At 65.7% G+C, this 115,343-nt stretch carries 99 protein-coding genes and 5 tRNA genes (2 of these 104 cut by a window edge); 74 read left to right on the top strand and 30 right to left on the bottom strand.

Annotated elements, in window-relative coordinates; translation table 11 throughout:
* Positions 1-60 carry the 3' portion of a DNA polymerase III subunit epsilon gene (gene dnaQ, locus HY57_RS14220; RefSeq protein WP_019465596.1) on the top strand. 663 nt of this gene lie to the left of the window's left edge, so 60 of the gene's 723 nt are visible here — the last part of the coding sequence; the start codon falls outside the window, past its left edge; the stop codon is at positions 58-60.
* Positions 61-75: 15 nt separating this feature from the next.
* On the opposite strand, the gene HY57_RS14215 is transcribed toward dnaQ, so the two are convergent.
* The 3 genes from HY57_RS14215 to lepB (HY57_RS14205) form a co-directional block, all read right to left on the bottom strand.
* Complete coding sequence (locus tag HY57_RS14215) at positions 76-777, bottom strand: PP2C family protein-serine/threonine phosphatase (protein WP_019465597.1); 702 nt, start codon at positions 775-777, stop codon at positions 76-78.
* Between the two features lie 327 nt (positions 778-1,104).
* Positions 1,105-1,194 (bottom strand) — tRNA-Ser (locus HY57_RS14210).
* A 97-nt stretch (positions 1,195-1,291) separates the two neighbouring features.
* The gene (lepB, locus tag HY57_RS14205) at positions 1,292-1,966 is read right to left on the bottom strand and encodes a signal peptidase I (protein ID WP_026034040.1); all 675 of its coding nucleotides are present in this window, start codon (positions 1,964-1,966) and stop codon (positions 1,292-1,294) included.
* Positions 1,967-2,119: 153 nt separating this feature from the next.
* Here lepB (HY57_RS14205) and HY57_RS14200 point away from each other — a divergent pair, with 153 nt between their 5' ends.
* A complete protein-coding gene (locus HY57_RS14200; RefSeq protein WP_039732415.1) occupies positions 2,120-2,536 on the top strand; it encodes a nuclear transport factor 2 family protein in 417 nt (138 codons plus the stop codon).
* Between the two features lie 63 nt (positions 2,537-2,599).
* Here the strand turns inward: HY57_RS14200 and ppsA are convergent, their stop codons facing one another.
* On the bottom strand, positions 2,600-4,978 hold the full coding sequence (ppsA, locus tag HY57_RS14195; protein ID WP_019465917.1) for a phosphoenolpyruvate synthase: 2,379 nt from the start codon (positions 4,976-4,978) through the stop codon (positions 2,600-2,602).
* A gap of 235 nt (positions 4,979-5,213) precedes the next feature.
* Between ppsA and ppsR the strand changes: the two genes are divergently transcribed.
* Both ppsR and HY57_RS14185 read left to right on the top strand, forming a co-directional pair.
* Positions 5,214-6,029, top strand: coding sequence for a posphoenolpyruvate synthetase regulatory kinase/phosphorylase PpsR (gene ppsR / locus HY57_RS14190; RefSeq protein ID WP_019465918.1), 816 nt, complete (start codon positions 5,214-5,216; stop codon positions 6,027-6,029).
* A gap of 16 nt (positions 6,030-6,045) precedes the next feature.
* Positions 6,046-6,558 (top strand): DUF1249 domain-containing protein, encoded by a 513-nt coding sequence (locus tag HY57_RS14185; RefSeq protein WP_019465919.1) that lies wholly within the window; start codon positions 6,046-6,048, stop codon positions 6,556-6,558.
* A gap of 156 nt (positions 6,559-6,714) precedes the next feature.
* On the opposite strand, the gene HY57_RS14180 is transcribed toward HY57_RS14185, so the two are convergent.
* The 3 genes from HY57_RS14180 to HY57_RS14170 all read right to left on the bottom strand — a co-directional run bounded on the left by HY57_RS14180 (position 6,715) and on the right by HY57_RS14170 (position 7,043).
* Positions 6,715-6,791, bottom strand: a tRNA-Asp gene (locus tag HY57_RS14180).
* Positions 6,792-6,880: 89 nt separating this feature from the next.
* Positions 6,881-6,956, bottom strand: a tRNA-Glu gene (locus HY57_RS14175).
* Between the two features lie 11 nt (positions 6,957-6,967).
* A tRNA-Ala gene (locus tag HY57_RS14170) sits at positions 6,968-7,043 on the bottom strand.
* A gap of 241 nt (positions 7,044-7,284) precedes the next feature.
* Here HY57_RS14170 and HY57_RS14165 point away from each other — a divergent pair.
* From HY57_RS14165 to HY57_RS14145, 5 genes are all read left to right on the top strand, one after another.
* Entirely contained in the window at positions 7,285-9,054 is a 1,770-nt protein-coding gene (locus tag HY57_RS14165; RefSeq protein WP_019465920.1) for a cation:proton antiporter, read from the top strand.
* A 209-nt stretch (positions 9,055-9,263) separates the two neighbouring features.
* Positions 9,264-10,037, top strand: a complete 774-nt coding sequence (locus tag HY57_RS14160; protein ID WP_019465921.1) for an FKBP-type peptidyl-prolyl cis-trans isomerase — start codon at positions 9,264-9,266, stop codon at positions 10,035-10,037.
* A gap of 159 nt (positions 10,038-10,196) precedes the next feature.
* Complete coding sequence (locus tag HY57_RS14155; protein ID WP_019465922.1) at positions 10,197-11,534, top strand: UDP-glucose dehydrogenase family protein; 1,338 nt, start codon at positions 10,197-10,199, stop codon at positions 11,532-11,534.
* Between the two features lie 2 nt (positions 11,535-11,536).
* Positions 11,537-11,755 carry a SlyX family protein gene (locus HY57_RS14150; RefSeq protein ID WP_019465923.1) on the top strand — a complete coding sequence of 73 codons (219 nt, stop codon included), beginning with the start codon at positions 11,537-11,539 and terminating at the stop codon, positions 11,753-11,755.
* 42 nt (positions 11,756-11,797) lie between these two features.
* Positions 11,798-12,406 carry a DUF2058 domain-containing protein gene (locus tag HY57_RS14145; RefSeq protein ID WP_019465924.1) on the top strand — a complete coding sequence of 203 codons (609 nt, stop codon included), beginning with the start codon at positions 11,798-11,800 and terminating at the stop codon, positions 12,404-12,406.
* A gap of 74 nt (positions 12,407-12,480) precedes the next feature.
* Here HY57_RS14145 and HY57_RS14140 read toward each other — a convergent pair whose 3' ends face one another.
* Entirely contained in the window at positions 12,481-14,580 is a 2,100-nt protein-coding gene (locus HY57_RS14140; protein ID WP_038581116.1) for a 3-hydroxyacyl-CoA dehydrogenase NAD-binding domain-containing protein, read from the bottom strand.
* 204 nt (positions 14,581-14,784) lie between these two features.
* Between HY57_RS14140 and HY57_RS14135 the strand changes: the two genes are divergently transcribed.
* The 11 genes from HY57_RS14135 (at position 14,785) to recO (ending at position 27,019) form a co-directional block, all read left to right on the top strand.
* Complete coding sequence (locus tag HY57_RS14135) at positions 14,785-15,285, top strand: hypothetical protein (RefSeq protein ID WP_019465926.1); 501 nt, start codon at positions 14,785-14,787, stop codon at positions 15,283-15,285.
* A 1-nt stretch (position 15,286) separates the two neighbouring features.
* The gene (locus tag HY57_RS14130) at positions 15,287-17,845 is read left to right on the top strand and encodes a putative bifunctional diguanylate cyclase/phosphodiesterase (RefSeq protein ID WP_019465927.1); all 2,559 of its coding nucleotides are present in this window, start codon (positions 15,287-15,289) and stop codon (positions 17,843-17,845) included.
* Positions 17,846-18,117: 272 nt separating this feature from the next.
* A complete protein-coding gene (gene rpoE / locus HY57_RS14125) occupies positions 18,118-18,714 on the top strand; it encodes an RNA polymerase sigma factor RpoE (protein ID WP_019465928.1) in 597 nt (198 codons plus the stop codon).
* A complete protein-coding gene (locus HY57_RS14120; protein ID WP_026034042.1) occupies positions 18,711-19,361 on the top strand; it encodes a sigma-E factor negative regulatory protein in 651 nt (216 codons plus the stop codon). Before rpoE ends, HY57_RS14120 begins: the two co-directional genes overlap by 4 nt.
* Before the next feature lie 109 nt (positions 19,362-19,470).
* On the top strand, positions 19,471-20,961 hold the full coding sequence (locus tag HY57_RS14115) for a DegQ family serine endoprotease (protein ID WP_019465929.1): 1,491 nt from the start codon (positions 19,471-19,473) through the stop codon (positions 20,959-20,961).
* A 300-nt stretch (positions 20,962-21,261) separates the two neighbouring features.
* Positions 21,262-23,052, top strand: coding sequence for a translation elongation factor 4 (gene lepA / locus HY57_RS14110; RefSeq protein WP_019465930.1), 1,791 nt, complete (start codon positions 21,262-21,264; stop codon positions 23,050-23,052).
* Between the two features lie 103 nt (positions 23,053-23,155).
* Positions 23,156-24,058: a signal peptidase I gene (gene lepB / locus HY57_RS14105; protein WP_019465931.1), complete on the top strand. Its 903-nt coding sequence runs from the start codon at positions 23,156-23,158 to the stop codon at positions 24,056-24,058.
* Positions 24,059-24,201: 143 nt separating this feature from the next.
* Positions 24,202-24,579 (top strand): DUF4845 domain-containing protein, encoded by a 378-nt coding sequence (locus HY57_RS14100; protein WP_019465932.1) that lies wholly within the window; start codon positions 24,202-24,204, stop codon positions 24,577-24,579.
* 24 nt (positions 24,580-24,603) lie between these two features.
* Complete coding sequence (gene rnc / locus HY57_RS14095) at positions 24,604-25,260, top strand: ribonuclease III (RefSeq protein WP_019465933.1); 657 nt, start codon at positions 24,604-24,606, stop codon at positions 25,258-25,260.
* Positions 25,257-26,192: a GTPase Era gene (gene era / locus HY57_RS14090; RefSeq protein WP_019465934.1), complete on the top strand. Its 936-nt coding sequence runs from the start codon at positions 25,257-25,259 to the stop codon at positions 26,190-26,192. The genes rnc and era overlap by 4 nt, the downstream gene beginning before the upstream one ends.
* A gap of 116 nt (positions 26,193-26,308) precedes the next feature.
* Complete coding sequence (gene recO / locus HY57_RS14085) at positions 26,309-27,019, top strand: DNA repair protein RecO (protein ID WP_019465935.1); 711 nt, start codon at positions 26,309-26,311, stop codon at positions 27,017-27,019.
* Positions 27,020-27,033: 14 nt separating this feature from the next.
* Here recO and HY57_RS14080 read toward each other — a convergent pair whose 3' ends face one another.
* Complete coding sequence (locus HY57_RS14080) at positions 27,034-27,789, bottom strand: response regulator (RefSeq protein WP_100218236.1); 756 nt, start codon at positions 27,787-27,789, stop codon at positions 27,034-27,036.
* A gap of 44 nt (positions 27,790-27,833) precedes the next feature.
* Between HY57_RS14080 and HY57_RS14075 the strand changes: the two genes are divergently transcribed.
* The 11 genes from HY57_RS14075 to HY57_RS14025 all read left to right on the top strand — a co-directional run bounded on the left by HY57_RS14075 (position 27,834) and on the right by HY57_RS14025 (position 37,703).
* A complete protein-coding gene (locus tag HY57_RS14075; protein WP_019465937.1) occupies positions 27,834-29,855 on the top strand; it encodes a hypothetical protein in 2,022 nt (673 codons plus the stop codon).
* Positions 29,856-29,913: 58 nt separating this feature from the next.
* Positions 29,914-30,513, top strand: a complete 600-nt coding sequence (locus tag HY57_RS14070) for a YdbL family protein (protein ID WP_019465938.1) — start codon at positions 29,914-29,916, stop codon at positions 30,511-30,513.
* Positions 30,514-30,645: 132 nt separating this feature from the next.
* Complete coding sequence (gene rlmD / locus HY57_RS14065; RefSeq protein WP_019465939.1) at positions 30,646-31,959, top strand: 23S rRNA (uracil(1939)-C(5))-methyltransferase RlmD; 1,314 nt, start codon at positions 30,646-30,648, stop codon at positions 31,957-31,959.
* A 67-nt stretch (positions 31,960-32,026) separates the two neighbouring features.
* Entirely contained in the window at positions 32,027-32,554 is a 528-nt protein-coding gene (locus HY57_RS14060) for a CYTH domain-containing protein (RefSeq protein ID WP_019465940.1), read from the top strand.
* The gene (nagZ, locus tag HY57_RS14055) at positions 32,548-33,570 is read left to right on the top strand and encodes a beta-N-acetylhexosaminidase (protein WP_019465941.1); all 1,023 of its coding nucleotides are present in this window, start codon (positions 32,548-32,550) and stop codon (positions 33,568-33,570) included. Before HY57_RS14060 ends, nagZ begins: the two co-directional genes overlap by 7 nt.
* The gene (locus HY57_RS14050; RefSeq protein WP_019465942.1) at positions 33,567-34,115 is read left to right on the top strand and encodes a hypoxanthine-guanine phosphoribosyltransferase; all 549 of its coding nucleotides are present in this window, start codon (positions 33,567-33,569) and stop codon (positions 34,113-34,115) included. The genes nagZ and HY57_RS14050 overlap by 4 nt, the downstream gene beginning before the upstream one ends.
* 43 nt (positions 34,116-34,158) lie before the next feature.
* Positions 34,159-34,719, top strand: coding sequence for an NADPH-dependent FMN reductase (locus HY57_RS14045; protein ID WP_019465943.1), 561 nt, complete (start codon positions 34,159-34,161; stop codon positions 34,717-34,719).
* A gap of 19 nt (positions 34,720-34,738) precedes the next feature.
* The gene (locus HY57_RS14040; protein ID WP_019465944.1) at positions 34,739-35,482 is read left to right on the top strand and encodes an S-methyl-5'-thioinosine phosphorylase; all 744 of its coding nucleotides are present in this window, start codon (positions 34,739-34,741) and stop codon (positions 35,480-35,482) included.
* A gap of 161 nt (positions 35,483-35,643) precedes the next feature.
* Positions 35,644-35,850: a cold-shock protein gene (locus HY57_RS14035; RefSeq protein ID WP_019465945.1), complete on the top strand. Its 207-nt coding sequence runs from the start codon at positions 35,644-35,646 to the stop codon at positions 35,848-35,850.
* A 93-nt stretch (positions 35,851-35,943) separates the two neighbouring features.
* Complete coding sequence (locus HY57_RS14030) at positions 35,944-36,969, top strand: N(4)-(beta-N-acetylglucosaminyl)-L-asparaginase (protein WP_026034043.1); 1,026 nt, start codon at positions 35,944-35,946, stop codon at positions 36,967-36,969.
* Positions 36,969-37,703 (top strand): copper homeostasis protein CutC, encoded by a 735-nt coding sequence (locus HY57_RS14025; RefSeq protein WP_019465947.1) that lies wholly within the window; start codon positions 36,969-36,971, stop codon positions 37,701-37,703. Before HY57_RS14030 ends, HY57_RS14025 begins: the two co-directional genes overlap by 1 nt.
* Before the next feature lie 37 nt (positions 37,704-37,740).
* Here HY57_RS14025 and HY57_RS14020 read toward each other — a convergent pair whose 3' ends face one another.
* The 6 genes from HY57_RS14020 to HY57_RS13995 all read right to left on the bottom strand — a co-directional run bounded on the left by HY57_RS14020 (position 37,741) and on the right by HY57_RS13995 (position 43,941).
* On the bottom strand, positions 37,741-39,510 hold the full coding sequence (locus tag HY57_RS14020) for an ABC transporter transmembrane domain-containing protein (RefSeq protein ID WP_019465948.1): 1,770 nt from the start codon (positions 39,508-39,510) through the stop codon (positions 37,741-37,743).
* Between the two features lie 103 nt (positions 39,511-39,613).
* Positions 39,614-40,210: an IMPACT family protein gene (locus HY57_RS14015; RefSeq protein ID WP_019465949.1), complete on the bottom strand. Its 597-nt coding sequence runs from the start codon at positions 40,208-40,210 to the stop codon at positions 39,614-39,616.
* Positions 40,203-41,159 (bottom strand): hypothetical protein, encoded by a 957-nt coding sequence (locus HY57_RS14010; RefSeq protein ID WP_019465950.1) that lies wholly within the window; start codon positions 41,157-41,159, stop codon positions 40,203-40,205. The genes HY57_RS14015 and HY57_RS14010 overlap by 8 nt, the downstream gene beginning before the upstream one ends.
* Positions 41,156-41,710: an RNA polymerase sigma factor gene (locus HY57_RS14005; protein WP_019465951.1), complete on the bottom strand. Its 555-nt coding sequence runs from the start codon at positions 41,708-41,710 to the stop codon at positions 41,156-41,158. Before HY57_RS14005 ends, HY57_RS14010 begins: the two co-directional genes overlap by 4 nt.
* Before the next feature lie 157 nt (positions 41,711-41,867).
* A complete protein-coding gene (locus HY57_RS14000) occupies positions 41,868-42,368 on the bottom strand; it encodes a hypothetical protein (RefSeq protein WP_019465952.1) in 501 nt (166 codons plus the stop codon).
* Between the two features lie 139 nt (positions 42,369-42,507).
* The gene (locus tag HY57_RS13995; RefSeq protein WP_019465953.1) at positions 42,508-43,941 is read right to left on the bottom strand and encodes a hypothetical protein; all 1,434 of its coding nucleotides are present in this window, start codon (positions 43,939-43,941) and stop codon (positions 42,508-42,510) included.
* A 146-nt stretch (positions 43,942-44,087) separates the two neighbouring features.
* Here HY57_RS13995 and HY57_RS13990 point away from each other — a divergent pair, with 146 nt between their 5' ends.
* Positions 44,088-44,843 (top strand): YdcF family protein, encoded by a 756-nt coding sequence (locus tag HY57_RS13990; RefSeq protein WP_019465954.1) that lies wholly within the window; start codon positions 44,088-44,090, stop codon positions 44,841-44,843.
* Between the two features lie 173 nt (positions 44,844-45,016).
* Positions 45,017-46,783, top strand: a complete 1,767-nt coding sequence (locus HY57_RS13985; protein WP_019465955.1) for a chloride channel protein — start codon at positions 45,017-45,019, stop codon at positions 46,781-46,783.
* A gap of 225 nt (positions 46,784-47,008) precedes the next feature.
* Here HY57_RS13985 and HY57_RS13980 read toward each other — a convergent pair whose 3' ends face one another.
* Complete coding sequence (locus tag HY57_RS13980; protein WP_019465956.1) at positions 47,009-48,067, bottom strand: NAD(P)-dependent alcohol dehydrogenase; 1,059 nt, start codon at positions 48,065-48,067, stop codon at positions 47,009-47,011.
* A gap of 175 nt (positions 48,068-48,242) precedes the next feature.
* On the opposite strand from HY57_RS13980, the gene HY57_RS13975 reads away from it, so the two are divergent.
* The 5 genes from HY57_RS13975 to HY57_RS13955 all read left to right on the top strand — a co-directional run bounded on the left by HY57_RS13975 (position 48,243) and on the right by HY57_RS13955 (position 53,235).
* Entirely contained in the window at positions 48,243-49,181 is a 939-nt protein-coding gene (locus HY57_RS13975; protein WP_081500678.1) for an AraC family transcriptional regulator, read from the top strand.
* Between the two features lie 70 nt (positions 49,182-49,251).
* A complete protein-coding gene (locus tag HY57_RS13970) occupies positions 49,252-49,845 on the top strand; it encodes an HAD family hydrolase (RefSeq protein ID WP_019465958.1) in 594 nt (197 codons plus the stop codon).
* Positions 49,846-49,935: 90 nt separating this feature from the next.
* The gene (locus tag HY57_RS20940; RefSeq protein ID WP_019465959.1) at positions 49,936-50,706 is read left to right on the top strand and encodes a tetratricopeptide repeat protein; all 771 of its coding nucleotides are present in this window, start codon (positions 49,936-49,938) and stop codon (positions 50,704-50,706) included.
* A 130-nt stretch (positions 50,707-50,836) separates the two neighbouring features.
* Positions 50,837-51,544, top strand: a complete 708-nt coding sequence (locus HY57_RS13960; protein ID WP_019465960.1) for a DUF4386 domain-containing protein — start codon at positions 50,837-50,839, stop codon at positions 51,542-51,544.
* Positions 51,545-51,765: 221 nt separating this feature from the next.
* Positions 51,766-53,235, top strand: a complete 1,470-nt coding sequence (locus HY57_RS13955) for a S10 family peptidase (protein WP_050997939.1) — start codon at positions 51,766-51,768, stop codon at positions 53,233-53,235.
* 77 nt (positions 53,236-53,312) lie between these two features.
* On the opposite strand, the gene HY57_RS13950 is transcribed toward HY57_RS13955, so the two are convergent.
* The 6 genes from HY57_RS13950 to HY57_RS13925 form a co-directional block, all read right to left on the bottom strand.
* Positions 53,313-54,341, bottom strand: a complete 1,029-nt coding sequence (locus tag HY57_RS13950) for a TraB/GumN family protein (protein ID WP_019465962.1) — start codon at positions 54,339-54,341, stop codon at positions 53,313-53,315.
* 154 nt (positions 54,342-54,495) lie between these two features.
* A complete protein-coding gene (locus HY57_RS13945; RefSeq protein ID WP_019465963.1) occupies positions 54,496-56,082 on the bottom strand; it encodes an inorganic phosphate transporter in 1,587 nt (528 codons plus the stop codon).
* A 131-nt stretch (positions 56,083-56,213) separates the two neighbouring features.
* A complete protein-coding gene (locus tag HY57_RS13940) occupies positions 56,214-57,644 on the bottom strand; it encodes an aldehyde dehydrogenase family protein (RefSeq protein ID WP_019465964.1) in 1,431 nt (476 codons plus the stop codon).
* Positions 57,645-57,667: 23 nt separating this feature from the next.
* Positions 57,668-59,311 (bottom strand): acetolactate synthase large subunit, encoded by a 1,644-nt coding sequence (locus HY57_RS13935; protein WP_019465965.1) that lies wholly within the window; start codon positions 59,309-59,311, stop codon positions 57,668-57,670.
* A gap of 150 nt (positions 59,312-59,461) precedes the next feature.
* Entirely contained in the window at positions 59,462-60,835 is a 1,374-nt protein-coding gene (gene xseA, locus HY57_RS13930) for an exodeoxyribonuclease VII large subunit (RefSeq protein WP_019465966.1), read from the bottom strand.
* Positions 60,836-60,960: 125 nt separating this feature from the next.
* A complete protein-coding gene (locus HY57_RS13925) occupies positions 60,961-62,415 on the bottom strand; it encodes a phospholipase D-like domain-containing protein (protein ID WP_019465967.1) in 1,455 nt (484 codons plus the stop codon).
* Between the two features lie 96 nt (positions 62,416-62,511).
* On the opposite strand from HY57_RS13925, the gene HY57_RS13920 reads away from it, so the two are divergent.
* Complete coding sequence (locus HY57_RS13920) at positions 62,512-64,524, top strand: acetyl-CoA hydrolase/transferase C-terminal domain-containing protein (protein ID WP_019465968.1); 2,013 nt, start codon at positions 62,512-62,514, stop codon at positions 64,522-64,524.
* On the opposite strand, the gene HY57_RS13915 is transcribed toward HY57_RS13920, so the two are convergent.
* Positions 64,472-65,209, bottom strand: a complete 738-nt coding sequence (locus tag HY57_RS13915; RefSeq protein WP_051821644.1) for a Crp/Fnr family transcriptional regulator — start codon at positions 65,207-65,209, stop codon at positions 64,472-64,474. The genes HY57_RS13920 and HY57_RS13915 overlap by 53 nt on opposite strands.
* 177 nt (positions 65,210-65,386) lie before the next feature.
* On the opposite strand from HY57_RS13915, the gene ispG reads away from it, so the two are divergent.
* The 8 genes from ispG to HY57_RS13875 all read left to right on the top strand — a co-directional run bounded on the left by ispG (position 65,387) and on the right by HY57_RS13875 (position 71,362).
* Entirely contained in the window at positions 65,387-66,643 is a 1,257-nt protein-coding gene (ispG, locus tag HY57_RS13910; RefSeq protein ID WP_019464648.1) for a flavodoxin-dependent (E)-4-hydroxy-3-methylbut-2-enyl-diphosphate synthase, read from the top strand.
* Positions 66,644-66,650: 7 nt separating this feature from the next.
* A complete protein-coding gene (locus tag HY57_RS13905; RefSeq protein WP_019464647.1) occupies positions 66,651-67,379 on the top strand; it encodes a class I SAM-dependent methyltransferase in 729 nt (242 codons plus the stop codon).
* Positions 67,336-67,629, top strand: coding sequence for a DUF1905 domain-containing protein (locus HY57_RS13900; protein ID WP_081500607.1), 294 nt, complete (start codon positions 67,336-67,338; stop codon positions 67,627-67,629). The genes HY57_RS13905 and HY57_RS13900 overlap by 44 nt, the downstream gene beginning before the upstream one ends.
* A 112-nt stretch (positions 67,630-67,741) precedes the next feature.
* Positions 67,742-68,554, top strand: coding sequence for an HD-GYP domain-containing protein (locus HY57_RS13895; protein ID WP_038581106.1), 813 nt, complete (start codon positions 67,742-67,744; stop codon positions 68,552-68,554).
* A 75-nt stretch (positions 68,555-68,629) separates the two neighbouring features.
* Positions 68,630-69,031 (top strand): DUF350 domain-containing protein, encoded by a 402-nt coding sequence (locus HY57_RS13890; RefSeq protein ID WP_019464644.1) that lies wholly within the window; start codon positions 68,630-68,632, stop codon positions 69,029-69,031.
* A 6-nt stretch (positions 69,032-69,037) separates the two neighbouring features.
* Complete coding sequence (locus HY57_RS13885; protein WP_019464643.1) at positions 69,038-69,508, top strand: hypothetical protein; 471 nt, start codon at positions 69,038-69,040, stop codon at positions 69,506-69,508.
* Positions 69,509-69,511: 3 nt separating this feature from the next.
* Positions 69,512-70,615, top strand: coding sequence for a glutathionylspermidine synthase family protein (locus HY57_RS13880; RefSeq protein ID WP_019464642.1), 1,104 nt, complete (start codon positions 69,512-69,514; stop codon positions 70,613-70,615).
* 75 nt (positions 70,616-70,690) lie between these two features.
* Positions 70,691-71,362 carry a MarC family NAAT transporter gene (locus tag HY57_RS13875; RefSeq protein WP_019464641.1) on the top strand — a complete coding sequence of 224 codons (672 nt, stop codon included), beginning with the start codon at positions 70,691-70,693 and terminating at the stop codon, positions 71,360-71,362.
* Between the two features lie 6 nt (positions 71,363-71,368).
* Here HY57_RS13875 and HY57_RS13870 read toward each other — a convergent pair whose 3' ends face one another.
* Positions 71,369-72,328, bottom strand: a complete 960-nt coding sequence (locus HY57_RS13870; protein ID WP_019464640.1) for a GlxA family transcriptional regulator — start codon at positions 72,326-72,328, stop codon at positions 71,369-71,371.
* Between the two features lie 113 nt (positions 72,329-72,441).
* Here HY57_RS13870 and HY57_RS13865 point away from each other — a divergent pair, with 113 nt between their 5' ends.
* Positions 72,442-73,080, top strand: a complete 639-nt coding sequence (locus HY57_RS13865) for a cysteine hydrolase family protein (protein ID WP_019464639.1) — start codon at positions 72,442-72,444, stop codon at positions 73,078-73,080.
* Here the strand turns inward: HY57_RS13865 and aat are convergent.
* From aat to trxB, 3 genes are all read right to left on the bottom strand, one after another.
* On the bottom strand, positions 73,062-73,796 hold the full coding sequence (gene aat, locus HY57_RS13860; RefSeq protein WP_019464638.1) for a leucyl/phenylalanyl-tRNA--protein transferase: 735 nt from the start codon (positions 73,794-73,796) through the stop codon (positions 73,062-73,064). The genes HY57_RS13865 and aat overlap by 19 nt on opposite strands.
* A 236-nt stretch (positions 73,797-74,032) precedes the next feature.
* Complete coding sequence (locus HY57_RS13855) at positions 74,033-75,175, bottom strand: GNAT family N-acetyltransferase (RefSeq protein ID WP_019464637.1); 1,143 nt, start codon at positions 75,173-75,175, stop codon at positions 74,033-74,035.
* Positions 75,176-75,294: 119 nt separating this feature from the next.
* The gene (gene trxB / locus HY57_RS13850; protein WP_019464636.1) at positions 75,295-76,260 is read right to left on the bottom strand and encodes a thioredoxin-disulfide reductase; all 966 of its coding nucleotides are present in this window, start codon (positions 76,258-76,260) and stop codon (positions 75,295-75,297) included.
* Positions 76,261-77,044: 784 nt separating this feature from the next.
* On the opposite strand from trxB, the gene HY57_RS13845 reads away from it, so the two are divergent.
* The 3 genes from HY57_RS13845 to HY57_RS13835 all read left to right on the top strand — a co-directional run bounded on the left by HY57_RS13845 (position 77,045) and on the right by HY57_RS13835 (position 80,881).
* Complete coding sequence (locus HY57_RS13845; RefSeq protein WP_019464634.1) at positions 77,045-79,369, top strand: DNA translocase FtsK; 2,325 nt, start codon at positions 77,045-77,047, stop codon at positions 79,367-79,369.
* 182 nt (positions 79,370-79,551) lie between these two features.
* The gene (gene lolA / locus HY57_RS13840; protein ID WP_019464633.1) at positions 79,552-80,211 is read left to right on the top strand and encodes an outer membrane lipoprotein chaperone LolA; all 660 of its coding nucleotides are present in this window, start codon (positions 79,552-79,554) and stop codon (positions 80,209-80,211) included.
* A gap of 7 nt (positions 80,212-80,218) precedes the next feature.
* The gene (locus HY57_RS13835; RefSeq protein ID WP_019464632.1) at positions 80,219-80,881 is read left to right on the top strand and encodes a YoaK family protein; all 663 of its coding nucleotides are present in this window, start codon (positions 80,219-80,221) and stop codon (positions 80,879-80,881) included.
* Between the two features lie 24 nt (positions 80,882-80,905).
* On the opposite strand, the gene HY57_RS13830 is transcribed toward HY57_RS13835, so the two are convergent.
* Positions 80,906-83,959, bottom strand: a complete 3,054-nt coding sequence (locus HY57_RS13830) for a ligand-binding sensor domain-containing diguanylate cyclase (protein ID WP_019464631.1) — start codon at positions 83,957-83,959, stop codon at positions 80,906-80,908.
* 256 nt (positions 83,960-84,215) lie between these two features.
* Between HY57_RS13830 and HY57_RS13825 the strand changes: the two genes are divergently transcribed.
* From HY57_RS13825 to HY57_RS13775, 11 genes are all read left to right on the top strand, one after another.
* A complete protein-coding gene (locus HY57_RS13825; RefSeq protein WP_026033818.1) occupies positions 84,216-84,596 on the top strand; it encodes a hypothetical protein in 381 nt (126 codons plus the stop codon).
* A 65-nt stretch (positions 84,597-84,661) separates the two neighbouring features.
* On the top strand, positions 84,662-85,933 hold the full coding sequence (locus tag HY57_RS13820) for a TolC family protein (RefSeq protein ID WP_081500606.1): 1,272 nt from the start codon (positions 84,662-84,664) through the stop codon (positions 85,931-85,933).
* The gene (locus HY57_RS13815) at positions 85,930-87,012 is read left to right on the top strand and encodes an efflux RND transporter periplasmic adaptor subunit (RefSeq protein ID WP_019464628.1); all 1,083 of its coding nucleotides are present in this window, start codon (positions 85,930-85,932) and stop codon (positions 87,010-87,012) included. The genes HY57_RS13820 and HY57_RS13815 overlap by 4 nt, the downstream gene beginning before the upstream one ends.
* Positions 87,012-90,137 (top strand): efflux RND transporter permease subunit, encoded by a 3,126-nt coding sequence (locus HY57_RS13810; RefSeq protein ID WP_019464627.1) that lies wholly within the window; start codon positions 87,012-87,014, stop codon positions 90,135-90,137. The genes HY57_RS13815 and HY57_RS13810 overlap by 1 nt, the downstream gene beginning before the upstream one ends.
* Positions 90,138-90,243: 106 nt before the next feature.
* The gene (locus HY57_RS13805) at positions 90,244-92,973 is read left to right on the top strand and encodes a DUF2339 domain-containing protein (RefSeq protein ID WP_235186569.1); all 2,730 of its coding nucleotides are present in this window, start codon (positions 90,244-90,246) and stop codon (positions 92,971-92,973) included.
* A complete protein-coding gene (locus HY57_RS13800; protein ID WP_019464625.1) occupies positions 92,963-94,321 on the top strand; it encodes a DUF3999 family protein in 1,359 nt (452 codons plus the stop codon). Before HY57_RS13805 ends, HY57_RS13800 begins: the two co-directional genes overlap by 11 nt.
* 267 nt (positions 94,322-94,588) lie before the next feature.
* Positions 94,589-95,947, top strand: a complete 1,359-nt coding sequence (locus HY57_RS13795) for a replication-associated recombination protein A (RefSeq protein WP_019464624.1) — start codon at positions 94,589-94,591, stop codon at positions 95,945-95,947.
* Positions 95,948-96,008: 61 nt separating this feature from the next.
* On the top strand, positions 96,009-96,584 hold the full coding sequence (locus HY57_RS13790) for a hypothetical protein (protein WP_038579865.1): 576 nt from the start codon (positions 96,009-96,011) through the stop codon (positions 96,582-96,584).
* Positions 96,585-96,877: 293 nt separating this feature from the next.
* Positions 96,878-98,158 carry a serine--tRNA ligase gene (gene serS / locus HY57_RS13785; protein ID WP_019467434.1) on the top strand — a complete coding sequence of 427 codons (1,281 nt, stop codon included), beginning with the start codon at positions 96,878-96,880 and terminating at the stop codon, positions 98,156-98,158.
* A 10-nt stretch (positions 98,159-98,168) separates the two neighbouring features.
* Positions 98,169-98,531, top strand: coding sequence for a hypothetical protein (locus HY57_RS13780; protein ID WP_019467435.1), 363 nt, complete (start codon positions 98,169-98,171; stop codon positions 98,529-98,531).
* A 110-nt stretch (positions 98,532-98,641) separates the two neighbouring features.
* Positions 98,642-98,731 (top strand) — tRNA-Ser (locus tag HY57_RS13775).
* Between the two features lie 291 nt (positions 98,732-99,022).
* Here the strand turns inward: HY57_RS13775 and HY57_RS13770 are convergent.
* Positions 99,023-99,430 carry a DoxX family protein gene (locus tag HY57_RS13770; protein ID WP_318024222.1) on the bottom strand — a complete coding sequence of 136 codons (408 nt, stop codon included), beginning with the start codon at positions 99,428-99,430 and terminating at the stop codon, positions 99,023-99,025.
* Positions 99,431-99,433: 3 nt separating this feature from the next.
* Entirely contained in the window at positions 99,434-100,345 is a 912-nt protein-coding gene (locus HY57_RS13765) for a LysR family transcriptional regulator (RefSeq protein ID WP_019467437.1), read from the bottom strand.
* A 129-nt stretch (positions 100,346-100,474) separates the two neighbouring features.
* Here HY57_RS13765 and HY57_RS13760 point away from each other — a divergent pair, with 129 nt between their 5' ends.
* The 12 genes from HY57_RS13760 to HY57_RS13705 form a co-directional block, all read left to right on the top strand.
* Positions 100,475-101,365: a pirin family protein gene (locus tag HY57_RS13760; RefSeq protein WP_019467438.1), complete on the top strand. Its 891-nt coding sequence runs from the start codon at positions 100,475-100,477 to the stop codon at positions 101,363-101,365.
* Between the two features lie 266 nt (positions 101,366-101,631).
* Positions 101,632-102,270, top strand: coding sequence for a hydrolase (locus tag HY57_RS13755; protein ID WP_019467439.1), 639 nt, complete (start codon positions 101,632-101,634; stop codon positions 102,268-102,270).
* Positions 102,271-102,360: 90 nt separating this feature from the next.
* Positions 102,361-104,532 (top strand): FUSC family protein, encoded by a 2,172-nt coding sequence (locus HY57_RS13750; protein ID WP_038579862.1) that lies wholly within the window; start codon positions 102,361-102,363, stop codon positions 104,530-104,532.
* On the top strand, positions 104,529-106,022 hold the full coding sequence (locus HY57_RS13745) for an efflux transporter outer membrane subunit (protein ID WP_038579861.1): 1,494 nt from the start codon (positions 104,529-104,531) through the stop codon (positions 106,020-106,022). Before HY57_RS13750 ends, HY57_RS13745 begins: the two co-directional genes overlap by 4 nt.
* On the top strand, positions 106,012-106,212 hold the full coding sequence (locus HY57_RS13740; RefSeq protein WP_026034308.1) for a DUF1656 domain-containing protein: 201 nt from the start codon (positions 106,012-106,014) through the stop codon (positions 106,210-106,212). The genes HY57_RS13745 and HY57_RS13740 overlap by 11 nt, the downstream gene beginning before the upstream one ends.
* Positions 106,213-106,243: 31 nt before the next feature.
* The gene (locus tag HY57_RS13735; RefSeq protein ID WP_019467443.1) at positions 106,244-107,221 is read left to right on the top strand and encodes a biotin/lipoyl-binding protein; all 978 of its coding nucleotides are present in this window, start codon (positions 106,244-106,246) and stop codon (positions 107,219-107,221) included.
* A gap of 87 nt (positions 107,222-107,308) precedes the next feature.
* Positions 107,309-107,845 carry a sugar dehydrogenase complex small subunit gene (locus HY57_RS13730; protein WP_081500764.1) on the top strand — a complete coding sequence of 179 codons (537 nt, stop codon included), beginning with the start codon at positions 107,309-107,311 and terminating at the stop codon, positions 107,843-107,845.
* A gap of 62 nt (positions 107,846-107,907) precedes the next feature.
* Positions 107,908-109,548 carry a GMC family oxidoreductase gene (locus tag HY57_RS13725; RefSeq protein ID WP_019467445.1) on the top strand — a complete coding sequence of 547 codons (1,641 nt, stop codon included), beginning with the start codon at positions 107,908-107,910 and terminating at the stop codon, positions 109,546-109,548.
* Positions 109,545-110,924, top strand: a complete 1,380-nt coding sequence (locus tag HY57_RS13720; protein WP_026034310.1) for a c-type cytochrome — start codon at positions 109,545-109,547, stop codon at positions 110,922-110,924. Before HY57_RS13725 ends, HY57_RS13720 begins: the two co-directional genes overlap by 4 nt.
* A 14-nt stretch (positions 110,925-110,938) precedes the next feature.
* Entirely contained in the window at positions 110,939-112,186 is a 1,248-nt protein-coding gene (locus HY57_RS13715; RefSeq protein ID WP_235186568.1) for a carbohydrate porin, read from the top strand.
* 45 nt (positions 112,187-112,231) lie between these two features.
* A complete protein-coding gene (locus tag HY57_RS13710) occupies positions 112,232-112,873 on the top strand; it encodes a flavin reductase family protein (protein ID WP_038581100.1) in 642 nt (213 codons plus the stop codon).
* A gap of 367 nt (positions 112,874-113,240) precedes the next feature.
* Positions 113,241-115,343 carry the 5' portion of an autotransporter outer membrane beta-barrel domain-containing protein gene (locus HY57_RS13705; protein WP_026034311.1) on the top strand. It continues 1,179 nt past the right edge of the window, so 2,103 of the gene's 3,282 nt are visible here — the first part of the coding sequence; it begins with the start codon at positions 113,241-113,243; its stop codon lies off the right edge, out of view.

Here is a 115,343-nt window from a genome sequence, read left to right as displayed (position 1 = left end):
GACAAGAGTGCCGGAGGGACGTCTGTGTGGCGGCGCGAGGCGGCGCCTGCGGTGAACTGAGGTTGCTTGCCCGCGTCAGTTGATGCGGGCAAGGATGGCCGTGACGTTGTCGCTGCCGCCGCCATCGAGCGCGGCCAGCAGCAAGTGCTCCACGCTTTCCTGGGCGGAAAGATCCTGCCGCGACACGATCTCCCCGATAACCGCGTCGCCGACTTCCTCGGTGAGCCCGTCAGTGCACAGCAGGAAGCACGTGCCGTGCTCCAGCTTCCCGCGCGCCATGCCGATGTGCAGCTGCTCTGCGGCCGTGATGCCCAGGGCCTGCGTGATGACATTCCGGTGCGGGTGGCGTGCCGCCTGGGCGGCGTCCAGGGTGCCGGCCTCCACCAGTTCCTGCACGAGCGAATGATCGTGGCTGACCTGGCGCAGCGTCTTCTGCCACAGGTAGACGCGACTGTCGCCCACCCATACCACTTCGTAACTGTCCGCGTGCAGGCGAAGGGCGGCGATGGTCGTGCCCATGGGGCGGGCGTCCCGGAAGCCGCGGCTGTGCTGGATCAGGCGTTCGTCTGCCGCGCGCACGGCTTCCACGAGGCTGTGGCCACGCGTGACCAGGTCGGCGACGGCGTCGCGGACCAGGGCGGACGCCACTTCGCCATGCTGGTGGCCGCCCATGCCGTCGGCCACGAGAAACAGGCCAAGCGACGCATCGGCGTAGTAGGTGTCTTCATTGCGCGTGCGGCGCAAGCCGACGTGGGTTCCGTGTCCAAACTCGATCATGGGGTGCCTGGTGTGGCGATGCGATGCGAGCATGACGGATGAGGGATGAATGCGTAAAGAAGGATCTGGTACATGCCGGTGACTTTTCCAGGTCGGCGCGGCTTTGTTCCGGTAGGTGCCGTGAGTAAAGCAAGAGCCGCCCTTGCGTTGCCGGGTGGGATTGTCGGGTCCATCCATGGACCCGACCCCTTCGCGCTTGCGCGCTGCGGGGCCAGCCTGCGGCTGTCCAAAATTGCTCCAGGCAATTTTGTCGAACCCGCGTGGGTTCTCACCCACCCTCTCCGCCAGAAAAAACAAACGACCCACCGACGGGACGGTTTGTTTTTCTGGCGGAGAGGGTGGGATTCGAACCCACGGTACGCTTACACGTACGCCTGATTTCGAGTCAGGTACATTCGACCACTCTGCCACCTCTCCAAGATGGTGCGTGTGGTCCACGCGAGCCGGTAATTCTATGTGCTGAAGGGGAGGCTGGCAATGGGTCAGGGTGATTTTTCTTGCCCGGCCTTCCCGGCTAGCGCAAGGCAGCTCCCCAGCGGTCTTTGCGGGGCAGGTAGTGGTTGTCGGGGTCCAGTGACATGGCGACGCGGGTGGCGCGGCCGGTGATCTCGTTTCTGGGGAAAAAGCCGAAGTAGCGGGAGTCCGCGCTGTTGTCGCGATTGTCGCCCAGCAGCAGGTAGTGGCCGGCGGGTACGCTGACGGGGCCGAAGTCGCGGGTGTGGCCCTGGGCGGCGAGGGACCAGCGCACGGCGTGGTGCATGCCGCCGGTGTCTTCGACGGCGTACAGGGCGGGATCTTCGCGGTCGTCGCGGATGCGGCTGACCTGGATGGGGCGGTAGTCGGCGGCCTTGCCATTCACGTACAGGCGGTTCTGGATCAGTGCGACCTGGTCGCCCGGAACGCCGATGACCCGCTTGACCAGGCGCTCGCCAGCGGCGCTCGAGTCGAGCACCACGATGTCGCCACGCTGGGGGTCGGCGCGGTGCATCAGGGAGACGTGGGTGAAGGGCAGGCGGATGTCGTAGGCGGCCTTGTCGACCAGGATGCGGTCGCCGATCTCGATGGTGGGCTGCATGGAGCCGGTGGGTACGACGTTCCAGTCCGCGACGGCGCTGCGGAACATGAACATGCAGAGCATGAAGGTCAGGAAGCCCTTGTTGTCTGCCAACAGCCTTGTCAGTCGTCGCATGCCGTTCTCCCGTGGTCCGTTTTTCGATGGACCGTGCTGGTGACGCGAAAGTTTCCGTACTGCCAAAAAGAGCAAGCGGAGACACGCGAGCGAGGGCGGGGAGCAGGAGACTGGGCGCCTTGGTCATAGGCCCCCGAGGTCATCATGAGTCCTGTGAGTGCCCTGCTGCTGGCTGCCGTCATGGTGACTTCGATGGATGCGGAGCCCACGCCGCCGTCGGTGGTGCAGGCGATGTTCGATGCTTTCAACCGCCACGATGCGACGGCCATGGCGCGGCTCTATGCGAGCGATGCACGGCTCGCCTCGTCGGATTTCTGCAAAACGCGGACAGGAAGGGCGGAAGTGGTCCGGACGTATCGCGAGCTGTTTGCAGCGTTCCCGGACATCCGCGACGAGGTGGAGCAAATGGTCGTGCAGGATGACCGTGTGGCCGTGCGTTTCATGGCGCGAAGCGATGCGGGCGTCTTGCCACTGCGCCTGCCCATCTCGACGTTTCTGACGGTGCGGCACGGTCAGATTCTTTCCGACGACAGCATCTTCGATACCGGTGGTCGACCTTGCTCTCCCTGACGACCGGCAAAGAGAAGGGGCGGTGTCGCCACCGCCCCTCGCATTTACTGCTTCTCGATCGACTTAGGCAGCCTTAGCCTTGCGCTTGGCCAGGCGCAGCCAGGTGTCGACGACGGTGTCCGGGTTGAGCGATACCGACTCGATACCCTGATCCATCAGCCACTCGGCGAGGTCCGGGTGGTCGGACGGGCCCTGGCCGCAGATGCCGACGTACTTGCCCTTCTCGCGCGCCGTCTTGATGGCGAGTGCGAGCAGCTTCTTCACGGCCGGGTCGCGCTCGTCGAACAGGTTGGCCACGATGCTCGAGTCACGGTCCAGGCCCAGGGTGAGCTGGGTCAGGTCGTTGGAGCCGATGGAGAACCCATCGAAGATCTCCAGGAACTCGTCCGCAAGAAGGGCGTTGGACGGTACTTCGCACATCATGATCACCTTCAGGCCGTGCTCGCCCTGCTTGAGGCCGTTCTTGCCCAGCACTTCGATGACCTTGCGGCCTTCGCCCAGCGTGCGCACGAACGGAATCATCACCCACACGTTGTCCAGGCCCATCACTTCGCGCACGCGCTTGACGGCCTTGCACTCCAGCGAGAACGACTCAGCGAAGCCCGGGTCGACGTAACGGCTGGCGCCGCGGTAGCCGATCATCGGGTTCTCTTCATGCGGCTCGTAGCGCGAACCGCCGATGAGGCCGGCGTACTCGTTCGACTTGAAGTCGGACAGGCGCACGATCACCGGCTTCGGGTACACCGAGGCGGCGATGGTGGCGATGCCTTCGGCGAGGCGATCGACGTAGAACGACACCGGGTCGGCATAGCCGGCCATGCGCTCGTCGATCTTCTTCTTGGTTTCGGCGTCCTGCTTGGCGTATTCCAGCAGCGCCTTCGGATGCACGCCGATGTGGCTGGCGATGATCATTTCCAGGCGGGCCAGGCCGATGCCGGCATTCGGCAGCATGCCGAAGTCGAAGGCGCGCTCCGGGTTGGCCACGTTCATCATGATCTTGAGCGGGGCTTCGGGCATGTCGCCGAGGTCGGCGGTGACGCGGTCGAACTTCAGCAGACCCTCGTAGATCATGCCGGTATCGCCCTCGGCGCAGGACACGGTGACCTCCGCGCCGTCCGGGATCTTGTCCAGCGCGTTGCCCGTGCCGACCACGGCCGGCACGCCCAGCTCACGGGCGATGATGGCGGCGTGGCAAGTGCGGCCGCCGCGATTGGTCACGATGGCGGCGGCACGCTTCATCACCGGTTCCCAATCGGGATCGGTCATGTCGGCGATCAGCACGTCGCCGGCCTGCACCTTGTTCATGTCGGCCAGCGAGCGGATGACGCGCGCCTTGCCCGAGCCGATCTTCTGGCCGATGGCGCGGCCTTCGGCTAGCACCTTGCCCTTCTCATTGAGATGGAAGCGCTCGAGCTGCGTGGCGTGCGCGCGCGACTTCACCGTCTCCGGGCGAGCCTGCACGATGTAGAGCTTGCCGGTGTTGCCGTCCTTCGCCCATTCGACGTCCATCGGGCGGCCGTAATGCTGCTCGATGATCAGCGCCTGCTTGGAGAGCTCCTGCACGTCCTCGTCGGTGATGCAGAACTTGTTGCGCAGCTCGGCCGGTGTTTCTTCGATCTTGACGCGCTCGCCGGGCGCGCTGGAGTACACCATGCGCTGCTGCTTGGCGCCGAGGCTGCGGCGCAGCACGGCGGGCTTGCCGGCCTTCAGCGTGGGCTTGAATACATAGAACTCGTCCGGGTTCACCGCACCCTGCACGACCATTTCGCCCAGGCCGTAGGAGCCGGTGACGAACACCACGTCGCGGAAGCCCGACTCGGTGTCCAGCGTGAACAGCACGCCCGAGGCACCCACGTCCGAGCGCACCATGAGCTGCACGCCAGCGGACAGGAACACGTCTTCGTGCTTGAAGCCCTGGTGCACGCGGTAGGCGATGGCGCGGTCGTTGTACAGCGAGGCGAAGACTTCCTTCACCTTGTGCAGCACGTCCTCGATGCCCACCACGTTGAGGAAGGTTTCCTGCTGGCCGGCGAAGGAGGCGTCGGGCAGGTCTTCGGCGGTGGCGGACGAGCGCACGGCCACGGCGATGTTCTCGGCGCCGGCGTCCTTGCAGAGCTTGGCATAAGCGTCGCGGATGGAGTTGTCCAGGTCGGCCGGCAGCGGGGTCTCGGTGACCCACTCGCGGATCTCCTTGCCGGCAGCGGTGAGGGCGGTCACGTCGTCCACGTCCAGCGAGGCCAGGCGTTCCTGGATACGCTTGGCCACGCCGCTCTTGTCGAGGTACTGCTGGAACGCGTCAGCGGTCGTGGCAAAGCCGCCGGGCACGGACACGCCGAGTTTGGCGAGATTGCCGATCATCTCGCCGAGCGACGCATTCTTGCCGCCCACCTTGCCCAGGTCGGTCATGCGCAGCGTGTCGAGCCAAAGCACCAGATCGTTCAAGGGAGTCTCCTCAAGAGCTCTTAGGTTTTAAGAAACGTGTCTGTCCCGGTTTCTTCAAGAAATCGGGCTACAAAGAACTGGTATTGTCCGCTGTCGATGGTGCGCAGCACAAGAAGACCATTCGGGCCAAAACCCGCGCCAACTGCATACCAGTCAGCCGTGAGTCAAGCAAAGACAGGTTTTTCACGTTGCGCTAAGGTGTAAGGCAAGAACCATCAGGGACTGTGGATTACCCATGCAGAGAACCGTTTTCTATATCTCCGATTCCACTGGTATTACGGCCGAGACGATCGGAAACAGCATTCTGGCCCAGTTCGAGGGGGTGCAGTTCGACAAGCACCGGCTTCCCTTCATCGACGATGCCCAGAAAGCCGAGGCCGCGGCGCTGCGCATCAAGACCCGCTACGCGCAAACCGGTGAGCGGCCCATCGTGGTCAATACCATGGCGTCGCGCGACCTCTGCGAGATCGTGGCGGAGAGCGGTGCGCTGATGCTGGACGTGTTCGCGCCCTTCATCGGGCCGCTGGAAGAGGAGCTGGGCGCCAAGCGTTCAGGGGCGGTGAACCGTTCCCATGGTCTGGTGGACTTCGACAAGTACGAGGCCCGCATCAATGCCACCAACTACGCGCTCTCCCACGATGACGGCATCGACGTGGACTACGCGCAGGCCGACCTGATCCTGGTAGGGGTGTCCCGTTCCGGCAAGACGCCCACTTGCCTGTACATGGCCTTGCATTACGGGGTAAGCGCCGCCAATTACCCCCTGACCGACGACGACCTGGACAAACTCGAATTGCCGGCGCGACTGCGCCCCTACAAGGATCGGCTGTTCGGTCTCACCATCGACCCGCAACGGCTGGCGCAGATTCGGGAACAGCGTCGCGCCGGCAGTCGTTATGCCACGCTGGAGCAGTGTCGGTGGGAGTTGTCGCAGGCCGAGAAACTGATGCGTCGGGAGGGCATCCACAGCCTCAACACCACGCACGTCTCCATCGAGGAGATCGCGAGCAAGATCTTCGACCGCTTCGGTATCGAGCGAACCATGTTCTAAGGAGTCTTCACCGCCCATGAGTGCCGTACTGGACAGTCGCCAAGCCTTGCTGCCGGGACGCTTTGGTTTCCTGATGGGGCTTTACGCCGAGAACTACCATCGGCTGGTCCGGCTGTTCGCGCCGCAAGAGCTGCCACCGGGGTTCTACCTGTCCAGCGTGGACGATGGCCTGGACGTGCGGCTCCAGGTGCAGGAGCGGCACCCGTATACGCTGGAGCTCGAACTCACCTACAACTTCGTCGACGCGCACACGGGGCAGCCCTCGCCATCGGCGCAGTTGCGCATGTACACCGATGCCCACGTGGCCGAGGCGCTGCACTGCCATCCAGGGCGTCATCTGTGGCAGGTGCTCGGGCCGTTTCCACCCGCCCATACCGTGCTGCAACACCGCCTGCGCATGAACGGGTTTCTTTCCCGCTGGCTGGAATACCTGGCGGAGCAGGGGCATTCAAAAGGGACGCTGGAGCGACTGGAGGATCACCAGTCGCCGGATGAGGCCTTGCAGGAGCCTCCTAACGAACCCCTGTAGGAGCCTCCTGGGCCCGGCCGCGGCGATCCGCGGTGGTCATTCCGCAATGCCCGTGAGGACCTGACGCGCGCAGGGTGCGTTTCTACAGGAATGAAGGACCGGCTGATTTTCCTTCAGGCAACAAAAAACCCGCCAATTGGCGGGCTCTTCGTAAAGTGGCGGAGCGGACGGGACTCGAACCCGCGACCTCCGGCGTGACAGGCCAGCATTCTAACCGACTGAACTACCGCTCCACATCTTTACAGCTTCCAGCACTACACCTGTTTAGATTTCATCCTTGACCATCCTGACCGCTTCGCCGGAAACCGGCTTGGCTTTAGAATGGCGTCCCCACGGGGATTCGAACCCCGGTCGCCACCGTGAAAGGGTGATGTCCTAGGCCTCTAGACGATGGGGACGTATCTAAATTTGGTGGAGCCAGGCGGGATCGAACCGCCGACCTCCTGCATGCCATGCAGGCGCTCTCCCAGCTGAGCTATGGCCCCGTGTGCCTCTGGAAGCCCGAAAGAATAGATAGGGATCGCGATTTCGTCAAGCGTTCAGTGTGAATATTTTTCAACTTTCTTTCACGAATGAATCACAACAAGTAGTTACGTGAGCATCGACGTGACGTCGGCAATCGTCCAAACCGCCGTTGTGGCGAGCGAATGATCAACTTCACTGTGTAGGGCTGTGTATCGCGCGTGCGATTGCTAGTCTTGCGGGACGTCCCTACGGATTTCATTGATGCACGATCTGCACTTCATCCAGGATCTCGCGACCGTCATGTTGATCGCGGGCCTGACGACGGTGATTTTCCAGCGGCTACGTCAGCCAGTGGTTCTCGGATACATCATCGCCGGCGTGCTGGTTGGGCCTTATACGTTTCCGGTGGTTTTCATCCGCGACGAGCAGACGATCCGCACGCTGTCCGAGCTCGGCATGATCCTCTTGCTGTTTGCCCTCGGCCTGGAATTCAGCCTGAAAAAGCTGCGCGAGGTGGGTGGCGCGGCACTGGTCGCGGCGGTCTGCGAAATCGTTTTGATGTTGTGGCTGGGCTACGAGATCGGTCGTTTCTTCGGCTGGAGCCCGATGGACGCCTTGTTCCTCGGCGCCATGCTGTCGATGTCCTCGACCACCATCATCATGAAGGCCCTGGATGATCTGGACCTCAAGCGTGAGCGTTTTGCGCAATTGATGTTCGGCATCCTGATTATCGAGGACGTGATCGCCATTGTCCTGATGGCGCTGCTCACAGGCATCGCGAGCACCGGTGGCCTGGAGGCTGGCGAGGCGATGGCTGCGGTGGGGCGCCTGACGCTTTTCATGGCGGTGTCGCTGGTGGTCGGGTTGCTGCTGGTGCCCCGCGTGGTCGACTACATCGCGCGGGTGAGTCGCGATGACGTGCTGCTCGTGGCGGTGCTGGGCCTGTGTTTCGGCTTCTGCCTGCTGGTGACCGAGATGGGCTACAGCGTGGCACTGGGCGCCTTCATGATCGGCGCGATCGTGGGGGAGTCGCAGAGCGTGATGCGGATCGAGCGCATCATCGGGCCGGTGCGCGACATGTTCAGCGCCATCTTCTTCGTCGCCATCGGCATGCTGATCGACCCGGCCATGCTCAAGCAGTACTGGTTGCCCATTCTGGTGGTCACCATTGTCGTGGTGGCGGGCAAGGTGATCACCTGCAGCTTCGGAACCTTCGTGGCGGGCAACGACGGCCGCACCTCGCTGCGCGTCGGCATGGGGCTGGCGCAGATCGGTGAGTTTTCGTTCGTCATCGCGTCGCTGGGCCTCACGCTGAAGGTGACCAGTGGCTTCCTGTATCCGGTGGCGGTCGCCGTGTCCGCCATCACGACCTTTTTGACGCCTTATCTCATCCGCGCATCGGACCCGCTGGCCGGCACGCTGGCACGGCGCCTGCCGGGCGGGCTGACCAGCATGCTAGGGGCCTATACCGACTGGATGGGCAACCTGAGCCTGGGCGGGCAGGGTGCCATCGTGGCCAAGATGATCCGGCGCCTGGTCTGGCACGTGATCATCAACATGATGCTGGTCGTGGCGGCTTTCCTGATCATGTCCTACCTGTATCGGCGTGGCTTCTTCCACTGGGATGTCCTGGCGGACCGCCCGCAGGTCAAGCGCAGCCTGGCGTGGTCCATCGCGGCGCTCATCTCTTTGCCGATGATCGTCGCGGCCTATCGCAAGGCCTCGGCGCTGGGCATGCTGCTGGCCGAGCTAAGCATCCCCGAGCGCATCGGCGGCGCCTACAACATGCGCATCCGCAGCGTGCTGGCGCGCTTCATTCCGCTGGCGGCGATGTGGGTGCTGGGGTTGCTGGTGGCCGCATTGGCATCGACCATCCTGCCGCCGCGGGAAGTCGCCATCGTGCTGGTGCTTGTACTGCTTTTGTTGGCCTGGCTGCTGTGGCGTGGCCTGGTGCAGGTGCATGCCCGCCTGCAGGCGGCGCTGCGTGACACGCTGGATAAACCGGGGCGTTCGGATGACGGTCATGCCTGACGGCGGTGATCGGCGGTAGCTCACGCAGCGTGCAGGATTCGTAAAAAACCGCGTTTTTGGCCTGAATCGTGAACTTTTAATCAGGACTGACGGTCACAGGCCCACCATCGTTGCCAAGACTCAGTAAGCACCGCACAATGCGGGGCCTGCCTCCATCGGGGGGGCGTAGTCCGGTAGCGCCGGCATATCCAAATACGAGGGAGTTCCACATGAAGCATTTTCTGCGTCCCACGCTGACGGCGGCCGCGCTCGCTGTTGCTCTGGGCATGACCGCTGGCGTGCACGCACAGGCTGCGAAGTCCGCCGCCCCCGCTACGGCCGCCCCGGCTGCGGTCGACAAGACCAAGGCCAGCTACGTGGTCGGCTGGGACCTGGCCAGCTCGCTGCCGCCGCTGGTTCGCGAGGAAGTGGATCCGGCCACCGTGGCCCGCGCCCTGCAGTCCGCCCTGTCCGGCCAGAAGCCGACCATGAGCGAAGCCGAAGCCAAGCAGGTGCGTGACGCATTCGTCGCCAACCTCCAGGCGAAGGCCAAGGCCGAATACACCCAGGTCGCTGCCAAGAACCAGTCCGAAGGCGCTGCTTTCCTGGCCAAGAACAAGACCGCTCCGGGCGTGAAGTCCACCGCTTCGGGCCTGCAGTACCAGGTGATCAGCCAGGGTACCGGCGCCCGTCCGGGTCCGAACGACACCGTGCAGGTGAATTACGTCGGTACGTTCGTCAACGGCGAGACGTTCGACGATTCGTCCAAGCATGAAGGCGGCGGCGCTGCCTCCATCCCGCTCGCTGGCGTGATCCCGGGCTTCCGCGAAGGCATGCAGCTGATGCAGGTCGGCGGCCACTACAAGTTCTTCATCCCGGCGAACATCGCCTACGGTGCGCAGCCGCAGAACGGCTTCCCGCCGAACTCGACGATCATCTTCGACGTCACCCTGGTCAAGACCGGCCCGACGCCGGCTGGCGAGCAGGCTGGCGGCGCGAAGTAATCGCTGGAAAGCTGCTGAAGCACATACGGGGCGCGAAGCAATTCGCGCCCCGTATCTTTTGTGGCGCCGGCTGGCGTGGGGCCGGGAACGCCCGCGGCGTTCCGCGTCATATCCGGCCTGTTAGAATCTGTCGCCTTGCCTCTGGGAGTTTCCGCGACAATGAAGGTCACGATCTTCGGTACCGGGTATGTGGGTCTGGTCACCGGTGCCTGCCTGGCTGAAATGGGCAACCACGTTGTCTGCGTTGATATCGACGCGGGCAAGGTCGAGCGCCTCAGAAACGGCGAGATCCCGATCTATGAGCCGGGGCTGGAGCCCATCGTCAAGCGGAACCATGCCAGCGGGCAGCTGGATTTCACCATCGAGCCGGCGCCTGCCATTGCACACGGGCAGGTGGTGTTCATCGCGGTGGGCACGCCGCCGGACGAAGACGGCAGCGCGGACCTGAAGTACGTGCTTGGCGTGGCGCGCACCATTGGCGCGCACATGGACCGTTACACCGTGGTGGTGAACAAGTCGACCGTACCGGTCGGCACGGCTGATCGCGTGCGCGAGGCGATCGCTAGTGAGCTTGCCAAGCGGGGCGTATCGGTCGAGTTCGACGTGGTGTCCAATCCGGAATTCCTGAAAGAAGGTGACGCGGTGGAAGACTGCCTGCGTCCCGACCGCATCATCATCGGCAGCTCCAGCGATCGCGCCATCGGTGTGCTGCGCAAGCTGTACGCGCCGTTCAATCGCAATCACGACCGCACCGTGGTCATGGACGAGCGCTCTGCCGAGCTGACCAAGTACGCGGCCAACGCCATGCTGGCCACCAAGATCAGCTTCATGAATGAGATCGCCAATATCGCCGAGCGCGTGGGCGCGGACGTGGAGCTGGTGCGTCAGGGCATCGGTTCGGACCCGCGCATTGGCTATCACTTCATCTATCCGGGCGCCGGCTACGGTGGCTCCTGCTTCCCGAAGGACGTGCAGGCGCTTGAGCGCACGGCGCGTGGCGTCGGTTATGACGCACGCCTGCTGGGCGCGGTCGAGTCCGTGAACCACGACCAGAAGACCAAGCTGTTCGAACTGATCTCGCGTCACTTCGATGGCCAGCTCGCGGGCAAGACGATTGCCCTGTGGGGGCTTGCGTTCAAGCCGAACACCGACGACATGCGCGAAGCCTCGAGCCGCAACCTGATGGAGGCTTTGTGGGCAGCAGGCGCCAAGGTTCGCGCGTTCGATCCGGAGGCACGCCACGAAACGCATCGCATCTATGGCGATCGTGGCGACCTGGTGCTATGCGAGGGTGCCTACCAGGCGCTGGACGGGGCCGATGTGCTGGCCATCGTGACGGAGTGGAAGGCCTTCCGCAGCCCGGACTTCGTGCGCATCCGCAGCCTGCTCGCCGAGCCGGCCGTGTTCGATGGTCGTAATCTTTACGACCCCGCCGCCGTGGAAGAAGCCGGCCTGGCGTATTACGGCATCGGCCGCGGCCGTAGTCTGAGGCAGTGAGCATGGCTGACGATTCCCTCCAGCAACGCCTGACGGAACTGGAAGTGCGGCTTACCTTCATCGACGATACGGTGAACGCGCTGGCCTCCGCCGATGCCGAACTGTCCATGCGGCTCGCGGCGCTGGAAGATGTCATTCGCGGGTTGCGCAGCGAGCTGTCCGCGCTGCGCACGTCGCAAGGGCACGATCCGCACAGCGAACCGCCGCCGCCGCATTATTGATTGCCACCTTCCGTATCAGCACGACGCAAGCGAGTTTCAACCATGGCCGAATCCCTGCGCGATCAACTGCTCAAGAGCGGTATCGTCAAACAGGTCCGCGAAGAAAAGCGTCCGTCGGCGCCGCAGGGGGGTAAGCCCTTCCCGCAGCGCCATGGCGGCTCACCGTCCAAGGGCGGCAAGCCTGGGCAACACAAGCCCCAGGGCCAGTCATTTGCCGGCAAGGGCAGTGGCAAGAGCCAGGACGAGATCGATCTGGCCAAGGCTTACGCGATCCGCGCACAGACCGAGGCCAACGAGCGCAAGCGCGCCGAGCAGGCCGCCGCCGAAGAGGCGCGTGTGCGCCGAGAGCGCAAGTTGAAGATCCAGCAGTTGCTGGAGGGCAAGACGTTGAACAAGCCGGACGTCGACCATGTCCGCCACTTCGAATACGGCGGCAAGATTCGCCGCGTACACGTGGATGCTGATCAGCTCAAGGCGATCAATGCCGGCGAGCTGGGCGTGGTGCAGCAACAGGGGCGTTATCTGGTGGTGACTCGCGAGCTGGCCGAGCAGGTCAGTGCCATCGACCCGAACCAGATCGCCTTGCTGGTCACCCCCGGCAGCGAGGGTAGTGTCGGCGAAGATGGCGTGCCCGATGACCTGATGTGGTAAGCGCGATCCATTGAGCGCTCCAACGAAAACGCCCGGCATGTGCCGGGCGTTTTTCATGGAGCAACGGGAAACGATCAGGCTTCCACGCCGGCGTCCTGGGGCTCGGTGGTTGGCAGGTCGAAACCACTCTTGGTCAGCGTTGGCAGATCCCAGTCGCTCTTCGGGGCAAAGCGCTCGCCGTAACGCTGGGCGAGACGCTCCAGCTTGCCCTTGACGACGGTGGCACCTTCGCTGCGCACGTACTGGATCGGGCCGCCACGAAACGGCGCGAAGCCGGTGCCGAAGATCACGCCGGCATCGAGCAGTTCGGCATCATCGACCACGTTGTCGGCAAGGCAGGCGACAGCCTCGTTGACCATGGGGAGGATCATGCGGTCCTGCAGATCGGCAGGCACGGCGTAGTCGGGGTCGACCTCCGGCTTCTGCGGCTTGCCGTCCTGCCACACGTAGATGCCCTGGCCATCCTTCTTGCCACGCTTGCCGGCGGCAAGCTTGTCTTCGAGGCCGGGCGGCAGCTCCAGGCCAAGGAAAGGGGCGAGTTCCTTGCCGACCGAGGCGCATACGTCCAGCCCCACCGTGTCGGCCAGTTCGATCGGTCCCATCGGCATGCCGAACTTCTTGGCCTCCCTGTCGAGCACGGGGCCCGGCACGCCTTCGCTGTAGAGGCGCATGGCTTCCAGCAGGTAGGGCATCAGGATGCGATTGACCAGGAAACCCGGCGTGCCCTTCACGGCCACGGGCAGCTTGCCGATGGCCTTGCAGAAGGCGAGGGCGCGCTTTTCGGCGTCGGCGTCCAGTTGATCGTGGCGCACCACTTCCACCAGCGGCATCTGCGCCACCGGGTTGAAGAAGTGCAGGCCGAGGAATCGCTGCGGCGCCTTCAGGCCCACGCGAAGCTCGTCCAGCGGAATGCTCGAGGTGTTGGTGGCAAGCAGTTCGTTGGACTGGAACTGCGGCTCGATGGTGGCGTACAGCGCCTTCTTCGCGTCAGCGTTCTCGAAGATCGCTTCGATGGCGAGGTCGGCTGTGGCCACGCCCTTGCCCTCGACGTCCGCGCGCAGGCGGCGGGCCGTGGCTTCCACCTTGTCGGCGGTCTTGAGCTTTTTTTCGTACAGCTCGCGGGCGCGATCCAGCGCGGGCTGGATGAACTTCATCTCGCGATCCTGCAGAGTCACCTCGAAGCCCTTGAGCGCGGCCCAGGCGGCAATGTCGCCACCCATCACGCCAGCGCCCACGACATGCACGTGCTTGATGCCGTGGTCGATGCCGCTGCCCTGACCCTTCAGGCGTTCCTGCAGGAAGAAGATGCGGATGAGGTTCTGCGCCGTGGAGGTTTCGGCCAGTTTGGCCACCGAGCGTGCCTCCAGCTTGAGGCGCTGCTGGATGCTGGAACTGCCACGCTTCCAGACGTCGATCAGGGCGAACGGGGCAGGGTAATGCTCCTTGCGTACCTTGGCTGCCGTCTGCTTGATGACCATGGGCGCGAGGATCTGCCGTGCCAGCCAGGTATTGCTTGCCCAGGCCTTGGCCCGCAGGGCGAACGGACGGGCGTGCGGGCGGCGCAGCAGGGCGCGCGCTTCCGCAAGCAACTCGGCCGGCGGTGCCAGCCGGTCAACCACTCCCAGCGCCAGCGCGCGCTTGGCGGACAAGGCTTTGCCGGTCAGCATGACCGGCAGCGCGTCAGTGGCGCCGATAAGGCGCGGCAGACGGGCCGTGCCGCCCCAGCCGGGATGGATGCCCAGCATGACTTCGGGCAGGCCAATCCGGGTCTTGTCGTCGTCCGCGGCAATGCGCTGGCGACACGCCAGGATCAGTTCCGTGCCGCCGCCCATGCAGGCGCCGTGGATGGCCGCCACGGTGGGACAGGGAAGGCGGGCCAGCGATTCGTAGACGCGCTGGCCGTTTTCGATGTTCTCCAGCACCGTGCCCTGCTGGGCATAGGTGACGAATTCCTTGATGTCGGCGCCCACGGCAAAGCCAAAAGGCTTGGCCGAGTGGATCAGCACGCCGGCCGGCTTTTCAATGGCCAGGCGCTCGACGATCTGGCCCAGCTCGTCCAGCACGTCGCGGGAAATGGCGTTGACGTTGCTGCCGGCCCGGTCGAGGGACAGGGTGACGATGCCGCTGTCATCCAGGCTCGTCTTCCAATGATTGAAGCGCAATCCTTCGAACATGGGGGTAGGAAATATGGCCACGAAGCCATGCACCATACCCTCCCGTAGCGAGGATTGCGAGACGGGGAAAAGGGGCTTCCAGGCCTGGATGAACGCCCCGTAAAAACGCGAGCTGTGCGCTGCCGCATGAAACGCAGGCCGGTTTCCGGCGAGGCTTGGCTCCGCCCTTTGCGAAGTCCCTTGGAACACGTAATTTAGTCCGGCATGAATACGTCGATCGCCCCCCCTGCCAGTCCCGTCCAGACCGGCGCCGACATCCTCGAGCGCATCCTGGCTGCCCGGAGCAACCTGATCGCCCTCGAGGGTGGCGAGGCGGTTGGCCTGGTCGCCGAGCTGCGCCCCCTGGTTCGCCGTAGCGGCCAGGCCGTCTATCTGTGGAATCCGGAGCTGGGTCTGGGCAACCTGCGCGAGGAACACGTCGCGCTACCCGGTTCGCAGCGACTCAATATCGCCTTGCGCTACATGCTTCAGAGCAATCATTTCGGCATCTACCTGCTGCAGGGGCTGCCCATGCCGCTGCCCATGGCGGATGCGACCCTGTTGCGTCAGCTGGCACGCGCCACCACCGGGCACATTCGCCGCGTTGTCCTGCTCGATCCCGCGGAATCGCTGGTGGCGAGCTTCAACGATGTGCTGGTGCGCCTGAGTTGCCAGCCCAAGCCGGCGCAGCGCCCGCGTCTGCGCGACGGCCGCTGGATGCTCTGACATGGCCAGTCCTGCCGGCATCCTCGTTGTTGCGGCACAGCGTGAGCTGCGCCGGGCCCTGTTCGATACCTTTGATCGTGACGGGCATTTCGTCGTGCACTCTGCGCGCGATGTCACGCACGCCGGCATCCTGCTGGAGGGCCGGCCGCCGTTGGCGCTGATCGTCATCGTCTTCGATGGCGATGGCCGCGACGGCATGGCGGGCATCGAGGTGCTGCGCGGCGTGCCTGCCTGCGTCGGTGCGCCGATCCTCGCCGTGCTGGACGACGATGCCGTGCTCCGGCCGAACGTGCTGCCGGCCGGCATCGCCGACTGGCTGTATGCCTCGCAGATCGAGCACGAACTTCTCTCCCGCTGGCAGCGCGTGCATCGCATGTCGGCGCGTTCCGAGGCGGACGGCGATGCATCGGGGCCGGGCGGTGGTGATTATCGGTTCGCCTTTGACGAGGTGGATGCCGAGTGGCTGATTGTCGACCCGGCCCGCGGCCGGCTGGTCGATTACAGCCCGGCAGTTGCGCGCAACAGTGGGCTGGGTGACCACGAACTGCGAGGGCGCCCCGTCAAGGAGCTCCTGGCCGTCACCGACGGAACGGTCGAGCAGGTGATTGCCGAAGGTTCGCGCCAGTGGCACGCGGGGCGGCGTCGCTCGTCGCGCGGCGCGGATTCGGGCGAAGCCAGTGCGCGCGCCGTGCGCCATGCCGGCAAAGACGCCGTTGCGCTGATGTTCCGCAGCGACCGCGCCAGTGCACGGGCCGAAGTGGCGCTGGCCATGCTCGCGCGCATGTTCGGTTCCGGCAGTGGCGACGAAGGAATCGCCGAGGCCGCCCGCCTGCTGTACGAGGAAATGGGTCTGGATTACGTGGCTGTATGGGCAGCCCGCCCCGATGAGGGCGGCGCCCCTGTGCAGCTGGTGCAGTACTGGCGCGGCGACGAGCAGCTGTGGCCGGGGCCGCATCTGCAGAGTTCGTTGCGGCTCGTGTTGTCGGGGCAGGCCATGCTGCACCAGGCGGACGCGGCACGACTGGCGCCGATGGACCCGCTGCTGGCCCAGCTCGGCCTTGCCGGCTTTGCCGGCTGGCCCTTGCAGGATGAACGCCGCACCGTGCTGGGTGCGCTGCTGATCGGCACCCGTCAGCCGCTGCCTTCGCTGGCCATCGTGCAACCCGTGCTGCGCTGTGCGGCATCGCGATTCGGCCACGCGCTCGAATTGCGGCACACGCGTGAGCAGGGGCGTGCCGAGGGCCTGCTCGATGCGCTGACGGGCTTGCCCAATCGCCTGCTGTTCAACGACCGCCTCGATACGGTCATCCGCGAAGCCAACCGCACCGGCGAGTGCTTCGCCTTGCTGTTCGTCGACCTTGACCGCTTCAAGACCATCAACGATACGCTCGGCCATGCCGTGGGCGATCAGGTGCTGCTCACCACCACGCAGCGACTGCGCGGCACTGTGCGCTCGTCCGATACCGTGGCGCGCTACGCCGGCGATGAGTTTGTGGTCATCCTGCGGCATATCGTCAAGAACGAGGACGTGTTGCGCATCGCCGAAAAGATCGTGCAGGTGATGGGCGCGCCGTTGCGCATCGACGATGGCACCGAGCTGCAGGTCACCGCCTCCATCGGTGTGAGCTTCTTCCCCGACGATGCGCCTGACGCCGACATCCTGCTCAAGCACGCGGACGAGGCGATGTATGCGGCCAAGAGCCTGGGCCGCAACAACTACCAGATCTTCGAAGGCAGCGCCGAGCAGTCCCAGCAGCAGAACCTTGCCCTGAAGTCCGGCCTGCGGCACGCCGAGCACAAGGGCGAGCTGCGCGTGTTCTATCAGCCCCAGGTGGATGCCGTCACCGAAGACATCGTGGGGATGGAGGCGCTGGTGCGCTGGGAGCATCCCGAGCTGGGCTTCATCGGCCCCGGGTTCTTCATTCCGCTGGCCGAGGAAACCGGCCTGATCGTTTCCATCGGCGAGTGGGTGTTGCGCGCGGCGTGCCGGCATGCCCAGGAATGGGAGCGCCGGTTCGGCCTGGGTTTGCGCCTGGGCGTGAACCTGTCCGCCGTGCAGCTGATGCAGCCGAACCTGCTGGAGGTGGTGGCCGCGGCGCTCGACGAGAGCGGGCTGGACGCCAACCTGCTCGAGATGGAGATCACCGAGAGCATCAGTATCAAGGCGGCGCCCAACCTGGTGGAGAACCTGCAGGGCCTGCATCGCCTGGGCGTGCGCATCGCCATCGACGACTTCGGCACCGGGGCCGCCTCGCTGGACTACCTGCGCAAGCTGCCGGCCGAGCGCATCAAGATCGATCAGAGCTTCGTCAGGAACATCGGCGTGGATCCGGACGACGAGGCCATCGTGCGCGCCACCATCGAGATGGCGCACCGCCTGAAGCGGGGCGTGGTGGCCGAAGGCGTGGAGACCGAACAGCACATGGAGTTCCTGCGCGCCAACCATTGCGACGAGTTGCAGGGCTACCTGTTCTGCCGCCCGCTGCCGCAGCCGGCCTTCGAAAAGCTGCTGCTCGAACGCCAGCGCCTGCTCGCCGGGATCGGCGATACTGCAGCCTGACTTGCATGGGCCGCGCTGGCCCCCATACTTCTAGGGAAGGGCGCCTGATGCGCCCGTGGGCCGCGCGCCTGGGGTGGTGGTGGCCCGTTCGCCATGTCAGGTGCGCCATGTGGGCACCCGTGCGTTTCCACCATCGGTGGCGCCGCAGGCGCACTTGCCGTCCCGGGATGAAGCTTGCTGAACTAGAACGCGTCGTTCTTGTCTGAGCAGTCCGCTTCCATCCTCAAGGCATCCCGGGGCGCGTGGCAGCATCGACGAAGGAGATGGCCCGGATGGGCGAAAACGAACTGGACAGTGCGCTGGTCGAGCGCGTCCAACAGGGGGACAAACGGGCCTTCGATGTGCTGGTGCGCAAGTACCAGCACAAGGTCGTGGGCCTGGTTTCCCGCTATGTGAAGAATTACGCCGAATGTGAAGACGTGGCCCAGGAGGCCTTTATCCGCGCCTGGCGGGCCATCGGGTCCTTCCGTGGCGAGAGCGCTTTCTATACCTGGCTGTACAAAATTGCGGTGAACACGGCCAAGAACCATCTGGTGGCCCTGGGGCGCCGCCCGCCCGCCGACGACATCGCCATCGACGATGCCGCTTTCGTGCCCGGTGCGGACCGCATGCACGAGAGCGCCACCCCCGAGCGCGAACTCATGCGACAGGAAATTGAACAAACGGTGTTTTCCACTGTCCAAGGGCTGCCTGAGGAATTGCGGACCGCGATCACCTTGCGTGAAGTGGACGGCCTCAGTTACGAGGAAATCGCCGAGGCGATGGGTTGTCCGATCGGTACGGTACGTTCACGTATTTTTCGGGCGCGCGAAGCTATCGATGAGAAATTGCGGCCACTCCTGTCGGACCGCGAGGGCAAGAACCCATGACTGATAATCAACGCGAAAACCTTTCCGCCGGCATGGACGGCGAGTTGTCGAAGGAAGAGCTGCGCTTTCTGTTGCGCCGGCTCGACCACGATGCCTCGCTCCAGCAGGCATGGTCGCGCTATCACGTGGCCCGGGACGGCCTGCGTCATGAGCTGTCCCCACTGGCCTCCGATGGCTTCGCCTCCCGGGTGATGCTGGCCATCGAGCAGGAGGGCGTGGTGGCCCAGCGTGGCAAGCGCCGGCATTGGCTGCACTGGTCGGCGGGTGGCGCCATCGCTGCCGGCGTCGCCGTGGCAGCGCTGATGGTGGCGCAGCCGGCCGGGCAGGGTGCGGACCACCCCGCGGCACGGATGGCATCGGCCCCGACGGCCACGACCCTGGAAAGCAGCACCGCACAGGCGAGCCGCTCGGAGTCGCCCGCCGTGGCGCCGCCCGGCCTCAATGTCTATTCCGAAGTTCCCTACAAGATCAGCCAGCAGGCCTCGGCCACGCTGGAGGGTGACAACAGCACCTTGCTGTACTCCAGCAACAGCCTGACCCCGTACCGGGTGGCCCGCTACCCGGCGGTCAGCAATGGCGATGGCCGGTACCTGCTGTTGATCCACCCCGATCAGCAGCCCTCGCAGGCAGCCGCCGATCCACAATGATCCATGGCCGTGTGTGCTTGCCGCGGCCTGGTTGTTCCCCAGTCATCCGTCCAGGCCCGCCCGTCACGCGGGCGGTCTTGGTGTGTCTGAAGCGTTGAAGGAGACGTGCATGAATCGACTTGCTTTGCGTACGCTGTCGTGTGCCCTGGTGATGAGTCTGGCGCTGGTCGGTGGCGTGCAGGCGCAGGCCGCGGCGCCCGCGATGTCCGGATTGCCCGATTTCACCGGCATCGTGCAGAAGAACGCGCCGGCAGTCGTGCACGTGGAGGCCAAGTCCAGCGGCAAGAAGCAGCCGAAGGCCCGGGCGGGTTCGCGCGCCATGCCCGGCGCGCCGGGCGACGACGACAGCGATGATCCGCAGGACATCTTCCGGCGATTCTTCGGTATGCCGATGATGCCCTCGCCGGAAGAGCAGCAACGCACCTCGCTCGGCTCCGGCTTCATCATCTCGCCCGATGGTTACGTGCTCACCAACACGCATGTAGTGGGTGGCGCCGACACGGTCACGGTGCGCCTGCAGGACCGTCGCGTGCTGACCGCCAAGGTGGTCGGCAGCGATCCGCAGTACGACATCGCGCTGCTGAAGGTCGACGCCAAGGGCGGCCTGCCCGCCGTCAGCATTGGCGACTCCCGTTCGCTCAAGCCTGGTCAGTGGGTGCTGGCGATCGGTTCGCCGTTTGGCTTCGACTACACCGTGACGCAGGGCATCGTCAGTGCCGTGGGGCGCAACCTGGGTAGCCAGGATCAGCCGTACACCTCGTTCATCCAGACCGACGTGCCGATCAATCGCGGCAATTCAGGTGGCCCGCTGTTCGACCTGCAGGGGCGCGTGGTCGGCGTCAATTCGCAGATCTATTCCAATACCGGCGGTTACCAGGGTGTGGCCTTTTCCATTCCGATCGACGTGGCCATGAACGTGGTCAAGCAGATCAAGGAAAAGGGTTATGTCTCCCGCGGCCAGTTGGGCGTGATGGTGCAGCAGGTCACCGATGACATGGTCAAGGCGCTCAAGCTCGACAATGCGACCGGCGCCGCCGTGACCCAGGTGAGCAAGGGCAGTGCTGCCGAGAAGGCGGGCATCCGTCCGGGTGATGTGATCCTTGCCTACAACGGCCAGTCCATCAATTCGAGCGCCGACCTGCCTCCGCTGGTGGGTCAGACGCCACCGGGCACGAAGGCCAGCGTGGAAATCCTGCGCGATGGCAAGAAGGAGAATGTGGCGGTCACCGTGGCTGAAACGCCGCGCGACCAGAAGGCCGCCCTGGCTTCCAATGACAGTGCCCAGCCTGCCGCCCGTGCCGGTGCCAGCGCACTGGGGCTGGCGGTTCAGGATCTGGACAGCGACACCCGTCAGCAGCTCGGCCTCAAGGCGGGCGAGGGTGTGGGCATCAGCAACGTGACCGGCTCGGCCGCCGCCCGCGCCGGCTTGCAGCCGGGTGACGTGGTCCTGATGGTCAACCAGAAGAAGGTGGGCAGCGCCGCTGCCTTCCACGATGCCACCAAGGATGCCAAGCCGGGAGATACGGTGCTGCTGCTGGTCCGTCATGGTGACCAGAGCGGTTTCATCGGGCTTACCGTGCCTGGTGGCAAGGACGAGTAAGGTCATGGCCTGCGGCGAATGGCAGTGCTGCGGGCCGTGATCTTGCCGTAACCCGGTCGCAGAGGATGACCGGGTGGCCGGGACGACGGGTGCTTGGGCTACCGTCGTTCCGGGTGTAGGGAGGGTCGTGTGGCGCCCCGTCCAGGGGCGTGCCGATCCTGTGGCCTGCCGCTGGCGGCCATCTCCTCCGGAATGCCCGAAGACTTCCGTTTCCATGCGATAATGCCGGGTTCGTGTGACCATCCCGGTCATGCGCTGCCTGCGCGCCGCGCTGAGCAGTGAACGCCGCTAGCGTGCTCCATGGAACTGATCCGAAACTTCTCCATCATTGCCCATATCGACCACGGCAAGTCCACGCTGGCCGACCGCATCATCCAGATCTGCGGCGGACTGACCGAGCGCGAGATGGAGGCGCAGGTACTCGACAATAATCCGATCGAGCGCGAGCGCGGCATCACCATCAAGGCCCAGTCCGTATCGCTGCCGTACAAGGCGCGCGACGGCAAGACCTACCAGCTGAACTTCATCGACACCCCGGGCCACGTCGACTTCTCCTATGAAGTCAGCCGCTCGCTGGCGGCCTGCGAAGGCGCGCTGCTGGTGGTGGATGCGGCGCAGGGCGTCGAGGCGCAGTCGGTCGCCAACTGCTACACCGCCGTGGAGATGGGCCTGGAAGTGGTGCCCATCCTCAACAAGATCGACCTGCCCACCGCCGATCCGGAAAAGGTGAAGGGTGAGATCGAGGCCGTGATTGGCATCGACGCCACCGACGCCGTGGCGGTGAGCGCCAAGACGGGCCAGAACGTGGTGGAGGTGCTCGAAGCCATCGTGGCGCGCATTCCGCCGCCGAAGGTGGGCGACACCGACCGCCTGCAGGCGCTGATCATCGACTCGTGGTTCGACAACTACCTTGGCGTGGTGTCGCTGGTGCGCGTGGTGCAGGGCGAGATCAAGCCGGGCGACAAGCTGCTGGTGATGTCCACCGGCCGCGCCCACGAAGTGAGCGAAGTGGGCGTGTTCACGCCCAAGCGCAAGAAGCTCGACAAGCTTTCACCGGGCGAAGTGGGCTGGATCACCGCGTCGATCAAGGATGTGCATGGCGCTCCCGTGGGCGACACGCTGACCCTCGCCGGCAAGCCCGCCGAGAAGCCGCTGTCGGGTTTCCAGACCATGCAACCGCGCGTGTTCGCGGGCCTGTTCCCGGTTTCCGCCGACGACTACCCGGCGCTGCGCGAGGCGCTCGACAAGCTGCGCCTCAACGACGCCGCGCTGTTCTTCGAGCCGGAGAGCTCCGAGGCCATGGGCTTCGGCTTCCGCTGCGGCTTCCTCGGCATGCTGCACATGGAGATCGTGCAGGAGCGCCTGGAGCGTGAATACGACCTCGACCTCATCACCACCGCGCCTACCGTGGTTTACGAGGTGGAGAGGAGCGACGGCACGATCCTGATGCTGGACAACCCGGCCAAGCTGCCGGCGTCCAACCTCATCAACGAGATTCGCGAACCCATCATTGTCGCGAACATCCTCACGCCGCCCGATTACATCGGCAACATCATCACGCTGTGCGAAGAGAAGCGCGGCGTGCAGCGCTCCATCCAGTACCTGGCCACCCAGGTGCAGATCACCTATGAAATGCCGCTGGCGGAAGTGGTGCTCGATTTCTTCGATCGGCTGAAGTCGGTGTCGCGCGGCTATGCCTCGATGGACTATCACTTCGAGCGCTTCGAGGCCGGTCCGTTCGTGCGCGTCGACGTGCTCATCAACGGCGATCGCGTGGACGCGCTGAGCCTGATCGTGCACCGCATCCATGCCGAGCGCCGCGGCCGCGACCTGGTGGAGCGCATGAAGGACCTGATCCCGCGCCAGCAGTTCGACGTGGCGATCCAGGCGGCCATCGGCGCCCAGATCGTGGCCCGTTCCACCGTGAAGGCGCTGCGCAAGAACGTGCTGGCCAAGTGCTACGGCGGTGACGTGAGCCGAAAGAAGAAGCTGCTGGAGAAGCAGAAGGAAGGCAAGAAGCGCATGAAGCAGGTGGGTCGCGTGGAAATTCCGCAGGAAGCGTTCCTTGCCGTATTGAAGGTGGATAAGTAAAGCTGGACCGGAAGCCGGCGGAAGGGGGCGCCTGTCCAGTCGCCCTTAACTTCGATATGGCTTTCGCGCAACACCCCCGTTCCCTGCTCCTGAGGAGCTTTCAATGGATTTTGATTTCTCGGCGATTCTGCTTGGCCTCACCGTCCTCTTCGGCGTGATCTGGGGTCTGGACCGCCTGTTCTTCTACAAGCAGCGCAAGGCCAAGGCCGAGGCGGCGAGCAAGGAAGTGCACGAACCGGTGGTGGTCGACTGGGCCCGCTCGCTGTTTCCGGTGGTGCTGGTCGTGCTGGTGCTGCGCTCGTTCGTGGCCGAGCCCTTCCGTATCCCGTCCGGTTCGATGATGCCGACGCTGGACGTGGGCGACTTCATCCTGGTGAACAAGTTCGCCTATGGCCTGCGCATGCCGGCCTTCAACAACAAGTTCGTGAGCTTCGGCGAACCCAAGCGCGGCGACGTGGTGGTGTTCCGCTTCCCGGGCTATCTGTGCGAGGACGGCGGCAAGCTGGTGCGCAGTGGCGACCAGAGTTGTGCCGATCCGCATGCGCCGGTACCCAGCCAGAACTGGATCAAGCGTGTGATCGGCCTGCCCGGCGACCGCGTGGAAATGCATGGTGATCAGCTCGTCGTGAACGGGCAGCCGGTCGCGGCCGATCTGGTGGGGCCCTACGAGGGCGATCCCAAGCGCGCCGAATCCCGTCTGATGCTGGAAATGGGCGCCACGGTGTGGAACGAGCACTTGCCGAACGGCGAGGGTGGCGTGGTCAACCATCTCACGGCACGCATGCCCAACTACGCCGTGCCGCCGCCGCTGCCCAATCCGCATGTGCCGCTGGTGGTGCCGCAGGGTTGCTACCTGGCCATGGGCGACAACCGTTACAACAGCACGGACAGCCGCTGGTGGGGCTGCCTGCCGGAACAGAATCTGGCGGGCAAGGCCTTCCTGATCTGGCTGAGCTGGACCGGTTCGGGCGTGGCGATCCATCGCATGGGCACCGTCATTCATTAAAACCGTGACGTCCATGGGCGTGCACCCGGTGACGTTCACGGCGGCTTGGCGCGACAATGCGTATGCCAAGCCGCTGCCGGAGCGTCTCGGTGGCGCAGTGCCAGTCAGCCGGATGTCGCCGCGAGGCGGGTAGCGAGGGGACTATGAAATCGAAGCAGACGGGCATCACCCTGGTGGGGTTTCTCATCGTGCTCATGGTGGTGGGCTTTTTTGGCTTCATGGCGATGAAGCTGGTGCCGGCCTATACCGAATACATGGGCGTCACCAAGGCCATGGAGCAGATGGTGACCGACGGCGCCGGCAAATCGCCGGATCAGGTTCGCAAGGATCTGATCAAGAAGCTCGATTTCCAGTATGTGAGTGACGACACCATTACGCCGGCGGACATCGCCATCAAGCGCAGCGGCAATGCCGCCGAGCTGAGCGTGTCCTACGACAAGCGCATTCCCTTCATGTACAACATCGACTTCCTGGTGCACTTCGAGAAGAGTGTGGTCATCCAGGGTGCCGCTGAAGGCTAAGCACAGCAAGTACAGGCCCCCGATTTGACCAAGCTCGCCTATCGATTTAGCGATCCTTCCCTGGCACAACTGGCGCTGACCCATCGCAGCGCCGGTCGGCCGAACAATGAGCGGATGGAATTCCTGGGCGACGCCCTGCTGGGCGTCGTGGTGGCCGAGCTGCTGTACGAGGCGCATCCCAACGCCAGCGAAGGGGAGATGTCCCGGCTTCGCGCGCAGCTGGTGAACGGCCAGGCGCTGGCCGTTCTTGCCCGCGAGCTGGAGCTTGGCGACGAGCTCAAGCTCGGTTCCGGCGAGCTGAAGAGCGGGGGCTTCCGGCGCGACTCCATTCTCGCGGACGCTTTCGAGGCGCTGGTGGCGGCGGTTTATCTCGATGCCGGCTTCGATGCGTGCCGAGCCGTGGTGCGCTCGCTGTTCGAGCCGCTCGTGGCCGCCATTCCACGATCTTCCAAGGATGCCAAGACCCGCCTGCAGGAGCTTCTGCAGGCGCGCGGCTGGCCCCTGCCGCAGTACGATCTGATCGACAGCCATGGCGAAGACCACGCCAAGACTTTCGACGTGTCCTGCGAAATCAACGAACCGGCGCAAGTTCGCGCCGAGGGGCGCGGCACCAGTCGCCGCGCCGCCGAACAGGACGCCGCCGAAACCGTGTTGCGTCGACTGCAGGAACTGAACTCATGAACGACGAAATCGATCTCGGCACCCCGGCCGAACTTCCCCACGACGACTTCCGCTGCGGCACGGTGGCGCTTGCCGGCCGTCCCAACGTAGGCAAGTCGACCTTGCTCAACGCGCTGATCGGCTTTCGCCTGTCCATCGTCAGCCCGCGCCCCCAGACCACGCGTCATCGCATCCTGGGCATTGCGACCAGTGAGGCGGGGCAGATCATGTATGTCGATACCCCGGGCCTGCACCGGGGCGCCAAGCGCGCCATGAACCGCAGCCTGAATCGTGCCGCCCGGTCCGCGATCAGCGAGGTCGATCTGGTCGTCCAGGTGATCGAGGCCGGTCGCTGGACGGACGAGGACGAGGCGCTCTACGACGCGCTGGTCGAACAGAAGGTGCCGCGACTGCTGGTGATCAACAAGGTCGACCTGGCCAAGGAGAAGGCGACCATGCTCCCGTTCGTGGCGGAGCTGATGACGCGGCATAGCTTCGACGACGTCTATTACGTGAGCGCGCTGAAGGAAAAAGGCCTGAAGGATCTGGAGGCCGGCATCCTCAAGCGCCTGCCGGTGCAACCGCCGGTGTTCGGCGAAGACGAGATCACGGATCGCAGCGAGCGCTTCCTTGCCGCCGAGATGGTGCGCGAGCAGCTCATGCTGCGCCTGGACCAGGAGCTGCCGTACGCCACCACCGTGGAGATCGAGCAGTTCAAGGACCGTGAGGACGGCGTCGCCGAAATTCACGCGGTGATCTGGGTCGAGCGTGATGGCCAGAAGGCCATCGTGATCGGCAATGGCGGTGCCCAGCTCAAGGCCATCGGTACGGCGGCCCGCCGCCACATGGAACGCGCTTTCGAGCGCAAGGTGTTCCTGCGTCTGTGGGTGAAGGTGCGCGAAGGCTGGGTCGACGACGAAACCATGCTGAAGAAGTTCGGTTACACCGACTGATGCTGCCCTTGCGCGGCGATCCGTTGCGACGCGTCCTTCATGGATCGCGTTGCCGCGGAGCGCCGGGCAGCGATCCTTCCTGTCATCCGGGATGACCCAGGCCTGTCGCCCACGCCATGCGTATTGAACAGCAGCCGGCCTATGTCCTGCATTCGCGTCCCTACCGCGAAACGTCCCTGCTGCTCGAATGCCTGACACGGGACCATGGGCGGCTCGGCGTGGTTGCGCGTGGTGTCCGGCGCGAACGCGCCCGCGTGCAGCGCGCGCAGCTGGAGCCCTTCCAGCGGTTGTCGCTCGATCTGCTGCAGCGGGGGGAGCTGGCGACCCTGGTGTCGGCCGAAGGTGTCGATGCGCCGCTGCGACTGGTCGGTGATGCCGGGCTCGCCGGGCTCTACCTCAATGAGCTGTCGGTGCGGCTGACGGGGCGCCAGGATCCGCTGCCCGAGCTGTTCGACGCCTACGCACGCACCCTGCCGCGGCTGGCTGCCGGCGAGCCGCTGGCCTGGAGCCTGCGGCGCTTCGAGCGGGATCTGCTGGAGGCTGTCGGCTATGCACTCCAACTGGAGTTCGAGGCTGAATCGGGCGAGCCGGTGGAGCCCGCGAAGTTTTATCGCTACGTGGTGGAGCAGGGGCCGTCGCCATGCCGCCCCGGCACGGCGCATGCACTGCGCGGCGCCGACCTGCTGGCGCTGGCGGCCGATGACATGCCCGATGCCGCCGGCTTGTCAGCCCTGCGGGTGATGATGCGTGAGGTGATCCGCTTTCACCTGGGCGGTGGCGAGCTGCGCGCGTGGCATGTGCTCGGCGCGGCGATGTCCCGTCGCTGACGCGAGCGGGTGTTTCAGGTGATGTCCTCGACCGCCAGCGCCTCGATGGTGGCCAGCAGGGCGCGCCTGAAGCGGGAGAGTGGCGCGAGCGACCCCGGGTGCCCCAGCTTCAGGTGTCGCTGCAACACCGTTGCCTGCGCGCCCAGGGCAGCGGCGCCGCAGAAGCCGCAGGAAGAGCGCAGGCGATGCAGGCGTTCGCCCAGTGCTGTCGCGTCGTCGGCCAGGGCATCGAGATCCTGATAAAGGCTGGCCAACTCCGCGCGGAGCAGCGTGCGCATGGCCTTCACGACGTCCGCGTCGCCCATCGTCGCGATGGCCAGCGCGTCGTCCAGCAGCGGCGTGGCGGTGGTGCCGGCCTGCACCAGGGCAAGAATGCGGCGCAGGTCCGCCAGGCTGCAGGGTTTCTGCAGCACCTCGCTGAACTCGACGGACAGCAGGCGCTGGCGCTCGGCCAGGTCCATGTCGGCGCTGGTGGCAACGGCGGTGCAATCGGTGGAGCGGGCCTCCGGATCGTTGCGCAGCACGGTGAGCACCTCTTCGGCGCCCGCGCCGGGCATGCGGCAATCCAGCAGGAGCAGGTCGAAGGCCTCTTTCCTGGCCAGGGTGATGGCGGAGGGGCCGTCGGGACAGGACTGGGCATCCAGGCCCAGGCTGCGCAAGGCTTCCACCAGGAAAAAGCGGCTGCTGGGGTCGTCGTCCGCCACCAGGGCGCGGACGGCATCGGGCATACCCCGGTGGCCCGAAGGGGCGTTGGAAGGCGTGTGTTGCATGACTAGTCCATGTCGTTCAGCTGATTTTGGCAGAATGGCGCGTCATGCGTGCCACATCAAGCTACCTGCTGCTCACTCTCGTCGTCCTGTTGTGGATGGGGGCGCCGCTGCCTGCGCGCGCGGACGTCGCGCTGGCGGCGAAGGCGGTGACCGTGCCCGGGCTCCGGATGCAGGATGTGCAGTCGCAGATCGGCGAGGATGGGCAGGGTGGCCTCAAGCTCAGCCTGAAGGCCGCCAGGGCCGATGTGCCGGCGATGGGCTGGAAGCGGATCGGCGTGAACCTGCAGGGCTCGCTGCAACGTGACAGCCACCTGCGCTGGCTGTTCGACGGCGCAGCCCAGCTGGCCGGTACGCAGGGTGGGGCACTGAGCAACGCCAAGGTGTCGATGGTGATCGACCCGGCCGCCAACACGCTGGAGATCGACCTGTCGCAAGGGGCCATCCAGGCCAGCACGGCGCTTCCGCTGGATCAGCCCACGCATGCCCAGATCAGCCTGAAGGGTGTGCCGCTCGGTTGGCTGCAGGGCCTGCTAGGAACGGTCTGGTCAGGACGCCCCACGGGCGGGAAGCTCGATGCGGACATGGCGCTGGATCTGCAGGACAAGGGTTTGCAGGCGTCCGGACAATTCGCCTTGAGCGGCGGCGGGTTCGATACGCCGGGCGGCGCGTTGGCGGGCCAGTCGGTCAATGGCAACGGGCGGCTCAATGTCGATACCACCAGCACGCCGTCGCGCATCGATCTGGATGCCAGCCTGCGTGGCGGCGAATTGCTGCTTGGTCCCATCTTTGCGCGCCTGCCTGATCACCCGGTGCAGCTGAGCCTGTCCGCGGCCACGCACAACGGTGCGGTCGACTTCAGCCGCCTGCATGTGGCGGACGCCGATGCGCTGCAACTGGACGGCTCCATGGCGTTCAACGCCAAGGGGGATCTCCAGCAGCTCAGGCTCGATCGCTTTCAGTCGCGCTTCCCGGCGGCCTACCAGCGTTACGGGCAGGCCTGGCTGGCGACGCTGGGCCTGCGCGACATGCGCATCGAAGGTCAGCTCGCCGGCAATCTGGATCTCGGCGGAGAAGGCCTGCGCAGTTTTGCTTTCGACACCGAAGGACTCGACTTCGCCGATGGAGAAGGCCGTCTGGGCGTGCGCGGCTTGCGTGGCGGGGTTGACTGGAGTGCTACCGCCGAGCGCCCGGCCACCACGCTGGCCTGGCAGGGTCTGCAGATGTACCGCATGGTGCATGGCCCGACGCAGATGCGCTGGCAAAGCCGGGGTGGCGCCCTGGGCCTGCAGCGCGCGGTCGACATTCCGCTACTGAATGGCCGCGTGCACGTGGGCGAGTTCGAGTGGCGTCCGGCCGCATCCAAGGGACGCCGCCTGGAAACCTCCCTAGCTTTCGCGGGTATCGACATGGCGGCGTTCTCGCGCGCCATTGGGTGGCCGGAGTTTCCCGGCACGCTGGGTGGTGCCATTCCGTCGCTTCGTTGGGTCGATGACCGCTTCGAGTTGCAGGGCGGCCTGTCGATCAACGTGTTCGACGGTTTCGTCGACATCACCCGCCTGAGCGTGCAGGGTCCGTTCGGCCCCAGCCCCGTGATGACGGGTGATGTGCAGCTGCGCCAGCTGGATCTTGGTGCCATGACCAGCGTGTTCGACTTCGGCAGCATCACCGGCCGCATGGATGGCTCCATCGACGAGTTGCGCCTGGTGAACTGGAACCCCGTGGCGTTCAAGGCCAACTTGCTCGCGGGTGGTGGCGGGCGCATCAGTCAGCGTGCGGTGAACAACCTCACGGCAGTGGGTGGTGGCGGCGTGGCGGCGGGCTTGCAGGGTGCCGTTCTCAAGTTGTTCAAGACATTCGGTTACAAGCGCATCGGACTCAATTGCACGCTACAGGCCTCCGTGTGTCACATGGGTGGCCTGGACAGCGATGCTGACGGCTACACTATCGTCGAAGGCAGCGGATTGCCGCGCCTGCAGGTCATCGGCCACCAGACGCAGGTCGACTGGCCAACCCTCGTCCGCCGGCTGAAGGCGGCCATCGAAAGCAACGGACCGGAAGTCCACTAGGGCGTTCTGAGTGGATCAGGATGCCCCGGCCTCACCCCATTCCCCGAAGGAGTCGAACATGCGCAAGCTCGTCTATGGATTGCTGACCATGCTGCTGGTTGCGCTGGTGGGGTGCGTCACGATCAACGTGTACTTCCCCGAGGCGGCGGCCCAGAAGGCGGCCGACCAGTTCATCGGCACCGTGCTGGACAGCTCGGCGCCCGCGGCGGCGCCCAAGGGCAGTGAGCCGCCGCCGAAGAAGGGCGTGCAGCCCTCCGCGATGTTGCTCGACCTGCTGATTCCCGCTGCTTATGCGGCCGATGTGCCGAACCTGCGCATCCAGACGGCGACCACGGATGCCATCCACGGGCGCATGCAGGCGCGTTTCCGCGACACGCTGGGCGCGCTGTTCAACAGTGGCGTGGTCGGCTTCACCCAGGACGGCCTGGTGGCGGTGCGCGACGCCGGCAAGGTGCCGCTGGATCAGCGCTCGGCGATCAATGCCGCGGTGGCCGACGAGAACCGGGACCGCAACGCCCTGTATCGCGAAGTGGCCAGCGCCAACAACCACCCGGAGTGGGAGCCGCAGATCCGCTCCACCTTCGCCAAGGGGTGGATCGAGCGGGCGAGTCCGGGCTGGTATTATCAGGATCCCTCGGGCGCCTGGAAGCAGAAGTAAGCCGTTCGCCCTCCGCAGCTGGCTTTCATGGTCCCGTGCGTCATGCGGACCCGTGAGCCGGCTCCCAGCCCGATCACCGCGCCCGGGTCCCGCTGATCCGGGCGTGCGCGTTTCTGGAAGACAGTTCCCACGATGAAAGAATTCGAAGCCACCATTACCGACCTCAGCCATGACGGCAAAGGCGTTGCGCGCATTGACGGCAAGGCCGTGTTCGTCAGCGGTGCGCTGCTGGGCGAGGAGGTCAAGCTGCGCATCCGCAAGCGCCACCGTCACTACGACGAGGCCGAGGTGGTGGAGCTGCTTACCCGTTCGCCGCATCGCGTGGAGCCGCTTTGCCGGCACTTCGGCCAGTGTGGCGGCTGCTCGCTCCAGCATCTGGACGCCGCATCGCAGATCGAGGTGAAGCAGCGCGTGCTGAAGGACAACTTCGAGCGCATCGGCAAGGTGATGCCGGACACCTGGCTGCCGCCGTTGACCGACGAGCCGTGGGGCTATCGCCGCAAGGGACGTCTTTCGGTGCGCTCGGTGGCCAAGAAGGGGCGTGTGCTGGTCGGCTTCCGCGAGGAAAGCAACCCGCGTTTCGTGGCGGACATCACCCAGTGCGAGGTCGTGCATCCTGCGCTGGGCCCCAAGATTGGCCTGCTTGCCGAGCTGGTGGGCGGCATGGACGCGGCGGCAGATATCCCGCAGATCGAGTTCGCCGCGGGCGATGACATCATTGCCTTGGTGTTCCGCCACATGGTGCCGCTCAGCGAGCGCGACCAGGCGGCATTGGTTGAGTTCGGCAAGCAGCATGGTTTTGCCATATATCTGCAGCCCGGCGGGGTGACCAGCGTGCATCCCTTGTGGCCGGAGGCGCCGCGCCTGGCGTTCCGCATCCCGAGCGGCGATGCGGCCATCGAGGATGTCGAGCTGGAGTTCCGCCCGCTCGATTTCGTGCAGGTCAATGCAGGTATGAACCGCCGCATGATGGCGCGGGCGATGGAGCTGCTTGATCCCCAGCCCACCGATCGCGTACTCGACCTGTTCTGCGGCCTTGGCAACTTCACCTTGCCCATCGGTCGCCGCGTGGCCGAGGTGGTGGGCGTGGAGGGCGAGCATGGCCTGGTCGAGCGCGCCGCCGAAAACGCCGCCCGCAATGGCATCACGCATGCGCGCTTTGAAGTGGCGAACCTGTTTGAAGACCAGCGCAACGCGCACTGGGCCCGTCAACCGTGGGACAAGCTGCTGCTCGATCCGCCGCGTGCCGGCGCCGACAAGGTGCTGGAGTACCTGCCGCACAAGGAAACCCGCCGCATCGTCTACGTGTCCTGCCATCCGGGCTCGCTGGCGCGCGACGCCGGCATCCTGGTGCAGAAGCATGGCTTCCGCTTGAGCGCGGCCGGGGTGATGGATATGTTCCCCCACACGGCGCACGTGGAGTCCATTGCACTGTTCGAGCGCTGAGCCGGCGCCGAAGCGTCCGCGAACCTTCACCGCACCGTCACATAATCCCCCAATCATCGGTTGCAGCATGGCCATCGAGATCGAACGCAAATTCCTCCTGGGCGGCGATGGCTGGCGCGACGCCGCCAGCGAAAGCGAGCGCATGGCCCAGGGTTATCTGGTCAGCGCGCAGGCACTGCATGACGGCACGGCGCGCGCCTCGGTGCGGGTGCGGCGCGCGGGCGAGCGGGCCTGGCTCAACATCAAGTCGGCGCAGCTCGGCATCGAGCGTGCCGAGTTCGAGTATCCGGTGCCGGTAAGCGACGCCGAGCAGATGCTGGCCGACCTGTGCGACGGCATCGTGGAGAAGATCCGCCATCACGTGGTGGTTGACGGCACGCTGTTCGAGATCGACGAGTTCTTCGGCGAGAACGCCGGCCTCGTGGTGGCCGAGGTCGAGTTGCCTCGCGCGGATGCGCCATTCCCGCGTCCCGTCTGGCTGGGGCGCGAGGTCAGTCATCTCGCCCGCTATTACAACGTCAACCTGATCGCCCATCCGTATTCACGCTGGACGCAGGAAGAGCGCGAAGCCGCCGGGGAGTCGCAGACATGCTGATGATCGGACTGGCCGGCACGACGCTGGTGGCGTCGGAGCATGCATGGCTGAAGGCGCCCGGCGTGTCGGGCGTGGTGCTGTTTTCGCGCAATTTCAGTTCGCGCGACCAGCTGATGGCGCTGATCGACGATATTCGTGACGTCGGCGGTGAGGGCATGCTTATCGCTGTGGACCAGGAGGGTGGCCCCGTCCAGCGTTTCCGTGACGGCTTTACCCGTCTGCCGCCGCTGTCCGCGATCGGCGCCGTCTACGATCGCGACCCGGAGGACGCCATCCGTCTCGCCGAAGAGCACGCCTGGGTGATGTCCAGCGAACTGCGCGCCAGTGGCGTGGATTTCAGTTTCGCGCCGGTGGTGGACCTGGCGCGCGGCAATGCCGCCATCGGCCCGCGCGCATTCCACGCCGATCCGGCGGTGACGGCCGAGCTTTCGCAGGCTTATGTGCGCGGCATGCACCTGGGCGGCATGGCGGCGGTGCTCAAGCATTTCCCGGGGCATGGTTCCGTGGCGGTGGATACGCACAAGGCCACGGCGATCGATCCGCGCCCCCTCGACGTGATCCGCCGCGATGACCTGGTGCCCTTCACCGAGGCGATGGCCGCGCATGCGGAGGCCGTGATGGTGGCGCATGTGATCTACCCCGAGGTCGACGCCCAGCCGGCCGGCTTCTCGTCGCGCTGGATCAAGGACATCCTGCGCAGCGAGCTGGGCTTTGGTGGCGCCGTGATCAGCGACGACATCAGCATGGCCGCGGCAGGCGCTGCCGGCGGCGTGACCGGTCGCGTGCACGCGCATCTCGATGCCGGTTGCGACCTGGTGCTCGCCTGCTTCCCCGACGTAGTGGACGAGGCCATCGCCGCCGTGCAGGGTCGGGGCGCCGCCGCGCCCGAGCGCATCGCCGCGTTGCGCGGCGCCGTGGCCTCCACCTGGGACGGCCTCAACGACAACCCACAGCGCGATCGCTTCATCGCGCGCATCGCGGCACTGCACGCCGCGGAAGGAAACCATTCGGCATGACTTCGTCTTCCCCCTCGCTGGCCGCCGCACTCGCCGAGGCCGACCTGCTGTTCGACCGCGCGTCACTGGAGTCGGTCATCGTCGACATGGGGCGCGATATCGACGCGGCGCTCGATGGCGAACGTGCCGTGTTCCTCACCGTCATGAACGGCGCGCTGATCTTTGCCGGCCACCTCGCGCTGGCCATCCGCACGGACGTCGAATTCGATTACGTGCACGCCACGCGCTACCGCGGCGCCACCTCGGGCAGCGAGCTGCACTGGCTGCGCGAACCAGCGGTGGACCTCGCGGGCCGTACCGTGCTGCTGGTGGACGACATCCTGGACGAAGGCCACACGCTGAAGGCGGTGCGCGACGATTGCCTGCGCCGTGGTGCGCGCCGCGTGCTGGTGGCGAGCCTCTGCACCAAGCAGCATGACCGGCTGGTGGAGGGCATTGCGTCCGACTTCAATGGCGTGGAGCTGCCCGATCGCTATGTGTTCGGTTTCGGCATGGATTACCACGAGCAGGGCCGCAACCTGCCGGGCATCTACGCGCTGAAGTGAGGCGGGTGGCATCCATCGGAACGTCACGCGACGGGAGTGACCTATGAACGTGTTGGGGATTTCCGGCAGCCTGCGGCAGGCGTCGTTCAATACCGCGTTGCTGCACGCGGCGCAGGAACTCGCGCCGGCCGGGATGAGCATCGCCATCCATCGCCTGCATGACCTGCCATTGTTCAACCAGGACGTGGAAGAGCAGGGCGACCCGGCACCCGTCGTCGCGTTGAAGGACGCCATCGAACAGGCGGATGGTTTGTTGTTCGCATGCCCCGAATACAACGGTGGCATCACCGGCGTGCTGAAGAACGCGATCGACTGGGCCTCGCGCGCCGGCAAGGCCCGCAAGGCCGCCACGCTGGCTGGCAAGACGATCTGCATCGTCGGTGCGAGTCCGGGCATCACCGGCACCGTGCGCGCGCAGGACCAGCTTCGCCTCGTGTTGCGCCGGGCGGGTGCCCGCACGGAGCCACAAGGCGACGTGCTGGTGTTCCAGGCGCCCACCAAGATCATCGAGGGCCGCCTGGTCGACGAACGCACGCGGGAGGCACTGGGTCGCCATCTGCAGGGTTTCGCCGAACGCCTGGCGGCCACGGTCCACGACATTTGATTTCAGACAGGAACGCAACGTGACTATCGACCTGGCCGTCATCGGCGGCAGCGGCTTGTACAACTTCCCCGGCCTCGCGAACGCCTCGCGCCACGCCATCGATACGCCGTTCGGCGCCGCTTCTGGCGACGTGGTGACCGGTGACTTCGCCGGTCGCAAGGTGGCCTTCCTCGCCCGCCACGGCGAAAGCCACACCGTGCCTCCGCACCGGGTGAACTACCGGGCCAACCTGTGGGCCTTGCACTCGCTGGGTGCGCGCCGGGTGATCGGGGTGAACGCGGTGGGCGGCATTCGTGGCGACATGGGGCCGCGTGTCATCGTGGTGCCCGATCAGATCATCGACTACACCCACGGGCGCTACACGAGTTTTTGCGATGTCGAAGGGGCCGAGGTCCGTCACATCGACTTCAGCGAGCCCTACACCGAGTCGCTGAGGCGCGAGCTGATCAATGCTGCCGGCACGGCGGGCATCGCCGTCATCGACGGCGGCTGCTATGGCGCCACGCAGGGGCCGCGCCTGGAAACCCGTGCGGAGATTGCCCGCATGAAACGCGACGGCTGCGATCTGGTCGGCATGACCGGCATGCCAGAGGCCGTGCTTGCCCGCGAGCTGGCGCTGGATTACGCCTGCCTTGCGCTGGTTGCGAATTTTGCCGCCGGCTGCGGCGACGAGGCGGAAATCAGCATCGAGGAAATTTTCGCCCACCTTGCGGCAGCCACCGCCGAGGTGCCGCGCATCCTCGAAGTTTTGCTCAAAAGCTGAGCAACCGGTGGGGTTTTGGATGCCTCTAGGCATCCGCCGTATTGCGCTTTGCCATAAAACATGTTGATACTTCCGCTGTGCCAGGGGCGGCGGACCAAGGGGTCAAGGTGGTTCAGCGCTATACCGTGGTGCATCCAGTCCATGATTCAGAGGTTCACGCAATGCGTTTCGGTACGGTCAAGTGGTTCAACGACGCCAAGGGTTTCGGCTTCATCGCGCCCGAGGACGGTGGGGAGGACGTGTTCGTCCACTTTTCGGCGATCAACGCCAAGGGCTTTCGTAGCCTGCAGGAAGGTCAGCGCGTGAAGTTCGAAGTCACCACGGGGCCGAAGGGCGCCCAGGCTTCGGGCGTCGAGATCGCTGGTTGATTTCGGCGAGCCGGCGCTTGCGCCGGCCATCGATGTGAAAGAAGCCCCGCGTCGCAAGGCGCGGGGCTTCTTTTGTATGGGGAGTGAGGCACGATGGCAGATCGTAGAGAGTTTCTGAAAACATCATTGCTGGGGGCGTCGGCCGTGGTGCTCGCCGGCGGCGCGCGAGCGCTGCCCGACACCACCGGCGCAAAAAAAAGCGGCGTGGTGCCGCGCGTCGTGTCGACCTGGGACTTTGGCGTAGCCGCCAACCAGGCGGCGTGGGGCGTGTTGTCCAAGGGCGGCCGCGCGCTGGATGCGGTGGAAGCGGGCGTGATGATTCCCGAGGCCGACCTGAAGAACCACAGCGTAGGTCGCGCCGGCTATCCGGATCGCGATGGCCACGTATCGCTCGACGCCAGCATCATGGATGCGGACGGCAGCTGCGGCGCCGTGGCGGCGCTTGAGCACATCGCCCACCCGATCCAGGTGGCGCGTCGCGTCATGGAGCGCACGCCGCATGTCCTGCTGGTGGGCGATGGCGCGCTGCAGTTCGCGCTGGAGCAGGGCTTCAAGAAGGAAGAGCTGCTCACGCCTGAATCCGAAGCGGCATGGAAGGAGTGGCTGAAGACGGCGCACTACCAGCCGACCGCCAACAGCGAAGTGAAGGACTACGGCAAGACCGGCATGCCGGGCGGCAAGGACAACCACGACACCATCGGCATGCTCGCCATCGATGCCAACGGTCGCCTCGCGGGTGCCTGCACCACCAGCGGCATGGCGTGGAAGCTGCGTGGCCGCGTGGGCGACAGCCCCATTATCGGCGCGGGCTTGTACGTGGATGGCGACGTGGGTGCCGCCACCTCCACCGGCGTCGGTGAGGAAGTGATCCGCAACGTGGGCAGCTTCCTGGTGGTGGAACTCATGCGCCAGGGACGTTCACCGCAGGAGGCCTGCCACGAAGCCGTGATGCGCATCGTCAAGCGCCGCCCCGCCGCCTCGAAGGACCTGCAGGTGGGTTTCCTCGCGATGAATCGTGCGGGTGAGGTGGGTGCGTTCGCGATCCAGCCGGGCTTCTCCTATGCCGTGTGCGACGCGAAGAAGCAGGATGGCCTGCTGCCGTCCAAGAGCGTCTACTGATGACGGGACGGCTGCTTGAAGTTGCCGCCAATTCGCTTGCCTCCGCGCTGGCTGCCCAGGCGGGTGGCGCGGACCGCGTCGAGTTGTGCACCGGTCTGGAGTTGGGTGGGCTGACGCCGTCGGCGGCGCTGATTGCCCAGGTCCGCGAGCGGTTGAGCATCCCCGTGTACGTGCTGATTCGCCCTCGCGCAGGCGATTTTCTTTACGGCGAGGACGAGCTGATAACCATGCAGCGCGACATCGAGACCTGCCTTTCGCTGGGCTGCGATGGCGTGGTGTTCGGCGTGCTCGACGCCGACGGGCGGGTCGACGTGCCTCGTTGCCGGCCGCTGCTCGAAGCGGCCGGTGGCATGGGCGTGACCTTCCACCGTGCCTTCGACATGACGCGTGATCTTTCGCAGGCGCTGGAAGACGTGGTGGCTCTGGGCGCAGAGCGAGTGCTGACTTCCGGTGGCGGGGTATCCGCGACGGCCGGTGCGATGGTGATACGGCAGCTGGTCGCGCAGGCGGCCGGCCGCATCGTGGTGATGCCCGGTGCGGGCATTAACGCCGCGAACGTGGTGGATCTCGCGCGGAACACTCATGCGACGGAGTTCCATGCCTCCGCCAAGGCCAGCCATTCCTCGGCCATGCGCTGGTCGAATCCGTGCTTGCCCGATATGGCCGGTGGTGAAATCCGCACCGACGAGCGCGAGGTGCGTGCGCTCGCCGGGGCCTTGGCGTCGATCGCCTGAGTCGCGCGGCGCGCCGTGTCGCGGCCTGTGCGGCCGCTCAGGCGGTGAACTGCAGCCTGGCCAGCTCCGCATAGAGGCCACCCTCGGCGAGCAGGCTCTGGTGCGTGCCCTGCGCCACGATGCGGCCGCCATCCATCACCACGATGCGGTCCGCGCGTTGCACGGTGGCGAGGCGGTGCGCGATGACCAGCGTGGTGCGGCCTTTCTCCAGGCGCTCCAGCGCCTGCTGGATGGCGGCCTCCGATTGCGCATCGAGCGCGGAGGTGGCCTCGTCCAGCAGCAGCAATGGCGCGTCGCGGAGTATGGCCCGTGCAATGGCAATGCGCTGACGCTGGCCGCCAGAGAGGCGCACGCCGCGTTCGCCCAGTTCCTCGTCGTAGGCCTTGGCCATGGCGCTGATGAACTCGTGCGCTTCGGCGGCGCGGGCAGCGTCGTGCACTTCGTCGTCGTCCGCATCCTGTCGGCCGAAACGGATGTTGTCGGCGGCGCTGCCGCCGAAGATCACCGTTTCCTGCGGCACCAGTGCAATGGCGCCGCGCAGCTCGGGCAGGGTGAGCGCACGCAGGTCCACGCCATCGAGCGTGATGCGACCGGTCTGCGGATCGTAGAAGCGCAGCAATAGTGCAAACACCGTGCTCTTGCCGGCGCCAGACGGGCCGACCAGCGCCACCGTTTCACCGGGGCGGATGACCAGGTTGAAGTCGTAGAGCGCCGGCGCATCGGGCCGGGTCGGATAGTGGAAGCCCAGGTTCTCGAAGCGGAGCTCACCCTGGACCGGCTTGGCCAGCGGAGTGGGCGTCGCGGGGCTGATGATGTCGGCGCGCTCTTCGAACAGTTCGCTGATGCGCTCCATGGCGCCCGCGGCGCGCAGCACATCGCCCCAGACTTCCGACAGGCCGGCCAGCGAGCCGGCGGCGAAGATCGCATACAGCACGAACTGGCCGAGCACGCCTGCGCTGAGCGTGCCGGCGAGCACGTCGCGCGCGCCGGCCCACAGCACCAGCGTGATGGCGCCAAAGAACAGCACGATCACCGTGGCGGTGAGCGCCGCGCGCATGCCAATGCGCTTGCGTGCCGTGGCCAGCGCGCGGGTAATGGCGGCGGCGTAGCGCGTGCTTTCGATGTCTTCGCGCGCATAGGCCTTCACGGCCGGCGCGGCATTGAGTGTCTCGTTGGCGATGGCGGCGGTATCGGCAAGGCGATCCTGGCTGGCCCGCGAAAGCCGTTGCACGCGACGCCCGAACACGATGATGGGCAGCATCACGGCGGGAATGACCAGGGCGGTAAGGCCGGCGAGGCGCGGGCTGGTCCAGATCATCAGTCCGGTCGCGCCCAGCAGCATGACGGCGCTGCGCAGTGCGATGGAGATGCCCGAGCCGATCAGCGCCTGGATCACTTCGGTGTCGGTGCCTAGCCGCGAAATCAGTTCGCCGACGCGGTTGCGTTCGAAGAAGCCAACGTCCAGCCGGATCACGTGCGCATAGAGCTTCGAGCGCAACGACGCCAGCGCGCGTTCACCCAGCAGGGTGATGCAGTAATAGCGGGCAGCCGTGGCGAATGCGAGCACCAGGGCGACGCCGAACAAGCCGATGAACGTGGTGTTGATGGCGCTGGCGCTGGCGTGGCCGAAGCCCTGCTCGATCATGTGCCGCACGGCCATCGGCAGGATCAACGTGGCGCTGGAGGAAATGCCGAGGAACACCAGCCAGCCCAGGGCCAGCCCGCGATGCGGCTTGACGAAGGGCCAGAGCTGCGTGAGGGCGCCAATGCGACGGGAGGGGCGTGGCGTGGTGGCGGTGTCGCTCATGGAGCCTCGCGAAAAAAGGGGCGGAACCGGCATCCATCGTCCGTTTCGTGCGGCTGGACGGCGACCGGGCAACTTACTGTAGGTGGGGCGGATTGTCGGTGATTCAATCCAGAAGCCTGGCGGTGTGGCGGCCCCGGCTGATATCGACGACACGCGCCTGCGCCTCTGCCACGCGGTGGGCAGGCAGCTGTATTTCCAGGTCCACGCCGTCCGTGCCGAAGGTTTCGCGCGTGATGTCCGCCTCCAGTTCACGCAGGCGCGCCTTGAGCAGCGCCAGTTCTGCGAAATTGCTGTGCACGGCCAGTCGCGCCATGGCGACGATGGGGATCCGCTCCGCGCGACGCAGGCATTCCGCGGCCGTGCCGCCGTAGGCGCGCACCAGTCCGCCCGCGCCGAGCTTGATGCCGCCGTACCAGCGCGTCACCACCACTACGGCGCTGTCGATGCCCTGGCCTTCGATAGCCTGCAGGATGGGGCGCCCCGCGGTGCCGCCGGGTTCGCCATCGTCGTTGAAGCGATAGTCCTGGCCGATGCGGTAGGCCCAGCAATTGTGCGTGGCGGCCAGGTCGCTGACCTCGCGCACGAAGGCCAGCGCCTGTTCCGGGCTCTGGATGGGCGCGGCCAGCGCGAGAAAACGGCTCTTCTTGATGTCCTCGCCATGCTGGCAGCGGCCGGCAAGGGTGTACAGCGTGTCACTCATGGCCGGGCAGTTGTGCTCGCAAGTCGTCGGGCAGGGGCATGTCCGGGTGCGCTTTCTGGAAGGCGGCAAGGCGCTGCATGGCCTCGTCGTGGCGATGCCATGCGAAGAGCAGGCGGATCTTGTCCAGCTCCTGCGCGGGCGTATCCGAGGGATTCGGGGCGGTGGCGTCCGATGCGGGCATGGGTGCTGGCTGCATGGGCGCGGCGGGCGTCATCGACTTCATGGCCGAGGCACGATAACCCTGCCGCAGGGGCAAGGCGGCCGCGGGGGCTGCCGATGCCGCATCGGCGGTATTCGCGTACGGCGCCGCTGCGATGACGGCGGGTGCGGCCTGTGCCTGCACGGGTGGTGCCGGTGGTGCGGGTGGCGGCGGAGCGGGTGCAGGCACCGTAGCCGGCGTTGTCGCGATGTTCTCCTGCGGAGCCGGTATTGCGCCCGTGGACTCTTCCACGATCGCTGGCGGTGGAGCCGGGGCGGGCGCAGGCGAAACGACCTTCGGCTTCACCGCCGAGCGGATGTTCTCGTGCCCGGACGGCAGCAGCGCTGGCACCTGCGGAGCCGATTTGGCGGCAAGGGGGGTGATGGGTGCAGTCGTGTTCGCGAGGGCTGGTGTCGACGGTGGCGCAGCAGGCATTGCAGATACCGGGGCAGCCGCCGGAGCGCTGCGGGCGGATACGCTGCTCGCCACCGGTACCTGCGGCACGCTCGACGGTTGCTGCATCATGCGCCAGCCCAGTCCCGCGGCCACCACGACCATCGCCGCACTGGCGGCGGCAAAGGGCCAGCGCGGCGCGGAGCGGCGATGCGCGGGGCGCACGGCATCCGCTGCCGCGCGCTTGATCGTGCGATCCAGTTCGGGCGATGGCTCCTTGCGCGGCAAGCTGCGGTAGAGCGCCTTGAGCTCGTCCTCGCCCGGCAGTGCGTCGTTGTCGTGGTCGTGCGTGCTCATTCGGCCAGCTGTTCGCGTAAACGGTTCATGGCATAGCGCAGTCGCGATTTGGCGGTTTCGCGGCCGACGCCGGTGACTTCGGCGATCTCCTCCACGCTCAGGTCGTTTTCCAGTCGCAGCAATACGGCGGTGCGTTGCTCGTCAGGCAGTTGCTCGATGGCCATCTGCAGGCGGCGCCGGCGTTCGAAGTCGGACAGCACGTGCTCGGGCTGTTCGTGTTCCTGGGCAGCGGTGTGCTCGAAGACGCGCTCCGCTTCTTCGCCGGTGGCGACAGGGCGCTTGCGGCGATGATGGTCGATCAGCAGGTTATGCGCGATCTGCAGTAACCAGGTGGTGAATTTCGCCTGCGGCGCATAGCGCGTGCGCGACGCGATGACGCGGCTCCAGGTTTCCTGGAACAGCTCTTCGGCCAGTTGCGGATCCCGCGCGGTACGCAGCAGGAATCGATACAGCGCACCCCGGTGGCGCGCATACAGCGTGTCGAACGCAGCCGTGTTGCCTCGCGCATAGGCAAGCATGAGCGTTGCGTCATCATCCACGGAGGCGTCCATGGGCGGCGAGGTTAAGGCAAAGCGGCCCCCACGGTAAGCGTCAGCGTGCGCGGTGACGGAAGACGGCCGCGAGGGTGTGGGCATGGAACGGTGGCTTCATCGACCTGTGCATGCCGGTGAAACGGGGCAAGGGGCGTGCCGGGGTTAAGACGAACCGTTATTGGGGCGTATAGGCCCAGGTCCGGGATTCACCGCCCGTACTGAGGATGTGCCCGTTGCGGCGGATCAGGTGCTCGGTGGTGCGATCGCGCGCCAGGGTCATGTCGCCCAGCCGGATGGTGGACACGGTCTGCACGGTGGCGTGCTTGCGGTCCGTCGACAGTTCGATGGCCTTCACCTCCTGCTGGATGTCCAGGGCAAAGCGGCCTCCGGTGGCTGCGCTCAGGCGCTGCATGGCATCCACCGATTTTCGAAGTTCGGCGCACAGGCCGGGCTTGTCGTAGTGCAGCTGGGTGGTGTGGTCGCCTTGCCGTGAGGTCTGTTCGGCGGAAAAGTCGTCGTCCATGCGTGCGCACAGGCTGTCTGCATCGAAGCGGCGCAGGGCGTCCGTGTCTGCCTCATAGGCGGCGCGGATCTGGGTTTCGGTCAGGCGGTGGCTATAGTCGAAATACCACCAGGCGAGGCCGGCCAGTACGGCCAGCAGAATGAGTTTGTTCATGGCTTGCTCCCTGTGGGCGGCCAGTCGTGTCTGGCTGCGTCCTTGCTGTTTCGTCTGCGCAAGTTCTTGCGACTATGCCATGCGAGTCAGCGCCATGTCACCGCTGGGCGCATAGCCCATTCGGCCAGGGGTGCCATGCTCAGGGAATCGGTGCGCCCAACACGGGGTGGCTGAAATCTTCCGGCACGGCCGTTTGCGTAAGCCGGAATACGCCCTCGCGCACCAGGCGGGGCAAGACCACGTCCAGCACGGTGGTCTGGTGTGGGGCGACGATCTGGAAAAGATCATCCTTTGCGGCGGTGGCGGCGATCGCGTGATGTACCAGGCCGTGCAGGTCGCGCGGTTCGACGGTGGCGCTGTAGGGGCGATGGCTGCGCGTCGCGGCACGCAGGTTGCGGCGATTGTTCCCGGGGTGGGGAATGCGGGGCGAGCCGGCCAGCAGCGCGTGATTGAGGAAGAACGTGACGACGTGGCGTTGCCGGCTGTTGGCCTGCCGATCGAGCATGAAACCCTGGGGCATCCAGTCGGGGTTCGGGGGCGTCCCCGCCTTGAGCAGCCAGCGCGTCCCGGTCAGGGGTTCGCCGCCTTCGTCGGTTAGGCGGACGATGAGCATGCTGCGGGGGTCGTGGATATGCACGCGTGAAGGGAACGGCCCGACGGGTTCCAGTTCGACCCGCTGCGCGTCGCGCTGCGCGTTCTCGCTTTCGAAGGCATCGCACAACGCTTGGTAGCCGGCGTCGTCGCGCACCAGCATGCAACGCAGCAGCGCATCCACCGCGGCTGCCGGCGCCGATGCCATGACGCCCTGTTCGGCTCCGGAGTGGGAGGCATCGGGTATCAGCTTGAAGGCCGTCCGTGGTGCCGTCGTGACATTGAGCGTGAGGGTGCTGCCGTCACCGCCGTCCTCCCGTGCGAGCACGGCATGGCGTGCGTTGAGGTTCGCCGCCGCCATACGCACCACGCCATCGGAACCATCCTCGCCGGTGTAGCTGTTGAGGTGATCGTACAGCGAGCGGTCCGGACGGTCGCCGGTGAGCACGAACAGGAACTGGCCGCGCCAAGCGGGGTCGTCGCCGTGGATATGGTCGAGGTTGAGCGACAGCGACTCGGCACTGCCCAGTTCCAGCCAGTCGAGAATGCGCTGCCCCGGCTCCACGCCGCCTGCCCAGGCGCGCAACTGGCCGAGCACGCCCTTGCCCAGTTGGGCGAGGGCTGAGCCGAAATTGGCGGGCGCCAGCATCATCAGGTGGGTGAGGCGGATGGTGCTGAAGGCGCCTGGGCGCTCGCGTTGCGCGCGCAGCCATTCGCGTACCACCGGCCCGCCAGTGGAGTGGGTGATGCAGGCGAAGCTCGCATCCTGCAGATGCAGGTCGCGCAGCGCGTGATCAAAGGCGCGCACTACGTCGGGCATGGTCACCGCATCGTCGAAGCTCACATATTCCGAGAGCCAGATGTCGGCCACGTTCAGCGCGACGCCGGCGGCGGCTGCCTGCGCCTGGAGTTGACGGGGCAGGGCACCATAGGTGGACGTGTTGGTCACGCTCCAGCCGTGCACAAAAACGAGTGTGGCCATGAACCGGGTCCCTGGGTTGCTCCGTCTTCCGCCCACCGGATTGACGGCGTGTCCATCAGTCGGAACGCAACAAGGCCGTGAGCTATCGCCTCGTTGTGTTGTAAGGCCCTAAGATGCCATGCCTTTCCGTGGAACAGGGAATTCCGATGCTCACCGTCCTGCTCGTGCTGCTGCTGTTGGCCGCGTGGCTGCATCGGCGGCGTTGGCGAAAGATCGCCCGCATCGTGTTGGGGTTGGCTGTGTTGCTGTTCTTCGGTATCGGTTGTGGTGCGCTGCCACGCCTGCTGACGAGGAGTTTGCAAGGTGCCTATGAGGTGGACCCCGCCATTGCGTGGGCGCCGCGTAACGCCATCGTGATGCTTGGCGCTGGCACTGCCGTGGCGGGCGACCAGGCATTGCAGCCGTCGTTCTTTGTCGATGGCCGTCTGTTGCGCGCTGCCCAGCTGTATCGCGCCTGCAAGGCGGCGGGCAAGGAATGCCACCTAGTGGTCAGCGGTGGCGACTCGCAGGATCACGGCGAGCCGGAGGCCGTGGTCTACGGCAGGGCGCTGCGCTCGCTCGGCGTTCCGGAGGCTGACATGTCGCTCGAGTCCCTCAGCATGAGCACGTGGCAGAACGCCCAGTTCGCCCGCCCCATCCTGGTCGCGTACGCGCCCCAGCATATCGTGCTGGTCACGTCGGCCATCCACCTGCGCCGCTCGCTGCTGTACTTCGCGCACTTCGGCATCGTGCCGCAGCCGGTGGCGGGCGACTGGATCAATACCCGCCGCGAAGTGGCGCCAGACTCGTGGGATTTCTTCGTGATGGACGCCACGCTGCACGAGTATCTGGGCATCCTGCGTTACGAGGTCTACAACGCGCTGGGGTGGAACGCACCCAAGGCGCCGCCCCTGGCTGGCTGACGCGAGAAATTCCGTTCATTTTCCAGCCAGCTATCGGGCGCATATCCGCGTAATCTTCCGCGGCTTACACCCGACGGGCTCTCCCGATGCACCCCGAAAAGCCTTCTGACCCGCACTCGCGTGCGGCGCTTCCGCTTGCCCCATCGCTGGATCCCACGCTCAGCGACGCTCATATGCCGCGCCGTTTCCGGCCGCTGGGGCGCCGGGTGTTGTGGATCTGCTTCCTTGCGATGCTGCTGGGGTCGGTCGTGGCTGGGGTGGCGCGCCTGCTGACGGCGTTGATCGGGCTGGTCACCAACCTCGCGTTCTACGGCCGCATCAGCACGGAGTTCAGCAGCCCGGCGGGCAACCACCTGGGCCTGTGGGTGGTCGCCGTGCCGGTGGTCGGCGGCCTGATCGTCGGTGCGATGGCGCGCTGGGGCTCGCGCGCCATTCGCGGCCACGGCATCCCCGAGGCGATGGAGCAGGTGTTGCTCAACGAGAGCAAGATTCCGCCGCGCATTACCTGGCTGAAGCCGGTGTCCTCGGCCATTGCCATAGGCACCGGTGGCCCGTTCGGCGCCGAGGGTCCGATCATCGCCACCGGCGGCGCGCTAGGCTCGCTGATCGGCCAGCTGCTGCGCGTGACAGCCGATGAGCGCAAGACGCTGCTTGCCGCGGGTGCGGCGGCTGGCATGGCGGCGGTGTTCTCGGCGCCGATTTCCTCGGTGCTGCTGTCCATCGAGCTGTTGCTGTTCGAACGCCGCGCCCGTTCGCTGATTCCGGTGGCGCTCGCTGCCGTCATGGGCACCGGTGTGCGCTACATGCTGGAAGGCAACGAGCCGATGTTCCCGATGCCGACCGTCGATACGCCGACGCTGAGCGCGGTGGTGGCCTATATCCTGATGGGCATCATCACTGGCGTGGCGAGCGTCGGCATCACCAAGCTCACCTATGCCATCGAGGATGGCTTCGAGAAGCTGCCCATCCACTGGATGTGGTGGCCCGCCATCGGCGGTGTCGTGGTGGGTGTCGTGGGTTACTTCATGCCAGCCACGCTGGGCGTGGGCTACACCAACATCGGTGCGCTGATCGCCGGCCAGATCGGTCTGGCTGGCATGTTGTCGTTGTGCCTGATGAAGCTGCTGTCATGGTCGGTGGCGCTGGGCAGCGGCACGTCGGGCGGCACGCTCGCGCCGCTGTTCACCATCGGCAGTGCGCTGGGTGGCGTACTGGGCCTGCTGTGCGTGATGTGGATGCCGTGGCTGCACGTGGATCCGCGCGTGGCCGCTCTGGTGTGCATGGCGGCGATTTTCGCGGGCGCCTCGCGTGCGTTCCTCACCTCGGTGGTGTTCGCTTTCGAAACCACGCAGCAGCCGCATGGCCTGCTGCCCCTGCTGGGCGCGTGCGCCGCGGCCTACCTGGTTTCGGGGCTGATGATGCGCAACACGATCATGACCGAGAAGATCGCGCGCCGCGGCGTGCGCGTGCCGGCGGAGTACGCGGCGGACTGGCTGGAGCGTATTGCCGTGGGCGACGCCTGCAGCCGCCAGGTGGTCAGCCTGCGCGCCATGGAGACGGTGGGCGAGGTGCAGGCGTGGCTGGCGACGGACACGGCGCCGGCGAAGCATCAGGGCTTCCCGGTGGTGGACGGCGATGGTCATCTGCTGGGCGTGCTAACCCGTCGGGACCTGCTGCGTGCCAGTACGCCCGCCGATGCCACGGTGCAATCGCTGTTGAGTCGTGCGCCCATCGTGGTGCGCGAGGACCACACGCTGCGCGAGGCCGCCGACCATATGGTCGAAGCCGACGTGGGTCGGCTGGTCGTGGTGGCGCCGGACGGGCGCCGCATGGTGGGTATCATCACGCGTGGCGACCTGCTCAAGGCGCACGCGCGGCGCCTGCGCGAGGCGCACGAGGCCAGCCGGCATCTGGGTGCCAAAACAAAACCGGCCGTGTAAGGGCCGGTTTGGCGGGGCAAGAGGGCGATCAGCGTCGCCCTGGATATGGCGTTGCCTGCAAAACTCCTCCACATCACAAACCTGTCATTGCGGCGAAGGCCGGATTCCAGTGACGTCAGTCCTGATAGGTGCCTTGCACTTTCATCGGTTGTCGCCACTGGATCCCGGCCTTCGCCGGGATGACGGATGTCGAAGTGCCATCGAGTTCTGCTGGTGACTCGTGAATCAGGCCGCTTTCAACGAAGCCATGTCGATCACGAAGCGATAGCGGACGTCACTCTTCACGACGCGCTCGTACGCGGCGTTGATGTCCTTCATGTCGATCACTTCGATGTCGCTGACGATGCCGTGCTCGGCGCAGAAGTCGAGCATCTCCTGCGTCTCGCCGATGCCGCCGATGGCCGAGCCCGAGATGGAGCGGCGGCCCAGGATCACCTTGGCCGTCTGCACGGCCGGCTCCAGCGGTTCGAGCAGGCCGACCAGGCAGATCACGCCGTTGATGGCGAGCGTGTCCAGGTACGGGTTGAGGTCATGCGGGGAGGGCACCGTGTCGAGGATGAATTCGAACTGGCGCGCGACGGCGGCCATCTGCTGGGCATCGGTCGACAGCACCACGTGGTCCGCGCCCAGGCGGCGTGCTTCCTCTTCCTTGCCTGGCGAACGGGTGAACAAGGTGACGTCGGCGCCCATCGCCTTGGCGAACTTCAGGCCCATGTGGCCCAGGCCGCCCAGGCCGATCACGGCGATCTTGCTGCCCTTGCCGATGTTCCAGTGGCGCAGTGGCGACCACGTGGTGATGCCGGCGCACAGCAGCGGGGCGGCGGCCTTCAGGTCCAGCTTGTCGGAGATGGACACCACGAACTTGTCCGACACCACGATGCGCTCGGAATAGCCGCCGAAGGTCAGTGAGCCGTCCTGGCGATCCTTGTCGTTGTAGGTCCAGGTGGCGCCTTGCTCGCAGTACTGCTCGAGGCCGGTGTTGCACGAGGCGCAGTGCTGGCAGGAATCGACCATGCAGCCGACGCCCACGGTGTCGCCTGCCTTGAATTTCGTCACGGCACTGCCCACGGCGCTGACGCGACCGACGATTTCATGGCCGGGCACCATGGGATACATGCTGCCGTGCCATTCATTGCGCGCCTGATGGATGTCCGAGTGGCAGACGCCGCAGTAGAGGATGTCGATCACTACGTCATCCGGGCGAGGCGCGCGGCGCTCGAACTGGAACGGGGCCAGCGGCGTGGTGGCGGACTGGGCGGCATAGCCGCGGGTAGGAAACGTCATGGCATGACTCCTTGGGGACGGTACGGCGAGGTGGCGCAGTATGGCCGCCCCACGGCACGCCAAGGTAGCCGGATCCTGCGAGATGCTTGCCTGATCCTGCAAGGTCAGTCCCGAGAGGCTCGCCATGCAGTGCAGGAACGGGCAATCTTGTCCTGTACAAATCGATGGCAAGTCCATGATCGATAAACTTTCCCATGCCCTCGCTCCCGCGCGTATCGCACAGGATTGCGAGGAATTGACAGCAAGGCTTGAACAATTGGCGCCCGAAGAGGGCGTGCATGCCACCGCCTGGCCGGCGCTCTCGCTGTTCCGTGCCAATTCCACTGGCGTGCCGACCTGCGCCATGTACGAGCCCGGTCTCGGCCTCGCCCTGCAGGGCGCCAAGCAGATCCTGCTTGGGCAGCAGGCGTTCCTGCATGAGCCGAAGTCCTATCTGGTGACGGCCGTGGATGTGCCGGTGTCGTCCCAGGTGGTGCGGGCATCGCGCGACGAGCCGTGCCTGTGCCTGACCTTCCGGCTGGACGTGCAGCGCATCCGCGAGCTGCTGCCCGAGGTGAACATGCCGCGCACCGCCGTGGCGTCGGCATCCGGGCTTTCCATCAGCCCGCTCGATGGCGGCCTGCTCGATCCGCTGCTGCGCCTCGCGCGCCTGCTGGATGCGCCGCGTGACCTGGCGGTGCTCGGTCCGCTGATCGAGCGCGAACTGCTTTATCGGCTGCTGAGCGGTGAACAGGGCCCGCGACTGGCGCAGATCGCCACGTCGGGCAGCCAGAGTCATCAGATTTCGCGCGCCATCGAATGGCTGCGCAGGCACTACGACGAACCCCTGCGCATCGAAGAGCTGGCCGCGCGGATGAACATGAGTGCGTCCTCGCTGCATCATCATTTTCGCGCGATCACGGCCATGAGCCCGCTGCAGTACCAGAAGCAACTGCGTCTGCACGAGGCGCGCCGCCTGCTGCTGGCTGGCCTGTGCGACGTCGCCACGGCGGCGCACCGCGTGGGCTATGAAAGTCCCTCGCAGTTCAGTCGCGAATACAGCCGCAATTTCGGCGCGCCGCCCTTGCGCGACGTGGCACGACTGCGGATGGTGGATGCCGAGCCCGTGCCGTGAGCGCACTTGACGCCTGCGCTTGCACGACCAACCATGCGCCGCCCGCCATGGCTGGCGGCCAGGGAGCGTCATGAATCTTGCCTTGTTCGATTTCGATGGAACGATCACCACGCGGGAGATGTTCCGCCCCTTCATTGAATTTGCGGTGTCGCCGCGACGCCGCCTGTTGGGTGCCGCGCTGCTCGGTCCCATGGTGGCCGGCTACAAGCTCGGCTGGGTATCGCCCAGCCTGATGCGCCGCTGCGCGGTGCACATGGGGCTGCGCGGCGTTCCCGAGACACGGGCATTCGCGCTGGGTGCCGACTTTGCCCGCGCCGAACTTCCCGGCGTGCTGCGTGAGCACGCGATGGATCGCATCCAATGGCACAAGGCGCAGGGCGACCGCATCGTGGTCGTGTCCGGCGCGCTGGACGTGTATCTGTCCCACTGGTGCCGCGACCATGGGCTGGAGCTGCTCTGCTCGCGCCTCGAATCACGCGGCGGACGCCTTACCGGGCGCTACCGGGGCGCGCAGTGCGTGAATGCGGAGAAGTCGCGGCGTGTCGCGGAGGCTTATGACCTGGCGAGCTATCCGCTGATCTATGCCTATGGTGACACTCCGGAGGACAGGCATCTGCTGCAGCTGGCCCATCGGCGTTACTACCAGTGGCAAGAGGTCGCCTGAATCCGCGGAGGTCTTTTCTTCACGCGGCATGGATGCGGGCGGCCTTGAAATGCCCGGGCCGTACACCGGCTCCAGGAGGGGAGGGTGGTCATGGAAGCGAAGCGCATCGGCTTGACGGTCTTGTTGTCCTTGGTCGCTGGTGCCGCGTTGGCGGCATCGATGGAAGACCCGGCATCCAGGGAAGTGCTGGCCGCCATGGGGCGGACCTCCACCTGGGGACACCCGGACGAGTTCGGCGAGTTCGCCGGCATGCGTTACTACGCCGACGGCAATTACGCCAAGGCTATGGAGTATTTCAGGCTCGGCGCCCGCTACGCCGACAAGCTGTCGCAGCTCAGCATCGGCCTGATGTATCTGCACGGGGAAGGCGTGGAACGCGATCCGGCGACGGCCTATGCATGGCTGTCGCTCGCCGCGGAACGTGGTTATCCCCGCTATGTCGCCACGCGGGACGAGCTCTGGAAGACACTGGATGCCGCGCAGCGCGCGCAGGCGACGGCCACGCTGGCGCAATTGTCCGTCGTGTATGGCGACGCCGTTGCCAAGCCGCGCATGGCGAAAGAGCTGCGGCAGGCAAAGGGCGAGATGACCGGCTCGTATCTGGGCTTTGGCGCCAGCAGCGTGGAGACGCTGACGCGTGCGCAATTCGCCGCCGCCAATCCGGGGCTCGGTTTTGCCTTCGGGGCGGACCCTATGCCGGCCTGTGGCGCTAAGTCGATCGATGGCGCTCCCATCACGGGCTGCGGCTACCTGTATGTGGCGTGGCGCTGGGACGCCAAGGAGTATTTCCGCATACGCGATGCGGTGTGGACGGGCACGGTCAAGGTGGGCGATGCCGAGAAGGCCGGCGTGCCGGATTGACGGAGCCAGCCTGGCGAACAGGGCGTCGCGGGGACGGCTGCCAACGGCCACCATCCCATCAGTCATTCTTGCGGCTGGCCTTGCTCCCGGGTGACAGTGGCGCGGTCGATCGTTCCAGGGGGACCAGTCCATGACCACGCTTAAGCGCGATGCCAGAGTCGCCGGCCTGATCTACCTGGCGCTGACGCTGATCGCGCCATTCCGTCTCATCTATATCCCGGGACAGCTTTTCGTCCATGGCGATGCGGCCGCCACGGCCCACAACATCGCGGCGCACGAGCTGCTGTTCCGGCTGGGGATTTTTGGTGACCTGCTGACGGGCGTCGTCAGCCTGTTCCTGACCTTCACCCTCTACCACCTGTTCAAGGGTGTCGATAAAAAGCTGGCCGCGCTGATGTTCGTGCTCGGCTTCATGGATACCCCGCTGTATTTCTTCAACACCCTCAACGACGTTGCCGCGCTTCTCCTGGTGCATGGCGGCGATGTCTTCGCGTCGCTCGACCCGTCGCAGCGCGATGCGCTGGCCATGCTGTTCCTGCGCATGCATGGAGGGGCGATCTCCTGCGCGGAAATGTTCTGGGGCCTGTGGCTGTTCCCGCTGGCCGCATTGGTGATCCGCTCGCGCTTCCTGCCGCGCTTCCTGGGTTACTGGCTGATCCTCAATGGCCTGGCCTATCTGGCGCTGTGCGTGGCGGGCGTGGTGTTGCCCCAGTACGAGGACACGGTCAGCAGCATCGCCTTCCCGCTGCAACTGGGTGAGGTGGCCTTCGTGCTCTGGTTGGTCGTGATGGGGGCTCGTCCGCGCGGCGAGGTCGCCCCGGTGCCGGCGGGCGGCTAGCGAGGGCGCGCCATCGCCAGCACTTGACCCTGTCTTACGGCACTGGTGACGCGGTGCCGCTTCCCGCATCTATGGCGTTTCGCCCGCGCGTCCTGCCGGGCGATTCCCGTGGGTTATGCGTGAGAGTGTCGATGAATCCTGATCTGCCTGTTCGAGGTCGTTTCGCCCGACTTGGGCGTGGAGCCGTGCTGTGCGCGGCAGTGTTTGTGCTGGGTGTCGCGATGTCGCCCTGGGCGGCCCATGCGGCCGAAGGCAAGGACGCCAAGCCAGCGGCCGAAGGTGCGGACAAGAAGCCCGAGAGCGACCTGCCGGCGCTGCCCGCCGACAAGACCGTCAAGCAAAGCGTGCGCGTCGGTGGGCGCACCGTGTCCTACGAGGCGACGGTGGGCACCATTCCGGTGCGCAATGCCAAGGGCAAGAAGATCGCCGACGTGGTCTACACCTCGTACGTGGCGCCGGGCAACGACCCGCATCGCCCGGTGACGTTCGCCTTCAATGGCGGTCCGGGTGCGTCGTCGGTGTACCTCAACATGGGCGCCATCGGTCCCAAGCGCATCCAGTTCGGCGTGGATGGCGATGCGCCCTCCGATGCCGCCGTCACCAAGGACAATCCCAACACCTGGCTCGACATGAGCGACCTGGTGTTCATCGACCCCGTCGGCACCGGCTTCTCGCGTTCGCTGGAAGATGAGGACCAGTCCAAGAAGGATTTCTACGCCACCGAGGCGGACATCAAGTATCTCTCCCGCGTGGTGTACGACTGGCTGGTCAAGCACGGCCGCCTGCGCGCGCCCAAGTACGTGATGGGTGAAAGCTATGGCGGCTATCGCGCGCCGCGCATCGCCTATGAGCTGCAGACGCGCATGGGCGTGGGCGTCAACGGCCTGGTGATGGTGTCGCCGTATCTCGACCCGGCGGCCATCGGCGATGGCGACGCGTTGTCGCCGCTGCCGTGGATGATCAACCTGCCGTCGATGACGGCTGCGCATCTCGAAAGCCAGGGCAGGCTCACCCCGTCCGCCATGGAGGATGTAGAGAAATACGTGCGCACGCAGTTCGTCACCGACTTCCTGGCTGGTCGTTCGGACCCGGGCGCGATTGGTCGCATGGTGCAGAAGGTGTCGGCCTATACGGGGCTTGACCCGGCGGTGGTGGCGCGACTGGATGGCCGCGTGGACATCGCCACCTACCTGCGCGAAGTACATCGCAACGAGAAGAAGATCGGCAGCGTGTACGACTCCAACGTCACGGCGTTCGACCCGTTCCCGGGTTCGGCGGAACGCCAGTCGGGCGACCCGATCCTCGAGGCGCTGCTGGCGCCCACCACCAGTGCGATGGTGGATTTCGTGACGCGCGAGGTCGGCTGGAAGACGGACGCCCACTACGAAGCGCTGTCCTACGCCGTCAACAAGGCCTGGGATCGTGGCGACGCGGACGACAAGCCGGTGGCGGATCTGCGCAAGGCCATCGGCAACGACCCGAACATGAAGGTGCTGATCGTGCACGGCTACAACGACCTGTCGTGCCCGTTCTTCACCTCGCAGCTGATCATCGACCAGATGCCGACCTTCGGGCAGACGCAGCGCGTGAAGCTGGCGGTTTACCCGGGTGGCCACATGTTCTACAGCCGTCCTGGCAGCGCCGAGTCGTTCAAGGCAGATGCTGCCTCGTTGTACGGCACGAAGCGATAGTCGGAGGGGTTACTGCTTGAAGAAGGGCCGCGCATCGAAGGGTGCGCGGCCTTTTTGTTGGCGTCAGGTCGCGGGGCTCAGGGCTGCACGTCTTCCGGCGCGCGCACGACATAGCCGCGCTCCTTGAGCTTGGCGAGATAACCGTCGGAGGACAGTAACTGGTCCATCGACAGTATCGCCACCGTGTGCCGGTTGCGCACAAGTGCGGCATCGGCGGCTTCCATCCACGCGGACTCGATGCGTTGCGGAAGGTCGGGGATGTTGAGCTGGTGCTCGAAGTCGCCATTGATCGACGAGACAATGCACGGCTCGTAGCTTTTCTGCGGCATCAGCCCCTGCAGCGTCTTCATGTCGCCGGTGGCCCAGGCGTTCGCGCGCTCGGTCAGCTTGGGCATGTCGTGCTCGACCAGTCGCATGGTTTCGTCGAGGCAGGCGATGCCCTGTTGCTGATCCTGGTCGGAGGTTTTGGCGGGCGGGGCGTGGGTCACCACCAATTCGTAGCGCACGCCGATCACGCGCACGCCGTGGTGGTGGGCCAGCTTCTCCACCATGCCGGCGACGTCGATGTCATTGGTCAGGTCGTTCGCGGCCAATGCCTTTTCGTAGAGCCGCTGGGCCACGATGATCGGGCGCATGAACTGCAGCGCATCGTCGTCGCCAAGGTACTGGTGGCGCAGCGCAAGCCAGCGCTCGTACATGTCCGGCGACAGCAGGCGCTGCAGCGTGCCGCCGCCCGGGTTGAGCTTGGCGGACGGTTGCAGGGCCAGGCGCGAGAAGAGGCTGGGCGGCATCTTCAGGCGGGCGGAGGGTGCTTCCAGCAGTTCCGTGGAGCGGGACAGCGCCTGCTCCAGCTTGGTCCATTGCCATTCGGCGTGTTTGGGCAGGGGCGACAGCGTGCCGACGATCCACAGCACGTGGTCGCCACGGCGCACCTCCCACAAGGCCGGCCCCGGCTGTTCGCCTCGCACGGTGACGGTCTGCAGCTGGACGGCACCCGCTGGCGCCGGCGGTGGGGGTGCCGTGCCGGCGGGCGCGGGTGCGTGCTGCGCCCAGGCGGAGGTGGTCAGCAGCAGTGCGCCGAGCCACGGGACAATCTTCGAGTGCATCCGGCAAGCTCCTGATAGGGACGCGACGGCCTTGGCCCACCTTGGCAGGCTTGATTATTGAACAATAGCCGTTAGCGCGACGCCAGACGCGTGAAGACCACCATGCAACCACCCGTGGGCGGCCGGTCGCCCGCACCCACGGGCAAGTCAACGCTCAGAAGACCTGCCGGAGGACAACGTACAGGCCGCCGGCGAGCAGGATCGATGCGGGCAGGGTGAGCACCCAGGCCATCAGCAGGTTGCGCACGGTCGCCCATTGCAGGCCGGAACCGTTGGCGGCCATGGTGCCGGCCACGCCCGAGGTGAGCACATGGGTGGTGCTGACCGGCAGGTGGTACATGTCGGCGGCCTGGATCAGCCCCATCGCCACCAGTTCGGCCGAGGCGCCCTGCGCGTAGGTCAGGTGCTCCTTGCCGATCTTTTCTCCCACCGTCACCACGATGCGCTTCCAGCCCACCATCGTGCCCAGCCCCAGGGCCAGGGCCACGGCCACCTTCACCCACGGCGGAATGAACTGGATGGCCTGCGTGCCGAGGCCGCGCCAACTAGTCAGCGTGGCGGTCTGGTCCTTGCCGAGCCCCGGCTGGGCCAGCACCAGGGGAATGGCGGAGTTGGCGAGGTAGATGTCGTTGCGCACGTTGCCCATCTGTTCCGGCGGCACGGACTTGAGCGACGGACGATTGCCCACTTCGTGGTCGATCTGCCCGATCAGCAAGGCCAGTGCGGAGGCCGTGGAGGGCTGCGCGGCGCGCTGTTGCACGGCGCTGGTGATGGCGGCACGCGGGTCGCCGTCAAACGTCACGTTACCGGCGAGGCCACCGAGCACGCGCTGCGCGTCCACCGATACCTGGTGAAAGGTTTTTACCTGCCCGCCGGATACCGCACCGTTCAGGGCATAGGCCGTGGGCACGGTGCCGATCAGGATCAGCATGATCAGGCCCATGCCTTTCTGGCCGTCGTTGGAGCCATGGCTGAAGCTCACGCCGGTGCACGTGAGCACCAGCAGCGCGCGGATGGGCCACGGTGGCGGTGTCTTGCCCTCCGGCGCGCGGTACAGCGCGGGAATCTTCACCAGTTGCTTGAGCAGCAGCATGAGCAGGCCGGCGAGCAGGAAGCCGGCGATGGGCGAGAAGACCAGGCCCCTGAATACGCCCATGGCGGCATCCCAGTTCACGCCACTGGCGCCGCTGTGCGTGGAAATAAGCTGGTTGGCCAGGCCGACGCCGATGATCGAACCGATCAGCGTGTGCGACGAGGAGTTCGGCAGCCCGAAATACCAGGTGCCCAGGTTCCACAGAATGGCCGCGATCAGCAGCGCGAACACCATCGCAAAACCGGCTTGCCCACCCACTTGCAGGATCAGCTCCACCGGCAGCAGCGACACCACCGTGAAAGCCACGGCGCCTGAGGACATCAGCACGCCAAGGAAATTGAACGCGCCTGACCAGATCACCGCCATGTTGGGCGGCATGGAGTTGGTGTAGATCACCGTGGCCACCGCGTTGGCGGTGTCATGGAAGCCATTGACGAACTCAAAGCCCAGTGCGATGAGCAGCGCCACGCCCAGCAGGATGAAGGGCGCGAGCGATCGCACATGGACCGTGGAGAGATCCTGCACCAGGTGCATGCCGGCATAGCCTGCACCGATCAGCAGAATCACGCCGAATATCACGGCGAAGAACCGACCGGAACCCTGGCGCGATGGCGCACTGGCGGAGACGACGGCGGCTTCGGTCTGCATGACGTGCCCTCATAGTCGGTCCCGCGCAAGCTAAACACTGACGCAAGACAGGCAGGTGACAGCCAGAGGGCGGTCCGCCACGGTCGCAACGTTCCTGTCGCGTCGTGGCGGCTGGCCGGTTTGCAACGGAATCAGCGCTCGCGCATCACCATGAGACGCAGCTCCGTCATGTCTTCGATGGCCCAGCGCACGCCTTCGCGGCCGATGCCGGACAACTTCACGCCGCCATAGGGCATGTTGTCGACACGGAAGCTTGGTATGTCATTGACGATGACGCCGCCCTGATCGAGTTCGTTCCACGCACGCATGGCGTTGGACAGGCTGTCGGTGAAGATGCCGGCCTGCAGGCCGTAGTCGGAGTCGTTGACCATGTCCACGACCTCGTCGAAGGTGCGGAACGGCGAGAGCAGGGCGAACGGGCCGAAGGCTTCCTGTCGATGGGCCTTGGCGCTGGTGGGTACGTTTTCCATCAGCGTGGCTTCGAGCATGGCGCCGTTGCGCTTGCCGCCGCACAACACCTTGCCGCCGGCCTTGCGCGCTTCCTCGATCCAACCGTGCAGCCGCTCGGCGGCGGCTTCGTCGATCATCGGGCCGAGGAAGGTGTCCTTCTTCTTCGGGTCGCCTGCCTTGAGCTTCTTCACGGCGGCGACGAGGCGCTTTTTCAGTTCTTCATACAGCGACTCGTGCGCATAGATGCGCTGCACGCTGATGCAGCTCTGGCCGGACTGGTAGAACGCGCCGAACACCAGCCGGTCGATGACGTGGTCCAGATGCGGCCCCTGGTCCGCATCGATGATGCAGGCCGCGTTACCGCCGAGTTCCAGCGTCACCTTCTTGTGGCCGGCGCGCGCTTTCAGATCCCAGCCGATCTGGCTGCCGGTGAAGGAGAGCAGCTTGAAGCGGGGATCTTCCACCAGCGGACCGGCATGCTTGCCGTCGAGATTGAGGACGGAGAACGCGCCTTTGGGTAGATCCGTCTCCGCCAGCACTTCGCCGATGATGAGCGCGCCGATGGGCGTGCGCTCCGCCGGCTTCAGTACGAAGGGGCAGCCTGCCGCGATGGCAGGCGCCACCTTGTGCGCCACCAGGTTCAGCGGGAAATTGAACGGCGTGATGAACGACACCGGGCCCAGCGGTACCCGCTTGGTGTAGCCGTGGTAGCCATCGAGCCGCTTGGCGAGGTCCAGGTTGATCGTTTCGCCGTTGATGCGCACGGCTTCGTCCGCCGCGATGAAAAAGGTTTCGATCAGGCGCGTGACCTCGCCGTCGGAATCCTTGATCGGCTTGCCCGCTTCCACGCAAAGCGCATAGGCCAGCTCTTCGCGGCGCTCCTTGAAACGCTGCACGCAATGCGCCAGCACGGCCTGTCGTGCCCAGGGCTTGAATTCGCGCATGGGAACGGTTGCCTTCACGGCGGCGGCAATCGCCTTCTCGACAGCCTTGGCATCGGGTACGGCGACCCGGGTGGCCACCTTGCCGCTGTACTTGTCCAGCACGTCCATCATCTCCTTGGATGTCTGCGGCTGGTTGGCGAGGTAATACGGGTAACTCTTGGCAAGCATGGAGGGCTCCGGCTCGTAGGCGGTCAGACGGCTGCGCTGAGCCGCGGAATGTCTTGGTTGAGAATGCGGTGATTGTCCGAGTAGTCGATGACCAGGTCGATCAGGTGCACGCCGCCCGCGTTGAATGCGCGCTCCAGGGTCGGCAGGAATTCGTCGGCGCTGCCGGGGCGATGCCCATGCGCGCCATGCGCCTCGGCGAAGGCGACGAAGTCCGGGTTGCCGAACACCATGCCGTAATCGGGGTAGCCCATCTCGCCCTGTTTCCAGCGGATCATGCCGTAGGCGTCGTCGCGCAGCAGCAGGATCACCAGGTCCAGCTTCAGGCGCACGGCGGTTTCCAACTCCTGCGCGTTCATCATGAAGCCACCGTCGCCGCAGATGGCGAGCACCTTGCGCTCCGGATAGACCATCTTCGCGGCCATCGCCGAGGGCAGGCCGGCACCCATGGTGGCGAGCGCGTTGTCCAACAATACGGTGTTCGGCTGGCGGGCGCGGTAGTAGCGCGCGTACCAGATTTTGTACATGCCGTTGTCCAGGCACAGCACGCCGTCGTCAGGCATGTAGCGGCGCGTGTCGTCCACCACCCGCACCGGGTGCATGGGGAAACGGTCGTCGCGCGAGTGCTCCTCCAGCTGCTTGTGGAAGGCGTCGCGCACGCGGTTGAAGAAGCTGAAGTTCCAGTGCTCCTGCGGCTGCAGGGCATCGGTAAGGCGCTCGATGGTGTGGGCGATGTCGCCGACCACCTCGATCTGCGGGAAGTACACCGCATCCACCTCGGCGCTGGAAAAGTTGATGTGGATGACGGTACGGCGTCCCTTGCGCATGAAGAATGGCGGTTTCTCCACCACGTCGTGGCCCGCATTGATGATCACGTCGGCGGCATCGATGGCGCGATGCACGAAGTCGCCATCCGAGAGCGCCGCGTTGCCCAGCCACAGCGGGTGGTCTTCGTCGATCACGCCCTTGCCCATCTGCGTGGTGAAGAAGGGGATGCCGAGCTTGTCGACGAAATCGCGCAGGGCGACGGTGGTGCGCTGTCGGTTCGCGGCAGCGCCGATCATCAGGATCGGGTGCTTGGCGCGGCTGATCGCTTCGGCGGCCTGCACCAAGGCCGCCTCGTCCGGCGCGGGGCGGCGGGCGTATCCCGTGGGCAGCAGGATGGCCTCGTCGACCGAGTCTCGGGCGATGTCTTCGGGAAGCTCCAGGTGCACGGCACCCGGGCGCTCCTCTTCAGCGCGGCGGAACGCCTCGCGCACACGCGCCGGGATGGTCGCGGCAGACACGATCTGCCGCGTGTACTTGGTCAGCGGCTGCATCATGTCGACCACGTCGACCAGCTGGAACAGGCCCTGCTTGTGCTCGCGGATCGGCTTCTGGCCGGTGATCATCAGCATGGGCATGGCGCCGAGCTGGGCATAGGCGGCAGCCGTCACCAGGTTCGTGGCGCCCGGACCCAGCGTGGACAGGGCCACGCCAGCCTCGCCCGTCAGTCGTCCCCACGTGGCTGCCATGAAGCCGGCCGCCTGCTCGTGGCGGGTGACGATGAGGCGGATGGAGGATTCGCGCAACGCTTCGACGAAGTCCAGGTTCTCTTCGCCCGGTACGCCAAAGATGCTGTGCACGCCTTCGGCTTCCAGTGCCTTCACGAACAACTGCGCTGCCTTCATGCCTCGCTCCTCGTGTGGAAGCGCGAAGGATGCAGTACGGCTCGTTCACGGCATGTGAGGTGAGGCAAGAGCCGTCGCGCACAGGGTGCGCTCCCACAAGTGCGCGGTACTCCTGCGGGAGCGCACCCTGTGCGCGACTCGGACTCGCGACTACGTGTCTTTCTTCGTCACCATCAGCGGCAACTCGCCATCCGCCAGCCGCGCCCGCAATGGGGTGCCTGCGTCCACACCTGCCGCAGAGCGCAAAACCTTGCCGTCCTTGTCGAACAGGATGGCATAGCCGCGCTCCAGCGTGGCCAGCGGGTTGATGGCGTGCAACGCGCGGCCGGACTGCCGAAGGTTGAGCTGCTCGCGTTCGAGCTTGCGCTCGATGGCGTGACGCAGGCGCTGCATCAATTCAGCCGAGCGGCGTTGCAGCAGCGTCAGGCGCAGTCTTGGGTGCTGGGCGAGGAGTTGTGCATGCACACGCTCCAGTCGGTTCCGGCGGAGCTGCGTCTGTTCGCGCTGCACGCCCAGCAGGCGGCGATGCAGGTGGGTCAGGCGCTCGCGATCGCGCGCCAGACGTGCCTGCGGCCGCTGAGCCTGCAGGCGCGCGAAAAGGTGGTCGACGCGCTGGATGCGTGCCTGTAGCCGTCGTTGTTCCAACGTGACGAGCCGCTGCTGCAGTTGGCCGAGATGGCGATGCAGTGCATGGGCGTCCGGTACCAGCAGCTCGGCGGCGGCCGACGGCGTGGGTGCGCGCAGGTCGGCCACGAAGTCGGCGATGCTGAAGTCGATCTCATGGCCCACGGCCGACACCACCGGCACCGCGCTGGCATGGATGGCGCGTGCCACCTGTTCGTCGTTGAAGGCCCACAGGTCTTCCAGTGACCCTCCGCCACGCGTCAGCAGCAAGGCGTCGTAGCGTCCGCTGGTTGAAGCCTTGCGCAACATCTGCACGATGGCGGGTGGTGCCTCGCGTCCCTGCACGGGGACAGGCAGCACCTCCACGTCGACCAGTGGCCAGCGTCGCGACATCACGCTGAGCACGTCGCGGATGGCGGCGCCGGTGGGCGAGGTGATCACGCCGATCCGGCGCGCGTAGCGGGGCAGGGGCCGCTTGCGGGCGGGGTCGAACAGGCCTTCGGCATCCAGCCGCGCCTTGAGCTGCTCGAACTCGCGCTGCAGCGCGCCTTCGCCGGCCGGCTCCATATGTTCCGCGACCAGCTGGAATTCGCCGCGTGGCTCGTAGAGCCCGACACGCGCCCGCACCAGCACGTGCATGCCGTCGGCCGGACGGAATTTCAGCCACGTGCTCTTGGGGCGGAACATGGCGCAACGCACCTGGGCGCTGGCGTCCTTCAGGGTGAAATAGATGTGTCCCGACGCGGGGCGGGCGACGTTGGACAGCTCGCCTTCGATCCAGATCAGCGGCAGCGCGTCTTCCAGCAGATCCCGCACCAGCCGGTTGAGCGAGCTGGGGGTGAGGATCTGGCGGGACGGCGGGCCGACCTGGTCGGAGCTGTAATCGTCTGGCGAGCGCATGAAGGGGCGAGCCTAACATGAGATTCGTCCCGCGAATGCAGGGATTACATCCGCTTGGCCCACCTAGCGTAGCCCCGGCCTAAGGCATGGTTTCTATCTTTATGTATTAGCTAAAGATTGTGCATTCAGGTTTCGTCTTCCTGTTCGACGGTGAGCTGTCTGAACCGCTGGCGCAGCCGCCAGGCCCGAATCCCGAAGTTCAGCGCGAACCACATGGCCACCACGCCCAGCGGCCAGCCTATGACGGCGGGCCAGAAGATGGCCACGGCCGCAAGCACGAGCAGCGCGAGTACACCGGCCAACAGCGGTCCGGTGGTGGTGTCTCCCAGTACCCGGCGATCCGTCAACGCTGCCCCCACCGTATTAGCGATGCGCAGGGCACCGGCTGCCGCGCGTCCTGAGCTGCCGCCCATGGGGCCGGCGCGGGGTGTTCGTTCCTGGCTGCTTCGCACGTGATCCGCATGGCGGCGCCAGCGGCTGGGGGTGAGCACGATCTCGGTGGCGCCCCGCAGGTCGCGCTCGTATTGCTCGGCAAGTTGTCCGGCGAAGCCGGCGTCTTCCACGGCCACGTCGATCTCGCGGTTGCTCAGCCAACTGGCGATATTGAGGTTGGATGAGCCCACCCGCGCCCACAGGCCATCGGCCACGGCGGTCTTGGCGTGCAGCATGGAGCCATTCCATTCGAACACGCGGATGCCTGCCTTCAGCAGGGGGCGATAGCCCGAGCGCGACATGCCGGCCACCATGGGGATATCGCTGCTGCCCGGCACCAGCAGGCGCACGTCCACGCCATCGCGCGCGGCGGCGGCCAGTGCCTGCACGTATGGGGCGACGCCGACGAAGTACGCGTCCGTCAGCCACAGCGTCTTGCGCGCCATGGCGGCGATCAACTGGTCGAGGCGGTACATGCCGGCCGTGGCGGGCTGGGTTGCGATAACGCGAAGCGCCACCTTGCCGGCAGGGATGTTCGCGGGGGCGGGTGCCAGGGGCGGCAGCGGCGTGCCGATGCTTGCCCAGCTCTCGGCAAAGGCCTGCTCCAGTTCGATCACCGCAGGGCCCTGCAGGGCGACGCCGGTGTCTCGCCAGGGCGCTATGCCCTTGGCCGGGTCGCCCAGCCATTTTTCGCTGATGCACACGCCGGACAGGAAACCTTGCGCGCCATCAACCACCAGCAGCTTGCGGTGATCGCGGCTGATCCAGCCAAACGGTTGCCCCAGTTGCGGGGGATTGAACGCGCGCACCTGTCCGCCGGCAATGCGCAACGGTGCCCAGAAGCTGTCCCGCGACTGGCCCTTGCAGCCAAGCCAGTCGTAGACCACCGCTACGAACACGCCGCGCCGCGCGCATTCGACCAGGGCGTCGCGGAAGGCGCGGCCCACGGCGTCGTTGCGGATGATGTAGTTCTCCAGCAGCACGCGTTCCTTCGCGCCACGGATCGCGGCCAGCCATGCTTCGAAATGGGCGGCGGCGTCGATCAGCAACTCAACGTGATTGCCGGCCAGCAACGGCGCGCCTGCGGCGCGGCTCAACGCCTGTTCGGCAAGCAGGCGGGCATGGAAGGGTGCGGCGGGTCGACTCATGGCCGGGAGTGTAGGGCATGCGTTCGGGGCGTCTTCAAGCCGTATTCACTTCTGCCATGTCACCAATACGCAACATCGACTCGGCCGTATCGCTCCATGTCGCCAGAGCAATGTCATACCGACACCGAAACATGCGCACAGCAGATCGCCGAAAGGATCGGCCCTGACCTGCGCGTCGCCGCTCCTCTCGGGCTGGGCAAGCCCCATGAATTGCTCAACGCGCTCTATCGCCTGACCAAGGCCGATACGTCGCGCTCGCTGTCGCTCTACACCGCGCTGTCGTTGACGCGCCCACACCCCGCACCCGGGCTGGAGGCGCGCTTCGTGAAGCCGTTCGTGGAGCGGCATTTCGGTGCGGATGCGGTGGATCCCGAATACGCGGTGGACCAGGCGCGCAACCAGTTGCCGTCCAACGTGGCGGTGCACGAGTTCTACATGCAGTCGGGCGCGCTGCTGCATTCGGGCAGTGCGCAGCGCAACTACATCAGCCAGAACTACACGCACGTGGCGCGCGACCTCGCCGTGCAGGACATCAACCTGCTCGTGCAACTGGTGGCGCGCCGCGAAACACCGGAAGGCGTGCGCTACAGTCTTTCCTGCAACCCGGACCTGACGTTCGATTTCATCGATCGCGTGGTGCAGTCCGGCAAGCCGCGGCCGCTGTGCGTGGCCGTGGTGCATCCGGACCTGCCGTACATCACCGGGCACGCCGAAGTGGGGCGAGAGTATTTCGACGTTGAACTGCGTCCTGACACTTCCCCGCCGTTGTTTGCCCTGCCGCGCCAGCCCATCGACCTCGTCGAGTACGCGCTGGGCATGCACGCCAGCGCCCTGGTGCGCGACGGTGGCTGTCTGCAGATCGGCATCGGCGCCTTGTCCGATGCCCTGGTGTGTGGCCTGCGCTGGCGGCAGGAAGACAACACGCAGTGGCGCCGCGCGCTGGTGGCGCTCGATCCGCGCGGCAGCACGCACGCGCTCGCGGCCCGCATGGGCGGGCTCGCACCGTTTCGCACCGGCCTGTATGGCGCCAGCGAAATGGTGATGGACGGTTTCATGCACCTGCAGCGCGCAGGCATCCTCAAGCGTCGCGCGTGGGACAACATGGCGCTGGAGCGCGCCGCCGCGGCCGGGCGCCTGTCGCCGGGCACGCCGGGCGGGCACTATTTGCGGGGCGCGTTCTTCCTGGGCTCACGCGAGCTGTATCGCTGGCTTGCCGAGCTGGATGCGAGCGACCCGGATGCGCTGGACATGTGCCGCGTCTCCAACGTCAATCAGCTGTACGGCGACCACCAGATGCTGGCGTCGCTGCAGCGACGCGGCGCGCGATTCTTCAACACCTGCATGATGGCGACGCTGCTGGGTTCGGCGGTGTCGGACGGTCTCGAAAACGGCGACGTGGTGAGCGGCGTGGGTGGTCAGTACAACTTCGTGGCGATGGCGCACGAGTTGCCTGATGGCCGGTCGGTGCTGATGCTGCGCTCGACCCGGCAAGGGTCTGGCGGCGTCGAAACCAATATCCGTTGGAACTATGGCCACACGACCATCGCGCGCCATCTGCGCGACCTGTACGTGACCGAATACGGCGTGGCCGACCTGCGTGGCAAGACCGACAGCGAATGCGTGGAGGCGATGCTTTCCATTGCCGATGCGCGTTTCATCGACGCCCTGTGCGCGGAGGCAAAGGCGCATGGCAAGCTGGCGGCGGATTTCCAGATTCCCGAGCGCTGGCGCAACAATCGTCCCGAGCACCTGCAACAGGTATTGGCGCCGTGGCGATTGAAAGGGCAGTTGCCGCCCTTTCCGTTCGGCAGCGATTTCACCGAGGTGGAGCAGCGCCTGCTGCCTGCGCTGGACTGGCTCAAGCGGCGCAGCACCACCTGGCGTGGCAAGGCGGAGCTCGTTCGCGCCGTGGTGGCTCCGGGCCATGCGGTCGGTGGCGAGGACGAGGCCGTCGATCGCATGGGCCTGGCTCGTCCGTCTGGCCTGGGCGAGCGCGTTCAGCGCCGGCTGCTGCAGGCTGCCCTGCGGCAGGCAGCCAGGCCGGGGGCGGAAGCGGTCAGTGCATCAACAGCGACTGCCCCTGCGTCCGCAACGCCGGAAGATCGGTGATGTGCAGGCCCAGGCGATCAGCCCGCACCCAGCCACGCTCGCGGAAGCGGCCGAGCAGGCGGCTGATCGTCTCCGTGGTCAGGCGCAGATGATTGCCGATATCGGCGCGGGACATCGGTAGCGGCAGGTAATCCGACGGCAGGCCGAGCACGGCCCGCCGGTCGCGCAGGTCGACCAGGAAGGCGGCGAAGCGTTCCTCGGCCATGTAGTTGCCGCTGCTGAGCTGCAGACGCGAAATGCGCTGGCTCGCCGACTGCACGAGATGCCACGGCACTTCCGGTTGCTGGGTGGCGACCTGGCGCACGGCCGGGTAGGGGAAGCGGCAGAACTGCGTCTTGCCCAGCGCCACCACGGCGTTGTCGTGCACTTCGCGCTCCATGGCGTCCAGGCCGATCACTTCGCCGGGCAGGTGGAAGGCGAGCACCTGCTCGCGCCCCGCCACGTCGACGGCCACGGTCTTGGCCATGCCCGTCTGCACCGCATAGAGCGCGCGGAAGGGTGACATGGGGCGATAGAGGTATTCGCCCGTGCGCATGGGGCCGACGCGCTCTGCGATATGGCGAAGCCCTGACAGTTCGGGGCGGTCATAGCCGCTGGCCTGGCAGACGGCGGCGTGGCCGCAGCCGGCGCAGGAGGGCGAGGGCGCCATGCGCTGGGCGCCATCCTGGCGGGAGCTCTGGAGCATGGGGTGCACTCCTGTTTTCGTGCGTGGGGACAGGGTTCCATGATCCTTGTTCAGGGCATAAGAGTGTTCTTATGTGCGGTTTTGCCGCATCGCGTACCCCGCTGCGACGCTTGCTAGGGAGTGTCCGGCGGTTCGGGTATTCTCTTCCCGTTGCCGTCCCACCACTCGATTCCCACCATGAGCGATACGACTCCTTCCCCGCGTCCCGCCCTGTCCGCCCCGCGCCGCCCCAGTGTCGGCGTCAAGATCGGCAAGATCACGGTGGGTGGCGGCGCGCCCATCGTGGTGCAGTCGATGACCAACACCGACACCGAGGACCCGGCCAGCACCGCCAAGCAGATCGCCGAGCTGGCGCGCGCCGGCTCCGAGCTGGTCCGCATCACGGTGAACACGCCTGCCGCCGCCGCCGCCGTGCCGCGCATCCGCGACAAGCTGGCCATGATGGGCGTGGACGTGCCGATCATCGGTGACTTCCACTACAACGGCCATCAATTGCTGGAAGCCGAGCCGGCCTGTGCCGAGGCGTTGGCCAAGTACCGCATCAACCCCGGCAACGTCGGTTTCGGCAAGAAGAAGGACACGCAGTTCGCGTCCATCATCGAGATGGCGTTGCGCTATGAGAAACCCGTGCGCATCGGTGCCAACTGGGGCTCGCTCGACCAGAGCATGGTCGCCACGCTGATGGACGAGAACCATCAGCGCGCCGAGCCGTGGGATGCCTCGCACGTGGCTCGCGAGGCGCTGATCCGTTCCGCGCTCGACTCGGCCAAGCGCGCCGAGGAGATCGGCCTGCCGCGCGATCGCATCATCCTCTCGTGCAAGGTGTCGGGCGTGCAGGAGTTGATCGCGGTGTACCGCGACATCGCCGGGCGCTGCGATTACGCGTTGCACCTGGGCCTGACCGAGGCCGGCATGGGGTCCAAGGGCATCACCGCTTCCTCGGCGGCGCTGGCGGTGCTGCTGCAGGAAGGCATCGGCGACACCATCCGCATTTCGCTCACGCCTGAGCCGGGCGCCTCCCGCACCGGCGAAGTGATCGTGGCGCAGGAGCTGTTGCAGACCATGGGGCTGCGTGCGTTCACGCCCCTGGTCACGGCCTGCCCGGGTTGCGGGCGCACCACCAGCGAGTTCTTCCAGGTGCTGGCGCGCACCGTGCAGGATCACGTGCGCGAGCAGATGCCGCTGTGGCGCGTGAAGTACGACGGTGTGGAAAACCTTACGCTGGCCGTGATGGGCTGCGTGGTCAATGGTCCCGGCGAATCCAAGCACGCAAATATTGGCATTTCGCTGCCGGGCAATGGCGAGGCGCCGTCGGCCCCGGTGTTCATCGATGGGCAGAAGGCGATGACGCTGCGTGGCGATCACATCGCCAGCGAATTCATCGGCATCCTCGACAACTACGTGGCGTCCAAGTACGCCAGCCGCGCGGGCTGAGTTCCGCGTGCCTGCCAGCGCGAGCGAGGACCAGATCCTCGACGCCTGGCATGCGAACGCGCACGCCTGGGAGCGTGCCGTTCGCGAAGGACGCATCGAAAGCCGCCGGCTGGTGACGGACCGGGCCATCCTGGAGACCGTGCGGTCGCATGAGCCCCGCACGGTGATCGACGTGGGGTGCGGCGAAGGCTGGCTGGCCCGGGCGCTGGCTGCCGAAGGGGTGCGCGTGCTGGGGGTGGATGCCGTTCCGGCGCTGGTCGAGGCGGCGCGATCCCGGGGCGGTGGTGAGTTCCGTGTGCTCTCGTATGACGACCTGGCGGCCGGCTTGCTCGACGAGCGGGCCGACGTGGTGGTGTGCAATTTTTCCCTGCTCGGCGGCTCTTCCGTCGATGCCTTGCTTGCCGCCGTGCCGCGCCTGCTGGCGCGGGGCGGTGTGCTGATGGTCCAGACGCTGCACCCGCTGATGGCGGAGGCGGGGCCGTATGCCGACGGTTGGCGGGAGGGCTCCTGGGCGGGTTGCGGGGAGGGCTTTGGCCGGCCCGCGCCCTGGTATTTCCGCACCCTGGCCGGCTGGGTGGCCGCTTTCGACCGGGCGGGTCTTTGCCTCCGGGATCTCAAGGAGCCAACCCATCCTCACACTGGGCGCCCCGCGTCCGTTATCTTCTTGGCGGGGGTACGCCAGGGGGACGGGGATGAACAGGCATCGCGCCGTAGCGTTTCGCGCCACCGTACATAACGACCAGCGGCCATGGTTGGTGCCGCTGCCGTTCGATCCGGTCAGCCAGTGGTCCACGCCGGCACGTCCGCTGTGGAAGTGCGGGCACGGCCATCGGGTTCGCGGCAGCCTCAACGGGCAGGATTTCCGCGGCGCCGTGGTCGAGCGTTCGGGCACGTTCTGGCTGCAGCTGGAGGAAGCCTCCGGTGCCGCTCCATCGCTGGGGCGCGGCCAGTGGGTCGACGTGCTGATCGAGCCTGAAGACACCTGACAGATAGTTGCGAACCGCGTGGCAGCCGGCGCGTGGCGGCGGGCGTATGCTCCCTCGTGCCGTACATGCGCTGGTGTCCGGCTGTCGAAGCGGCGGGGGAGATGCGGTGACGGTGAAGCCCCAATTTCGCATTGTTGCCATCTATGTCGTGGTGGCTTTGCTGTGGGTGTTCTTCTCTGATCGCCTGCTGCTTTCGTTCGAGATGGATACGCGCACCCTGAGCCTCCTGCATACGATCAAGGGGTGCTTCTACGTGGTGGTCACCGGCGCGCTGTTGTATTGGCTGATTGGCCGCGACGTCCGCCGCATGGATCGCCTCAACCACCTGCTGCTCACCGGCAACGAGCAGTCGCTGCGCGCGCTGGTGTCGGCGATGGATGTTCGCCACAAGGAAACGCGCGACCATTCCGAGCGCGTCATGCGCATGACCGTGGCATTGGCCCGGCGCGTGGGATTGGAGGGCGATGCGCTCCGGCACGTGCGCTTCGGCGCCTTGTTGCACGACATCGGCAAGCTGGCCTTGCCCGACGCGGTGTTGATCAAGCCCGGTCCGCTCACGCCAGAGGAAACGCTGCTGATGCGCAGGCACCCCGCGCTCGGCCGGGACCTGCTCATGCGCACCGCGTTCCTGCGCCCGGCCATCGACATTCCCTTTGCGCACCATGAGCGTTGGGACGGCACGGGCTATCCGCGTGGCTTGCGCGGCGAGGATATCCCGCTGGCCGCCCGTCTCTTCAGCGTCGTCGACGTATGGGATGCGCTGAGTTTTCCGCGTGTCTACAAGCCGGCGTGGCCGGAGCTGGAAGTCATCGAGTATCTGCGCGATGCGGCGGGTGGCCAGCTCGATCCAAGCATCGTCGCGCTGTTCCTGGAACATTACGACGAGCTCAAGGACATCGGCCTGGGGCAGCTGTCGCCGGATTGACACGGACGACGACACGGCCATCCGGTGCGCTACACTGCGCCGTCGCCCGGGAGGGGCGGAACCAGGGGAAACACGGTGCTGCCGGATCTTTCAACGCTGCCCGCCTTCGCAGCGTACTTCGGGTTGGGTGTCCTTTTCCTGGCCATTTTCTGCACGGTGCACATCTGGCTGACGCCGCAGCGCGAGATGGCGCTTATCCGCCATGGCAACCAGGCGGCAGCGATCAGTCTTGGCGGTGCGCTGATCGGCTTCATCGCGCCCTTGGTCAGTGCCATGTCGCACAGCGTGAACCTGCTCGACCTGGCCTTGTGGGGGTTAGTGGCACTGGTCGTGCAGTGGCTGGCGCATCAAGCCATTCACCTGCTCATCCGTGACCTCGCCACGCAGATCGAGGAAGACAATCGCGCCGTGGCCATATTCGCGGCGGTGATCGCCATCGCCGTTGGCCTGGTCAACGCCGCGGCCATGACGTGGTGACCGCGGATGGGTGCTGACGACAAGAAGGGCCCGTCGCACGAACTTCGCACCGCAACGAAGCCGGTGCAGCGCCGTGATGCGCAGTTCCGTCCGGTTCCGCCGCGCAACCAGAAGCGTTCGTTCGCGGTGCCGTTGATCGCACTGGGCGGTGCCACGCTGGTCGGGCTTTCCATGCTTGGCCGTGGGCACGATGTGCAGCGCAATCGTTACGACAGCTACGAAGACTGCGTGCACGACTACTCCAGCGGGCAATGCCAGATCGACAATGCGGTGAGCGGGCCTTCCGGAGGCCTGCACTATTACGGTCCGTGGTATCGCAGTGGCGGTACGGTCCAGGGTGATCCGGGGCCGGGGCGCACGCTGGCGTCAGGTGGCCGTCTTGCCGGTAGCGAAGGTTTCGGCGGGCCGCGCAGCGTCGAGCTGGGGACGCGCGGCGGCTTCGGCTCCACCGGTCGCGTGTCGGCACGGGCGAGCTGATCGATGCGGCGCATCGCGAGCACGCCGCGCGCCGATGGGCGGCAGCGGCTGGAAGCACAGGGCTTCCGTTTCCACACCATCGATGGCGAGCCGTACTGGCGCGAGGACGTCTGCTACGTTTTCGACGCGGACCAGATCGATGTGCTGGAAGCGGCTACGAACGAATTGCACGCATTGTGCCTGGAGGCCGTCGACCGCGTGGTGCGCCACGCGCGCTATGCGGACCTTGGGCTGGACGAGCGCGCCGCCACGCTGATCGAGCGCAGCTGGTGGGATCGCGAGCCGGCGCTGTACGGGCGCATGGACCTGTCCTGCGACGGTGCATCGCCGCCGCGCCTGCTCGAGTACAACGCCGACACGCCCACCGCCTTGTTCGAAGCGTCCGTGGCGCAGTGGTATTGGCTGCAGGACACGGCACCCGACGCCGACCAGTTCAACTCCATCCACGAGGCCTTGGTGGAACGCTGGCGGACGCTGCCACCGGCTTCGCACGTCCACTTCGCCGCCTGCTACGAAAGCACGGAAGATGCCCTGACCTGCGACTACCTGGTCGATACCTGCCTGCAGGCGGGCCACCGCGCGACCGCGCTCGACGTGGAGCAGGTCGGCTGGTCGGGGAAGGACTTCATCGACCTGGACAACGCGCCCATCGAGCGGCTGTTCAAGCTTTATCCATGGGAGTGGATGCTGGCCGAACCATTCGCGCAGCATCTTCCGCAGACCCGGCTGCGCTGGTTCGAGCCGGCATGGAAGATGGTGCTGTCGAACAAGGCCATCCTGCCGTTGCTATGGGAGTTCTTCCCGGGCCATCCGAACCTGTTGCCGGCCAGTCGCCGGCGCGGTGACCTGCAGGGTGCCGTGGTGCGCAAGCCGTACTGGGGCAGGGAAGGCGCGGGCGTCGTGGTGCTGGATGCAGGGAGCGCCGAAGGGCCGGTTACCGAGCCGTGCATCTACCAAGCCTTCTCGCCACTGCCGGTATTCGACGGACGGCATGCCCTCGTGGGCTCCTGGGTGGTGGGCGACAACGCCGTTGGCATCGGCCTGCGCGAGGATGACGATCGCGTGACCCGCAACACGAGCTGCTTCGTGCCCCACCTGTTCCGTTGAGGCCGCTGCGTCAGCACTGTCTGGCGGAAGGCCGGAGCAGGTAGTCTTGGCGCAGGCCCCAGGAAGAGGACGCCGATGCTCGCTTTCCTCGATTATGTTGCTTTCGGTTTGCTGGGTCTGTTGCCCATCGCCAATCCGCTGACCAGTGCGACGGTGCTGCTGGCGCTTACCGGGCGCTACCCCGACGCGGAGCGCAACCGGCAGATCAATCGCGCGACGATGTTTGTCTCTATCGTGTTGCTGGTCTGCTTCTACGCGGGCAATGCGGTCATCAGCGGGTTCGGCATTTCCATCCCTGGTCTGCGCCTGGCGGGTGGGTTGATCGTCAGCTATATCGGCTTCGGCATGTTGTTCCCGCCCGCGCATGCCAAGGAGGGCGAGGTGCAGGCGGAGATGGCGGGGGATGAGGCGAGCGCCAGGCTGCCGGATGTGTCCTTCATTCCGCTGACCATGCCTTGCACCACCGGGCCGGGCACCATTGCCTTCATCATCAGCGCGGCATCGTCCATCCCCGGCGGCAGGCTCACGCCGATGGTGCACGCGGTGGCGCTGACGACCACGGTGTTGTTCGCGCTGGTGTTCTGGCTGTGCCTGCGCGGCGCCACGCGCATCATGCGTTTCCTGGGCGAAACCGGCATCGATGCGCTGGCACGCCTCATGGGGTTCCTGCTGGTGTGTATCGGTGTGCAGTTCGCCATCAATGGCGTGCATGACCTGCTGACGGCATGGGGCTTTATTGCCGTGTGACGCGCGTCATTCGCGCATGGCGCAAAACGTGCGCCGATAGTTGGCTGGCGATGTGCGGTAGGCGCGCTGGAACTGCTGGCGCAGCGTCACCGGCGAACCCAGTCCGATATCGGCCGCAATGCGCTCCAGCGGCAACCGCGTGGTTTCCAGCAACCGCTGCGCTTCGGCAAGGCGTTGCGCGAGCAGCCAGTCGCCGAAGCTGCCGCCGGTCAGCTGGCGGAAATGACGGGTGAAGCTGCGCCGGCTCATGGCGGCCTTTTCGGCGATGGTGTCGAGGTCGTGTTCTTCCTGCAGGTGCCGCTGCACGTGTTCGAGCAGGCGGGCCATGCGATGGTCGCCGGGTGCGTCGGGCAGGGGCCTCTCGATGAACTGTGCCTGCCCGCCGCCGCGCACCGGCGGAACCACCATGCGTCGCGCCACCCGATTGGCCGCCTCGGCACCCAGCATCTGGCGGACGATGTGCAGGCAGCAATCGATGCCCGCCGCCGCGCCAGCGGAAGTCACGACCTGGCCTTCGTCCACGTACAGCACGTCGGCGTCCACGGTGATGTCGGGAAAGCGATGCACCAAGGCTTCAGCCCAGGCCCAGTGGGTGGTCGCACGCCGGCCATCGAGCAGGCCGGCATGGGCGAGCACGTAGGCGCCAAGGCAAAGGCCGACGATGCGCTTGCCGCGTGCCGCCGCCCTTCGCAGTTGCGCCAGCAGTTCGGTCGGCGGCGTTTCGTCCGGATCGCGCCAGGAGGGCACGATGATGATGTCCGACCGTCCCAGTTCGTCCAGCCCATAGGGCGTGCCGATGGTGAAGCCTGAGGCGCTGTGGAGCTGCCGGCCTTCCGCGGAGCACACGCGTAGGCGGAACGGCGACTTTCCCTCCGGGGTCGGCGACTGGAATACCCCGCAAGGGACCGCGAGGTGAAAGGGCAGGATGCCCTCGAAGGCGACGACAGCGATGCGTATCGCACTCATGGCTGGGTTTCCGTTGGCCCGATACCATCGATTATTGTCCTTCGGGCCACTCGTTGGCCAGTGGCTTCGGGCGCACCATGGACACATCCTTCAACGCAACAGGGAGTTGTGCCATGTCCACCCAGCCGCGCCGCGCCGTCATCGTGGTCGATGTCCAGAATGAATACTTCACGGGCAATCTGCAGATCGAATACCCGCCTTCCTCGCAGTCGCTGGCGCACATTGCCCGCATCATGGATGCCGCCACGGCGGCCGGTGTTCCGGTGGTGGTGATCCAGCAGGACTCGCCCGCCGATGCGCCGGCGTTTGCCGTGGGCAGCGACGGCTGGCAGTTGCATGCCGAGATCGGCCGCCGTCACCGCGATGCCTTGTTCCACAAACCGCTGCCCAGTGCGTTCAGTGGCACGGCCCTGGGCGAGTGGCTGGAGCAGCACGGCATCGATACGGTGACCGTGGTCGGTTACATGACGCATAACTGCGACGACACCACCATCAAGCATGCCTTCGATCGCGGGATGGACGTTGAATTCGTCCACGATGCATCCGGGGCGGTGTCCTATGCCAATCGCGCGGGCTATGCCAGCGCCGAGGAAATCCATCGTGTCTACAGTGTGGTGCAGCAGTCGCGTTTCGCGGCGGTGTTGAGCACGGAGGAATGGTTGCACTCGCTGGCCTCGGGCGAGAAGCCCGTGCGCGACAACATTCTGGATTCCTATCGCCGCGCGCAGGCCCGTCAGTCGGCGGCCGCTTGATCCACCAGTTGCGCCAGCGATGTAAAGCGAGCCCAGTTGCCGGGTTGCCCCGGCAGCCGGGCGAGCTGGGCGATGGTGCGCAGGAATTCGGTGCGCGGGTATTCGACGGCGCCCAGCTGCAGCAAGTGCGCGTTGGTGACCTGCGCGTCGATCCAGGGGAAATCCCAGCATCGCAGCAGCCTGGCGAGTGCCATCAAGGCGACGCGGGAGCCGCCGCTTTCACGGCTGAACATGGATTCGCCACAGAACAGGCGTCCCACCGCGATGCCGTAAATGCCGCCGACGAGCCGGTCGTGTTCCCACACTTCGACGCTGTGCGCATGGCCCAGCGCGTGGAGTTGCTCGTAGGCCGAGACCATCGCGGGCACGATCCAGGTGCCGCTCTGGCCGGGGCGTGGCGCCGCGCACGCCTCCACGACATCGCGGAAGGCGTGGTCGATGGTGATGCGCCAGTCCACCTGTGCCAGGCGGCGGCGCAAGCTCCGGTTGGGTACGAGCGCGCGGGTGTGGAACACGCAACGTGGATCGGGCGACCACCACAGCAGCGGCTCATCCTCGTTGAACCATGGAAAGATGCCCTGCGCGTAGGCCGCCAGCAGACGCTTGGGCGACAGATCCCCGCCGAAGGCCAATAGGCCGTTCGGATCGTTCAGCGCCTTGCGCGGATCAGGAAAGTGTTCCGGCCTGGTCGCGTCGAGCAGGGGCAGTCGGATCATGGGCGTCGGGCAGAGGTCGGGTGAATCCGGGAGGACCGGTACATGCTACCGGCATGGCCCTGTGGTTAGCATGCCCCACCGTCACCGGCCCAAAGGTCCGGCATGCGTCGTCGTTGCTTGTGGCGGATAAAGCGGGTCGCGCCCGTGGCAATGGCGTCGTCGACCGGTAGCAACCTGCCGTTTGGCGTGGGGCTGGATGGCGACGGCAAGGTGGCCGGCATGCCATCGGCTAGGCGTCAGGTCCCCGGGGCGTGCGCGTAGGGGCTGTGTTGCAGCAGCTCCCGGGCGTACTCGTCCATGGCTTCGGCCTCGCGCAACATCGCCTGCTGCACGGCGTCGCGGAAGCTGCGATTGACCAGATAGTGCCGTGAATGGGTTCGCACCGGAAGAAAGCCGCGCGCGAGCTTGTGCTCGCCCTGGGCGCCGGGCTCGAAGCGCTGCAGGCCATGGCGAATCGCATGCTCGATGCCCTGGTAATAACACAGCTCGAAGTGCAGGCCCGGTACGTCGAGCTCGGCACCCCAGTAGCGACCGTACAAGGTGTCGCTGCTTTGCAGGAACAGGGCCATGGCGACGATGTGTTCCCCGTGGCGGGCAAGCGCCACCTGCACGCTGTCGCCCAGCGTGTCGCCCATGCCCTGGAACATGGGGCGCGTCAGCGCGGCGTGGTTGCCCTTGGCGTCGAAAGTGGCTTCATAGAGTGTGTGGATCTGCCGCCATTCATCGGCGCCGAGCGTGCCGCCGCCGCGCATCTCGATGGATAGCCCCGCCTGCGCCACGTGTGCGCGTTCCTGGCGGATGTTCTTCCGCTTCTTGTGGTTGAGTGCACCGAGGAAACCGGCAAAGTCCGCGTAACCCCGGTTGTGCCAGTGAAACTGCACGTCGGAGCGGTTGATCCAGGGCCCATCGAAAGCGGCCAGTTCGTCGTCGCGCAGAAAATTGGCGTGCACGGACGAGAGGTTCATGCGCTCGGCGAAATGGCGCATGGCGCTCGTCAGTGCCTGCTGTCGTTCGGCGGTGCGTGCACCGCGGCCCGCGAGCAGGCGCGGACCGGGCACGGGCGAGTAGGGCACGGCATTGAGCAGCTTGGGATAGTAGTCGCCACCCGCGCGCTCCCAGGCGCTGGCCCAGCTCCAGTCGAACACGAACTCGCCATGCGAGTTGCCTTTGAGATACAGCGGCGCGGCGGCGATCAGTTCGCCGTCTTCGTAAAGGCCGAGATGGTGCGCTTGCCAGCCCCCGTCGGGGCGGACGCAGCCGGTGCGCTCCAGCAGTGCCAGGAAGGCGTGCGAGACAAAAGGGTTGTCGTCGGGGCGAAGCGCATCCCATGCCGCGGCAGGGATGCGCTCGATGCTGTCGTGGAAGCGGGCTTCGATCACGTCAGTCTCAAGTAGGCACCGTAAATCTTCACCCTTGCGCCCTTCTTGGGGTGCGCCGGAATGACGATCAAAAAACTTTGGGCGCGCCCGAATGAAGTTCACGGCGCGCCCAGAGGCCATCAGCTCGCCGGACCCTGCTGGTCCAGCCAGCGCTCGGCATCCAGCGCGGCCATGCAGCCGAAACCGGCCGAGGTGATGGCCTGGCGGTACACATGGTCGGCCACGTCGCCAGCGGCGAACACGCCCGGCACCGAGGTCATGGTGGCCATGCCGTTGAGGCCGCTGCGGATCTTGATGTAGCCGTCGTGCATGTCCAGCTGGCCATCGAAGATGCCGGTGTTCGGCGTATGGCCGATGGCGACGAAGAAGCCGGTGGCGGCGATGTCGCGCGTCTCGCCGGTGTTCACGTCCTTCACGCGCACGCCGGTCACGCCGGAGTTGTCACCCAGCACTTCGTCCACGCTGTGGTTCCATACCAGCTCGATCTTGCCGGCAGCCGCCTTGTCGAACAGCTTGTCCTGCATGATCTTCTCGGCGCGCAGCTTGTCGCGGCGGTGCACGAGATAGACCTTGCTGCAGATGTTGGACAGGTACAGCGCCTCTTCCACGGCGGTGTTGCCGCCGCCGATGACCACTACTTCCTGCTCGCGGAAGAAGAAGCCGTCGCAGGTGGCGCAGGCGGACACGCCTTTACCCTTGAAGTGCTCTTCGCTGGCGATGCCCAGATACTTGGCCGTGGCGCCGGTGGCGATGATGAGCGCGTCGCAGGTGTATTCACCCGAGTCGCCCTTCAGGCGGAACGGGCGCTGCTTCAGGTCCACGCTGTGGATGTGGTCGAACACCATCTGCGTCTCGAAACGCTCCGCATGCTGCGCCATGCGCTGCATCAGCTCCGGACCCTGCACGCCCTTGTCGTCGCCCGGCCAGTTGTCCACCTCGGTGGTGGTCATCAGCTGGCCGCCCTGCTGCAGGCCGGTGACCAGCGTCGGCTTCAGGTTGGCGCGGGCAGCGTAGACGGCAGCGGTGTAGCCGGCGGGGCCGCTGCCCAGGATCAGCAGGCGGCTGTGCTTGGTGGATGCGTTCATGCGTTCCTTCTATCCGCCTTGTCGGCGGTGGTGTTCGTGGGTAATGGGGCTGGCCGGGGTGGCCTGGCCGCGTTTTGGCGCGGTCGGCCGCTGATCGGCCCAATATGGGGTCGGTCAGCTGGTTTTCAGTGCGACGGGGTGTATCTCTTTGACTTTACGGCAACTATGCCGTGGCAGCCGGCCTGAGTGGTGCGGCGGTCGTGTCGAAGTGATTGGCCCATCATCGTCATCATTCCTCGGGTTTGCTGGCGACTTGTACGGTCATTCGCTCCATCGCCTGCGACGGTTTCCCGCTGCCGCGCCGGGTGGGTGGAGCGGGGCGTCCGAACCCGGAAGCATGGGGAAGACGCCCGGGTGATTCAAGGCTGCCGGCGCGAGGGCGCCCAAAGAGGGCGACCGGGCGGCGCCGATGTGTCGTTCTGGCCTGGCCCCCAGCCAGTGATGCCAACGACGGCGTTGCGCCGGAAGGCGGGGCGGAAGAGCCTGGCCCGGCGCGACGCGGCGCAATCAAGGCTGCGTCACGAATATGCCGGATGCCACGCCTCAGGCCTCGTCGGTGGCGGCTTCTGCCGTTATCCTGCCGCATGTGCAGTGTCTGTCTGCCGGCAGCGAACGGCGCCGGCAGGGATCGCTGCGCAGGGGCTTCAGCGTCAAGGGCAGCGAGCCGGTTCATCCGGCGCTCAAGGGCATGATCTAAGGTCTTGCCTGCCGCCTTGGCGGATGTAGTACTGTCCGGCCGCCGCTTGGCGGCCGGACTCATGCTTGAAGACAGGATAAGGATCACGTGCCGCGTACCGCGAACGTCAAGAAGGACAAGAAAGAGCGCGAAGGTCTCAGCGAAGAGCTGAAGCGCCGCCTGCGCGAGGCCGGCGCACTGCTGCTGTTGCCCCTGGCCCTCTACTTGCTGGTCTGCCTGTTCAGCTACAACGATCAGGACCCCAGCTGGGGCCATGCCGGCACGGTCGAGCATGCCCGCAATTTCGGCGGTGAGGTCGGCGCCAACATCGCCAACGTGCTGCGCTACATCTTTGGTCTGGTTTCTTATTTCTTCCCGCTGTTGCTGCTGTTCCTGGGCGTGCAGGTGCTGCGCCATCGCGGCGAGCGCACCGTGCAGCCGTGGGAGCCGTCGCTGCGGCTGATCGGTTCGGTGTTCTTTTTCATCACCTTGCCGGCGCTGCTTTATCTCAACATCGATGAGCCCATCCTGCCGCAGGGTGTGGGCGGCATCATCGGCATGTGGGTCGGTCGCGGGTTGACGCATGCACTGGGCGGCGGGGCATCGTTGCTGCTGCTGGCGCTGTTCCTGATTGCGGTCACCCTGGCCACCGGCCTGTCGTGGTTCAAGGTGGCTGATATCACCGGTCAAGGCGTGTTGAAGGTTGCCGGCTGGTTTGGCGGCAAGCTGCGTGAGGCGCCGGAGGTGCTGGCTGCCCGCCAGGCCCGTGCCGAGCGCGAGGTGGTCAAAAAGACCGAGGCCGTCAAACAGGCCAAGCGCGAGCCCGTGCGCATCGAAACCGCGCCTGCGCCGGTGGTGAAGAGCGAGCGCGCGAAGCTGGAAACCCAGATTCCGCTTTTCACCGGCGCCGCTGCGCCGGGCGAACTGCCGCCGCTGTCGCTGCTGGACGAGGCGCCGGAGCAGGGGCCGGGCTACTCGGAAGAAACGCTGGAAGTGCTGTCTCGCCAGGTTGAGCTGAAGCTTAAGGATTTCCGCATCGAGGCCAAGGTGGTCGGCGTCTATCCGGGCCCGGTCATCACGCGCTTCGAGCTGGAGCCTGCCGCTGGGGTGCGTGGTTCGCAGGTGTCCAGCCTGGACAAGGACATTGCGCGCGGCCTTTCGGTGGTCAGCGTGCGTGTGGTGGATGTGATCCCGGGCAAGAACGTCATCGGCCTGGAAATCCCCAACGCCAAGAAGCAGATCGTGTATCTGTCCGAGATCCTGCGTTCGGACCGCTACGACGCCATGAAGTCGCCGCTGGCGCTGGCACTGGGCAAGGACATTGCCGGCCGCCCGGTGGTGGCCGACCTGGCGAAGATGCCGCACCTGCTGGTGGCCGGTACCACCGGTTCGGGTAAGTCCGTTGCCGTGAACGCCATGGTGCTGAGCCTGCTGTACAAGGCCAGCGCCAAGGACGTGCGCATGATCATGATCGACCCGAAGATGCTGGAGCTTTCGGTCTACGAAGGCATCCCGCACCTGCTCGCGCCGGTCGTGACCGACATGAAGGAGGCCGCCAACGCGCTGCGCTGGTGCGTGGCCGAGATGGAGCGCCGCTACAAGCTCATGGCGGCCGTGGGCGTGCGTAATCTGGCGGGCTTCAACAAGAAGGTGAAGGACGCCGAGAACGCCGGCCAGCCGCTGCTGGATCCGCTGTTCCGCCCGAACCCCGAGATGCCGAACCTGGCGGCCGAGCCGCTGGAGCCGCTGCCGTACATCGTGATCATCATCGACGAGTTCGCCGACATGATGATGATCGTCGGCAAGAAGGTCGAAGAGCTGATCGCCCGCCTCGCGCAGAAGGCCCGCGCAGCCGGTGTGCACCTGGTGCTGGCGACGCAGCGCCCGTCGGTGGACGTGATCACCGGCCTGATCAAGGCCAATATCCCCACCCGCATCGCCTTCCAGGTGTCGAGCAAGATCGACTCGCGCACCATCCTCGACCAGTCTGGTGCCGAGGCGCTGCTGGGTCACGGCGACATGCTGTACCTGCCGCCGGGTACCGCTACGCCGGAGCGCGTGCATGGCGCGTTCGTGGACGACCACGAGGTGCATGGCGTGGTGAACTGGCTGAAGGCGCAGGGTGCGCCGCAGTACATCGAGGGCGTGCTGGAGGAAGTGCAGGCGACCGGCGACGGCAAGTTCATCAACGACTCCGGCCTGCCGCAGGATGGCGAGGAGGGTGGCGACGCCGACGCGCAGCTGTACGACAAGGCGGTGCGCATCGTCACCGAGACGCGTCGCGCCTCCATCTCCGGCGTGCAGCGCCACCTGCGCATCGGCTACAACCGCGCCGCCCGCCTGATCGAACAGATGGAGCAGGATGGCGTGGTCAGCGCGCCGCAGCACAATGGCAATCGCGAGGTGCTGGCGCCGCCGCCGCCGAAGAATTGACGGGTTTTGCTCGTCATTCCTGCGAAGGCAGGAATCCAGTGCCTTTACGCTTTGACCTTGGCTTGCGCCGAGCAAAGACACTGGATTCCTGCCTTCGCAGGAATGACGATGAGGGAAACCCCTCTCAGCGTTAAGCTTCTACGCCCGACAATCCACATTGCCGCCTCATCCACAAGGCATTTATGAAACGCTTGCTTCTCCTGGCTGCAGCCACCGCCGCGCTCTCCATCAGCAGCCTCGCCATGGCCGCCGGTCCTGCGCGGACGAAACTGGACGCCTTCACCACCGGCCTGCACTCGCTCACCGGCAAGTTCTCGCAAACCCTGAAGGATGCCAATGGCAACGCCGGCAAGCCCAGCAACGGCACGCTGGCGCTGGAGGCGCCGCGCCAGTTCCGCTGGGAAACGCTGGCGCCCTCCAAGCAGACCATCGTCGCCGATGGCAGCCGCGTGTGGCTGTACGATCCGGATCTGGAGCAGGTCACCGTGCGCATCCAGAGCTCCGAAGAGTCCCACAGTCCACTGACCGTGCTTACCGACGTGAAGCAGATGGACAAGGACTTCAACGTCGCGGAGCAGGGCGATCATGACGGCCTGAGCTGGCTGCGCCTGACGTCCAAGGCCAAGGATCCACAGTTCGATTACGCCGACCTCGGGTTCGATGCCAGCGGCCTGTCGCGCATGATTTTCCGTGACCAGCTGGGTGCCGTCACGGATATCCGTTTTTCGAGCTGGCAGCGCAATGTGCCGATTGCGCCGGAGACCTTCAACTTCGTACCGCCGCCGGGCACCGACGTTATCGGTGACGCGCCGGTGATCCAGACCCAGCCCATCAAGAACTGATCCGGCGATGCTGCGCCAGTTGCCACGCTGGGCCTGGGTGGGCGGTGGCCTGCTCGCGCTCGTGGCGGGCAGCATCAATACGGTGGGTTACCTGTGCTTCCGGCACCAGCCGATCACGCACCTCACCGGCACGAGCACCGAGTTGGGCATTGCGCTCGGCCAGCTCGACGCGGCGGAAATCCTGCATTGGGGGTTTGTCATCGGCGCGTTCCTGCTGGGTGCCATGCTCAGCGGGTTCATCGTGCAGCAGCGCACGCTCCAGCTGGGGCGTCGCTACGGCGTGGTGTTGATGATGGAGTCGGCGCTGTTGTTCGCGGCGACGCCGCTGATCCATGGGCAAAGCGACCTGGGGCTCTATCTGGCTTCCATGGCCTGCGGCCTGCAGAACGCCATGGTCAGCACGTATAGCGGTGCCACGCTCCGCACGACGCACCTGTCGGGCATCTTCACCGACCTGGGTATCTACCTTGGCCAGCGCCTGCGCGGACTCCAGGTCGACATGCTGCGTATCCATGTCTGCCTGCTTGTGGCGACCTGCTTCATCGCCGGTGCGGCGGCGGGGGCCGTGGGTTTTCATGCCGTGCAGGAGCGCGTCCTGCTGGTGCCAGCGGCACTGACCGGCGTCGTGGGGCTGGGCTACACCATCTACCGCCTGCGGCATTTCCGTTGATCCGGTGACGGCGCCGCCGCAGCGCTATCGTGCGGCGACGCTGCGGTTCCTGCCGCCATGCTTGGCTTCGTACAGTGCGCCGTCGGCCCGTGTCAGCCATTGCGACAGGGTTTCTCCCGCGCGATAAGCGGCCACGCCGATGCTTACGGTGATGGCGATGGTGTGCCCATCGTAGGTCAGTGGCTCGTCGGCCAGTGCGCTGCGTATGCGCTCCGCAACCACCATGCCTTGCTCCAGCGTGCTTCCGGGCAGACAGGCCAGCAGTTCCTCGCCGCCGTAGCGGCCGAAGGCATCGGTGTCCCGCCCATGCTGCTGCATGACCCGGCAGGCATGGCGGATCACGGCGTCACCGGCGAGGTGGCCGTAGGTGTCGTTGATGCGCTTGAAGCGGTCCAGGTCCAGCAGAGCAATGCAGGCCTGGCCGTCCGGGCTTTGCGCGCGCACCTCTTCGGCCAGCTCCAGCACCCGTCGCCGGTTGCACGCGCCGGTGAGTGCGTCGGTGTTGGCCAGTTCGTCGAGCCGCTTGTTGGCTACCAGCAGATCTTGCGTACGCAGTTCGACCTGTTGCTGCAGATGCCTTGCCTGGCGGCGCAGGTACAGGGTGCGCAGCTGGATGACAGCGACGATCGCGGTGAGCGCCAGCAGGCCTGCGACGACCAGTGCGGCCACGGTTTCATACCAGCGCGGTTCCGCACTGACGTCGAAGTTCGATTCGATCAGCCGCGGCTGCATGCCATGCGTCTGCGCGCGCAGGTGGAGCTTGTAGTCGCCATGCGGCAAGTTGGTGTAGATCGCCGTGGGCAGGCTGCCGCGCGGTATCTCGACCCAGTCCTCGTCGTAGCCCTGCAGGCGGTAGCTGTAGCTGGTTTCGCTGGGAGCGTCGTAGTCGAGCAGGGCGAAATCCACGCGCAGGCTGCGGTTGCGCGCATTGATCCTCAGTGATTCGCCGGGGCGGGGCAGCTTGCCGAAGGCCAGGGGTGCGCCATTGACGGCGGCATAGGTGATGGCCAGGGCGGCGTCCGGTTCGTCTGGCGGCTGCCATGCCGGCCGGACCACGGTCAGGCCGCCCAGCCCGCCGAACATCAGCTCGCCATCGGGTGCGCGCGCCGAGGCAGCGTAGATGTAGCTGGCGATGCGCAGTCCATCGCGCACGCCCAGGTTGTGCACGGCGTGTGTGTTGCCGTCGATCATGGCCAGCCCGTTGGGCAGGCTGACCCAGGGGTTGGCGTAGTCGTCCGGCTGCACGGCATTGATGTTCGCACTGGGCAGCCCATTGGCCGTGCCGATGGTGGTGAAGCGATAGGGGTCGCCTGCGCTGCGTGGCTGCAGGATGGCCAGCCCGCCATACGTGCCGACCAGCAGGTTGCCCTGGGGGTCCATGGCGATTGAGCTGGCCAGGTTGTTCGGCAGGCTGGTGGCGTCGCCCGGGCGATTGAGCAGGTTCCGGAAGCCCCTGTTCTGCATTGGGCTGGTGGCGATGCTGATGCCGCGCCCGGTGACGTACCAGATATCGTCGCCGATGTGCGCAATGCGCCGTACCGTGTCGCTGGCAAGGCTGTCGGGATCGTTGGCGTCGTGGGTGAAATGCGTGAGGGTGCGCGTATGCGTGTCGTACCGATACACGCCGTCATACGTGGCGATGAGCAGGCGCGGCCCGTCGGACAGCAGGTGCAGCACGGGCTTGTCGTCCAGCTCGGGGATGGCGGAATCGCGAATGGCGAACGTGGCGGGGTCGATCACCGCCAGGCCCTGCGCGCCCACCCAGATGCTGCCGTCGGGCATCTCGGCGAATGCCTGCACGTCGCGGTGCGTCTGCGCGCCGCCGAGCTCAAGATGGCGGATGGTGGCGGCAGCCAGGTCGATTACGTCGACGCGCCCGGAACCCAGCGCCAGCCAGATGCGCTGCCGGCTGTCGACGAAGATGCCGCGCACGTTGGCATTGGCCAGTGCGCGGTCTGCATTGGTCGACGGCAGCAGCGCGAAGGCTTTGCGGGCGCCGGGGTCGTAACGGGCGACGCCCAGGTCGGTGGCCACCCAGATATTGCCGGCGCTGTCCCGGAGCAGGTCGCGCAACGAGTCGCCCGGCAGCGAAGATGGCATCGCTGTGTCGTGGACGATGGCGTTCAGGTGACCGGTGGCGACGTCATAGGCAAGCACGCCGCCGCCGTCGGTGGCCATCCACATCGTGTCGCCGGCCATTTGATTGAAGGCGCGTACCGTCGGGCGCCGCGAGTGGTCGTGCTCAAGGCCGCTGAAGCCGGCAACCGCGTGCCAGTGACCGGCGTCGTCGCGCCACGCGGCACCCGATTGCGTGCTGCCCGCCCACAGGCGTCCTTCGCGATCTTCCCGCAGCGCCCAGATGCCGTCGTTCAACACGGCATCGACATCGTCGCTGGTGGCGTGGCCGCTGCGTGCGAACGTCTTCGAGCCCGCCGCGCGCTCGAAAAGGCCGCTGTTGTTGCCCACCCACAGGTTGCCTGCGCGATCCTGCAGGATGCTGAAGCTGCGCGCCGCCATGCCCGCACCGAGCGGGGTGGCGGTGATGCGATCGCTGTGCAGCTCCAGATAGTCGATGCCACGATCCGTCGCGATCCATACCCCTCGGTTGCCGTCCAGCGCCATGGCGTAGATCTTCCGGTCGCTGGTGCCGCCACGTCCCACCGGATAATTGTGGAAGCTGTTGTCGAACGGATTGAAGCGGCTGAGGCCGCCGGCATTCGTGCCGATCAGCAGACTGCCATCGGGCAGGGTGAGCAGGCAGCGGACGTAAGCGTCGGGGATGTCGTTCTTGCTGCTGCCGTTGCCGGTGAATACCTGCATGCGGTAGCCGTCGTAACGGACCAGGCCCGACAGCGTGCCGATCCACACCAGGCCGCGCCGGTCCTGTTGCAGGGCCGTGGTGATCGAGTGGGGAAGGCCATCGGCGACGCCGAGGCGGTCGAACCAGGGGGTATCGAAGGGCGCCCACGGGTCGCCGCCGCGTGCCATGCCCAGGGAGGGCAGAGCCAGTGCGCAGAGCAGGGCGGCGATGAGTTGAAAACCAAGTTGCCGCCAGCGGCGCCCGGTGGGCGCCGGCACGCATCTGCGGACGTCCTGCCTGCCTGCTCGCACCAGCCTTTGCGCCACCTGCCGACCCCGCCCTGTGTATGCGGCTACGTGTTGGCCGCGGCAATGACCATCCTATTCCACAAATGTGTGGGTTTTGCGCATGTTCTGTGTCGTTGCATCGTCACGGGGCGGGAGCGCTCGCGCGCAGGGTGCGCCCTGCCGCAGGGGCGGGCCATCGGCCGAATGAAATTGTCTAACACGCACCCTGGCCTCTAGCATCCCCGGCATGCCGTCACGTCCCACATCACTGTTGCAACGCCTGCGCCGCCATCGCGGCCTGTGGGTGCTGGTGGTGGCCGTGATGTTCATCAAGCTGCTGAGCGGCACGGTGTGTCTTGCCGACGGCGGCGAGCGTGACTCGCTCGCGGGTGGCTCGCAGGCCGTCGTGGCGATGACCATGGAGGCCGCCGCCCCAGCCACCGGTGACGGCGATTGCGTGCTCGGCGAAGGCGCGTCATGCCATTGCGCCTGTTCACACTCCCTGGCGCTGCCGACGATGGTCGTGCTCGCCATCGGCGCACCCGCCACATCCTTCGCTACTTCTTCCGTCGACGCGGGCCGCGTGCCTGACGCGGCGGGCTCGCTTCTGCGCCCACCCATCGCCTGACAACGACTCCGTGCCGTGCGCCCTCGCTGGCGCACTCGTCATGATCGTTTTCAGGAGATCGACCGATGTCTTTTCTACGCGCAGCCCTTGCGGGGGCTGCCTGTCTGCTTTGCGTCGCCACCGCCGTGGCGTCGCCTGCCGGTGCTGACGCGCCGGTTCCGTCCATTGCCTCGCCCTTGCAGGGCGCCGTGCGGGTGGTGTGGGATGCCAGTCCCGATATCCAGGCGGCCCGTGCCGATGTAGAGGCGGCGCAGGCGCGTGTGCGCGCCGCGTCGCAGCCTGTCTACAACCCTTCGCTATCCCTCGATGCGGAGAATGCCGACGTTGATCGCCGCACCGCGGGCTTGTCGCTGCCCCTCGATGTGTCAGGCAAGCGCCGGGCCCGCACCCTGCAGGCCGATGCCGAATGGCGCAGCCGCGAGGCGACCTACGAGCTGCTGCGCAGGGAGGTGGCGTCGCGCTGGCTGAAGTCCTGGTCCGCTGCCGCGCTCGCTTCCCGCCAGCGGGAGCTGGGCGAGCATCGCGTCGCGTTGATGCGCCGTTTCGATGCGCTGGCGGCCGAGCGGCTCGCGGTGGGCGATATCAGCAGTCCCGAACGCGACCTCGCGGCGCTTGCGCTGGGCGAGTCGCAGATCCAGCAGGCGTCGCTGGATGGCAGCGAGGCCGCCGCACTTGCTGCCCTGGATGCCATCGCCGGTGATGCGGTGAAGTCGGCTCCATTGCTGCCCGCTGGCCTGCCGCCCGTCTCGAACGGCATCGCGCCGCTGCCGCTGGATGAGCGCCCCGAGCTGGTCAAGGCGCGTGCCGGTGAAGCGGCTGCGCAGGCCGGTATCGACGTGGCGAGGCGGGCACGCCTGCCTGACCCCACCATCAGCCTCACGGGTGGCCGCGTGCGTACCGGCACCGGGAGCGACCAGGTCATTGGCCTGAGCGTGTCGATTCCCTTGCCCGTGCTCAACAGCGGTCGTGCGGAGATCGATGCCGCACTCGCCGAGGCCGGTGCGGCGGCGGCCATGGTGCGGTCGCGCCAACTGGCCACACAGGCTTCGCTGCGCGAGGCGCGGTCGCGCTATGACGCCTTGCGCACCGCCGGCGAGGCGTTCCGGCAGGGGCGCGCGGCGGCCTTCGACGACCGCGCCGCGCTGCTCGAAAAACTGTGGCGCGCAGGCGAAATCAGCACGTCCGACTACCTCGTCCAGCTCAAGCAAAGCCTCGACACCGCGCTGTCCGCGCTCGCCCTCGAAAGCCAGGCCTGGCAGGCCTGGTTCGACTATCTCACCGCCGCTGGCCGCCTGACGGACTGGCTGGATGGACGCACACAGGATGTCTCCCCATGAATCGCATGACCTTACTCGCCAGCTGTGTGCTGGCCCTGGCAATTGCCGCCGTGCCGGCATTCGCGGAACAGGCCGGCAACCCGCTGGCGCTCGACGCGCGCGCCGTGCAGGACGCCGGCATCGTCATTTCAAGACTCGCCATGCGAGAGCTGGCGGAGGAAATCAAGGCGCCCGGTGAAGTGAAGATCGATGCCTACTCGACCGTACTGGTGTCGCCGCGCATCGAATCGATGGTGCTGTCGCGCAAGGTGAAACTCGGCGACGTGGTGAAAGCGGGGCAGCCACTGGTGGTGCTGTCCAGCGTGCAGGTCGCTGAAACCCAGGGTTCGCTGATCGTGGCCGAGCAGGAGTGGCGTCGTGTGTCCTCGCTGGGTCCACAGGCGGTGTCGGGTCGCCGTTATACGGAAGTGCAGGTGCAGCGCGACCAGGCGCGCGCCAGGCTGCGTGCCTACGGCCTGTCGGATGGACAGATCCAGAGCGTGCTGCGTGCCGGGTCGGCCAAGGCCGATGGCAGCTATGAACTGCTCGCGCCGGTCGATGGCCGCATCACCACCGATTCTTTCCTTGTCGGCGAGCGCGTGGACGCGGGTCGCATGCTGTTCACCCTGGTCAAGGAGGATTCCGTGTGGGTGGAGGCACGGATGCCGCCCGCCGACGCCGAGCGCGTAACGCAGGGCAGTGCCGCGCGCATCCTCATCCATGACCAGAGCCTGCCGGGCAAGGTCGTGCAGCGCTCGCACCAGACGGACGAAAAAACGCGCACCGTGCCCGTCCGCATCGAGGTGGACAACCGTCGTGACCTGCTGCATCCGGGTGAGCTGGTGGACGCGCGCGTCGCCGTGGGCGGACGAAAAGCCCTCGCCGTGCCGGCCGAAGCCGTGGTGCTGCTGCAGAACCAGTCCACTGTCTTCCTGGTCAGCGGCAGCGATGCGTTCGAGCCCGTCGCCGTGCAGGTCGGCGAGAGCCGCGATGGCTGGGTCGAGGTTCGCCAGGGCCTTAAGCCTGGTGCGTCGTACGTGAGCAAGGGCGCTTTCGCGCTCAAGGCACGACTGCTGCGCTCGCAACTGGGGGAAGAGTGATGCTGGGTCGCCTTGTCGAACTTTCGCTGCGTTACAAGCTGCTCGTCATCATCGGGTTCCTGGTGGTCGGCGTACTCGGCTACCAGGCCGTGCGCAAACTGCCCATCGATGCGTTTCCGGACGTCACGCCGGTGCAGGTCAACGTCTATACCGAGGCACCGGGGCTTGCCGCCGAGGACGTGGAGCAACTGCTCACCACGCCGGTGGAATCCGCGCTGGCGGGCTTGCCGAAGGTGGAGGAGGTGCGCTCGGTCAGCCTGTTCGGCCTGTCCTATGTCTCCGTGTACTTCAGTGACGACATGGACATCTACTTCGCCCGCCAGCTGGTGAACGAGCGCCTGCAGCAGGTGGGCGACCGCCTGCCGGCGGGTTACGGCAAGCCGGAGATGGGGCCCAACACCTCGGGCCTGGGCCAGGTGTTCTGGTACACCGTCGAGCGTGCCGACGACGCGCTGGGGAGCGCGCCCGACGACCGCGAGCTGCGCACACTGCAGGACTGGACCATTCGCCTGATGCTGCGCACGGCGCCCGGCGTGGATGACGTCACCTCGTGGGGCGGTCAGGAGAAGCAGTACCAGGTGCGCATCGACCCGATGAAGCTCATTGCCCACGGCCTGGGTTTCAAGGATGTGATCGAGGCCTTGCAGGCCAACAACGCCCAGGTGGGCGGCAACTTCGTGGACGTGGGGCGCGAGCAGTATCTCGTGCGCGGCCTGGGGCTGGTGCGCGATTCGCGTGACATCGGGCAGATCGTGCTCAAGAGCGAAAACGGCACGCCGGTCTTCGTGCGTGACGTGGCTACCGTGGAAGCCTCCGGTGCGCCGCGCACGGGTGCGGTGACCCGCGATGGCAGGGAAGTGGTGATGGGGCAGGCGCTGGCGCGCATTGGCGAGAACGCCAAGAGCGTGGTGGATGCCGTGAAGGGCAAGCTGGACGTGGTGCGGCAGGCCTTGCCCGACGGCGTGGTGGTCAAGCCGGTCTACGAGCGCACGGACCTGGTCAACAAGGCCGTGGGCACCGCCGTGCGGGCGTTGGTGGAGGGTTCTGTCCTCGTCGCACTCGTGCTTTTCCTGTTCCTTGGCGAATGCCGCAGCGCGCTGGTGGTGGTCGTGGCCTTGCCGCTGGCCATGCTGATCGCCTTCATCTGCATGGAGCAGGCGGGGCTGTCGGCCAACCTGATGTCGCTCGCCGGGCTCGCCATCGGCATCGGCATGATGGTGGATGGCGCCGTGGTGATGGTGGAGAACGCCTTCCGCATCATGGCCGAGCGCAAAGCGCACGGCCTGCCGGTGGACCGCACGGCGGCCGTGCTGGCCGCGGCGCGCGAGGTGGCTACGCCTATCGCCTTCGCCATCGTGATCATCATCGTGGTGTTCCTGCCCCTGTTCAGCCTGCAGGGGCTGGAAGGCAAGATGTTCAAGCCGATGGCGTTCAACATCAGCTTCGCCATGGCGGGTTCCCTGTTGCTCGCGCTGACCCTGATCCCCGTGATCGCCGCGCTGGTGCTCAAGCCCAAGGAGGAGCGCGACACGCGGCTCGTGGCCTTCCTGAAGAAGCACTACGCCAGCGTGCTCGCGTGGTCGCTGCGGCGGCGTGCGCTGGTGCTTGGCATGGCGGTCGGTGCGCTGCTGGGCAGCCTCGCGTTGTTCCCGTTTCTGGGCAAGGAGTTCATGCCCAACCTGAAGGAGGGCGCCATCATGTGGCGCATCACTTCCATCCCTTCCGCCTCGCTGGACGAATCCATCGATGTCTCGCGCCAGGTGGCGGAGCGTATCAAGGCGTCGTTCCCTGAAGTGGAGACCACGCTGGCGATGATCGGCCGCGCGGAGAAGGGCGAGACGGCTGACGTCAACTACATGGAGGTCTACACGCCGCTCCGGCCGCGCGAGCAATGGCGCAAGGGGCAGACGCTGGAAAGCATCGAGGCGGGCATGCAGCGCGAGTTGTCCGAGGCCTTGCCGACGGCCGTGGTGAGCTATACGCAGCCCATCCAGATGCGCATCGAGGAACTGATCTCCGGCGTGCGCGCCACGCTGGCGCTCAAGTTGTACGGCGACGACCTGGGTGAGCTGGATCGCCTGAGTGCGCGCATCAAGGACGTACTCGGCGGCGTGCCTGGCGTGGCGGACCTGGCGCTGGAAGCCAACCTGGGCAAGCCGCAGATCCGCATCCGCGTGGATCGCGACGCGCTGTCGCGTTACGGCCTCAATGCCGATGACGTGCTTACCGTGGTGCGCAATGGCATCGGCGGCGACCCGGTCACCACCCTGATCGATGGCGTGAAACGCTTCGACATCGCCGTGCGCCTGGACGATGCGGACAAGCGTTCCATGCAGGCCATCCAGCGCATTCCGGTCCAGGCGCCGGGCGGCGCCATCGTGCAGCTGTCGCAGGTGGCCGAGGTGTCGGAGGCGGAGGGCTATTCCTTCATCCGTCGCGAGCAACTGCAGCGCTACGCGGTGATCCAGATGGACGTGCGTGGCCGCGATATCGACGGGTTCGTCAAGGAGGCGAACGCTGCCATCGCGCAGAAGGTGAAGCTGCCGGCGGGCTACTACACGGAGTGGGGTGGCGCGTTCGAGAACCAGCAGCGTGCGCTCAAGCGCCTGTCGCTGATCGTGCCGGCCACCATCTTCTTCATCTTCATCCTGCTCTACACCGCGTTCAACTCGATGAAGTACGCGGCGTTGATCTTGGCCAACGTGCCGTTCGCCACCATCGGCGGCATCGTGGCACTGGCCATCACGGGGCAGTACCTGTCGGTACCGTCAGCCATCGGATTCATCGCCGTGTTCGGCGTGGCCATGTTGAACGGCATCGTGCTGGTGAGTTTTCTCAATGAGCAGCGCGCCAGGGGCGTGGACGTGCGCGAGGCCGTGGTGCGCGGCACGGCCCTGCGCCTGCGGCCGGTGCTGATGACGGCCAGCGTGGCCATCCTCGGACTGGTGCCGATGCTGCTGTCCAGTGGCGTGGGTGCGGAAACCCAGCGCCCGCTGGCCACCGTGGTGGTGGGCGGGCTGATCACCTCCACCTTGCTGACGCTGCTGCTTCTGCCGGTGTTGTACGACTGGATGGAGCAGCGAGCGGAGGCCAGGCGGTTGGGTGGTATGGGTAAGTCCGCGTAGGGCGTCTCCTTGGCGCGCGCATTCGCCCGTGCCACGGCGGCCTCTTCCGGGGCGGCCGTGGCACACTTGCGCCATGACGCCCAGGTGCGGGTGGAGATGGATGGTCATGATTTTTCTATGGATGGTCATGGGCGCTGTGCTTGGCGGGCTGTTGTCGTCCGGGTGGCCGGGCGCCATTGGCGGCGCCATCGTGGGCCTGCTCTGGGGAAAACAGCTTGAGTTGTCCCGTGAGCTGAAGCACCTGCGCGCTCAGCTGGCAGCGAGTAAGCCGGCGCCGGCAGCCCAGCCTGCGCAGGTGACCCCTGAGGAGTGGTCATGGATGACGGCCCATGAAGCCCGCGAGGCCTTGCGCGAGCCGGTCGAGCCGGCCTCGCCGCCCGTTGCGCTGACGCCGCAACCGCCAGTGCCGCCGGTCGAGCGCGCCAAACCGTCGCCCGAGCCTGCGCCCTGGCCCGACGAGGCGTCTGTGCCGCCTGTGCCGCTCCCGCCGTCGGGGTTCGATCGCTTGATGCAGCGCGTGTGGCGCTGGTTCACCGAGGGCAATGTGCCGGTGAAGATCGGCATGCTGGTGTTGTTCGCCGGTGTGGCGGCCTTGCTCAAGTACGCATCCGACGCTGGCCTGCTGCACACGCCGCCGGCCTTGCGCGTGTCGCTGATCGCGCTGGCTGCCATGGGTGGCCTGGCGTTCGGTTGGCGCAAGCGGGAAACGCAGCGTGTGTTCGCGCTGTCCCTGCAAGGCGGTGCCATCGGGGTGCTGGTGATGACGGTGTTTGCCGCCTTCCGCCTGTATGACCTGCTGCCGGCGGGCGCGGCCTTCGCGTTGCTGGTGGTGCTGGTCGCGGGTATCGGCGTGCTGGCCGTGATGCAGGATGCCCTCGCGCTGGCGGTGCTTGGCCTGGTCGCCGGCTTCGCGGCGCCCATCCTCGTATCCACGGGCAATGGCAGTCACGTCGCGCTGTTCAGTTACTACGCCGTGCTCAACCTCGCCATTCTCGGCATCGCGTGGAAGCGCTCGTGGCGCGTGCTGAACCTGCTGGGTTTCATCGCCACATTTGCCGTTGGCACCGCGTGGGGCGTGCTGAAGTACGAGCACTCGCTGTTCGCCAGTACCGAGCCGTTCCTGGTGCTGAACTTCCTGTTCTACCTGTTCATTCCGCTGCTGCATGTGCTGCGTGCGCCGGTGGATCGGCGCCTGGTGATCGACGGCTGCCTGATGTTCGGCAATCCCCTGATCAGCCTGCTGCTGCAAGGTGCCTTGCTGGACTGGGATGGCAAGGCGCTGGCCCTGTCCACGCTGGTCGCCGCGGCCATCTACGTCAGCATTGCCTATGCCACGCGCCGCCTGCCGGCCATGCGCCTGCTGCGCGATACCTGGGCCATCCTTGCCGTGGCGCTGGCGACACTGACGGTTCCGCTCGCACTGCGCGCGGACGTGACCGGCAGTATCTTCGCGCTGGAGGGCGCGGGGCTGATCTGGCTGGGTCTGCGGCAGCAGCGTGTGTTTGCCACCTGGAGCGGCATTGCGTTGCAGCTGTTCGCGGCCTTTGCGCTGATGATCGACCGTGCCATGCATGGCGGCCTTGGTGCGGCGTGGCCGGTGCTCAATCGCGAATGCCTCAGCGCGCTGATGCTGGTGGTTGCCGGCTTTGCCAGTAGCGGGCTGTTTGCGCGGCTGGGCCATGGGCGCCTGTTGCATCGGGTGCTTGCCGTGGTGTTGTACGGCTGGGGCATGCTCTGGTGGGCGGCGGCGAGCGCGCAGGAAATCAGCCATTTCGTGCCGGGCGCACAGACCTTCGCCGCCTGGCTGGCGTGGCTGGCCTTTACGGCGTGGGGCGTGGCGGAAGCGTCGCGCCATCGCACGTCGCGCGAGCTGGACGTTGCGCTGGAGTGGAGTCCCGTGGCCTTCATGACGGCCATGCTGTTGCTGATCGTCGGCACGGGGCTCGATCACGAGCAGCCATGGCATGGCTGGAGCCTGCTGTCGGTGCTGGCTGCCGGCGTGCTCGGCTGGCGCACGCTGCTGTGCCTGCGCGATACGGCATGGGCCGGCGCAGCCGCGCAGTGGGCTTGGCTGTGGCGCTGGGTGCTGCTGGCGGCGTTCGGTATCGGCGTGGCGCTGGCGCGTCTGCGCTGGCTTGCCGGCAGCTGGGATGCCTCGCTGGCGATGATGCCGGTGCTGCTGGTGTTCGTCCTCGCGCAGTGGTGGCCGCGCCTGCTTGCGCCACCCATGGCGCAGGCCACTTCGCGCTGGTTGCCGTCACTGAAGTATTCGCTGCTGATGGTGATGGCGGTGGCCGGTGTGGTGGCCTTGTTCGTGGGTGGCAATGCCGCGCCGCTGCGTTACGTGCCGGTGCTCAATCCGGTGGAGCTGCTGTTGCTGCTGATCGCGCTGGCCTTCGCGTCCTGGCTGACCGATGCGGCGCTGCCGGTGACGCTGAAGCGCCTCCGCGGCCCCGTGCTCGGCGGTATCGCCCTGGCGCTGGCGACCAGCATCACCCTGCGGGCGGTGCACCAGCTGGGTGGCGTGCCGTGGAGTGATGCACTGTTCGACTCCAGCCTCGCGCAAATGTCGCTGACCCTGGTCTGGAGCATCTTCGGCCTGTGCGCCTGGGTATGGGGTTCGCGGCGCGGCCATCGCCTGTTCTGGCTGGCCGGCGCCATCATCATGGGCGTGGTGCTCGCCAAGCTGGTCCTGATCGATCGCCGTCAGCTGGGCAATCTGTTCGGCATCGGCTCGTTCATCGCGTTCGGCCTGCTGTGCAGTGTCATTGGATACCTGGCGCCGGCTCCGCCGCGCCGTTCATCGTCAATGGAGGAGACCGGGCATGCGCCTTGATGTTCGCTGGATTGCGCTGGCCTTGATGCTGCCCGTGGCTGCGGCCCGGGCGGACAGCAATGTCGATTACGCGTACGCCTTTCCGCTGGTGACGAAAGAGAAGGCCGAGGCCTATCGCGTTGTGCTCACGCCCGAGGTGTACGCCTCCGCCCATCCGTCCGCGGACCTGGGCGACATGATCGTGGTCAACGCGCAGGGCAAGCCGGTGCCGTTCGCGCCGCTGCCGGCAACACCGCCGGCCAGGCACGATTTCGAAACGCAGGCGCGCCTGCTCGCGCTGCCGGTGAGCGCAGCCAGCAGCGACAGCGTGAAGGTGGAGCGCAATGCCAATGGCGGCATCGTGATCAGCCAGGACGATCGTGGCGACACCGCGCAGCGCCCCCATGCCTGGCTGATCGATGCGGGCCGTGTCGCCACCATCGACAGCATCGCGCTGGAGCCCTCGTCACTGCAGCAGGACTTCCAGCTACACGTCTCCGTGGAAGGCAGCAACGACTTGCGCGACTGGCGACTGCTGGCCGACGACGCAAGCCTGACCCGCGTGCATAACGACCAAGACCAGGTCGAGCAGCTCAATATCGACCTGGGCACGAATGCCGCGGAGCGTTATCTGCGCATCCGAGTAGTGGAAGGTGCAGTGGACTGGAGTACGGGCCGCGCGCCCACGGTGAAGCTCACGGGCAGCTACACCGATGCCGCGGCCGAACGCGCCTCGCAGCTCCAATGGCTGGAGGCCAAGGCCGGTGCGCAGGCCGCCAACGACTATGACTACGAGCTGCCCGCGGCCTTGCCGGTGGAATCGTTCCGGCTGACCCTTCCGGCCGGCAATAACGCCGCGCGGGTGCATGTGCTGGTGCAAAGCCCGGACGCCACAGCGTGGACGGAAGTAACCGCCCTCGACCTGGTGCGCGCTGCCGGCAAGGAGGGTGATGCCACCGCCACCGTGGCGCCGCGCAGTGTGGAGCACTTGCGCGTGCACAGCGACACGCCGCTGTCCGGTGCGCCGTCGCTGCGCATCGGCTGGTTGCCACCGCAGTACGCGTTCCTGCCGGAAGGCAGCGCGCCGTACCGCCTGCTGGTCGGCAGCTACGCCGCGCGACGCGGTGATTACCCGGTGGAAGAGGCCTTCGGCCGTCTGCGTGGCACCTATGGGGACGAGTGGCTGCCGCCGGTGGCCGAACTGGGCCCGCGTGTGGACGAGGCCGGCGCCGTGGCGCTGGAGGCACCCAGGGTGCCCTACGACTGGACCAAGCCTTTGCTGTGGGCGGTGTTGGTGCTTGGCGCGCTGGGTGTGGCGGCTATGGCATTCAGTGTGTTGCGCCAGGGGAAAGGGGGCGAGTCGAAGTGAGGAGGGGCGAGTCGAAGTCCTGACCGAGGCGGCGAGACCCACATTTTCGCTCGTCATTCCCGCGAAAGCGGGAGGCGCTCTTCAGCAGCCGCATGGCGGGTCATCCAAATGTCTTTGATTTGGAGGAGCGGAAAGTCGCTGGATGACCAGCCCTTGGGCTGTTGAAGAGCGTCTCCCGCTTTCGCGGGAATGACGGTTCTTTTGTGACGCATGGTCAGTTGCCGGGGCAGGGGATAAGTGAGCCTCCCATCGGCGCAATGCCCTATCATGGAAGGCATGTCACGCAGCGATATGTTCGACACGCCGGGCCTGTTTGCCGAGCCCGACGACCTCAAGCCCCTGGCCGAACGCATGCGGCCGCGCACCCTGGATGACATCGTGGGCCAGCAGCGCGTGCTGGCTCCCGGCAAGGCGCTGCGCCGCGCGCTGGAAGCCGGCCGGGTGCACTCCATGATCCTGTGGGGGCCGCCCGGTTGCGGCAAGACCACGCTGGCCTTGCTGGTCGCCCGCTACGCCGATGCCGATTTCCGCGCCATCTCCGCTGTGCTCTCGGGCCTGCCCGACGTGCGCAAGGCGCTGGCCGAGGCCGAGGGCAACTTCGCGCAGGGCCGTCGCACCGTGCTGTTCGTGGACGAGGTGCACCGCTTCAACAAGGCACAGCAGGATGCCTTCCTGCCGCACATCGAGCGCGGCGTGATCATCTTCATCGGCGCCACCACCGAAAACCCCTCGTTCGAACTCAACTCCGCCTTGCTCTCGCGCTGCCGCGTGCACGTGCTGGAAGCGGTGACCCCCGACGACATCGTCGTGGCGCTCAAGCGCGCGCTGGAAAACAATGAGCGTGGCCTCGGCACCATGCAGCTCGACGTCTCCGACGAGTCGCTCCGGCTCATCGCGCAGGCGGCCGATGGCGACGTGCGCCGCGCGCTCACCCTGCTGGAAATCGCCTCGGAACTGGCCGAAGACCACCGTATCGACGAAACCACGCTCACGCAGGTGCTGGCCGACCGCACGCGCCGCTTCGACAAGGGTGGGGAGCAGTTCTACGACCAGATCTCGGCGCTGCACAAATCGGTGCGTTCGTCCGACCCGGATGCCGCCGTGTACTGGCTCACCCGCATGCTGGATGGCGGCGTGGACCCGCTCTACCTTGCACGGCGCATGACCCGCATGGCCGTGGAAGACATCGGCCTGGCCGAACCACGTGCCTGGCGGATGGCGCTGGACGCATGGGACACCTACGAGCGCCTCGGCAGCCCCGAGGGCGAGCTGGGCCTGGCGCAGCTCGCCATCTGGCTGGCCATCGCGCCCAAGAGCAATGCCGCGTACATGGCGTACAACAACGCCCGCGCGGTGGTGCAGCAGACCGGTACGCTGGAAGTGCCCATGCACCTGCGCAATGCGCCCACCAAGCTGATGAAGGGCCTGGGCTACGGGCAGGGCTACCAGTACGACCACGACAGCGCCGGAGGCGTTGCGCTCGATCAGCGGTGCCTGCCCGACGCGCTGGACGGCACCGTGTTCTACGAGCCGGTGGAGCGCGGGATGGAGCTGAAGCTGCGCGAGAAACTGTTGAGCCTGCGCGAAGCCCGCCGCGAGGCGCGCGACCGCACTGGCCGAAAGTAAAGTTGCCGCCCACCAACCCGGGGCATAGATTCACCGCACCGAAGCCAATGGGGGAGTCGTCATGCGCGTACTCGTAGCTGCCTTGTTGGGTGGCATCGTCATGTTCATTTGGGGTGCCGTGGCGCATATGGCGCTGGGGCTGGGCAACGTCGGCATGCGGCAACCCGTGGCCGAGGATACCGTCCTCGCCACCCTGCGGCCGGGGCTGGGCGAGCAGGCCGGCGTATTCATCCTGCCTTCGGTGGACCCGGCCAAGATGGGTGACAAGACGGTCATGGCCGCCTACTCGGCCAAGTCCAAGTCATCCCCCTATGCCTTCATGGTCTATATGCCGCAAGGCGACGACCTGTCTGACATGAGTGGCCAGCTGCCGCGGCAATGGGCGTCCGATACCTTGTCCGCCCTCATGCTGGCCTTCGTCATGGGGCTGGCTGCCTTCAGCTTCATGACGCGGCTGGGTATTGCGGTCGCCGCCAGCGTGTTCGCCTGGCTCAGCACCCTGGTGCCGTATTGGAACTGGTACCGGTTTCCGACCAATTTCACCGTGGCGGCCTTGGTGGAGCAGGTAGTGGGCTGGCTGCTGGCCGGGGCGGTGATGGCGTGGTGGCTGGGAAGGGATGGTCGGCGGGCCCGCTGACGAGACACCCATCGTCGCGAGCTTCTCGCTCGTCATCCCGGCGCAGGCCGGGATCCAGAGCCTCAGTGGCCGGCTGTCGCCTCACGCATCGAGGCTTTATCGGTCGCGCAGCGCTCAGGCGCCTGGGCCCCGGCTTTGCCGGGTGTGATGGACTGAGGCTCTGGATCCCGGCCTACGCCGGGATGACGAGCCGTGGGGACTGCGGCAATTTCCGAAGGGGAGCTCGCCGCATTGCCCCCCAACCACCCCCGCAGCGATAATCCGGCGTTCCAAGTCATTCATCTGGACCCGACATGCTGGACCCCGCACTGCTGCGCTCGCGACTGGCCGAAACGGCCGCCCGCCTCAAGGAAGCCCGTGGCTACGAACTCGACGTGGCCGCCATCGAGGCGCTGGAAAGCCAGCGCAAGCAGCTGTCCACGGAAACGCAGGAGCTGCAGAACCTGCGCAACACGCGGTCCAAGGCCATTGGCCAGGCCAAGGCCAAGGGTGAGGACGTTGCCCCGTTGATGGCCGAAGTCGCCGGCATCGGCGACAAGCTCAAGGCCAACGAACAGGCGCTCGCCGACGTTCAGGCCAGGCTGGCCGACATCGCGCTGGGCATCCCCAATATCCCGCATGAGTCCGTGCCGCTGGGCAACGACGAAACCCAGAATGCCGAGCAGCTGCGCTGGGGCACCCCGCGCACGTTCGATTTCGAGATCAAGGACCACGTGGACCTGGGTGCCCGCCACGGCTGGCTCGACGCCGACGCCGGCGCCAAGCTCTCCGGCGCGCGCTTCACCGTGCTGCGCGGCCAGCTCGCCCACCTGCATCGCGCGCTCGCCCAGTTCATGCTCAACCTGCAGACCGGTGAGCACGGCTACCTGGAATGCAACGTGCCGCTGATCGTCAACGCGGACACGATGAAGGGCACCGGCCAGCTGCCCAAGTTCGAGGATGACCTGTTCTCCACCGAGGTGAACGAGGCCAAGCGTTACCTCATTCCCACCGCCGAAGTGGCGCTGACCAACCTGGTGGCCGACAGCATCGTCGAGGCCGATGCACTGCCCATGCGCCTCACCGCGCACAGCATGTGCTTCCGCGCCGAGGCCGGCAGCTACGGCCGCGACACGCGCGGCATGATCCGTCAGCACCAGTTCGAAAAGGTCGAAATGGTGCAGATCGCCACGGCCGAGCAGTCGCACGCCCAGCTGGAGGAAATGGTTGGCCACGCCGAAAAGGTCCTGCAGCTGCTCAACCTGCCGTACCGCAAGGTGCTGCTGTGCACCGGCGACATGGGTTTCTCCGCCATCAAGACCTACGACCTGGAAGTGTGGCTGCCCAGCCAGAACACCTATCGCGAGATCTCCTCGTGTTCCAACTGCGGCGACTTCCAGGCTCGCCGCATGCAGGCCCGCTGGCGCAATCCCGCCACCGGCAAGCCGGAGCTGGTGCACACCTTGAACGGCTCCGGCCTGGCCGTGGGCCGCACCCTGGTCGCCGTGATGGAGAACTACCAGAACGCCGACGGCTCCATCACCGTGCCCGAGGTGCTGCGCCCCTACCTGCGCAACCTCGAGCAGATCGCCTGAGGCCCGTGGCATGAGCAGCACGCGCTGGGACAAGGTCGAACTCACCGCCAGCTACACGCTGCTGACCATCCTTGCCACCGAGCTGCTCACCCGCCTGGGGCTGTGGACCATGTTCCCCATCCCCACGGTGGACCTGGTACTCAGCCTCATCGCCACCGTGCTGGTGATCGGCGCCTTCTGGTTCGCCCGCACCAGCCGTGCCCTGCGCTTCGGCATCATCACCTTCGCCGCCGCTACCCAGCTCGTACCCATGGTCATCCGCCAGCCGGTACTGCTGCTCCCGCTGGTCGGTGCAGCGGTGCCGGTGGGCATCATGCTGTGGGCGATGATCGCCCTGTCGAAAAAAGGGCGGGGAACGGCGAGCCATTCCTGATAGGATGGCCACCCCGCAACGACGCGCCGACCCTTGGCCCGTCATTCCTGCGAAGGCAGGAATCCAGTGACTTTGAGGGCCCGCCCCAGTCATTGGGCAAAACCAGAAACGGAGAGATGGCCGAGCGGTTTAAGGCAGCAGTCTTGAAAACTGCCGTAGGTGTAAGCCTACCGTGGGTTCGAATCCCACTCTCTCCGCCAGATACGCAAAGGCCCCCGTATGGGGGCTTTTGCGTATCTGATGGAAAGACTGGGTGAGAACCCACTCGGGTTCGACAAATTCGTCAGGAACGAATTTGGACAGCCGAAGGCTGGCCCCGTAGCGCATAGCGCGGAGGGCTTGGGTGCATGGATGCACCCGACAATCCCACTCTCTCCCCCGGATTTGCAAATAGGCCCATTTTTTGGCTTTTTTTGTTGCCTTGGAAAAGGCACGTCACTCCACATCTCGCCCCACAAGCGATGCGATTCGACGAACTCTTGCCCAGGTGGCTAGAGCACGAAGGCCCCCGGACCTGAGCCAATCAAGATGGCGAAGCCGCCGATGATGCTGATGTGTTCAAGGAATCCCGTGAACATGACGGTGCGCTCGGATCCTTCACGCCGCCAGAAGTCGTAGAAGACCACGGCAGTCGCGAGCGTGAATGCCGCAAGGGCCAGGGATGCTGGTGTAATGAAACGGCCAGCCATGATGGCGATGCCGCAGACGATTTGCACCACGATGGTTGCCAACAGAGAGAGGTGTGGCAGAGGGAGATTTTTTGCCTTGACCTCTTCCAGGCCGTGTTGGAAATAGACGGCTTTATTGAAACCACTCAAGACAAACATGAAGGCGATGAAGATTCTTCCGGCCAACAAATAGTAATCAGACATGTAGGTTTCCTCGGTTGCCTTTTCTATGGCTCAATTTACGTCGTCCTCATCGATGGCGAGCCGTTCCGCGAGAAAGTCGATGAGACTTCGGACGGAAGGCAGCAAGCCGCGACGAGAAGAGAAAACCGCGTGCACGATGCCACTGGCAGGCGTCCAGTCCGGTAAAAGCTCCACGAGGTTGCCAGCTTTGAGTTCTCCAGAAACCACCATGCTGGGAAGCTGTACGACACCTACGCCCCTGGCAGCTGCGGCACATAGGGCGATCATGTCGTCCGTGATCATGCGCGGATCATGGTGGATGGATGCTTTCAGGCCATTGGGTCCCTTGAACTCCCAGACATGGATACCGTTGTTTGGGCAAAGGTCGATGGTTGGGTAATGGCTCAGATCCGCAGGTGTGGCTGGGTTTCCGAAGGACGCGAGCAAACCGGGCGACCCCACCAGTCTCCATCTGCGTGCGGCGAACACCTTCAAGACGAGGTCGCTGTTCTCGAGCGGCGGCGGCCTTGCGCGAATGGCAACGTCAACGCCTTCTGCGATGACATCGACGCGACGGTTGGTGGCCTCCAGCAGCAACTTCACCTTCGGGTACATGGCCAGGTAGTCGCCAAGCATGACGCCCACCCGGGCGTGGAGTAGCGCAATGGGACAGGTGATTCGCACCACACCCTGAGGCTCGGAGCGCCGGAATTCGATGATTTCATCAGCGGCATCCGCTTCGACCAGCATGGCCTGACACCGCCGATAGAACTCTTGCCCAATTTCAGTCACCGAGAAGTATCGGGACGATCGTTGTATCAGCTGCACCGCCAGCCGGGATTCGAGCGTGGCGATCCGGCGGCTCAGTTTTGACTTCGGGATTCGCAGGGCGCGACTCGCCGGCGTGAAACCCTGGTGCTCGACCACTTGGGCGAAATAGTACAGGTCATTGAGATCCCGCATGTGGGCACTCATCGTTCTAAAAATAGGACGCAGGTAATCAAAATTGCCGTCTACACGGCTTATCGTTCCAAGGGTATCGTCCATTGTCAATGACGCCAGGGGCCTGTGCCGGGCGGTGGGAGATACCTCATGAAGAAGGTGTTGGGCGTGTACAGCGCCCCACATGACCACTGGGTCGGCGACGGTTTTCCAGTGCGCTCGATCTTCAGTTACGACAGCCACGGGCAGCATATGAGCCCCTTCCTGCTGTTCGACTACGCAGGGCCGGTCGCATTCGAACCATCGGCGAAAAAGCGTGGCGTGGGGCAGCACCCACATCGTGGATTCGAGACTGTCACCATCGTGTATCAGGGCGAACTTGAACACAGGGACTCCACAGGGGCGGGTGGCAAAATCGGCCCGGGGGATGTTCAGTGGATGACCGCAGCGTCAGGCATCCTGCACGAAGAATTCCACTCTCCAGCCTTCACGCGTAGCGGGGGTGTGCTCGAGATGGTGCAGCTCTGGGTCAATCTGCCAGCGAAAGCGAAGCTTTCCGCGCCTCGCTACCAGCCCTTGCTGGCCGGGGACATTCCCACATTCGAGCTACCTGCGGGGGCGGGACACATCCGTGTCATCGCCGGCGACTATCGCGGCCACCAGGGACTGGCCAAGACCTTTACGCCCATCAATGTATGGGACCTCCGATTGCGCAGGGGGCACAACACCCGTCTGGAGATTCCGGAAGGTCAAACGATTGCCTTGGTCGTGCTGCATGGTGCCGTCAAGGTCGCCGGCTCCGCCATGGCTCGCGAGGCGCAAATGGTGATGCTTTCGCGCAAAGGAACCAGCGTCATGTTGGATGCGCAGGGGGATGCCAGCGTATTGGTACTGAGTGGCGAGCCCATCACCGAGCCAGTCGTGGGGAGCGGTCCTTTTGTGATGAATACGGTCGAGGAGATCAACCAGGCCGTCGACGACTTCAACGGTGGGAAATTCGGGCGCGCGGTCGATCGGGATCCAGATCGCAGGTCTCGTTGACCAGGAAGGCAGGCTTGGGAAGGGACGCTGTTGCAAGAGTTTTTCGTGCCCGGCATGTCGCCGACAGGACTGAACCGTCACCCTGATGAAGGGGGCGGCGCCTGACTAAACCAACTGGTTGTTTGTCGGTTGCTGATCGCACGCCACCGAAAGGGCGGAGAGACGCAACCGAGTATCGAATCCGGGACGTACCTGATCGTTCCGCTTACATGCCCGGGAGGTCACCGGGCGCTTGCTTCCACTCCCACACTCCAGGAAACACGCTCATGGCTAGTGAACCGATTCGCGACCCCAGCAAAGACCATCTGCTTACCCCGCAAAACTCCGCTTTCATCATCATCGACTATCAACCGGTGCAGGTGAACTCCATCGCCTCCATGGATCGCCAGCTTCTGGTGAACAACATTGTCGGCACTTCCAAAGCTGCTATCGCCTATGGCTTGCCCATTGTCCACTCCACGGTGAACGTGAAGACAGGCCTGAACAAGCCGCCGATCAGCCAGCTCCGCAAGGTGCTCGACAAGTATCCGACCTATGACCGCACGACGATCAATTCGTGGGAGGACGTCGAATTCCGCAAGGCTGTAGAAGCGACAGGGCGCAAGAAGCTCATCATGACGGCATTGTGGACGGAGGCCTGCCTGACGTTCCCTGCGCTGGATGCCTTGAAAGAAGGTTACGAGGTCTACGTGGTGGCCGACGCGGTCGGTGGCACCTCGGTGGCTGCGCATGAAATGGCGCTGCGCCGTATCGAACAGGCAGGCGGCAAGATGATCAGCGTAACGCAGCTGTTCTGCGAGCTGCAGCGCGACTGGCAGCGGAAGGACACGGTGCCGGCCTTCATCAATCTCTTCATTGAAACCGGTGGCACCGCTGGCTTGCAGTTCTCGTACGACAAGGATTGATGCAGTGGCCGCTTCGGGGGTATGCCCCTCGGAGTGGCCCCCGCACCGCTATCGACCCAGCCAATCACGCACCGTGCCGACCTTGCCGCGATGAGTTCTGTTCTTGACCGCTCCAACGCGCTCTCCTGGCCGCAAAACGCCATGGAGTACTGGAAGGCTGATCGGGGCCGGCTGATACATGCGGCCAAGACGGCGGTTGCCGTGCTTCTTTCCGCGTGGCTCTGCATGCGGCTCGAGCTGCTTACGCCTCGTACCGCGATGGTGTCTACCGTGATCCTCATGATGCACCAGCAGGCCGGCATGGTGATTGCCCGCGGTTTCTATCGCGGCATAGGGATGGCGGTGGGAAGCCTCGCTGGCCTGATGCTCGTAACGTTGTTCCCGCAACGGCCCATGCCGTTCCTTCTCGCACTGTCGGCGTGGGTGGCTCTTTGCGTGTGGGGGGCGTCGTACTACCGCAATTATCAGTCCTACGGTTTCGTTCTTGCGGGCTATGCCACGGCAATCACCGCGGTGCCCGCGTGGAGCAATCCCTACGGTATCTTCGACAGCGTCGTTTATACGATGAGCGACGTAGCGATCGGGGTGGTCTGCGCCAGCGCCGTCAGCGCGCTGCTGATCCCCCAGCATGTGGTGCCCGCATTGCTTCAGAGCGGCCAGCGTCATTTTGCGCATTTTCTCGCTTTTGTCCGCCAGGCATTGCGCGGTCAGCTGTCGCCCGAGGCCATCGATGCCGCGCACATCGCACTCGTCAGCGAGAGGGCTCAGCTGGAAAGTCTGCGATCCGCAGCCGTTTTCGAGGATCCACAACTTCGGCTGCGCAATCCCATCATGATTCGCCTGAACCGGGAGTTCCTTGATGCGAGCGCAGGATTCCATGCCATACGTCAGGTACGCGAACGGATGGCACGCCTGCACCGCGACGATTGCTGGAATGCGCTCCGTGCGCTGCATGATGATTTCCTCGGCATCCTGACCGTGCCAGAGGGCACGCCATTGCTCCCGCTGGCGGACATCAAGGCGATCCATGCGAGCATCCGCGCCTATGTGGACGGACTGCCCGGACGCATCCAGGCGCAGCGAGAGACCCTCGCCGGCATGGACGACGAGGGGCAGGAGCTCTTTGCGACCGGTGCGGCATTGCTCTACTTCGCGGCGCGGGACTTTCGCGATTACCTCACCGACTTCATCGCGCTGCGCGAGGGTGGCGCAGCGAGCGCCGATCACGGCTCGGCCAAGGCACGTCCCGAGCACATCGTCAGCACCGCCAATCACATGGCGGCCAGTGCCGCCGCCTTGCGGGCGGGCATCGCCGTGCTGGCCGTGGCGTCTTTCTGGCTCGCCTCGGGCTGGGTGGGTGGCGCCAGCGCGCTCGTTGCGGTGTCGATCACCAGCGCGCTCTTTGCCGTCGTGCCACAACCCGCGGTTGCCAGCCGCCATATGTTCCTGGGTTGCCTCGCCGGTGGGGTCACGGCATTTCTCTTCAACTTCTTCGTGCTCCCGCGGCTGGATGGCTTTACGTTGCTGGCTGCGTGCATGGCGCCGATCCTTATGGTCGGCAGCTACGTGAATTCGTTTCCATCCACGGCGGTTCTTGGCCTTGGCTTCAATATCTACTTCTGCTTCATCGGGAACCTGGCCAACCCCAACGTTTACGACCCCACGGCGCTGCTGGATACGGGCTTTGCCATGTTGCTCGGCATAGGCACCTCGGCGCTGGCGTTCTCGGTGGTTCTGCCTTACGGCAGCGACTGGGCCATGCAAAGTTACCTGCGACAGATCCGCCGGGAGGTGGTGCGGGTGGCCTGTGGTTCTCCGCTGCGGGATGGTCTGCTGCTGCGCTTTGAGAGCGGCATGCGCGATTTCATCATTCAACTGCAGTCCCGTGCATCGACCCGCGGAGGAGCTCGCAGCGATTTCCTTGGCTGGGCGTTTGCGGCGCTCGAGCTTGGGCGCGCGATCATCCAGATCCGCATGGACGGCGCGAACTTCGCCGCGAGCCTGCCGTCCGAGTGGCCTGCCGCGCAGTACGCATGGCAGACATCCATCGCTGCGCTGTTCGACCAGGTGACGCCCGAGCGCCATGCTCAGGCGCTGGCCAGCACCCGTGCTGCCTTGCAGGCCATTCCGCGACGGAACTTCGTGGACACGTCTCCCGGGACGCTGGCGTGCTTCCGCATGCGGGCGCTGCTTCACGCCACGGAGCTGTCGCTGCTGGATGACACGCTTCCGTTGATGCCCCGGGCGGAGGCTGCGTCATGAGGTCACAAAAGCACGCTTCGCAGCCTGCATGGCTACTCGTCACGACGGCATTGTTCCTGGGTGGATGCATCGGTACCGGTGGCATCCACCCGCGCTCGACACTGCTCGATGCGTCCAGGCTTGAGCCGGGCGCCGCCGTGACTGGCGTACCTGCGGATGGCACCTGGCCTGCGAATGACTGGTGGACGCGTTGGCAGGATCCCCAGCTCGATCAATGGGTGAAGCAAGCCATCGCAGGCCAGCCCAGCCTTCGCATCGCGCAGGCGCGCCTGGATCTGGCACAGGCCCAAGCGCACATCGCAGGCGCGTCCCGAGCGCCTCAGCTCGGGGCGGTGGCCGATCTGGGTCGGGAACGCTACCCCCTCTACGCCACGCCGTCACCGCCCGGCGGATACACCGTGTGGAGCAACGAGGTCGGCGCCACCTTGTCGTACGACCTCGACTTCTGGGGTAAGCACAAGGCGGAGCTGAGCGGCGCACTGGATGTGGTCCACGCGTCCCGCGTGGAGTCCCGTGGCGTGCAACTGGCGCTGGAGACGGCCGTGGTGCGCGCCTACATTGAACTTTCGTTGCAGTACGACTTGCTGGACGCCGAGACGGTCATCGCCGAGCAGTCCCGTCAAACCCGGGATATCGTCGCCCGGCGCGCGGCGGCGGGGCTGGCGACACGGCTCGATCTGAGTCAGGCCGACGCGCAGGTGGCGAACGAGGCCAGTCAGCTCGAGCAGACCCGGCGGCAGATCGCGCTGCTCGGCCACACGCTGGCTGCCCTGAGCGGGCAGGGCCCGGGTGCGGGCGATGCGATAGCCCGTCCACGTCTTGCGCTGGACGTACCGATCGCATTGCCAACGCGACTGCCCGCGGAGCTCATAGGCCGCCGGCCGGACATCATTGCGCAACGATGGCGCGTCGAGGCGGCATCCGAGGGAATCACCGCTGCCCACGCGGCGTTCTATCCCAATATCGATCTCATCGCGACGGCAGGCTTGACCTCTGCCACCACCTTCGGTGGCTTCTTCAACTTTCTCAACAGCGATGCCATTGGCCATCGCGTGGGCGCCGCCATCTCGCTCCCGATTTTCGACGGCGGGCGGCTCCAGGGTCAGTATGGAGCCGCCGTTGCTGGGTATGACGCGGCGGTGGAGTCCTACAATCAAAGCGTGATTCTCGCGATGCAACAGGTAGCCGACCAGGTCGTCTCTCTGCAGTCGCTCGCCACGCAGCAACAGCAGGCGGAACAGGCGGTCGCGTCGGCCACTGCGGCGCACGACCTTGCGTTGCAGGGCTATCGCAGCGGCATCACCGAGTTTCTCAACGTCATCGCCACCGAGGCCACGTTGCTGCGCGATCGCCAGCAGCTGGCGGGCATCCAGGCGCGTCGCCTGGATAGCTGGGCTTTGCTGATGCAGGCCATCGGCGGCGGCTTGGAAGGCGGCACCGATGCCACACCCGATGCCGCGCGCCCCGACGGTGATCGCCATGCCCCGTGAGATCTCCTTTTTCTCGCTGCTCATTCCAAGCCTGCTTCCGGTACTGATCGGAAGCGCGCTGCTATTCATCGCCCTGGATCTCGGGTTTTCGCGCCTCGGCATGTATCGGCACGTGTGGCATCCGGCGCTTTTCCGTGCCTCGCTGTTCACCGTGATCTTCGCGCTGGCCGGCCTTTGGCTACGCCCATGACGCACCGTCATCGCCTCCTGGACTCATGCCCATGACCCGCCAATCCTTGCTCCGCATCATCGTGACCCTGGGCATCTTGCTGCTGGCGATCGTGCTCGCCCATGCCTTATGGCGGGACTACATGTACGCGCCATGGACACGGGATGGCCGGGTCCGCGCCCAGGTGATCAACATTGCGCCGGACGTCTCGGGACTGGTGGCCGAGGTGCATGTGATCGACAACCAGCGTGTCAAACGCGGTGACGTTCTGTTTGTGATCGACCCGGAACGATTCCGTGACGCACTGGCGCAGGCCGAGGCGGAAGTCGCACGCAGCGAAGCCCAGGTTGCCCTGGCGCGGGCCCAGCTCGCACAACGCCATTCCGAATCGGTCATGCGCAGCCAGCAGGTATCGCGACGCGCGCAGCTGTCCGGTGAGGTGATCACGGCGGAAGCCAAGTCTGACATCAGTGAGGTGGCGCGCCAGGCGCTAGCGGCCGAGGATGCCGCCAAAGCATCCCTGAACGCGGCCACGGCCGGCCACGATGCCGCGCTGTCGGCACGCCAAACTGCCCGGCTCAATCTTGAAAGGAGCGTGGTGCGCGCCCCCGTTGACGGGTTCATCGCCAATCTCAATCTCTACGCAGGCGACTACGTGTCCGTGGGCATGGCACGCATGGCGCTGATCGACGCGAACTCGTTCTGGGTCTACGGCTACTTCGAGGAAACCAAGATTCCCGGCGTGCACGTCAACGACGCAGCCGAGGTTCGGCTCATGGCGGGGCATGTCGTTCTGCATGGGCGCGTCGAGAGCATCGCCAGCGGTATCGCCGACCGCGACAACCCTTCGAGCGCCAATCTGCTCGCCGACGTCAACCCGGTGTTTACCTGGGTGCGTCTTGCGCAGCGCGTGCCGGTTCGCATCGCCCTTGATGCCGTTCCTGACGATGTTCATCTGGCGGCCGGCATGACCTGCACGGTGACCATCCATGCCACACGACGAGATGTCCGTAGTTCTACCAAACCATGACGCAGGCTATACGCAGCATCGACGTAAAATAGTTCACCCCGCGCAACATACCCGCGCGGCGTGAGAGGCCCTCTACAGGAGCGTCCCATGTCCGAGACTCTCGAAAGCTCCAACCCCCTCTCGATCGATTCGCTCTCACGCCGTCTGTTTCTGATCGGCGCGGGCACGGCGCTTGTATGGGTCGCGTCAGGAAGAGCCCTGTCCCTTGCAGCGACCCCATCCACGGCGCCTGCCGCGGATCCTGCGTTCCTGCGGCTGTCACAAGTGCTGACCGGCAAGACCGATCTGGAGCCGCTGATGGCAGCCCGCATGGCCGAAGCGTTCAAGACGGCAGACCCTTCAACCTATGCGCATGTTGCAGAGCTGTCACAACTCGCCACCCATGTGACGGAGCCATCCGCACTCGTCGAAGCCGCGGGGCCGGCAAAGGCCGCCGCCCTGGCCATCATTGCCGCCTGGTACACCGGCACGGTAGGGAAGGGCTCGCAGGCGGTGACTGTCGCCTATCGCGACGCACTGATGCAGCGTCCCGTCGCCGATGCCTTGTCACCACCCACGTATGCCTTGGGAGGCCCAGCCTGGTGGGTGGCCCCTACGCCTGAACTGGATTCGCCGCGCATCTGAGCGGCATCGAACTGTTGTACACGCCGCTTCCGTGCGCGGCGCCGCCTTGGGGATGAAAACCTATGAACGCACCTCGTTTTCACGACGGTGATGCCGACGCTGACATCGTCATCGTGGGCTCCGGCGTCGTTGGCGCCCTGATCGCCCACCAATGGGCCGCGGCTGGGAAGTCGGTCCTGATACTTGAAGCCGGGCCACGCATCAAACGTGCCGACGTTGTCGAGAACTGGCGCAACATCAGTTTCGAACGACGGCTCGGGAGCGACTTCCAGGGCCCGTACCCGCAGTCGCCGATGGCCACGGCGCCGCTGTACTACCCGCCGAATGACTATGTGGCGTTGTCCGGACCGGACGCGAGCAGTTACAGGCAGGGTTTCATCAAGGCTGTCGGTGGTACGACATGGCACTGGGCAGCATCGTGCTGGCGCCATTTGCCGGCCGATTTCCGGATGCAATCCACCTATGGCGTCGGACGCGACTGGCCGATCAGCTACGATGATCTGGAGCCGTACTACTGCCGTGCCGAAGAGGCGATGGGGGTTTCCGGCCCGAACGATGCCGCGCTGCAAAGTCCGTCGCAGCGATCCAAGCCCTACCTCGCCGACATGATTCCGTGGGGGCACGGCGATGCCACCTTTGCGGAAGTCGTCAATCCACACGGCTACAACCTCATACCCATTCCCCAGGGGCGCATGATCACGCCGTGGAATGGCCGGCCCGCCTGCTGCGGCAACAACAACTGCCAGCCCATCTGTCCCATCGGCGCCATGTACAACGCCATCCACACCGTGGAGGCCGCCGAGCGCGTGGGTGCCAAGGTGCTGGACGAGGCTGTCGTCTACGGGATCGATACCGACGACAACAACCGCGTGACGGCGGTGCACTGGTATGACGCGAAGCACGTCAGTCACAAAGCGACCGGGCGTCAGTTCGTCATAGCGTGCAATGCGCTGGAAACGCCGCGGCTCCTTCTGCTCGCCGCCAACAAGCAAAACCCAAGGGGCATTGCCAACTCGTCTGATCAAGTGGGCCGCAACATGATGGACCACTCGGGCTTCCATTGCAGCTTTCTCGCAGATCGCCCGCTATGGCTCGGGCGCGGCCCCGCACAGTCCAGCTGCATGGTCGGTCCGCGTGAAGGCGAATTCCGCTCCCAGTATTCGGCCAATAAAATCATTCTCAACAATATCAGTCGTGTTCCCACCGCCACCTCGCAAGCGCTCAAGCGCGGCCTGACCGGCAAGGCGCTTGACGAGGAGATCCGGCGTCGTGTCGCGCTTGGCGTCGACCTGTCGATCAGCCTGGAACCGCTACCGGATCCCGCCAACCGGCTTACGCTGTCCAAGACGCGCCGCGATGGCCATGGCTTGGCTTGCCCCGACATCTATTACGCCGTTGGCGACTACGTGCACAAAGGCTATGACAAGGCCTGCGATCAACTTCGTCACATCGGATCGCTTTTCAACGCGGAAGAGTTTGAGATCACCACGGCACTCAACGCGAACAATCACATCATGGGGTCGACCATCATGGGGGCGGACCCGCGCAGCTCCGTGGTCGATGGCGATTGCCGGGCGCACGACCACCCGAATCTGTGGCTGCCTGGCGGTGGCCCCATGGCATCGGCGAGTGTGGTGAACACCACGCTCACCATGGCCGCACTGGCGCTGAAGGCAGCAGATGCCATGGGGCGTGCCGCATGAAACGGGCATGCCTGCTGGGATGGTTGATGCTCGCCCTGGTCGCACCCCATGCGTCGTCGGCCGACGCCGTGGCCGAGCGCGGGCGGTACCTGGCCACGGCCGCGGACTGCGCGGCATGCCATACCCAACCCGGGGGAGGCGAGGCGTATGCGGGCAATTACGCCATCGAGTCCCCATTGGGCACGATCTGGTCGAGCAATATCACGCCCTCCAAGAATTACGGTATTGGCAACTATGACGAGCGCGAGTTCGCCCGGGCACTTCGCGAAGGGGTGCGCAAAGACGGGGCGCATCTGTATCCGGCGATGCCCTACACCTCGTACGCGAAACTTTCCGATGAGGACATTCACGCTCTCTACGTGTACTTCATGACGGAAGTGACTCCCGTCGATCGTGCGTCCACGGAGACACACCTGCCGTTTCCATTCAACCTGCGATTCTCGATGGCGGCGTGGAACGTGTTGTTCCTTGATGGAAAGCGCTTTTCCGCCAACGCCTCGCATGACGAAGCATGGAATCGTGGCGCCTACCTTGCTGAAGCCCTGGAGCATTGCTCGGCGTGCCACACGCCACGCGGATGGCTGATGCAGGAGTTGTCTCGCCAGGCCTATGCCGGTGCGCCGCTGGGTTCATGGTACGCACCCAACATTACCAGCGATCCGGTGAGTGGCCTGGGTGGGTGGTCGGATGCCGAGCTGGGTCAGTACCTGAAGACAGGGCGCGTGCCCGGCAAGGCTCAGGCCGCCGGCGGCATGGCCGAAGCGATTACGCACAGCCTTTCGCAGCTGAGTGACGCCGATATCGCTGCCCTTGTGCGCTATGTCCGCTCGATACCGCCCATCAAGGATGCGACAGTGCAGCGGCCCGCGTTCGCATGGCCGGGTTCGCCCATGCCGGAATCGGCCATCCGCGGCACGGCAAACGAGGCCGTCAGCGGCCCCTCGCTTTACTCAGGCCTTTGTGCGAGCTGCCATGGGGCGCGTGGAGAGGGGAGTCGCGATGGTTATTACCCGTCGTTGACCCATAACTCCACGGTGGGGGCATCACGTCCGGACAACCTTGTCGCGGTAGTGCTGTTCGGGGTGGATCGCACCGTGGCAGGCAAGCACGTGCTGATGCCGCACTTTGCCGAGGGCTCCTACGTCCAGACCCTGGACGATGCGCAAGTGGCTGCGGTGTTGAGCTATGTCCGCCAGACCTTCGGCCCTGGCGACTCGATGAACGCGGGCGATGTGGCGCGGATACGCCAGGGCGGATCGCCGCCAGTCCTTCTTGGCCTGGTGCGCTATGGAGCGCTGGTGGTCCTGGGGATTTTCGTGCTTCTCTTCGGGTGGTGGTTCGGGTGTCGTCGTCGGAAGCTGGGGGCACGGGTATGACGTACGGTTGGGCCATGGCTTCCATCAGCCTGTTGACGGTGAGTGTGGGGGCGTTTGCGCAGGGCGCGAGTCCACCGAGCGATTCCCGGCCGGTCGACACCGTTCCGCAGGTGCCGCTGACGCAGGATTGGTCAGGGCGCGAATGGCTGGAGGCGCACGGCATCAACCTGACGGGACACATCATCGTGGAACCCGGCATCAACGATAAAGGCTACAAAGGCCATGGCTGGACGTCAGCGCAGAGCATCGATTTCGGCGCCATCATCGACACCGGCAAGCTGTTCGGGTTCGACGGCTCCCTGATCGTGGTGTTCTCCGACCGTTTCGGTCACGCCGTCCACGAGCGCTATACCGGCGCGTACATTCAGGATCAGGCCTATTGGGGTCAGGGCCAGAATTTCCGCTTCGACGAGCTTTCGTACGAACGTTTCTTCATGGATCGCCGCCTGAGCATCAAGGGCGGCTTCTACTCGATGGGAAATGACTTCGGCGGCCTGCCCAACGTTTGCAACTTCAACAACAACGGGCAATGCGGACATCCCCTGGGCCCCATCTACAGCTCCGGATGGCTGGACAATCCGACGGGGCAGTGGGGCATGCGCGTGAAGTGGAAGGATCCTTCCGGTTGGTACGCACAAGCCGGCGTTTACGACGTCAACCCGTCGCGAAAGCAGGCCAACGGAGGTTTCAAGCTGAGTTTTGTAGGCACCACGGGCGCGTTGATTCCCGTTGAATTTGGTTATGTGCACGGACAAAGTCCCCGCGCTTATCCTGGTACCTACAAGGTCGGTTTCTATCTCGACACATCCGATGCGCCGGTGCTTGGGGCGGCGGGGCAGACGGCATCCCATCGCACGGGCGAGTATGTCCAGCTGGAGCAGCGCTTCTGGAAGCCGTCACTCGACACGGTCCGCGGCATTTCCGCGTTCGCCATTGCCACCCAGGCCGATGCAGCCACGGGCTTGATGCGCCACTCGTGGGAGGCTGGCCTGAGCTGGCGCGGCACCTTCCCTAGCCGGGAGGACGACATACTGAGCCTCGCCTGGACGCGCCTGGATATTTCCGCGCGCACGCGCCAGGCTGAGGAGGCGGCAGGCAAAGCCGGGCAAACCAATGAGCAGTTGTATGAGCTCAACTACGGCGTCCAGGCAACTCACTGGCTTATCGTGCGGCCCGCTGTTCAATACGTTATTCGACCCGGTGCCTACACAAGCCGGCCAGACAGTTTTGTTTTCTCGCTGCACCTGCAGGCGACGCTCTAAAGGTTGCGTCGATGACGCGAATCCATGCCAGGGTGCTTCGCGCTGATGACTGAGAAAAACTTCCACTACTACGAACCCAGGCTTGGACACGGCCTTCCTCACGACCCGTTCAGTGCGATCGTGGGGCCGCGGCCCATCGGATGGGTGTCGACGCGATCTGTCGAAGGCTGCATCAATCTCGCGCCTTACAGCTTCTTCAATGCATTCAACTACGTGCCGCCCATCATCGGATTTGCCAGCGTGGGCTGGAAGGACAGTGTTCGGAACATCCAGGCAACGGGTCAGTTCGTGTGGAACCTGGCAACCAGGGGGCTGGCGGAGGCGGTGAATATGACCTCCATCGTTGCTGCTCCCGGCGTTGACGAATTCAAGTTGGCCGGGTTGACCCATGCGCCGTCGACATTGGTAAAGCCGCCTCGCGTCGCCGAGAGCCCGGTGAACTTCGAGTGTCGATTGACACAACTTATTCAGTTGAAGGGCGCCGATGAAACGTTGGTGGATACGTGGCTCGTCCTTGGTGAGGTTGTGGCCGTGCACATCGACAAGCGGCTGCTGGTCGACGGCATCTACAGCACAGCCGCCTCCGTGCCCATATTGAGAGGTGGTGGGCCAGCGGACTACTTCGCGGTAGATGATTCGCAGCGCTTCCAAATGTTTCGACCAGGGAAGTACAAGGCGCCGTCATGAGCGACGGCGACGCGGCGGCATCTGCAGCCGGTGAGCAGCGAAGCCGGGCTTAAAGTTTGGCGGAGAAGAAAGGACGGCGTGCTTTGCTTCCTGGGCTCGTCAAACGGGTGGCCGCGCGAGGGCGGCCGGCTTCGCGGCCTGGCTATCGCAAGGAAGAAACGCGGGCTATCGCTCCAAGGCGTGTGCGCCGGGCGCATTTTCTTGCCGCTTGATTCACCACCACTCCGTACTGTGATCCATTTCCGTTTTAGGTCACTCGCCCGTCATAGCTGCGGGGAGACGTATCGCAGTGGCCGGGCCGGCACGGCCAGCTGCCGTCCAACCGCAGGAAGCCGGCAGCCCATAAAACGATGGATGGAGGGAGAGGGTGAGGAAGATTCAATACAGGCCACTGGCCTTGGCTTTGGCGTGCGCGTTTTCCACGCAGGCATGGGCACAAACCAGCGACATTCCGCTGGACATCATTCAAGAGAATTACGGTGGCGGACAGTTCGGCTACCGGCTTGGCATCAACGTTGGCGTCAACGGCGCACAGCCGCAGGAATACCTGTTCGACACAGGCTCCGATTCGTTCAACATCGATGTGGGGTTGACCGCGTTGCACGGGTCGGGGCCGGCATGGTTCCCCACGCAGGCGGGCACGGCGACGGGGCCGCTGCAGTTCTATCTCTATGGCGACGGCACGTACGGTTACCTGCAGGCCTCCACCACGGTGGCCAGCATGCAGTTCTACAACTCCACCAGTGGCGCGCAGGTGGCGAACTTTGCGACGCCGGGCGGTGCGCCGGTGGCGGTCAACTACGCCTATGTCACGTCCACTGCCACGGGCGCGCCGGTGGGTACGGCCAATGGCGTGACGTTGAAGATCGACACGGGCTTCCAGCAGAACCTGGCCAATGGCGTGGCACCGGAAGAGGGCGTGTTCTACGGCATCGTGGGCGCAGGTGATTTCGGCAACGGCGTGCCGGGCATGCTCAGCAAGAGCGGCTATATCGTGGAAGCCAACGGTGGCGCGGGTGTGCCGGGCAACTGTGGTTCCGGTTGCCTGATTCTGGGGCTGACGCCAGCGCTGCGCGCGCAGTTCCTGAGCGTGGTGCCGTGGATCGGTGGTGCGCAAGGCACATTCGCACTCTCCGGCGCACCATCGGCCAATCAGTTCGACACGCAGTTCATGTATGCGTTGAGCGACGGCAAGACCACCAGCAGTGCCAGCCTGCCGACGTTGTTCGATACCGGCACGCCCAACATCATGCTGATCGACAATGGCGTGGGCCTGCTCTCGGGCGAAACCGCGGCGGGGCATATCAATGCGAATGGCGATGAAGTGCCGGGCATCACCCTGACGGCCACGGGCGTGGCGCCGGGGGCGCAGCCAAGTTCCGTGCTTACGGGCGACGACTCCAGCGGCGACTACACCAACGTGGTGACGGTGGGGCCGTATGGCGGGTTCCCGAATGGCGCGATCTACGGCATCGGCTTCTTTTTCCGCAATGCCGTGATGTACGACCTGCAGAATCAGGCCACTGGCTACACGCCGTTCTATGTCACGGATGCGGCCATCACCACCGGCTTTACGGTGACGTCCGCGATGGGGCCGCTGGGGCTGGCTGGCGTGATTTCGGGCACCGGTCCCTTCACGGTGGCGGCCGGTGGCATCGTCAACCTCAGCGGCACCAATACGTATACCGGTGCGACGGTGGTGAATCCCTCCGGCTGGCTGGGCATCGCCGGGCCGGGCAGCATCGCGTCGTCCTCGGACGTCCATATCGATGGCGTGCTGGACATCTCGCGTGCATCGCAGGCCACCACCATCACGTCGTTGTCCGGTGCGGGCCTGGTGCAGCTGGGCGGCAACGTGCTGATGCTCACGCATGCGTCAGGCAACTTCGCCGGTCAGTTGGCGGATGGTGGCCTGAGTAGCGGCGGCGGTGGCGGCCTGGTGGTGTCGTCGGGGCGCGAAGTGCTGAGCGGACAGAACACCTATACCGGGGCAACGGGCATCGCCGCCCAGGGTGAGCTGGATCTTTCCGGCTCCCTCGCCGGCGGCGTGCTCAACCTGGGTGTGCTCGGCAACACGGGCAGCATCGGTGGTTCGGTGGTCAATCAGGGCTGGCTCGCCAACAGCGGGCGCATCGCCGGTTCGGTGGTGAGCAGCGGCCTGCTGACGGGGCAGGGCCATATCGGCGGCTCGCTCAGCGTAAGCGGCACCGTCATGCCCACGGGCCCTGGCTTCGCAGTGACAGGCAATTACTTGCAGGCCGCCGGCTCGAACTATCTGGCACCGGCGAACCCCGGCCAACCGGGAGACTCCAGCCAGATCGTCGTGGGCGGACAGGCCGCCCTTGCGCAGGGTGCGGTGCTTACCGTGGGGCCGGCGCCGGCAGGCGAGTTCTACACCAAGGGCGCGCGCTACACCGTGCTTACGGCGAATCAGGGTGTCACCGGCACGTACACGCTGGGTGGCAACACG

The organism is Dyella japonica A8, from assembly GCF_000725385.1.
Classification (GTDB): Bacteria; Pseudomonadota; Gammaproteobacteria; order Xanthomonadales; family Rhodanobacteraceae; genus Dyella; species Dyella japonica_C.
Note: the sequence above shows the minus strand (reverse complement) of the source record. Positions and strands in the feature narration are given on the sequence as shown.

Coding starts and splice junctions, on each gene's coding strand:
- HY57_RS14215 (WP_019465597.1), bottom strand. CDS start 777: ATGATCGAGTTTGGACACGGAACCCACGTCGGCTTGCGCCGCACGCGC.
- lepB (WP_026034040.1), bottom strand. CDS start 1,966: ATGCGACGACTGACAAGGCTGTTGGCAGACAACAAGGGCTTCCTGACC.
- ppsR (WP_019465918.1), top strand. CDS start 5,214: ATGCAGAGAACCGTTTTCTATATCTCCGATTCCACTGGTATTACGGCC.
- HY57_RS14185 (WP_019465919.1), top strand. CDS start 6,046: ATGAGTGCCGTACTGGACAGTCGCCAAGCCTTGCTGCCGGGACGCTTT.
- HY57_RS14165 (WP_019465920.1), top strand. CDS start 7,285: ATGCACGATCTGCACTTCATCCAGGATCTCGCGACCGTCATGTTGATC.
- HY57_RS14160 (WP_019465921.1), top strand. CDS start 9,264: ATGAAGCATTTTCTGCGTCCCACGCTGACGGCGGCCGCGCTCGCTGTT.
- HY57_RS14155 (WP_019465922.1), top strand. CDS start 10,197: ATGAAGGTCACGATCTTCGGTACCGGGTATGTGGGTCTGGTCACCGGT.
- HY57_RS14150 (WP_019465923.1), top strand. CDS start 11,537: ATGGCTGACGATTCCCTCCAGCAACGCCTGACGGAACTGGAAGTGCGG.
- HY57_RS14145 (WP_019465924.1), top strand. CDS start 11,798: ATGGCCGAATCCCTGCGCGATCAACTGCTCAAGAGCGGTATCGTCAAA.
- HY57_RS14140 (WP_038581116.1), bottom strand. CDS start 14,580: ATGTTCGAAGGATTGCGCTTCAATCATTGGAAGACGAGCCTGGATGAC.
- HY57_RS14135 (WP_019465926.1), top strand. CDS start 14,785: ATGAATACGTCGATCGCCCCCCCTGCCAGTCCCGTCCAGACCGGCGCC.
- HY57_RS14130 (WP_019465927.1), top strand. CDS start 15,287: ATGGCCAGTCCTGCCGGCATCCTCGTTGTTGCGGCACAGCGTGAGCTG.
- rpoE (WP_019465928.1), top strand. CDS start 18,118: ATGGGCGAAAACGAACTGGACAGTGCGCTGGTCGAGCGCGTCCAACAG.
- HY57_RS14120 (WP_026034042.1), top strand. CDS start 18,711: ATGACTGATAATCAACGCGAAAACCTTTCCGCCGGCATGGACGGCGAG.
- HY57_RS14115 (WP_019465929.1), top strand. CDS start 19,471: ATGAATCGACTTGCTTTGCGTACGCTGTCGTGTGCCCTGGTGATGAGT.
- lepA (WP_019465930.1), top strand. CDS start 21,262: ATGGAACTGATCCGAAACTTCTCCATCATTGCCCATATCGACCACGGC.
- lepB (WP_019465931.1), top strand. CDS start 23,156: ATGGATTTTGATTTCTCGGCGATTCTGCTTGGCCTCACCGTCCTCTTC.
- HY57_RS14100 (WP_019465932.1), top strand. CDS start 24,202: ATGAAATCGAAGCAGACGGGCATCACCCTGGTGGGGTTTCTCATCGTG.
- era (WP_019465934.1), top strand. CDS start 25,257: ATGAACGACGAAATCGATCTCGGCACCCCGGCCGAACTTCCCCACGAC.
- recO (WP_019465935.1), top strand. CDS start 26,309: ATGCGTATTGAACAGCAGCCGGCCTATGTCCTGCATTCGCGTCCCTAC.
- HY57_RS14080 (WP_100218236.1), bottom strand. CDS start 27,789: ATGCAACACACGCCTTCCAACGCCCCTTCGGGCCACCGGGGTATGCCC.
- HY57_RS14075 (WP_019465937.1), top strand. CDS start 27,834: ATGCGTGCCACATCAAGCTACCTGCTGCTCACTCTCGTCGTCCTGTTG.
- HY57_RS14070 (WP_019465938.1), top strand. CDS start 29,914: ATGCGCAAGCTCGTCTATGGATTGCTGACCATGCTGCTGGTTGCGCTG.
- rlmD (WP_019465939.1), top strand. CDS start 30,646: ATGAAAGAATTCGAAGCCACCATTACCGACCTCAGCCATGACGGCAAA.
- HY57_RS14060 (WP_019465940.1), top strand. CDS start 32,027: ATGGCCATCGAGATCGAACGCAAATTCCTCCTGGGCGGCGATGGCTGG.
- nagZ (WP_019465941.1), top strand. CDS start 32,548: ATGCTGATGATCGGACTGGCCGGCACGACGCTGGTGGCGTCGGAGCAT.
- HY57_RS14050 (WP_019465942.1), top strand. CDS start 33,567: ATGACTTCGTCTTCCCCCTCGCTGGCCGCCGCACTCGCCGAGGCCGAC.
- HY57_RS14045 (WP_019465943.1), top strand. CDS start 34,159: ATGAACGTGTTGGGGATTTCCGGCAGCCTGCGGCAGGCGTCGTTCAAT.
- HY57_RS14035 (WP_019465945.1), top strand. CDS start 35,644: ATGCGTTTCGGTACGGTCAAGTGGTTCAACGACGCCAAGGGTTTCGGC.
- HY57_RS14030 (WP_026034043.1), top strand. CDS start 35,944: ATGGCAGATCGTAGAGAGTTTCTGAAAACATCATTGCTGGGGGCGTCG.
- HY57_RS14025 (WP_019465947.1), top strand. CDS start 36,969: ATGACGGGACGGCTGCTTGAAGTTGCCGCCAATTCGCTTGCCTCCGCG.
- HY57_RS14020 (WP_019465948.1), bottom strand. CDS start 39,510: ATGAGCGACACCGCCACCACGCCACGCCCCTCCCGTCGCATTGGCGCC.
- HY57_RS14015 (WP_019465949.1), bottom strand. CDS start 40,210: ATGAGTGACACGCTGTACACCCTTGCCGGCCGCTGCCAGCATGGCGAG.
- HY57_RS14010 (WP_019465950.1), bottom strand. CDS start 41,159: ATGAGCACGCACGACCACGACAACGACGCACTGCCGGGCGAGGACGAG.
- HY57_RS14005 (WP_019465951.1), bottom strand. CDS start 41,710: ATGGACGCCTCCGTGGATGATGACGCAACGCTCATGCTTGCCTATGCG.
- HY57_RS14000 (WP_019465952.1), bottom strand. CDS start 42,368: ATGAACAAACTCATTCTGCTGGCCGTACTGGCCGGCCTCGCCTGGTGG.
- HY57_RS13995 (WP_019465953.1), bottom strand. CDS start 43,941: ATGGCCACACTCGTTTTTGTGCACGGCTGGAGCGTGACCAACACGTCC.
- HY57_RS13990 (WP_019465954.1), top strand. CDS start 44,088: ATGCTCACCGTCCTGCTCGTGCTGCTGCTGTTGGCCGCGTGGCTGCAT.
- HY57_RS13985 (WP_019465955.1), top strand. CDS start 45,017: ATGCCGCGCCGTTTCCGGCCGCTGGGGCGCCGGGTGTTGTGGATCTGC.
- HY57_RS13980 (WP_019465956.1), bottom strand. CDS start 48,067: ATGACGTTTCCTACCCGCGGCTATGCCGCCCAGTCCGCCACCACGCCG.
- HY57_RS13975 (WP_081500678.1), top strand. CDS start 48,243: ATGATCGATAAACTTTCCCATGCCCTCGCTCCCGCGCGTATCGCACAG.
- HY57_RS13970 (WP_019465958.1), top strand. CDS start 49,252: ATGAATCTTGCCTTGTTCGATTTCGATGGAACGATCACCACGCGGGAG.
- HY57_RS20940 (WP_019465959.1), top strand. CDS start 49,936: ATGGAAGCGAAGCGCATCGGCTTGACGGTCTTGTTGTCCTTGGTCGCT.
- HY57_RS13960 (WP_019465960.1), top strand. CDS start 50,837: ATGACCACGCTTAAGCGCGATGCCAGAGTCGCCGGCCTGATCTACCTG.
- HY57_RS13955 (WP_050997939.1), top strand. CDS start 51,766: ATGTCGCCCTGGGCGGCCCATGCGGCCGAAGGCAAGGACGCCAAGCCA.
- HY57_RS13950 (WP_019465962.1), bottom strand. CDS start 54,341: ATGCACTCGAAGATTGTCCCGTGGCTCGGCGCACTGCTGCTGACCACC.
- HY57_RS13945 (WP_019465963.1), bottom strand. CDS start 56,082: ATGCAGACCGAAGCCGCCGTCGTCTCCGCCAGTGCGCCATCGCGCCAG.
- HY57_RS13940 (WP_019465964.1), bottom strand. CDS start 57,644: ATGCTTGCCAAGAGTTACCCGTATTACCTCGCCAACCAGCCGCAGACA.
- HY57_RS13935 (WP_019465965.1), bottom strand. CDS start 59,311: ATGAAGGCAGCGCAGTTGTTCGTGAAGGCACTGGAAGCCGAAGGCGTG.
- xseA (WP_019465966.1), bottom strand. CDS start 60,835: ATGCGCTCGCCAGACGATTACAGCTCCGACCAGGTCGGCCCGCCGTCC.
- HY57_RS13925 (WP_019465967.1), bottom strand. CDS start 62,415: ATGAGTCGACCCGCCGCACCCTTCCATGCCCGCCTGCTTGCCGAACAG.
- HY57_RS13920 (WP_019465968.1), top strand. CDS start 62,512: ATGTCGCCAGAGCAATGTCATACCGACACCGAAACATGCGCACAGCAG.
- HY57_RS13915 (WP_051821644.1), bottom strand. CDS start 65,209: ATGCTCCAGAGCTCCCGCCAGGATGGCGCCCAGCGCATGGCGCCCTCG.
- ispG (WP_019464648.1), top strand. CDS start 65,387: ATGAGCGATACGACTCCTTCCCCGCGTCCCGCCCTGTCCGCCCCGCGC.
- HY57_RS13900 (WP_081500607.1), top strand. CDS start 67,336: ATGAACAGGCATCGCGCCGTAGCGTTTCGCGCCACCGTACATAACGAC.
- HY57_RS13885 (WP_019464643.1), top strand. CDS start 69,038: ATGGGTGCTGACGACAAGAAGGGCCCGTCGCACGAACTTCGCACCGCA.
- HY57_RS13880 (WP_019464642.1), top strand. CDS start 69,512: ATGCGGCGCATCGCGAGCACGCCGCGCGCCGATGGGCGGCAGCGGCTG.
- HY57_RS13875 (WP_019464641.1), top strand. CDS start 70,691: ATGCTCGCTTTCCTCGATTATGTTGCTTTCGGTTTGCTGGGTCTGTTG.
- HY57_RS13870 (WP_019464640.1), bottom strand. CDS start 72,328: ATGAGTGCGATACGCATCGCTGTCGTCGCCTTCGAGGGCATCCTGCCC.
- HY57_RS13865 (WP_019464639.1), top strand. CDS start 72,442: ATGTCCACCCAGCCGCGCCGCGCCGTCATCGTGGTCGATGTCCAGAAT.
- aat (WP_019464638.1), bottom strand. CDS start 73,796: ATGATCCGACTGCCCCTGCTCGACGCGACCAGGCCGGAACACTTTCCT.
- trxB (WP_019464636.1), bottom strand. CDS start 76,260: ATGAACGCATCCACCAAGCACAGCCGCCTGCTGATCCTGGGCAGCGGC.
- lolA (WP_019464633.1), top strand. CDS start 79,552: ATGAAACGCTTGCTTCTCCTGGCTGCAGCCACCGCCGCGCTCTCCATC.
- HY57_RS13835 (WP_019464632.1), top strand. CDS start 80,219: ATGCTGCGCCAGTTGCCACGCTGGGCCTGGGTGGGCGGTGGCCTGCTC.
- HY57_RS13825 (WP_026033818.1), top strand. CDS start 84,216: ATGCCGTCACGTCCCACATCACTGTTGCAACGCCTGCGCCGCCATCGC.
- HY57_RS13820 (WP_081500606.1), top strand. CDS start 84,662: ATGTCTTTTCTACGCGCAGCCCTTGCGGGGGCTGCCTGTCTGCTTTGC.
- HY57_RS13815 (WP_019464628.1), top strand. CDS start 85,930: ATGAATCGCATGACCTTACTCGCCAGCTGTGTGCTGGCCCTGGCAATT.
- HY57_RS13810 (WP_019464627.1), top strand. CDS start 87,012: ATGCTGGGTCGCCTTGTCGAACTTTCGCTGCGTTACAAGCTGCTCGTC.
- HY57_RS13805 (WP_235186569.1), top strand. CDS start 90,244: ATGATTTTTCTATGGATGGTCATGGGCGCTGTGCTTGGCGGGCTGTTG.
- HY57_RS13800 (WP_019464625.1), top strand. CDS start 92,963: ATGCGCCTTGATGTTCGCTGGATTGCGCTGGCCTTGATGCTGCCCGTG.
- HY57_RS13795 (WP_019464624.1), top strand. CDS start 94,589: ATGGAAGGCATGTCACGCAGCGATATGTTCGACACGCCGGGCCTGTTT.
- HY57_RS13790 (WP_038579865.1), top strand. CDS start 96,009: ATGCGCGTACTCGTAGCTGCCTTGTTGGGTGGCATCGTCATGTTCATT.
- serS (WP_019467434.1), top strand. CDS start 96,878: ATGCTGGACCCCGCACTGCTGCGCTCGCGACTGGCCGAAACGGCCGCC.
- HY57_RS13780 (WP_019467435.1), top strand. CDS start 98,169: ATGAGCAGCACGCGCTGGGACAAGGTCGAACTCACCGCCAGCTACACG.
- HY57_RS13765 (WP_019467437.1), bottom strand. CDS start 100,345: ATGCGGGATCTCAATGACCTGTACTATTTCGCCCAAGTGGTCGAGCAC.
- HY57_RS13760 (WP_019467438.1), top strand. CDS start 100,475: ATGAAGAAGGTGTTGGGCGTGTACAGCGCCCCACATGACCACTGGGTC.
- HY57_RS13755 (WP_019467439.1), top strand. CDS start 101,632: ATGGCTAGTGAACCGATTCGCGACCCCAGCAAAGACCATCTGCTTACC.
- HY57_RS13750 (WP_038579862.1), top strand. CDS start 102,361: ATGAGTTCTGTTCTTGACCGCTCCAACGCGCTCTCCTGGCCGCAAAAC.
- HY57_RS13745 (WP_038579861.1), top strand. CDS start 104,529: ATGAGGTCACAAAAGCACGCTTCGCAGCCTGCATGGCTACTCGTCACG.
- HY57_RS13740 (WP_026034308.1), top strand. CDS start 106,012: ATGCCCCGTGAGATCTCCTTTTTCTCGCTGCTCATTCCAAGCCTGCTT.
- HY57_RS13735 (WP_019467443.1), top strand. CDS start 106,244: ATGACCCGCCAATCCTTGCTCCGCATCATCGTGACCCTGGGCATCTTG.
- HY57_RS13730 (WP_081500764.1), top strand. CDS start 107,309: ATGTCCGAGACTCTCGAAAGCTCCAACCCCCTCTCGATCGATTCGCTC.
- HY57_RS13725 (WP_019467445.1), top strand. CDS start 107,908: ATGAACGCACCTCGTTTTCACGACGGTGATGCCGACGCTGACATCGTC.
- HY57_RS13720 (WP_026034310.1), top strand. CDS start 109,545: ATGAAACGGGCATGCCTGCTGGGATGGTTGATGCTCGCCCTGGTCGCA.
- HY57_RS13715 (WP_235186568.1), top strand. CDS start 110,939: ATGGCTTCCATCAGCCTGTTGACGGTGAGTGTGGGGGCGTTTGCGCAG.
- HY57_RS13710 (WP_038581100.1), top strand. CDS start 112,232: ATGACTGAGAAAAACTTCCACTACTACGAACCCAGGCTTGGACACGGC.